Raw genomic sequence first — 91,746 nt, forward strand, 5'->3', positions numbered from 1 at the left:
CCCGCCGGGCTCGGCTGATTTCGTCAACCCGAACTTCGACGTCGCCTATCTGGAGGCCTGGATCGCCGTCGAAGACCGGGCGCCGGTGATACTGGAGGTGCCAGAGGTGAAGGGGCGGTACTACACCGCGCAAATCCTCGACGAATGGGGCGAGGTCATCGTCAACATCAACGAGCGCACCTTCCCATCCAAACCCTTCGGCAAGTTCGCGCTGGTGAAGCCGGGCTCGACCGCGAAAATCCCTGCGGGCGCCGCTCGCATCGAGCTGCATTCCAGTAAGGCCAAGATGCTCGGCCGGGTCGAGTTCAAGGGCGACCGCGACGGAGCCATCAAGCTCCAGCACGCGTTCAAGCTGACGCCGCCGCCCAAGGTCGCCATCAGGAAGCCACCGCCGATCACCATCTTCAACAACAAGGAGCTGATCGGCGCCGAGATCTTTGATGACGTCGATGCGAAGCTCGCCAGTGCCCTGGACGTGTCCCCGGTAGCTGCAGAGATGCAGCAGAAGGTCCGCGCCGTCGCGGCCTATGTGGCATCATCGCCCGAGGCGCGCGCTGCGGTTGACGCCCAGTTGCGCAAGGTCGTCCCCGCATTCCAGGAATACGCGCTGACCAAGAGCGCGCCCTACCGCAACCACTGGGTCGGCGCGGGCCAGGCCGGCAACTTCGGCAAGGACTTTTGGCTCCGAACGTCGGTCAACTTCGCCGGTATCTGGGCGAACGTCCCCGACGAGGTGATCTATCTGGTTGCCACGCGCGATGCCGACGAGAAGCCCCTGAACGGCAGCAACGGCTACGTGATGCACTTCCCGGCCGACAAGCTGCCGCAGTCGGTGGTCAATGGCTATTGGTCGGTCATCCTGGTGGGGCTGCCCGACTACCGGGTCGTCCCGAACCCGCTCAACCGGTTCAACTTCAACAGCAACACGGCGCTTACCTTCGAGGCCGACGGGTCCCTGAAGATCGGCATCGGCTCGAAACTGCCGGCGGGCGTGCCCGAACCGAACTGGCTGCCGGCGCCCGAGGGCAAGCCGTTCTCGCTGACCTTCCGGACCTATGTCCCGAAGGATGTCGTCAAGCACGGCGAGTGGCAGCCCGCCGCGGTCACCAAGGTCAACTAAGCACCCATTCTGAGCCGACGCCCAAAACCGCAGGAGATGCACGATGTCGAAGCTAGCACTCCAGATCGTGGTGGTGGCATGGGCCGCTTCTGGCGTCGCCATGGCCCAGATGCCGCCCTCCGCTGCCAAGATCCCGGTCAACCCGGACAACTTCGTCAGAGCCGAGACGGACCTGTACGCCGGCAACATCGTGAAGGACGGCGGCCTGGGCAAGTTCGTCCATCGTCGGGAGCCGGCCGCCATCGACAACCAGACGGTCGTCAGGCTCAACCGCGACACCCTCTATTCGGCTGCCGTCTTCGACTTGGACGCCGGCCCCGTGACCATCGCGATCCCGCCAGTCGGGAATCGGTTCGTCTCGATGCAGGTCATCAACGAGGATCAATATACCCCTCAGGTCACATACGGGGCCGGTACCCGCACGCTGACCCGGAAGAACGTCGGGACCCGCTACGTCGTGGCCGCGGTCCGGACGCTGGTGAACCCCGCCGACCCCAAGGACGTGATGGCTGCCCACGCGGTCCAGGACGGGATTACGGTCAAGCAGAAGTCGGTCGGCAAGTTCGAGACCCCCGCCTGGGACCTGGTGAGCCAGAAGAAGGTCCGGGATGCGTTGCTGGCGCTGGCCGCCACCTTGCCGGATGCCAACCGGATGTTCGGGACCAAGGCCGAGGTCGATCCCGTGCGCCGGCTCATCGGCAGCGCCTCTGCCTGGGGCGGCAACCCCGACAAGGAGGCCATCTACCTAAACGTGACGCCGCCCAAGAACGATGGGGCGACCAATTATGTGCTCAAGGTCAAGGACGTGCCGGTCAACGGCTTCTGGTCGGTGAGCCTCTACAACGGCGAGGGCTATTACCAGAAGAACGATCTCAACGCCTATTCGCTGAACAACATCACCGCCGCGAAGGACCCCGATGGCTCGGTCACCGTGCGGTTCGGCGGCTGCGATGGGAAGGTCCCGAACTGCCTGCCGATCATGAAGGACTGGAACTACATGGTCCGGCTGTATCGACCCAAGGCCGAAATCCTGAGTGGCCGCTGGAAGTTCCCCACCGCGCAGCCGACGAACTGAAAAAAAACCGCGCCCTCGTTCCCCGAGAGCGCGGCTCTAAATCGTCAGGCTGACTTCAGCGCGAGCGCGACAGCTTGTCCAGGCGCTCGCGCATCTCGTTGAGCTCGCGCTTGAGATCGCCGATGTCGCCGCTGGCGGCTTCCGCCGCGGGCTTCGCGCCGGCGGCCGCATCCTGCTTGGCCTGCGCCGCCGCGGTGAACGGGTTGAACAGCCGGAAGGCCTCCTGGAAGATCTGCATGTTGGCCCGCGTCTGCGCCTGGATGGCGTCGAGCGCGTTGCCGCCGAAGGCCGAGCCGCTGAAGGCCTTGGTCATCTGCTCGCGGAACTTGCTCTGCTCCTGCGTGAGGTTCTCCATCGAGAACTCCAGGTAGCGCGGCACCAGCGCCTGCATGCTGTCGCCGTAGAAGCGGATGAGCTGGCGCAAGAACGCGATCGGCAGCAGGTTCTGCCCGTCCTTGGCCTCCTCGTCGAAGATGATCTGTGCCAGCACCGAGCGCGTGATGTCCTCGCCGGACTTGGCGTCGTAGACCACGAAATCCTCGCCCCCGCGCACGAGCCCGGCGAGATCCTCCAAGGTTACATAGGAACTGGTGCCCGTATGATAGAGACGCCGATTGGCGTATTTCTTGATGACGGTCGGTTCTTTGTCGCTGGCCATCATATCCCGCTTGACGTTGATCCGCGGCCACCGGTGGTTCCGGCATGCTCGGCGAAACGGTCTCCCATATGGCGCGACGATAGCCTGTCGGTGCTGCACCGCAAGCTCTTTGAGCGAATGCGGCAAAAATCGCCGAAGTCCTGCAACCACAAGCATGTACCCTCCGTTACGTCACGCCGACGGCGACGCCCCGGACGATTTCGGCGCCCGCCCGTCTTGACGCCGTCGCGGCAGGCTTCGAAGGTGGCGGGGAACGGTTGCGCCGGCGGGAGCGGTGCGGCCGCAACAACAAAGCGAGGAACCCTCTCATGGCAGATTCGGATATCGTGATCGTCGGCGCGGCCCGCACGGCGGTCGGTGCCTTCAACGGCGCTTTTGCCAACACTCCCGCCCATGATCTCGCCGCCGTCGCGATCAAGGAAGCGCTGAAGCGGGCCAAGGTCGAGGCCGCCGAGGTCGACGAGCTGGTGATGGGCCAGGTGCTCGCCGCCGGCCAGGGCCAGAACCCGGCCCGCCAGGCCGCCATGGCCGCCGGCATCCCGCAGGAGAAGACCGCCTGGGGCCTGAACCAGCTCTGCGGCTCGGGCCTGCGCACGGTCGCGATCGGCCTGCAGCAGATCGCCAACGGCGACGCGAACGTCATCGTCGCCGGCGGCATGGAATCGATGTCGCTCGCCCCGCACGCGGCCTACATGCGCGCCGGCACCAAGATGGGCGACGTCAAGTTCGTCGACACCATGATCAAGGACGGCCTCTGGGACGCCTTCCACGGCTACCACATGGGCACGACGGCCGAGAACGTCGCGACCAAGTATCAGATCAGCCGCGAGGAGCAGGACCGCTTCGCCGTCGGCTCGCAGAACAAGGCCGAGGCCGCCCAGAAAGCCGGCCGGTTCAAGGACGAGATCGCGCCGGTCACCATCTCCTCGCGCAAGGGCGACATCGTCGTCGATAGCGACGAGTATCCGCGCCATGGCGCGACGCTGGAGGCCATGGCCAAGCTCCGCCCCGCCTTCTCGAAGGACGGCACGGTGACCGCCGGCAATGCGTCGGGCCTCAATGACGGCGCCGCCGCGCTCGTCATCATGACCGCCAAGGAAGCGGCCCGCCGCGGCCTCACCCCGCTCGCCCGCATCGCCTCCTGGGCGACGGCCGGCGTCGATCCCGCGATCATGGGCACCGGCCCGATCCCCTCGACCCGCAAGGCGCTTGAGAAGGCCGGCTGGAAGGTCGGCGATCTCGATCTGGTCGAGGCGAACGAGGCCTTCGCGGCGCAGGCTCTGGCGGTCAACAAGGACCTCGGCTGGAACCCGGACATCGTCAACGTCAATGGCGGCGCGATCGCGATCGGCCATCCGATCGGCGCGTCCGGCGCCCGCGTGCTGGTGACGCTGCTGCACGAGATGGCCAAGCGCGACGCCAAGAAGGGCCTGGCCACGCTCTGCATCGGCGGCGGCATGGGCGTCGCCATGGCCGTGGAGCGCTGAGACAAGCGCCCCGCTCATGGCGAAGCGCACGACACTCTACCGCTATCTCACCGGCCCCGATGACGCCTCCTTCTGTCATCGGGTTTCGGAAGCGCTGAGCCTCGGCTGGTCGCTCTACGGCCAGCCGACCCTGACCTTCGACGCGGTCAAGGGCCGGGTCATCTGTGGCCAGGCCATCATCAAGGACGTGGACGCGGATTACGCGCCCACTCTCAAATTATCTGAACAATAACGGCGGCAAGCCGGAAGACGATCACTGAAAGGGAGAATGGCCTATGGCGAAGGTGGCATTGGTTACGGGGGGCTCGCGCGGCATCGGCGAGGCGATCTCGAAGGGTCTGAAAGCGGCCGGCTACAACGTCGCCGCGAGCTATGCCGGCAATGACGAGGCTGCGGCCAGGTTCACCGCCGAGACCGGCATCAAGACCTATAAATGGGACGTCTCGGATTATGAGTCCTGCGTCGCCGGCATCGCCAAGGTCGAGGCCGATCTCGGACCCGTCGACATCCTCGTCAACAATGCCGGCATCACCCGCGACGGCATGTTCCACAAGATGACGAAGGAACAGTGGGACGCGGTGATCAACACCAACCTGAACTCGCTGTTCAACATGACCCGGCCGGTCTGGGAGGGCATGCGCGCCCGCAAGTTCGGCCGCGTCATCTGCATCTCGTCGATCAACGGCCAGAAGGGCCAGATGGGCCAGGTGAACTACTCCGCCGCCAAGGCCGGCGATATCGGCTTCGTCAAGGCGCTGGCCCAGGAAGGCGCGCGCGCCGGCATCACCGTCAACGCGATCTGCCCCGGCTATATCGCGACCGAAATGGTCAAGGCGATCGACCCGGCCGTGATCGAGAAGTCGATCCTGCCGCATATCCCGGTCGGGCGCCTCGGCGAGCCAGAGGAGATCGCCCGCGCCGTGGTGTTCCTCGCCAGCGACGACGCCGGCTTCATCACCGGCTCGACGATATCCGCCAATGGCGGCCAGTACATGGCCTGATCGGCCGCACCGCCTGATGCTCGCAGGCGGCTGAAACAGAAAGACCCCGGAACCGCCTCACGGCCGGTTCCGGGGCCTTTTCGTTTGAGTGATGAGACAGCATTGGCCTTGAAGGCTTCGCCTTGTCCGACAACACGAGTCATCCCGGACGGAGCGAAGCGGAGATCCGGTATCCATGCCTGAACCTGTGCCGGATACGCTCCGGCATGGATCCCGGGTCAAGCCCGGGATGACCCGCGTGGTTCCGGCGGGACCTTGCAACCCTCACCCCTGCCGGCCGCCCTTCGGCAGCAGGAAGGTCAGCAGGCCGAAAGCCGGCAGCCAGGCGCAGATCTTGAACACCTCGATGATGCCGATCTTGTCGGCGAGCAGGCCGATGCCCGCCGCCGCCACGCCGCCGAGCCCGAAGGACAGGCCGTAGAACAGCCCGCCGACGAGGCCGACCCGGTGCGGCACGAGGTCGATCGCGTAGATCAGGATCGCCGAGAAGGCGCTCGACATGATGAAGGAGACCACGATGCTGAGCACGCCCGTCCAGAACAGGTCGGCATGGGGCAGCATCAGCGCGAAGGGCAGCGAGCCCAGGATCGAGAGCCAGATCACCCGGTCGCGGCCGATCTTGTCGCCGATCATGCCGCCGACGATCACGCCGATAGCTCCGACGACGAGATAGAGGAACAGCATGATCTGCGAGAGCTGGATCTCGATGCCGAAGCGCTCGATCAGGTAGAAGGTGTAATAGGAGGTGAAAGCCGCCGTGTAGCCGTTCTTCGAGATCAGCAGCATCACCAGCACGGCCATCGCCAGCAGCACGCGCCCATGCGGCAGGCCGTGGCTGGCGCTTTCCTCGACATGGGCTGCGGAGGATTTCTGCTCGCGCCGCATCGCCGAATAGCGGGACCCGAGCCAGCCCATCACCAGCATCGCCACCAGCACCACGCCGGAGAACCAGGACAGGCTCGCCTGCCCGCGCGGCATCACCACCGCCGCCGCCAGCAGCGGGCCGACCGAATAGCCGATATGGCCGCCGACCTGGAACACGCCCTGCGCCAGGCCCTGCCGGCCAGCCGCGGAATGGCGCGCCATCCGCGTCGCTTCCGGATGGAACACCGCCGAACCCAGTCCGATCAGCCCCGCCGCAAGCAGGACCATGACGTAGCTATGGGCGAAGGAGAGCATCAGCAGGCCCGCCAGCGTCGCGCACATGCCGGCGACCATCGCATAGGGCCAGGGCTTGCGATCGGTGACGAAGCCGAGGATCGGCTGCAGCAGCGACGAGGTCACCTGGAAGGCGAGCGTAATCAGGCCGATCTGCACGAAATCGAGCTGATAGTTCTCCTTGAACAGCGGATAGAGCGCCGGGATCATCGACTGGACGAGATCGTTCAGCAGATGCGCGAGGCTGAGCGCCGCCAGAACCGGCATCAGCGGGCGGCGAGCGACGGATTGCAGCGGGATCGTGGTCATAAAACAGGCAATGAGCCCGCTTTTGCTTGCGGTCAACGGGGCCGGGAGCATGGCGCCCATGGCTGCAAGGCTGGGTTGCGGTGCAGCACCGCTGCCGACCCATCGGCAAGCCCGGCGAAACCTGCTATCGCCGCGCGGTCTTCACGCCCGGCCCGCTCATGACCTCCCGCACCGCGACTCTCATCGGCTTCTGCGCCATCCTGCTCTGGTCGACGCTCGCGCTGTTCACGGCGATGTCGGGGCGCGTTCCGCCGTTCCAGCTCGTCGCGATGACCTTCGTCATCGGCGGCCTGCTGATCCTCGCGATCACGGCCTTGCGCGGGCAGCTCTCGCGCATCCGCCCGACGCCGGCCTCCTTTGCGCTCGGGCTCTACGGCCCGTTCGGCGACACCGCTCTCTACTATGCCGCGGTGAAGACCGCGCCAGCGGCCGAAGCCAACCTGATCCACTACCTCTGGCCGCTCCTGATCGTGCTCTTCGCGGCGCTGCTGCCGGGCGGCGGCCTCAAGCCCCGCCACCTGATCGGCGCGCTGATCGGACTGGTGGCGACAGGCCTGCTCGTGTCCGGCGGCCTCGGATCCGGCGGCGGATTGGCGCTCGGTCATGTCCTGGCCGCGCTCGGCGCCTTCGTCTGGGCGAGCTATTCGGTGGCCTCGCGCCGCTTCGCCAATGTGCCCTCGGAGAGCCTCTGCGTGACCATGTTGGGCTGCGCCATCCCAGCGCTCGCCTGTCACTTCGCCTTCGAGACCACGCTCTGGTCGCTGACACCCGTCGAATGGGGCGGCGTGCTGGGACTTGGGCTCGGCTCGATCGGGCTCGCCTTCGTCGTCTGGGATATCGGCATGAAGCAGGGCGACGTCGCCCTGCTCGGCGTCGCCTCCTATGCAGCACCGGTGCTCTCGACGCTGGTCCTCGTGCTGTTCGGCTATGCCGCCGCGAGCTGGCTGCTGGCCTCGTCCTGCGCGCTGATCGTGGTGGGAGCGCTGGTCGCGAGCGGCGGCGGGCGGAAGGCCTAGGAGACAAGGCGCGTCATTCTGGGGCTTGACCCGAGAATCTCATGACGAGAAGGCACACGTTTCCGAGATGCTCGGGTCAGGCCCGAGCATGACGAGCGTTTAACAGCCCTGCTCAGTTCCGCCGCAGCAGCCGCTCCAGGTAATCCAGTTCTTCCGTCGGCCGCAGGGGATCGCCGAGCCGCTTGCGCAGCTCTTCCAGGATGCGTCGCGCCCGTTGCGTCGCGCTTTCGTCGGCGCCGGGCACCTTGACCCTGCCGTCGGCCCAGTCGCGCTGGCGCTGCGGCCGGCCCAGTGGGTCCTCGCTACCGCGCTGCTGCGCCGAGGGCCGGCCCTGCTGGCGTCCGTCGGGCTCGCCATAGGCCTGCCCCTCGCCTTCGCCCTCGCCGGGCTGGCCCTGCTGCATCTGCTGGGCGAGGTTCTGCCCGCCCTTGCGCAACGCCTCCAGCGCACGTCCCTGCGCGTCGAGCGCACCCTCGCCCTGTCCCTGGCCGAGCTGGCCTTCGGCCTCGCGCATCGCGTCCTCGGCCTCGTCGAGCTCGCCGTTCTGCGGCGCGCCCATGCCGCGCATCCGCCGCTGAAGGTCCTGCAAGCGCTCGCGCAGGGCCTGCTGGCGCTGCGACAGGCCCTGGCCCTGACCCTGGCCGTTCTGGCCCTGCATGCCCTCGCCGCCTTCGCCGTCCTCACCCTGCTCGCCGGGCTGCTGCCCCGGCTGCTGGCCGCGCTGGCCCTGCTGGCCGCGCTGCCCTTGCTGCCCCTGTTGTCCCTGCTGGCGCTGGCCGGGCCGCGCCTGCTGCTGGCCGGGACGCTGGCCGCGCTGGGTCTGGCCCTGCCCCTGCTGGCGGCGCTGCTCGTTCTGATAGGTCTCGTCGCGCAGGTTCTGCTGGTCGCGCGTCATTCGGTCGAGGTCGCCGAGCGCCTGGTTCATCTCGCGCTGGCGCGGGTCCTGCTGACCGGGACGCGCCATCTGGAGATTGTTGAGCATCCGGTTGAGCTCTTCCATCAGGCGCTGTGCCTCGGCCATGTCGCCGCGCTTCGACAGCTCCTCGATGCGGTCGAGCATGTTCTGCAGGTCGCGCGGCGTCACCGTGCGGAAATTCTCCGGCAGGCGCGCCTGGTCGCGGTCGCCGTTCTGCTGTTGCTGGCGCATCATCTGCTCGGCGAGCTGGCGCATGAAATTGTCCATGGCCCGGCGCATCTCGTCGGTGAGCTTCTTGATCTCCTCCTCGGAGGCGCCGCGCTCCAATGCCTGCTGCAGGTTCTCCTGCGCCTGCCGCAGCGCGCGCTCGGCATCGGACATGTCGCCGTCCTCGAGCTGGAGCGCCATCGCCCACATCAGCTCGGAAACCTCGCGCAATTCGTCATCGCTGCCAGAGCGGCGCAGGCGCTCGGTCAGCAGCCGCATGCCGAGATAGACGCCGGTCTCCTGCATGAACAGGCTGGGCTCGATCATCAGCGCGTCCATGGCGAGTTGCACCTTGGAGCGGTCCTCGACATCCATGACGAGCTTGCGGCGCTGCTCGACCAGCGCCTTGGCGAGCGGCTTGGTGAAGGTGCGCTGCGGCAGCACGACCTCCAGCGGTTCGCTGCGGCCCTCCTGCCCGGCCTCGTCCTTGGCGATCAGCACCATCCTGACCTTGGCACCGGCCCAGGGATGGGCCGAGAAATCGACGGTGCTCTTGTTCTCCTCCTCGCCCGAGGCGGAGGACGGCACGGCGAGATTCTGCTTGGGCGGCTCGACCAGCGAGCGCCCGCCCTTGGCCACGTCCGGACGCGAGACGTTCACCTCGATCGAGGCGATGCCGTAATCGTCCTTGGCCTTGTAGGTGATGGCGAGCCCGCCCGACTGCGCGCCGGTGACGGGCTTCGGCGGATCGACGAAAGCGATGGTCGGCGGCTGGTCGGCGACGGAGGTGATCGAGAGCGTCGTTCCGGGCGCGCCGCTGCCGGTGAGCTTCAGCGTGCCGTTTCCGGCGAGCGTGAAGCGCTTCTCAAGCACCGCCTGCTGCGGCCCGACCGGCTGGGCGGGCTTGGCCTGGCCGTCCTTGGCCTCGCCCTCCTTGGCTTCCGGCTTGATCAGTTCGAGCCGGCCGGTCGTGGCGACATCCATGTTCGTCTTGCCGGCGATGCGCACGACGATGACGGATTTCTCGGGCGCGCTCAGATGCGGGCTCGCCAGTTTGGCGAAATCGATCAGGATCGGCGGCAGCCGCGTATAGGCGGGCGGATCGATCCAGGCGTCGATCCGTGTCGAGGCCGCGATGGCGGACGGCCCCTTCCAGTCGAAGGCGGCGGAGAGGCGCTGCGTGATCTCGGGACCGGCGACGAAGAAGCCGGTAATGGCAGCGAGCAGCGGGATCGCGCGCAGCGCCCGCCTGTCATGGCCCGCCATGCGCGGCTGCGGCGGCTGGACGCGCAGGGCCGCGACCTGCCGGCTCTGGCGCTCGACATGCAGCTTCCACAGGGCCTGCGAGACGGGATCGGTCGAGCCGATCGCGAGGCTGTCCTCCAGCGACGAGGCCGGGCGATGCCCTTCGGCAAAGGAACGGTCGAGCCGCGTCAGGGCATCGCGATGCGTCGGCAGGATGAGGCGGGCGACATGCCAGAGGCTGGCGGCGAAGGCACCCGCGAAGGCGAGCACGCCGATGATCCGCCCATACCAGGGCAGATGCGTCCACAGGCCGAACCAGGACACGGCGAGGAAGGTCAGGACGATGCCGAGCGGCAGCCAGAGCCGCGGCCACAGCCGCTCCCAGCCTAGCGAGACCCGCGAAGCCAGCGCGAGACGGCGCAGCCGCAGCCGGATGCCGTCGATCGTGTCGGGCGCCTTGCGGCGCTCTGCCTCGCTCATGCCATCGCTCCGGGCAGCCCCCATTCCTGTCTGAACTCGTCTGACTGAAGCAGGCTAGCACGGGAATGTGGCATTGCCAGTCCTCGCGCGGGCCTTTGCACCGCGCTCGACGTTTCGTGAACGGGCGCACGCACCGTCATGCCAAAGGGCGCGTTCGCGGAAACGCTTTGCCGTCATGGTCGGGCTTGTCCCGACCATCCACGTCTTCATCGATGCAATGCGGTGTTGAAGACGTGGATGCTCGCCGCAAGGGCGAGCCTGACGGCGGGTATCAGGCGAACCAGCCCGGCAGCTTGTCCGTCCCGATGAGCTCCTCATAGCTCTGGCGCGGGCGCGTCACGGCGTATTGGTCGCCCTTGACCATGACCTCGGCCACCAGCAGGCGCTGGTTATAGGTCGAGGACATCGAGGCGCCATAAGCGCCGGCCGTCATGAAGGCGATGAGATCGTTCTGGCGCAATTGCGGCAGCTTGCGCCCGGTGGTGAAGGTGTCGCCCGATTCGCAGATCGGCCCGACCACGTCGTAAGCCGCTTCCGGCCCGCCGATCTCGGGCTCCGTCACCGGCCAGATCTCGTGATAGGCCTCGTACATCGCCGGCCGGACGAGATCGTTCATCGCCGCGTCGACGACGAGGAACTGCTTGGTGGGGCGCGGATTGAGATGCAGCACCCGCGTCAGCAGGATGCCGGCATTGCCGACGATGAGGCGGCCGGGCTCGAAGCCGAGCTCGACATCGAGCCCTTTCGTCACCTTGGCCACCATCGCGGCATAGGCATCGATCAGCCCCGGCCCGTAATCGAAGGTCCGGGGGATGTCGTAGGGAATGCCGAGCCCGCCGCCGAGATCGAGCCGGTCGACGCGATGGCCCTCGCCCTTCAGGTCGCCGACCAGCGCGACCATCTTGGTATAGGCGGCCTCGAAGGCGTCGATCTCGCGGATCTGGCTGCCGATATGGACGGCGAGGCCCATGATCCGCACGCCCTGCATGTTCGCCGCCCGGGCATAGAGCCGGCCGACCTCCTCGAAGGAGACGCCGAACTTGTTCTCCGAGGAGCCGGTCGTGATTTTGGCATGGCCGCCGGCGCCGATATCGGGATTGACTCGGAACACCGCCTCCTGCCGCTTGCCGAGCTGGCTTGCGACCTTGGAGAGCAGGTCGAGCTCGCTCTCGCTCTCGATATTGACCTGGTAGAGCCCGGCCTCGACCGCGAAGCGCAATTCCTGCTCGCTCTTGCCGACGCCCGAGAACACGATCTTCTCGGGCGGAATGCCGGCAGCGAGCGCCTTGCGCACCTCGCCTTCCGAGACGGTGTCGATGCCGGCGCCGAGCGCGCCCAACGTCTTCAGCACGCCGAGATTGCCGTTCGCCTTCATGGCGTAGAAGACATGAGCCTTTCCGGCCGGCGCGGTCGTCTTCATCGCCGCCTCGAACAGCTTGTAGTGCCGTTCGATCGTCGCGCTCGAATAGACATAGACCGGCGTGCCGACCTCGGCCGCGATGCGCTGGAGATCGACGCCTTCGGCATGGAGCGAACCGTCGCGATAGGCGAAATGATGCATGGGACTAACCCTGGAAAGGCTTGCTGAAATTCACGCCGTCATCCCGGCCGGAGGAAGCGCGGAGCCGGATCCATACCGGAACCTTCGGCAGCGCTCAGGCCCGGATACCGGATCTTCCTTCGGTCGCCCGCGATGACCGCGGGGGAGCCGAGATCACATCAACGGGTCGAGGACGAAGGGCTTGTCCGGGATGGTGATCGCCCTGTTCGTCTTGGCCGGCTTCGCCAGCACGGAGGCCGAGCCGAGAGAGCTCGGATCGTTCTCCTTCGCCCCGGTCTGATCGTCCGGCAGGTCGATGGCGCCGGTCACATTCGGCGGCGGCTCCAACGGCCCTTTGCGCCCGCAGGCGCCGAGCGCAACGGCGAGCAGGCCGACGACCAGCAAGGTGCGGCCGAGTTTCAGGCGGGAATCAAGCACGAAAACGAACCCTCGGGCGAAACGTGGCGGGACCTTAGCGGAGGATGCGGCGGAGCGCGAGCGCTTGTGACGGAAAGCCGTCATCCCGGACGCAGCGAAGCGAAGATCCGGGATCCATCATAGAGCGCAACGCCCTTCGATGGATCCCGGGTCAAGCCCGGGATGACGCCGGGGCTGCGGCGCGCTTCAGCGCTTCGCGAGCAGCTTCAGCCAGCGCCTGGCCTGCTTGCGGACATTGGCCGGGGCCGTACCGCCATAGCTGACGCGGCTCTTCACCGACTGGTCGACGCCGAGCACGGCGAAGACGGCCTCGGTGATCTGAGGCTCGACGGCCTGCATCTCGGCGAGCGAGAGTTTCTCCAGCCCGACCTTTTTCTCCGAGGCGATGCCGACGAGCCGGCCGGTGACGTGATGCGCATCGCGGAACGGCATCTTCAGCACGCGCACTAGCCAGTCGGCGAGATCGGTCGCCGTGGCATAGCCGGCACCTGCCGCCTTCTTCATCACCTTGAGATCGGGCTGCATGTCGCGCACCATGCCGGTCATGGCCGCGAGGCAGAGCGACAGCGTCTGGAGGGCATCGAACGTGCCTTCCTTGTCCTCCTGCATGTCCTTGGAATAGCTGAGCGGCAGGCCCTTCATCAGGGTCAGCATGGCCTGCAGCGCGCCGAAGACGCGGCCCGCCTTGCCGCGCACCAGCTCGGCCGCGTCCGGATTGCGCTTCTGCGGCATGATCGAGGACCCCGTCGAGAAGGCGTCGGAGAGCCTGACGAAGCCGAATTGCGGCGTCGCCCAGAGCACGATCTCCTCGGCCAGGCGCGACAGATGCATGGCGCAGATCGAGGCGGTGGAGAGCGTTTCCAGCACGAAGTCGCGGTCCGAGACCGAATCGAGCGAGTTCGCCGTCGGCCGGTCGAAGCCGAGCGCCTTCGCCGTCATGTGCCGGTCGATCGGGAAGGAGGTGCCGGCGAGCGCGGCGGCGCCGAGCGGGCATTCGTTGAGGCGGGCGCGCGCATCGCGCACCCGGCTGCGGTCGCGGCCGAGCATCTCGACATAGGCGAGCAGATGGTGGCCGAAGGTGACCGGCTGTGCCGATTGCAGATGGGTGAAGCCCGGCATCACCGCGCCGGCATAGGTATCGGCCTTCTCGGCCAGCGCCTGCTGGAGATCGGCCATCTGGCCGTCGATCTCGTCGAGCGTATCGCGCACCCAGAGCCGCATGTCGGTCGCGACCTGGTCGTTGCGCGAGCGGGCGGTGTGCAGGCGGCCGGCGGCAAGGCCGATCTTGTCCTTGAGGTTGGACTCGACGTTCATGTGGACGTCTTCGAGCGCCCGCGAGAACGTGAAGGCGCCGCTCTCGATCTCGCCCTCGACCTTCTTCAGGCCGGCGGTGATCGTCGCGACGTCGTCCTTGGTCAGGATGCCGGTCTCGGCCAGCATGGCCGCATGCGCCAGCGAGCCGCGGATATCCTGGCGCCAGAGCTTCCTGTCGAAATCGATGGAGGCATTGATCTCCTCCATGATGGCGTCGGGACCTGTGGCGAAACGCCCACCCCACATGCGATTGCTCACGACGGTCTTTCCTGCTTTTGAGGACGCGCGATGACGTCTGGAAAAAAGATCGGACTGGCCCTCGGGGTCGTGGCGGCGCTCGGCCTCGCTGGCGTAGCGGCCTTCTACTCCGTCCGGGGCGATGCCGGCAACGGATCATGCAGCGCCGCGCGCGCGACGGCCGAGCGCATGAAACCGCTGGTCAAGGGCGAGGTTGCGGCCGTCGAACTGCGCACCCGCCCGCAGCCCGCGCCCGCGCTCACCTTCACCGGGCCTGACGGTCAGCCGATGACGCTGGCCGCGCTCAAGGGCAAGACGCTGCTGGTCAATCTCTGGGCGACCTGGTGCGCGCCCTGCCTGAAGGAGATGCCGGCGCTCGACACCCTCCAGAAGGAGATGGGCGGGCCGGATTTCGCGGTGGTCGCGATCAATATCGACACCCGCAATCTCGACAAGCCGAAGGCCTGGCTCACTGAGAACAAGGTCACCACCCTGCCCTTCTACGGCGATCCGCAGGCCGCGACCTTCCAGGCCCTGCGCGCCGCCCACAAGGTCGAAGGCATGCCGGTCAGCCTCATCGTCGACAAGGCCGGCTGCGAGCTCGGCATCATCCAGGGACCGGCCGACTGGGCCAGCGCCGATTCGAAGGCGCTGATGAAGGCCGCGATCGGGCGCTGATTGACGCCTTTGCACCATCCGGGCTTATTGCGCGACGGTGGGAGGGAGCATTCGACGCAAGCGAGGTCTTCGATCGTGAACGCATCCATTGTCCGCACGGCGCTGCTGCGCTGCCTTCTCGCCGTGTCCCTGATTGGTGCCGGCCTCGGCCTTGCTCAGGCCCAGGAGCGCAAGGCGATCACCGGCACCACCGTCTCGCTCGTGCCGCTCGCCGGCTTCACGCCCGCGACGACCTTCGCCGGGCTCGAAAGCACGAGCACCAAGGCCTCGCTCCTCGTCGTCGAATTGCCGCCGGTGGCCCATGACCAGCTCGCCCCGCTCTTCGGCGACATCGACAAGGCCAAGACGAATTTCGCCCGCCAGAACATCACCGTCGACGATATCGAGACGATCGCGACCGGCGCCGGCCCGGCCCCGCTCATCACCGGCAGCCAGCAGGCGAACGGCACCAGCTACGACAAGTGGATCGTGCTGCTGAAGGGCGAGAAGACCGTGATGATCACCGTCCAGTCTCCCGATGGAGCCGATCTCGACTCCGACGATGTCGTCGCGATGCTGAAGACGGTCTCGCTCGGCGCGCCGCCCAGCATGGCCGAGAAGCTGAAGGCCCTGCCCTTCACCGTCGCCGCGGCCGAGCCCTTCCGGATCATCGATACGCTCGGCGGCTCCGGCGTGCTGATGACCTCAGGCCCGCTCGATGCCGATCCGTCCGGCACGCAGCCGATCATCGTCGTCGCCTCCCAGCTTTCGGCGCCCGTCCCGGCCGACCAGCTCGAAACCGGCGCCGAAGCCCTGCTCAAGCAGACCAAGAACCTCGAGACTGCCACGATCACGGCGCGCGAGCGCGTGACCTTCGCCGGGGCTCCCGGTCTCCTCCTCTCCGGCATGGCCACCGATCGCGGCACCGAAAAGCGTTTCGCGCAATACATGGCGATCGGCGCCGACGGGCGCTTCGTCCGCCTCATCGCGATCGCCCCGGCAAGCGCCTATGACGGGGTCAAGGCCGGCATCGAGAAGGTCGCGGCCAGCATCGCCTTCGCCGCGAAGTAGGCCCGCCCGCGCCGCGCTCCCCGCTCAATCCGATTGGCTGGGAGCGCGGACAAGGGTAAGGCAGGCGCCATGACCTATACGATCGGCCTTGCCACCACCTTCCACGATCCCGCCATCGCGATCATCGGGCCCGATGGCGAGGTGCTCTTCGCCGAGGCGACCGAGCGCTACCTGCAATACAAGCGCGCGCCGAACTGCGAACCGGATTCGGCGCCGCGCATGGAAGGCCTGCTGAAGCGCTATATCCCTGAGGGTGCCGAGGTCCGCATCGCCACAAGCTGGGGCGAGGATTTCACCGGCTTCCTCGACCAGATGGCCCGCGCCGGCTCCTTCACGCTCGACGCCCTGCTCAAGCTCTCGCCCGAGCTCAACCGTTCGCTGGTGCCGGAGCGGACCGAGCGCGCCCTGATCGCCTCGCTGCATCTTAGCCAGCAGCGCGCCGGCATGGGCGTGCTGCTCGGGCTCGACCGCGCCTATGGCAAGGCCAATGTCACCGACCTGAAGCGCTACGGCCACCATCTCAGCCACGCGGCCTATGCCTGCTGGTCCTCGCCCTTCGACAATGCCGCCTGCCTCGTCGTCGACGGCATGGGCGAGACCGGCGCCTCGGCGATCTTCGCGCTGGAGAACGGCAAGCTCCGCGAAGTGAAGCGCCATCGCGGGCGAGAATCGATCGGCTTCTATTTCGGCCTCGTCACCGATCTCGCCGGCTTCGACCAGGCCAAGGGCGAGGAATGGAAGATCATGGGGCTCGCCCCCTATGGCAAGACCGATCCCGAGCTGATGGCGCTGCTGCGCAAGCTCTACAGCATCGAAGGCCACAAGCTCTCCTTCGCCAAGGCCGATGTGGTGCAGGCGGTGGCCGCCGAGATCCTGGCAAAACGCCCGGCCGACGCCCTCGACCAGGGTTGGGCCAATCTCGCCCGCTGCGGACAGGACGTCTTCGCCGAGATGATGGAAGCGCTGCTCGGAGAGGCTGCCGCGCTGGTCCCGAGCGAAAACCTCGTCATGGCCGGCGGCTGCGCGCTGAATTCCTCCTTCAATGGCAAGATCGCCGGCCGCCACGGCTTCAAGACGGTGTTCGTGCCCTCCGCCCCGGCCGATGACGGCAACGCGATCGGTGCCGCCTGGCTTGCCCACGCCGAGGCCAACCCGGACTGGCGCGCACCGAAGGGACCGCTCTCGCCCTATCTCGGCTCGACCGTCTCGACGGAGCCCTTCGAGCGCATGCAGCTCTGGGAGAAGCGCCTGCGCAAGCTCTCCCCGGACGAGATCGCGCCGGTCACCGCCAAACTGCTGACCGAGGGCAAGCTGATCGGCTGGGTGCAAGGCCGCGCCGAGTTCGGCCCCCGCGCGCTCGGCAATCGCTCGATCATCGCCGATCCGCGCCCGGCCGACGCCAAGGACACCCTCAACGCCAAGGTGAAGTACCGCGAGGCCTTCCGCCCCTTCGCCCCCTCGATCCTGGCCGAGCAGGCCGCCGACTGGTTCGAAAACTACCAGGACGCGCCCTATATGGAGCGCACGCTGGTCTGGAAGGAAGCGGTGCGTCACCGCGTCCCCGCCGTGGTCCATGAGGATGCGACCGGGCGCCTGCAGAGCGTCACGGCCGAGCGCAACCCGCGCTATCATGCGCTGATCTCGGCCTTCCACGCGCTGACGGGCGTGCCGGTGATCCTCAACACCTCCTTCAACATCATGGGCAAGCCGATCCTGCACACGGCGGAGGACGCGATCCTGATGTTCTATACGAGCGGGCTCGACGCGCTGGTGATCGAGGACTGGCTGCTGGTGAAGTGAAGGACAGCGCCGCTCGCCGCTGCCTTCCACTCGAACGCCGTCATTCCGGGCGCAGCGAAGCGGAGACCCGGAATCCATCGTAGAGCGCCGCGTCCTCCGATGGATTCCGGATCGGCGCCGCTTCGCGGCTTGTCCGGAATGACGCCGGGCTTCGAGAGATCGTTCCCGCAACGGACAGCCAACTGACCGATCCACCCCGTTGATCGGTCGGATCACGCGAAATCGCTGGTTTCAGCCCGGTTTGCGGTCATTCTTCCGGCCATCGGAAGGAGACGACGCCATGCTGCAATTGCGCCCGAACTGCGAATGCTGCGACCGCGACCTGCCGCCGCAATCGCGCGATGCCCTGATCTGCACCTTCGAATGCACCTTCTGCGCCGGTTGCGCCGAGACGCGCTTCGCAGGCACCTGCCCGAACTGCGGCGGCGACCTCGTGCGCCGGCCGATCAGGCCGGAGCGAATGTTGGAGAAATACCCGGCATCGACCGAGCGCATCCGCAAGCCGCACCCGCAATGCGCGGCGGCTTGAGATCGAGGCGCAGATTGGCGCGAAGAGGTGGTGCGTGCTAGCCAAAGCGGCATGACGACCCCACAGCCGCAGTTCTGGATCGTTGCCGGCCCCAATGGCGTCGGCAAGACCACCTATGCCTTCCGCCATATCAAGGCCGTCTCAGGCAGCACGCGTTTCGTCAATCTCGACGAGATCGCGCGCGGGCTCTCCCCACTCGACCCAACGGCTGAGCAGCAACGCGCCGGCCGCGTCGCGCTGGAGCTGACACGCTCGCTGATCTCTGAAAAGCGTTCGTTCTCGATCGAGACGACACTCTCGGGCAAGACGCACCTGCGCACGATCGCAACCGCCCGGGAGGCCGGCTACATCGTCAACCTCTTGTATTTCCTGATAGCCAGCCCGGAGGTATCACTGGCTCGCATCGCCCGCCGCGTCAGCGAAGGCGGCCACAACGTTGCGGAAGCCGATGTCCGCCGCCGTTTCTCCCGCTCGATCGAAAACCTGCCGGCCTATATCGATACGGTCGATCAATGGCGCGTCTTCGACAACGCCACCCTGCGCCCGAAAGCCGTCGCAGAAGGGCGACGCGGCTGCATCTCGCTGATCCAGCGCGAGGGCGATCTGCCACAGGCGCTTTGGGCGGCGCTTGAGACGCTGCCGCCCTGTGCGGAAGGCTGAACCCGGCGAGCCTTCAGCTCGCCTGCTTCACCGCGATGCCCTTCTCTTCGAAGAGCGCCTGCAATTCGCCGGCCTGGAACATCTCGCGGGTGATGTCGCAGCCGCCGACGAACTCGCCCTTGACGTAGAGCTGCGGGATCGTCGGCCAGTTCGAGAAGGCCTTGATGCCCTCGCGGATTTCCTGGTCCTCGAGCACGTTCACGCCCTTATAGGGCACGCCGATATAGCCGAGGATCTGCGCGACCTGGCCGGAGAAGCCGCACATCGGGAATTGCGGCGTGCCCTTCATGAAGAGCACCACGTCGTTGTTCTTCACTTCCGCTTCGATGCGGGCATTGACGTCGGACATCGTCTCGTCTCCTGAAGCGGGTTCAAGGCCCGCCGGATGGTCTCGTTCTAATCTTGGGGAACACTGGTCGTCAGCGCAAGGGCGTGCAGCACGCCGCCCATATTCCCCTGGAGCGCGGCATAGACCATCTGGTGCTGCTGCACCCGGGTCTTGCCCTTGAAGGCGGCCGAGACGACGGTCGCGGCATAGTGGTCGCCGTCGCCGGCCAGATCCTTGATCTCGATCGCCGCGTCGGGCAGCGCGGCCTTGATCATGCGCTCGATCTCGTGGGCATCCATCGCCATAGGTCGAACTCCTCAGGCCGCCTTGCCGGCCATATAGGACGGCAGCCAGTCTTCATGGATCTTGCGGAGATCGGCGATCGCCACAGCGGGCTCGCCCGGCAGAGCAAGCGAAGCGCCGCCCGTCTTGCCGATGGCGAGCGCCGGCACGTCGGCAGCCTTCGCCGCTGCGATTATCGCCTCGGCCTCGGCAGCGGGAACTGTCAGGACATAGCGCGCCTGATCCTCGCCGAAGAGCGCGGCATGGGCGGGGCCCACCGGCAGCGTCTCGATCTTGGCGCCGACGCCCTTGGCCATCGCCATTTCGGCGAGCGCCACGGCCAGGCCGCCATCCGAGAGATCATGGCAGGTCGAGACCTTGCCACCAGCGATCAGCCCGCGCACGAAATCGCCGTTGCGGCGCTCGATCGCGAGATCGACCGGCGGCGGAGCGCCCTCCTCGCGGCCGCAGACGGTCGCGAGATAGGCGCTCTGTCCGAGCCAGCCGGCGGTCTCGCCGATCAGGATGATCGCCTCGCCCTCGGCCTTGAAGGCGACGGTGGCGTGCTTGGTCACGTCCGCCATGACGCCGACGCCGCCGATGGTCGGGGTCGGCAGGATCGAGACGCCATTGGTCTCGTTGTAGAGCGAGACGTTGCCGGAGACGACCGGGAAGTCGAGCCCCTTGCAGGCCTCGCCGATGCCGCGGATGCAGCCGACGAGTTGGCCCATGACTTCGGGCTTCTCGGGATTGCCGAAATTCAGGTTGTCGGTGATGGCGAGCGGCGTGGCACCCGTCGCGGTCAGGTTGCGCCAGGCTTCCGCCACCGCCTGCTTGCCGCCCTCGAACGGATCGGCCTCGCAATAGCGCGGCGTCACGTCGGCTGTCATGGCGAGGCCCCGCGGCCCGTCCTCGATGCGGATCACGCCGGCATCGCCGCCGGGCGTCACCGCCGAATTGCCGAGGATCAGCGTGTCGTACTGCTCCCAGATCCAGCGCTTGGAGGAGAGGTCCGGCGAGCCGATCAGCTTCTTCAGCGCCTCGGCATTGCCGCAAGGCGGCGTCACGGTCTCGGCCGCGATGCGCTGCTGCGGCGCGGTCTCGATCCACGGGCGATCATATTCCGGAGCCTCGTCGCCGAGCTCCTTGATCGGCAGGTCGGCCATGACCTCGCCCTGGTGCTTGACGACGAAGCGCAGCGTGTCGGTGGTATGGCCGATGACGGCGAAGTCCAGGCCCCATTTGGTGAAGATCGCCTCGGCGGCGTCCTCATGGCCCGGCTTGATCACCATGAGCATGCGCTCCTGGCTCTCCGACAGCATCATCTCATAGGCGCTCATGCCCTCCTCGCGGCAGGGCACCTTGTCGAGGTCGAGCTCGACGCCGAGATCGCCCTTGGCGCCCATCTCGACGGCCGAGCAGGTCAGGCCGGCAGCGCCCATGTCCTGGATCGCATCGACATGGCCGGCAGCCATGATCTCGAGGCAGGCTTCGAGCAGGAGCTTCTCGGCGAAGGGGTCTCCGACCTGCACGGTCGGGCGCTTCTCCTCAGACTTGTCGTCGAATTCGGCCGAGGCCATGGTCGCGCCGTGGATGCCGTCGCGGCCGGTCTTGGAACCGAGATAGACGATCGCCTTACCGACGCCCGACGCCTTGGCGTAGAAGATCTCGTCGGCCTTGGCGATGCCGACTGCCATCGCGTTGACCAGGATGTTGCCGTCATAGCGCGTGTGGAAGCCCGTGGCGCCGCCGACATTCGGCACGCCGAAGGAATTGCCATAGCCGCCGATGCCGGCGACGACGCCGGAGACGAGATGGCGGGTCTTCGGATGCGCCGGATCACCGAAGCGCAGCGCGTCGAGCACAGCGATCGGGCGCGCGCCCATCGTGAAGACATCGCGCAGGATGCCGCCGACGCCCGTCGTCGCGCCCTGATAGGGCTCGATGAAGGACGGGTGGTTGTGGCTCTCCATCTTGAAGACGATGGCCGTGCCCTCGCCGATATCGATGACGCCGGCATTCTCGCCCGGGCCCTGGATCACCCAGGGCGCCTTGGTCGGCAGCGTCTTGAGATGGATCTTCGACGACTTGTAGGAGCAGTGCTCGTTCCACATCGCCGAGACGATGCCGAGCTCGGTGATCGTCGGCTCGCGGCCGATCAGATGCAGGAAGCGCTGGTACTCGTCCGGCTTCAGGCCGTGCTCGGCGACGAGCTGCGGGGTGATCTTGATGTCGTTCGGAATCACGGGCTCAGGCTTCCTGGCGGTCCGGCGATAGGGGTTGGCAGGGGCATAGCCTGCCTTAACGTGCGAGACAACGGCTTCCCGGTTCGGGCTTGAGCCTAGCGGGCTATATGTGTATGATTTACATACTTTCTACACATAGAGTGCTTCGATGCGCACCAATATCGAGCTTGACGACGAATTGCTCGCTGAAGCCATGGAGGCAACCGGCTTGCCGACCAAGCGCGCGACCGTCGAGGAAGCGTTGCGGCTGGTCGTTCAGCAGCATCGCCAACGCCGCGCCTTGCAGGAGCTGGCTGGATTGGGCTGGGAAGGCGACCTCGAGGCCATGAGGCGCGATGCAGCTTCGCCGGATCGGCAGTGATCCTCGTCGACTCCTCAGTCTGGATCGCCTTGCTGCGTCGGGAAGCGTCACCCCAAGTCGCGCAACTGACCGCTATCGAGCACACCTCCGATATCCTGATCGGAGACCTCATTCTGACGGAAGTGCTGCAGGGAGCGCGCGACGACAGGCACGCCGCGACGATCGAAGCCTCGATGTCGGCGTTTCCGATCGCCCCGCTGCTCGGGCCCGCGCTCGCTCCCCGCGCTGCCGCGAACTACCGCCTGCTTCGTCAGCGTGGCATCACCATCCGCAAGACGGCCGACATCATCATCGCCACGTACTGCATCGAGAACGGCCATCTGCTGCTTCATCAGGATCGCGATTTCGACCCGATGGTCGAGCATTGCGGCCTGCGCATCCTCTAGTCAGACAGCGAGCCGCTCCAGAGCAGCCCTGAGCGGAGCCGGGATCGGCACGGGCTTCTGGCTCGCGCGCGCGACATAGACATGGGTGAAGCGCCCTTGTGCCGCCGCCTGCTCGCCGCCTTGCCGGAAGATGCCGATGCGATAGGTGACCGAGCTGTTGCCGAGCCGCTCGACCGCGATCCCGGCCTCCACCGTCTCGGGAAAGGCGACGCTCTCGAAATAGGTGCAGCCGGTCTCCGCCACCAGCCCGACGATCTCGCTGCCGGAAAGGTCGAGGAAGCCGTTCTCGATGAGCCACACATTCACCGCCGTGTCGAACCAGCCGTAATAGACGACATTGTTGACGTGCCCGTAGGCGTCATTGTCGTGCCAGCGCGTCGGAATGGCGCGGAAGACACGGAAATCGGCGCGCATAAGGCGCGGCTGGCGCTCGCTCATCTCCTGCAAACCTCTCCACCGTCATGCTCGCCCTTGTGGCGAGCATCCACGTCTTGAGCATGACGCGCACCGAAGGAAGACGTGGATGGTCGGGACAAGCCCGACCATGACGGCAAGGGCGCAACCACTCTCAACCTTCCCCGGGCTTCTCGCCCGCCCTGATCTCCGGCACGCCCAGCGCATCGGCCAGACGAGCCTTGGCCGAACCAGGCTTCAATGGCTTTTGCTGGCTTTCATGTGGCGCCCAGCCGGAGACCCAGACGAATTCGAAGGTTGCGGGCAGGCGCCCGTCCGGATCGGCGAAGCGTTCCGCATAGATAGTCGCCGCGCGCAGCAGGGTCTCGCGCCGCGAAGGCGTCTTGCGCCGGGCGACGAGCGCATTGGCCCAGCCCATCGCCCTGAGATCGCGAAACAGCCCGAAGGCGTCGCGATAGCGCACCGTCACGATCTCGCTGTCGATGACGGGCAGTGCGAATCCCGCCCGCTGCAACAGGCTGCCGAGATCGCGCAGATCGGCGAAGGGCGCGACGCGCGGGCTGACCCCGCCCATCGTCTCGCTCTCGGCTTCGAGCAGTGCCTGTCTGAGCTCCTGCAACGTCCGCCCGCCGAGCAGGCAGCCCATGAACAGGCCATCGGGCTTGAGCGCCCGCTTGATCTGGATGAGTGCGCCCGGCAGGTCGTTGACCCCGTGCAGCGCCAGCAGCGAGACGGCGAGATCGAGCGAGCCGGCGGCGAAGGGCAGGCTTTCGAGATCACCGACGAGATCGGCCTGCGTCCCTTCCGCCTCGGCCATGCGCAGCAACCGGCCGGCCCGGCCGGAGAGCACGGGCGCGGCGACGGGCAAGGCCGTGCCGAGATCGGCCGCGACCGCGAACTCGCGCAGCACGGCACCGAGCCGCTCTCCCAGATCATCGGCCGCGCGCTGCAGCAGGAAATCCGGGTAGTCGCCGGCGAGCGCGCGCTTCAGCCGCGAACGGCCGAGCGGGCGGTCGAACACGAGGCTCTGGTCACTCAACGGGGCATCTCCTGCATTGCCCCTCATCCGGCATTTCCCACGGAATGGCCACCCGGCAAATCGGCTGCGGAAGGCGGTTTCCCATGCCTATGAAACGCGGGTCATCCCTGACGGAGCGAAGCGGAGATCCGGGATCCATGCCTGAACCGTTCCGGCATGGATCCCAGGTCGACCTGCGGTCGCCCGGGATGACCCATGTCCTTCCCTTCCGCCTCAGCGCTCCAGCAGCTTCTCGATCTCGGCGCGCAGTTGCGGGCCGAGATCGCCGCGGTCGAGCGCATAGGCGACATTCGCCGCCAGAAAGCCGATCTTCGAGCCGGCATCGTAGATATCGCCATCGAAGCGCACCGCGAAGAACGGCTCCAGATGCGACAGCGCGATCATCGAATCGGTGAGCTGGATCTCGCCGCCGGCGCCCTTCTCCTGGTTGGCGAGCAGGTTGAAGATCGTCGGCTGCAGGATATAGCGGCCGGAGATGTGCAGGTTCGAGGGCGCTGTGCCTTTCGGCGGCTTCTCGACCATGCCGGTGATCTTCGAGACCTTGGCCTTGGCATCCTGGACGCCGACGATGCCGTATTGATGCGTCTGGTCGTCAGGCACCGGCGCAACCGCGATATGGTTGCCGCCATGCTGCTCATAGGCCTCGATCATCTCGGCAAGGCAGCCCTTGCCCTGGCTGTAATGCAGCATATCCGGCAGCAGCAGCGCGAAAGGCTCGTCGCCGACGATCTCGCGCGCGCACCAGACCGCATGACCCAGACCCAGCGGCGCCTGCTGGCGGGTGAAGCTGGTCGCGCCCGCGGCCGGCAGGTCGTGCCTCAGCGCCTCGAGTTCCCTGGTCTTGTTGCGCTTGGCCAGCGTATCGTCGAGCTCGTAGGCCATGTCGAAATGGTCCTCGATCACCGCCTTGTTGCGGCCCGTGACGAAGATGAAATGCTCGATACCGGCGGCGCGCGCCTCGTCCACGACATGCTGCACGACCGGGCGGTCGACGATGGTGAGCATCTCCTTCGGCACCGCTTTCGTGGCGGGCAGAAAGCGGGTGCCGAGACCGGCGACAGGAAGAACGGCCTTGCGGATGCGTTTCGTCATGAAAAATCCATTGGGCGCAATAGCCTTGCCGAAGCCAGGCGGTGGTGGGAGCGGCCGTACAACTGTCATGGTTGCCGGCCATCAGGCGGTATTAGCTGACAGGCCTTGAGAACCCGTCAACGGTTTTCGACTAAGTCCGGTTCCTGACGAAGATGAGGCGAGAGAGACGATGGCGGTATTGGTTTCCGGCGGCGCCGGCTACATCGGCAGCCACATGGTCCTGGAATTGCTCGACCGGGGCGAGAAGGTCGTGGTGCTCGACAATCTCTCCACCGGCTTCTGGTGGGCGGTGCCGCCCGAGGCGATCTTCGTGCAGGGCGATATCGGCAACCAGGAACTCGTCGAGGGCCTGATCGGCGAGTATGAGATCAGCGAGATCGCGCATTTCGCCGCCAAGATCGTGGTTCCGGAATCGGTATCCGACCCTCTGGGCTATTATTTCAACAATACCGTGAAGACGCGCGCGTTGATCGAGAGCGCCGCCCGCAAGGGCGTCAAGCACGTCATCTTCTCCTCCACCGCCGCCGTCTATGGCGAGCCGCCGGTCTCGCCGGTGCCCGAGGAGATCGCGCTCAACCCGATCAACCCCTATGGCCGCTCCAAGCTGATGAGCGAGTGGATGCTGCAGGATGCGGCCGCGGCGCATGGCTTTACCTACATCGCGCTGCGCTATTTCAACGTGTCCGGTGCCGATCCGAAGGGCCGCTCCGGCCAGTCCTCGCCGAACGCCACCCATCTGATCAAGGTCGCGAGCCAGGCCGCGCTCGGCCAGCGCGACGGCCTCACCGTCTTCGGCACCGACTATGCGACGCCGGACGGCACCTGCGTGCGCGACTATATCCATGTCACCGACCTCGCCCGTGCCCATCTCGCCGCGCTCGACCATCTGCGTGGCGGCGGGGCAAGCCTGACGCTGAATTGCGGCTATGGCCGCGGCTATTCGGTGAAGGAGGTCGTCGAGGTCGTGAAGAAGGTCTCCGGCGTCGATTTCCCGGTGACGCTGGCCGGCCGTCGCGCGGGCGATCCGGCCTCGCTGATCGCCCGGGCCGATCGCATCCGCGCCGAACTCGGCTGGCGCCCGGAACATGACGACCTCGAGGAGATCGTCAGCCAGGCGCTGGCCTGGGAGGAAAAGCTCAGGATCAAGAACGCCTCGACCTGAGCCGGCCGGGCTTGAAGGAACCACCGCCGTCATTCCGGGGCTTCGCGCCAGCGAAGAGCCCGGAACCCAGAACCGATGCGGGTTCTGGAAAGCCTCGCGTCGGCTGGTACGGCAAATCTCGACCGATACGGTTATGGGTTCCGGGCTCGCCGCTTCGCGGCGCCCCGGAATGACGGCGCTTTTCGGAACAGGCGATCCGCCCGACCTCAGGACGCAGCCTCCTCCTCGGCCGGCTCGTGCACCGCGAGCACGGTCAGGCGCTTCACGTCGCCGGAGCGCGTCGTCCAGTCGATCGAGCGCTCGGCCGCCATGCCGATCAGCGCGACGCCGATCGGCGTCATCACGGAGATGCGGTTCTTCTCGATATCGGCATGCTCGGGCCAGACCAGCGTGACGGTGGTCTCCCGCTTGGTGGTCTCGTCGCGATAGACGATCCGGCTGCCGATCCGGGCGTGCTCTGCGGAGACCTTGCTCCCGGCGAGGATGCGGGCACGGTCGAGCTCATGGGTCAGCTCGGCGGCAAGTTCGGGCATGGTGTGGGCCGCGCCGGCCGCGATGCGGCTCAGCATGGCATGGTCCGCGGCCGTGACGGTGATGGCGGGACGCTTGGCGGTCATCGGTGGAGGTCTTTCATCGAAAAGGCGAGCGCCCGCCGGCGAACGCAATCGCGCGGCATGAAAAAGGTCGAACTCGCAGGAAATTGCAGGAGAGGACGCACCCCCGAACCGGAGGCGGCAAGCGCGACAGGTCCGGGGGCTAGAAGCCCGCGATAAGATTGCCCGAGCGGTGCAGACCGCGGCGGAAGGGGGACGCGCTATTCATCATCGGAGAATCTGACAATCGCCGGAGCTTGTCAAATCACGAACCTGCCTTGGAGAGCTTGGACAGGCCGGCCTGCCACCGCCGTCATTCCGGGCAAGCGAAGCGCAGACCCGGAATCCATCAGGGGCGCCACGCTTCACGATGGATCCCGGATCGGCGCCGCTTCGCGGCTTGTCCGGGATGACACGGCAAAAGCGCATCCGCCGCACGCGAACGGACCTTCCTTCGCTCCCGTCTTAACCCTTGATTAATCTTGTTCGGGCGCTGTGAAGGTGGTTCCATCCAGCATCCGCCGGGAGTCTCCATGCGCCTGTCCGTCATCGCAGCCTCGGTCTTGATCAGCCTGGCGCCGGCGTTGGCCCAGACCACCGGCTCGATCAACGTCTCCGGTGCCCATGCGCGCAATGCTCAGGCGACCCCGGCGAGCGCATCCTTCGACATCTTCCTGCAGCGGCTTTGGCCGCAGGCGCAGGCGCGCGGCATCTCGCGCGCGAGCTTCGACCTCGCCTTTCGCGGGGTGACGCCGGATGCCTCGATCGTCGCCCTGACCAAGAAGCAGGCCGAGTTCAGCGCCCCGATCTGGAACTATCTGGAGAATGCCGTCGGCGGCGCGCGCGTCCAGCGCGGACGCGAGGCTGCGGCCGAGAACGCCTCCGTCCTCGCCCAGGTCGAGGCGCGCTACGGCGTGCCCAAGGAGGTCGTCCTCGGCGTCTGGGGCATGGAGACCAATTACGGCTCGTTCAAGGGCAGCAAGGACGTCATCCGCTCGCTGGCGACGCTGGCCTCCATCCGCTATCGCGGCGACTTCTTCCGCGACGAGTTGCTGACCGCGCTCGAGCTGATCGAGAAGGGCTATGTCGAGCGCAGCGAACTCAAGGGCTCCTGGGCCGGCGCCATGGGCCATACTCAGTTCATGCCGTCGAGCTACATGAAATATGCCGTCGACTGGACCGGCAACGGCCATGCCGACATCTGGACCTCGTCGAGCGACGCCATCGCCTCCACAGCGAATTACCTCAAGGGCTACGGCTGGGTGCCGGGGCTGCCCTGGGGCATGGAAGTGACGCTGCCGGACGGCTTCGACTATCGCCTGGACAAGGCGAGCTTCTCCGCCTTCGCCTCCGCCGGCATCCGCCGCGCCGATGGCGGCCGCCTGCCTTCCTCCGGCGAAGGCCGCCTGTTCTATCCGGCCGGCCATACCGGCCCGGTGATGCTGCTCACCGCCAATTTCGACGTCATCAAGAAATACAATTCCTCGGATGCCTATGCGATGGCCGTCGGTCATCTCGGTGACCGCATTGCCGGCCGCTCGGCGATCCAGGCGAGCTGGCCGACCCAGGCGCCGCGCCTCGACATGGCCGCGACCCGCGATCTCCAGAACCGCCTGAAGGCCATCGGCCTCTACAACCACGATGCCGACGGCCGCATCGGCACCGGCACGCGCGAGGCGGTCCGCCGCTACCAGATCAGCGCCGGCGAGATCGCCGACGGCTATCCGACCCCCGCCCTGCTGGCGAAACTGCGCGGCAAGCGCTGACTCCGGGCCGGCACCGGCCTATAATGGGGGGACGAAGGGGAACCGCCGGATCGGCCTATGCGCCTGCGCTCGCTCGCCATGGTTCTGGGTGCCGCCTGCCTGCTCCTGCTGACGGGCGGGCCGGTTTCCCTCGCCCAGCAACAGCCGCGGCAGCAACAACCGCAACAGCGCAGCCTGTTCCAGATGTTCTGGCAATTGCCGGCTCAACCGCAAGCCGTGCCGGCGCAGCCACGCCAGCGCGTCGCGCCGGTCGTGCGCCGCCGCGAGGCACCGGTCGTCGTCCGCGACGATCCGGTCATCCCCAAGGTCGATGTCAGCAGTCATATCGTGGTGATGGGCGATTCCCTCGCCAATCTCCTGGCGAACGGGCTCGACGACGCCCTCAACAACCGCCCCGATGTCGAGGTGGTCCACAAGGCCAAGCCCGATTCCGGCCTCGTCCGCAGCGATTTCTACGACTGGCCGAAGGCCGTGTCCGATCTCCTCGCCAGCGACCAGAAGATCAGCATCGGCGTCGTCCTGCTCGGCCTCAACGACCGCCAGCCGATCCGCGAGGGCGAGACGGTGCACGATCCCCTCAGCCCGCGCTGGCTCGAACTCTACCGCGACCGCATCGACGCCATCGCCAACGCCTTCGCCGGCAAGCGCGTACCGCTGATCTGGGTCGGCGCGCCGCCGATGCAGAACGGGCGGCTCTCGGCCGATCTCGTCACCCTCAACGATCTCTACCGTCAGCGCGTCGAGAAGGCGGGCGGGCAATATGTCGATCTCTGGGGCGGCTTCGTCGATGCCGAGAACCGCTACACGGCGACCGGCCCCGACGTCTCCGGCCAGCCGGTGCGGCTGCGCCTCGGTGACGGCATCCATTTCACCACCGCAGGCGCCCGCAAGGCCGCCCATTTCGTCGATCTCGTCATCCGCCGCATGATCGAGGCCGCCCCGCAGAACAGCGTCATTGCGCTCCCCGTTTCGCCCGAGACCGGCGCCCCCAGCGCACCGGAGCTCCAGCCCGGCGGCGTCGAGCGCCTGATCGACCAGATGGTCGCGGGCGTGCCGACGATCGGCCTGCCCGCCGCCTTGCAGGCCCGCCCGCTCGCCGGGCCGATCCAGCCCCTCACCGGCCAGGCCGCGCCTTCCGAACAGCCGCTCCTCGCCTCGATCACCGAGGCACGCGGCCGCGGCGACGCCGCCCTCCAGCTCGAACGCGTCTTCGGCCAGGGTATCGCGCCCGACCCGGTCTCGGGCCGGCTCGACGATTACCGCTGGCCGCGCTGATCACCCCGCCATCAGCCGGTCGAAGACCGGATCGGGATCGTCGACCTCGACCAGCTTCTTGCCGGTGATGACCCAGATCCGCGTCGCCACCGCCCGCACGAAGGCGCGATCATGGCTGACCAGCAGGCAGGCCGTCTCCTGCTTGATCAACTCGCTCTCCAGCATGTCCTGCCCCTCGATATCGAGATGGTTGGTCGGCTCGTCCAGCAGGTAGAAATTCGGCTCGATCAGGCGCAGCAGCAGCATGGCGAGCCGTGCGCGCTGCCCGCCCGAGAGGCGTGCAATCGGCGCGGTCTGCGCTTCGCTGGCGATCCCCGCGCCGGCCAGCACGGTACGCGCCGTCTGGTCGCCGAGATCGCTGGAATGCTTCACAGCGTCCCAGGGCGTGCGCCAGGCGTCGAGCTGCGACAGGCCCTGGTCGGAATAGCCGGCCTTCAGGGTTGCCGCGCCACGGATATCCGAATCGGAACCGTCCAGCGCCGCTCGCAGCCGGGTTACGAAGCGCGTCTTGCCGCTGCCATTGGCGCCGAGCAGCGCGATCCGGTCACCCTTCTCGATCCAGAGCGGCCCGGTGCGGAACAGCAGGCGCCCGTCCGGCGTGCTGATAGCCGTTTCCTTGATCGAGACCAGCGCCTTGGCATGGGTGCCGCTGCTGGCGAGCCGGATCGTGCCGGCCGAGCGCTCCTTGTGCCCGGGCTTCGCCTGTTCCTCCAGCTTGTCGGCCCGTTCGGACAATTGCTTGGTCTTGACCACCAGCAGGTCCGAGCCGGAATTGATGCCGATATTCTTCAGCTTCGCCGCTTGCTGCCTGAGCGCCTTCACCTTGCGCATCTCGTTCTCGAACTGCCGGCCCCGCGCCTCGTCGCGCTCCTCAAGCGCCAGCAAGGCGCGCGAATAGGGCAAGGCGAAATCGGCGCTTTCTGACGGGCGCAGGAACAGGGTGCGCGTGCTGATATCGTCGAGGAAGGCTCGGTCATGGCTCGCCGCGACCACGGCGCAGTCGCGCGGCAGATTGGCGAGGAAAAGCTCCAACAAGCCGATCCGTTCGAGATCGAGATGGTTCGTCGGCTCGTCCAGCAACAGCAGGTCGGGTTCGGTCACGACCGCCCGCGCCAGCAGCATCGTGCGCTGCCAGCCGCCGGAGAGGCTGCCGACAGCGCGATTGCGCAGGCTCTCCTCGACCATGAGATCGTCGAGCAGCACGTCCACGCGCCAGCTCTCGGTCTCCGCCGCCTCGGGATCGAGCGCGTCGCGCACGGCATCGTAAAGGCTCATCGGCAGCAGCCGATCGGGCGGGTCCTGCGGCGCGAAGGCAGTCACGAGCCCGCGCGAGCGGGTCAGCGTGCCGCCACTCGCCTCCTCGGTGCCGGACAGGATGCGCAGGAGCGATGACTTGCCGCGCCCGTTGGCGGCGACAAGGCCGAGGCGGTCGCCCTTGGCGATGGCGAGGTCGAGGCCGGCGAAGAGTGGCGCGCTGCGAGCGAGCGAGAGGTCTTTCAGGGTGATCAGGGACATCGGAATCTCATGAGGTCAGTCATGCGCGCAGGAGCGCGCCGAGAAAGGCTGACGATGAGACGACGATGCGTTCCCGGTCAGCCCCGCGAGGTTAAGCGCGGGGCGCAGACAGGTCCGCGGGTGCGGCAATGGAAGCGGCGGCGCGGCGCCTGCTTCCCCTTCAGGTTCGATTCCATGGGGGCGATCATAGCGATGGCGGAGGCGATGAACAGGGCCTTAGGGCCGGACCTTTCTTCGTCCCCTTGGAACCACCCGTCATTCCGGACAAGCCGCGAAGCGGCGCCGATCCGGAATCCATCATAGGGTTCCGCGCTCTACGATGGATCCCGGGCCAAGCCCGGGATGACGAGGTGTTTCCGCGGACAATCGGCGCCCCGTGCCGTTGGCGTCACATCGGCAGGATCGTGGCGCCCATCAGTTCCTTGTCGATGGCATGCGCCGCCTGGCGGCCTTCGCGGATGGCCCAGACCACCAGCGACTGGCCGCGGCGCATGTCGCCGGCGACGAAGACCTTGCCGACGCTGGTCTTGTAGTCGCGGTCATTGGCGACGACGTTGGCGCGCTTGTCTACGCCTACGCCCGACTGCGCGATCATGCCCTCGATCACCGAGCCGGCGAAGCCGATGGCGAGGAAGCAGAGATCGGCCTGGAGCACGAATTCCGTGCCGGGAATGGGCTTGCGCTTCTCGTCGACGCGGGCGCATTTCACGCCGGTGAGGCGTCCGTTGCGGCCTTCGAGACCGAGCGTCGCCGCTTGGAATTCGCGCTCTGCGCCTTCCGCCTGCGAGGAGGAGGTGCGGAACTTCGTCGGCCAGTACGGCCAGACCGTGAGCTTGTCCTCCAGCTCCGGCGCCATCGGCCGGATGTCGAGCTGCGTCACCGAGAGCGCGCCCTGGCGGAAGGCGGTGCCGACGCAGTCCGAAGCCGTATCGCCGCCGCCGACAACGACGACATGCTTGCCGGCCGCGCTGATCGGCTCGAGGCCCGAAACATCCTCGCCGCCGACGCGCTTGTTCTGCTGCGTCAGGTACGGCATCGCGTAATGGACGCCGGCGAGATTGGTGTCGGGCAGGCCGGGATCGCGCGGCGCTTCCGCCCCGCCGGTCATCAGCACCGCGTCATGCTCGGCCATCAGCGTGGCGAAGGGCAGATTGACGCCGATATTGGCGTTGTAGTGGAAGGTCACGCCTTCCGCCTCCATCTGCTTCACCCGGCGGTCGATATGCTTCTTCTCCATCTTGAAGTCGGGGATGCCGTAGCGCAGCAGACCGCCGGCCTTGGCCTCGCGCTCATAGAGATGGACATCGTGCCCGACGCGGGCGAGCTGCTGCGCCGCCGCCATGCCGGCGGGGCCCGAGCCGACGATGGCGATGCGCTTGCCCGTGCGCTTGGCCGGGATTTCCGGCGCGATCCAGCCCTCTTCCCAGCCCTTGTCGGCGATCGCCTGCTCGATCGTCTTGATCGTCACCGGCATGTTCTCGAGGTTGAGCGTGCAGGCTTCCTCGCAAGGCGCCGGGCAGATGCGGCCGGTGAATTCCGGGAAGTTGTTGGTGGAGTGGAGGTTGCGAAGCGCATCCTCCCAGCCGCCGGAATAGACCAGCTCGTTCCAGTCCGGGATCTGATTATGCACCGGGCAGCCGGTCGGCCCATGGCAGAACGGGATGCCGCAATCCATGCAGCGCGCCGCCTGCTTCTTGATGTCGCGCTCCTCCAGCGGAAGCGTGAACTCGCGGAAATGGCGAATGCGGTCGCCGGCGAGCTGATACTTCTGCTCCTGCCGGTCGTATTCGAGAAAGCCTGTGACCTTGCCCATGCCGTTTCTCTCGCCGTGTGCGCGGGGTGTCCCCGTGCGCGTGCCTTAACCTGATCGAGATGCCGGGACCGTTGGCGGCCCCGGCGGGGTGGCGTTCGTTTATTCCGCGGCCTGCAAGGTGCGGGCCTGTTCCATCTCGCGCAGCGCGCGGCGGTACTCGACCGGCATCACCTTGACGAACTTGGTGCGGTAATCCGCCCAGTTGTCGAGGATGGTGCGGGCGCGCTCCGAGCCGGTGTAGTCGACATGGTTCGTCAGCATCTGCATCAGGCGCTCTTCATCGTGGCCCGACATGTTGGTCATGTCGATCCGGCCCTTGTGCTCGAGATCGCCGCCGTGATGGTGCAGGCGCTCCATCAGGTCCTCTTCCTCCTCGACCGGTTCGAGATCGACCATCGAGAGATTGCAGCGCGACTTGAAGGTGCCGTCCTCGTCAAGAACATAGGCGATGCCGCCCGACATGCCGGCCGCGAAATTGCGCCCGGTCTGGCCGATGACCGCGACGACGCCGCCGGTCATGTACTCGCAGCCATGGTCGCCGGTGCCTTCCACTACCGCGATGGCGCCGGAATTGCGCACCGCGAAGCGCTCGCCCGCGACGCCGCGGAAGTAAGCCTCGCCCGCGATCGCGCCGTAGAGCACGGTGTTGCCGACGATGATCGAGCGCTCGGCCACGGCCTTGGTCGCCGGATCGGGCTTCACGATGACCTTGCCGCCGGACAGGCCCTTGGCGACATAGTCGTTGGCCTGGCCGGTGAGCTCGACGGTGACGCCGGCCGCCAGGAAGGCCGCGAAGCTCTGGCCCGACGTGCCCGTGAGCTTCACCGTGATCGTGTCTTCCGGCAGGCCGGCATGGCCATACTTCTTGGCGACGGCGCCGGACAGCATCGCGCCCGTGCTGCGGTCGACATTGCCGACCGGCTTCTCGATCACGACCGGCATGCCGGTCTCAATCGCGTTCGCCGCCTCGGCGAGGAGCTGGCGGTCGAGCACGGTGTCGATCGGGTGCTTCTGCAACTCGACATGGCGGATCGCCACGCCCGGCAGGTCGACCTTGTGGAAGAGCTTGGTGAAGTCGAGCCCGTTCGCCTTCCAGTGTTCGATCGCGTCGCGCTTGTCGAGCAGGTCCGAGCGGCCGACGATCTCCTCGATCTTGGTGAAGCCCATCTCCGCCATGATCCGGCGGACATCCTCGGCCACGAAGAAGAAGTAGTTCACGACATGCTCGGGCAGGCCCTTGAAGCGCTTGCGCAGCACCGGGTCCTGCGTCGCGACGCCGACCGGGCAGGTGTTGAGATGGCACTTGCGCATCATGATGCAGCCGGCCGCGATCAGCGGCGCGGTCGAGAAGCCGAACTCGTCGGCCCCGAGCAGCGCGCCGATGATCACGTCCCGCCCCGTGCGCAGGCCGCCGTCGACCTGCAGCGCGACGCGGCCACGTAGGTGGTTCAGCACCAGCGTCTGCTGCGTCTCAGCGAGACCGATCTCCCAAGGCGAACCCGCATGCTTCAGCGAGGTCAGCGGGCTCGCGCCCGTGCCGCCCTCAAAGCCGGAGATGGTGATGTGGTCGGCGCGCGACTTGGCGACCCCGGCCGCAACCGTGCCGACGCCGATCTCGGAGACGAGCTTCACCGAGACGTCGGCCGCCGGATTGACGTTCTTCAGGTCGAAGATGAGCTGGGCCAGATCCTCGATCGAATAGATGTCATGGTGCGGCGGCGGCGAGATCAGGCCGACGCCCGGCGTCGAATGCCGGGTCCGGGCGATCTTGGCGTCGACCTTGTGGCCGGGGAGCTGGCCGCCCTCGCCGGGCTTGGCACCTTGCGCCACCTTGATCTGCATCACGTCGGCATTGACGAGATATTCGGTGGTGACGCCGAAGCGGCCGGACGCAATCTGCTTGATCGCCGAGCGCTTCGAGCGCCCGTCCGGCATCGGCTTGAAGCGGATCGGCTCCTCGCCGCCCTCGCCGGTGTTCGACTTGCCGCCGATCTGGTTCATTGCCAGCGCGATCGTCTCATGCGCCTCGCGCGAGATCGAGCCGAAGGACATTGCCCCGGTGGCGAAGCGCTTCACGATATTCGCGGCAGGCTCGACGCTCTCCAGCGGCACCGGCGCGCGGCCGTTATCGGTGGCCATCTTGACCTTGAACAGGCCGCGGATGGTGCTGAGCCGCTGCGCATCGTCGTTCACCTGGTTGGCGAACTCCTCGTAGCGATCCTGCGCGTTGAGGCGCACCGCATGCTGGAGCGAGGCGACCACATCCGGCTTCCAGACATGGTCCTCGCCGCGGACGCGATACATGTACTCGCCGCCGATATCGAGGCTGTCGCGGTAGAGCGGCGAGTCGCCGAAGGCGTCGCGATGCCGGCGCAGGCTCTCCTCGGCAATCTCGTCGAGGCCGACGCCCTCGATCGCGGTGCCCGTGCCGAAGAAGAACTTGTCGACGAAGGCGCTTTTCAGGCCGACGGCGTCGAAGATCTGCGCGCCGCAATAGGACTGGTAGGTCGAGATGCCCATCTTGGACATCACCTTGAGCACGCCCTTGCCGACCGACTTGATGTAGCGCTTCACCACCTCGTCGGCATCGACCTCCTCGGGGAAGGCGCCCTGCGCATGCTGGTCGAGCAGGGTGTCGAAGGCGAGATAGGGGTTGATCGCCTCGGCGCCGTAGCCGGCGAGGCAGCAGAAATGGTGGATCTCGCGCGGCTCGCCGGATTCGACGACGAGGCCGACCGAGGTGCGCAGGCCCTTGCGGATCAGGTGATGATGCACCGCCGCCGTCGCCAGCAGCGCCGGGATCGGGATGCGGTCTGAGCCCACCTGCCGGTCGGACAGGATGATGATGTTGTAGCCGCCATGGACCGCGGCCTCCGCGCGCTCGCAGAGCCGCGCCACCGCGCCGTCCATGCCCGCCGCGCCCTCGCGCGCCGGATAGGTGAAGTCGATCGTCTTGGTGTCGAAGCGATCCTCGTAATGGCCGATGCAGCGGATCTTCTCGAGATCGTCATTGGTCAGGATCGGGGTGCGGACCTCCAGGCGCTTGCGGCGCGAAGTGCCCTCCAGATCGAGGATGTTCGGACGCGGCCCGATGAAAGAGAGCAGGCTCATCACCAGCTCCTCGCGGATCGGGTCGATCGGCGGGTTCGTCACCTGCGCGAAGTTCTGCTTGAAATAGGTGTAGAGCAGCTTCGACTTGAGCGAGAGCGCCGAGATCGGCGTGTCCGTGCCCATCGAGCCCACGGCTTCCTGCCCGGTCACCGCCATCGGCGCCATCAGCAGGCGGACATCCTCGGTGGTGTAGCCGAAGGCCTGCTGGCGATCGAGCAGCGGCACGTCGGTGCGGGAAGCCCGCGCCTCGACCGGCGGCAGGTCCTCCAGGACGATCTGCGTGCGCTTCAGCCAGTCCTTGTAGGGATTGGCGAGGCAGAGCGAGGTCTTGATCTCGTCATCGCCGATGATGCGGCCCTGTTCGAGATCGATCAGCAGCATCTTGCCGGGCTGAAGCCGCCACTTCTCGACGATCTTCTCCTCCGGGATCGGCAGCACGCCGAACTCGGAAGCCAGCACCACGAGCCCGTCATCGGTGACGAGATAGCGCGCCGGACGCAGGCCGTTGCGGTCCAGCGTCGCGCCGATCTGGCGGCCGTCGGTGAAGGCGATCGCGGCCGGCCCGTCCCAGGGCTCCATCAGCGCGGCGTGATATTCGTAGAAAGCGCGCCGCTCGTCATCCATCAGCGGGTTGCCGGCCCAGGCCTCGGGCACCAGCATCATCATCGCATGGGCCAGCGAGTAGCCGCCCTGCACCAGGAATTCGAGCGCGTTGTCGAAGCAGGCCGTGTCGGATTGGCCCTCGTAGGAGATCGGCCAAAGCTTCGAGATATCCGAGCCGAACAGGTCGGAATCGACGCTCGCCTGCCGCGCCGCCATCCAGTTGACGTTGCCGCGCAGCGTGTTGATCTCGCCGTTATGGGCGACCATCCGGTAGGGATGGGCGAGGCGCCAGGACGGGAAGGTGTTGGTGGCGAAGCGCTGATGGACCAGCGCCAGCGCGCTGACGAAGCGCTCGTCCTGCAAATCCTTGAAGTAGGAGCCGAGCTGGTTCACCAGCACCATGCCCTTGTAGACGATGGTGCGGCAGGACATCGAGACGGGGTAATACTCCGCCGTCTTGCGCTCCTGGTGCTTGTAGACCTTGTTCGAGACCGACTTGCGGAGGACATAGACCTGCCGCTCGAACTCGTCCTCGTCGGTGATGTCGTCGGGGCGGCCGACGAAGAGCTGGCGATGCACCGGCTCGGTCGCGAGCACGGCCTGGCCGAGATCGCTGTTGTCGACCGGAACGTCGCGCCAGCCGAGGAAGACGAGCCCCTCCTCCTCGACAGTCTGGGAGATGACCTCCTCGCACAGCGCCCGCGCCGCGGGATCGCGCGGCATGAAGAACTGGCCGATCGCGTAATGACCGGGCTCAGGCAGGGTCATGCCAAGCCGCGCGGTCTCCTCGCGGAAGAACTGGTCGGGGATCTGGACGAGGATGCCGCAGCCGTCGCCGAGCTTCGGGTCGGCCCCGACCGCGCCGCGATGGTCGATATTGTGCAGGATCTGCAGGCCCTGCTCCACGATCGCATGGCTCTTGCGGTTCTTCATGTCGGCGATGAAGCCGACGCCGCACGAGTCTTTCTCGTTATTGGGATCGTACAGGCCCTGGCGCACCGGCATGGCCGGATCGCGCACGGCCGGAAAACGCTCGAAAGCCCCTGCGCCGCTCGACTTGCTGGTCACGCTCATCGTCAAACCCCGCTTCCCAGAACCCCGCGGGCTTGCGCCGGCAGGGAAACCCGTCAGTCCATGATCCCGACCGCTGCGGCCCTCAGTGCCGACTGGACGTCGGCAGCAAGGATGGGCCAGCGCGGTCCGGCCGTCGTCTTTTTGGAGGCTTTGCTTGCGCTTTGTTTCCACCGCGCCCGCGTCCTCCGCAGGCGCCTCGGGCGTGCCTCGCCCGTTCGCGCCTGTCTTCAGGCCGTCGTTTTACGGACGGCGCGCGTGCGATTGGCTTTGGCGTTGGTAGCCCGGCCCTTCGTCATGCTCCGCTCCGTTGCGACGGCGCGACCTCAAGCTAGAGCAGCTTTCGGTCGGCGCGGTGAAAAATGGGACAGCAACACTGTCCTATTGCGATGAACTTGCCAGAATTCCAATCTAGGCACAAGCGCCGATTTCGCGCTGCAGCGAAATTTTATTGCAAAATCAAATCCGCGCCAGACATTTCCGGAACGAAAGCCCGACTCAGGCAGTCCGGTTCTTGTTTTCGGGCATGACCCAAGGTCTCACCCCGGCGCCGTGCGCAAGCCCCCTCTCCACCCACACCGCTTGGCAGGAAAGCGCCCTCCGCATAACCCTCAGGCCATGGATTTCTTCAGCGACAACACCGCCGCCGCCAGCCCCCGCGTCATGGCCGCGCTTGCCGCCGCCAACGCCGGCGCCGCCTCCCCCTATGGCAAGGACGACTGGACGCGCCGCGTCGAGGAGCGCTTCGCGGCGATCTTCGAGCGCGAGGTCGCGGTCTTCCTCGTCCTCACCGGCACGGCGGCGAATGCCTTGGCGCTGGCCAGCATCGTCAAGCCCTGGGGCGCGATCCTCACCCATGAGGAGGCGCATGTCGTCGAGGACGAATGCGGCGCGCCCGAATTCTTCACCAACGGCGCCAAGCTGGTCGACTTGCCCGGCACCGGCGCCAAGCTGAAGCCGGAAACCGTGACGAAAGCGCTCTCCCATCTGCGCGCCGGGGATTTCCATCAGGTCCAGGCGCAGGTGCTGACGATCACGCAGGCGACCGAATGCGGCACGATCTACACGCCAGCCGAAGTGCGGGCGCTGAAGGACGCCGTCACGCCGCGCGGACTCAAACTCCACATGGACGGCGCCCGCTTCGCCAATGCGCTGGTCACGCTCGGCTGCACGCCGGCAGAGATCACCTGGAAGGCCGGGGTCGACGTGCTCTCCTTCGGCGGCACCAAGAACGGCGCGCTGGCGGCGGAAGCCGTGATCTTCTTCGACCCGGCCGAAGCCGAGGAGATGAAATGGCGGCGCAAGCGCGCCGGCCAGACACTCTCCAAGGGCCGCGTCCTCGGCGCCCAGTTCGAGGGCCTGCTCGCCGACGATCATTGGCTGGACCTCGCCCGCCATGCCAATGCCCGCGCCAAACGCCTGGCGGATTCGGTCAGCCAGGGCAGCGAGGCGCGTCTCGCCTGGCCCTGCCAGGCGAACGAGGTCTTCCTCATCCTGCCGGCCGCCGTGCAGGAGCGCCTGAAAGCCGCCGGCATCGGCTATTACGACTGGTCGGCCCGTTCGCTGCCGCCGGAGGCGCCGCTCAAGGCGGGCGAGATCGTCGGCCGCTTCGTCATGTCCTTCGCGACGGAAGCCGAAGACGTCGAGAGCCTCATCACCGCGATCGCGGGTTGAATGAGCGCATTTGCGCCCCGTTTCCAGCCGCATACCTGCCGCAATCCCTAACAAGACTGAATGCCAAGCAGTCAGTCGTTAAGGGAATGTGGCATGGCAGATCGTTCGACCGCACCGGGGCGCATCGCTCTGATGGGCCTGGTCGTGGCCGGCGCAATGGCCGGCATGGCGGGCACCGCCAGCGCCCAGTACTACTATTACGATGACGGATATGATCCGTATCCGGCCTATGGCTATGGCTATCGTTACGACTATGGCTATGTCCCGCGCCCGCCGGCCGTCGTGCCGCGCGCGCCGGCTGCGGTCTCGCCCTATTCGGTCAACGGGATCGCCGCCCGCCGTTACGGCCTCGCCCGGATCGAGCGTTCGATCCGCCGCGACGACACCTATATCGTCGACGGCGTCACGCCCGGCGGCCAGCGCCAGCGCCTGATCCTCGATGCCTATGCCGGCGATTTGATCCGACGCATCCCGCTGCGCGGACAGGCGCCTGCCCCCAGCGTCGCCCGCGCCGACCCGCGCGAGGAGCACGCCCCGCCGCGCCAGCGCCTCGTGCCCCAGCCGCCTGAGCGCCCCGCCGAGTTCAAGGGCCCGGCCGAGGCCAGCGCCCCGGCGACGACCGTCCTGCCCTCGCCGGCCGCACCGCCTGCGCCTGAGCCCGTCCAGCCGGCGGAAAAACCCCCGGCCGAGGCCAGCGCGCCCGCGACGACAGCGCCGCCCTCACCGGCCGCGCCGCCGGCGCCCGAACCGGTGAAGCCCGTGGAAACCGCACCGGCCGAAGCCAGCGCACCGGCAACGGCGGCCCCGCCGCAACCCGCCAAGCCGGCGGAGCCCTCGCCCGGCGCGACCAATCCGGAGACCGGCGCCGACAAGCCGAAGCTCGTCAATCCCAGCGATGTCCGGAATACCGAGGGCACCGAGCGCAAGCCACCCCTCTCGACCGCCGCGCCGGCGCCCGAGACCTCGGCTATCCCGCCGGTCCAGAACATCGACTCCACGCCATCGACGCCGAAGCCCGAGACGCCGATCGCGCCGGTCGCTCCGATGAACTGAGGACACGCTTTCCGATAAACGAGCCGTCATTCCGGGCAAGCCGCCTCTGCGGCGCAGACCCGGAATGACGCTCTGTTGCTGCTGCCAAAGAAAAAGGCCCCCGTTTCCGGGGGCCTTTCGCTTTCATCGAAAGCTTGGCGCTGGCAGCGTCGGTTACGCGGCCTGGGCGACCTTGGCCTCGAGGACCTTGGCTGAACCGCCATTGCCGATCGGAATCTGGCGCGGCTTCTTGGCCTCGGGGATCTCGCGCACGAGGTCGATATGAAGCAGGCCGTTCTCGAGGCTGGCACCGGTCACCTGCACGTAATCGGCAAGCTGGAAGCGGCGCTCGAAGGCGCGCGCGGCGATGCCCTGATGCAGGACCTCGCGCTTCTCAGCACCCTCGGCAGGCTGCTTCTCGCCCTTGACGGTCAGCGCGTTTTCCTTGGACTCGATGGAGAGGTCGCCCTCACCGAAACCCGCGACCGCGATGGTGATACGGTAGGCGTTCTCGGCGGTCCGCTCGATATTGTAGGGCGGGTAGCTCGGGGCGGCTTCGTTGCTCGAGGCCTGGTCCAGGAGATTGAACAGGCGGTCGAAACCGACGGTCGAGCGATAGAGCGGGGAGAGGTCGAAATGACGCATGATATGTCCTCCGAAGAAGCGACAATGATGTCGGTCCGCCTCGCCTGAGCGCGGACCTCGGTTGCTTTCGCGCAGCCGGTTCCGGCCTGCGCAGACCTGATCTGGGGAGGGCTCTGAGCTTTTCAAGGGCCCTTTTTTCCGACGCGAAATCGGCCCTCGCATTTCTTTGTTGGCACACCGACATGTTTTCGCAGGATATCCAGTGCAGGATATCGAGCTTGTTGCAGCCGCGGTCCGAGGGCGCGGTGGCGATGCGGAGCACCTGATGGCCGAGGCCGCCTTTTTTGCCGATTCGGATTATCCCGTCCCCGGGCACGGCAAGACCTGGCTCGCGACGACGCGCGACGGCGCCGCCTTGCGCTTCGCCAGCTGGCGCCCGACGGTGAAGCGGGTGCGCGGCACGGTCGTCGTCGTACAGGGCCGGGCCGAGTTCATCGAGCGCTACAGCGAGACCGTCGCGGAGCTGCGCCGCCGCGGCTTCCATGTGCTGGCCTTCGACTGGCGTGGCCAGGGCGGCTCGCAGCGTTTCGTCAGGCGCACGCGCAAGGGCCATGTCGGGCGCCTACGCCACTACGAGGCCGATCTTGCGCTGGCGATGGCCGAGATGCAGGCGAAGCTGCCCCCGCCCTATTTCGTCCTCTCCCATTCGATGGGCGCCGCGCTCTGCCTCGATGCCGCCCGCTCGAACGCCTTGCCGGTCGCGCGCATGGTCGCGCTCGCGCCGATGCTCGGCATCGCGATGATCGCGCATCCCGGCCGGGCCAAGATTCTGGCGAGCCTGTTGTATTGGCTCGGCCTCGGCCGCGCCTTCGTGCCGGGCGGCGGCGATACCGCGATCGCGACGAAACCCTTCGAGGGCAACCGCCTGACCAGCGATCCCGTGCGCTATGCCCGCAACGCCGCGCTCTCGGCCGCGGCGCGCGATCTCAGCATCGGCGACCCGACCATCGCCTGGGTCAGGACCGCTTTTCGCCTGATCGCGCGTCTCGCCACGCCGTCAGCCCCGCTGGAGGTGAAGGTACCAACCCTGATCATCGCCGCCGGCCGCGATCCGGTCGTCTCGACGCCTGCGATCGAGCGCTTCGCGGCGCGGCTCAAGACCGGATCGGCGCTGGTCCTGCCGACATCGCGCCACGAGATACTCATGGAGAACGACGACATCCGCGCCCAGTTCTGGGCCGCCTTCGACGCCTTCATCCCCGGCGAGGACCAGGCGCTGCCCGGCTCAGCCGGCGAGCCTGGCCATGGCGGCCTCATGCAGCGCCTTGCTGCCGGCCGCGAGGATGCGCCCGCCCCCGGCAGCGCTGCCGCCGTCCCATGAGGTGACGATGCCGCCCGCGCCCTCGATGATCGGGATCAGCGCGACGATGTCGTAGGGCTTGAGCCCGCTCTCGATCACGAGATCGACATGGCCGGCCGCGAGCATGCAATAGGCATAGCAGTCGCAGCCATAGCGGGAGAGCCGGACTTCGCTTTCGACGCGGGCGAAGGCCTCGGCCTCCTCGCCCTTGAACAGGGCCGGCGTCGTCGTCATCAGCGTCGCGGTGGCGAGATCGGTGGTCTGGCGGGTCCGCAGCTTCTTCGGGCCGCCCGGCCCCTCGTAGCGCGCCTCGCGCCCGTCACCGGAAAAGCGCTCGCCCGAAAAGGGCTGGTGCATCATCCCGTAGACCGGCACGCCGTTGCGCGTCAGGCCGATCAGCGTGCCCCAGACCGGAATGCCCGAGATGAAGGCGCGCGTGCCGTCGATCGGATCGAGCACCCAGACATATTCGGCATCGGTGTTCTCGCTGCCGAATTCCTCGCCAAGCACGCCATGGGCCGGGAACTGCCGCTTGATCATGTGGCGCATCACCGATTCGCCGGCGCGGTCGCCCTCGGTCACGGGATCGAACACCCCGCCGCGCGACTTGTCCTCCGTCGCATGCAGCGCCCGGAAGAAGGGCAGGATCGCCCGGCCGGACTGCGTCGCCAGCTCCGCGACGAAGGCGCCGAAATCGACTGCGCTCATGAACAGGCACTCCAGTTTGCTGCTTTGCAGCATCGACTCCGCGGATCGGTCACTCAAACCGAGGCTCGGATGCGGAATACCCGAAAAACCCCGGCATTTCGTTGCGGCATTATGCGCCAATCGCATAGCACCTTTGATTTCGCTGATTTCAGTTGCGTTTTGCAGCGCACTCTCATATTGTGCACTGCGAAGGGGAGATGACCTCAAACCTTCATTGCCCTCCTTGGGCGTTTCCTCCCTAGACTTGGGCCGCCACGCAAGTGTGCGGCCCTTTTTTCTTGGAAATGGTCCCCCGCTTCGCCGGCAATCGCTACTCGGCCGCCTCGCGCCATTCGTCGAGCCAGCCGCTCCAGCGCGCGAAGCAATCCGCCATCACGCTGGCGATCGCCTGCTCGACCGCGCCGAAGCCGGCATGCGGCTCCAGCGTCGCCTCATTCATGTAGAGCGCGCGGTTCACCTCGATCTGCAAGGCATGCACGCCGGCGGCCGGCGCGCCGTAATGCTCGGTGATGAAGCCGCCGGCATAGGGCCGGTTGCGGGTGACGCTGAAACCCAGCCGCGTGAAGGCCTGTTCGGCGATGTCGATGATGTAGCCGGCCGCGCTGGTGCCGAAGCGGTCGCCCAGGATGATGTCCGACTTCGCCAGCCCGTCGCGGTCGAGCCCGGCCGAGGGCATCGAATGCGCATCGACGAGGATGCAGGTGCCGAACACCCCTTGCGTGCGCTGGACGAGGCTGCGCAAGCCTGCGTGATAGGGCCGGTAGAGCTCCTCGATCCGGGCGAGCCCCTCCTGGATCGGGATCCGCCCGAAATAGATCTCCTGCGCGTCGCCGACGATGCGCGGGATCGTGCCGAGCCCGCCGGCCACCCGCATCGAGCGGGTATTGGCGAAGGGCGGCACCCGCCCTTCGAACATGCGCGGATCGAGCTCGTAGGGCTCGCGGTTCACATCGAGATAGGCGCGCGGGAACTCGGCCACGAGCAGCGGCGCGCCGAGCGAGACGCTCTGCGCGAACAGCCGGTCGACATAGGCATCCTCGGAGCGCCGGAGGCTGCGCAGCGGCAGGCGCGCCGCCTCGACGAAGCCGCGTGGATAGCAGCGCCCGGCATGCGGCACGTCGACCACAACCGGCACGACCTGGAGGGCCGGCTGGTACAGGCTGAACGGCCGCTCGATCTCGGCGACGACGTCGTCCGGCGCGGGCGGGAAGGGGGCGGAGGACAGGCTCATTTCGGCCGACTGAAGCACACAAAACGGGACGGTTGAAGCGAAGTCGCAAAACCCCGGAAATTCAGCGCCTGGATTCACGCCTTGTTTACCATGATGTTGCCTTATGGAGAGACATGGTTCCAACTGTGCGGCCGGGTGAGTACCCAACCGTTCCAGACCCGGCTCCGAGTCGGGGCGCCAGACGTTTAGAAACACAGGCCTCAGGGACGACAGATCAGGCCCATGACGAAGATACTGCTCGCTGAAGACGACAACGATATGCGTCGCTTCCTGGTCAAGGCCCTGCAGAACGCAGGCTACGACGTCGCTTCCTTCGATAACGGCCTGTCGGCCTATAACCGCCTGCGCGAGGAGCCGTTCGAGCTCCTGCTGACGGATATCGTCATGCCGGAGATGGACGGCATCGAGCTGGCGCGCCGCGCCACCGAGCTCGATCCCGACATCAAGGTGATGTTCATCACGGGCTTCGCCGCGGTGGCGCTGAACCCCGATTCGCAGACGCCGAAGGATGCCAAGGTGCTGTCCAAGCCCTTCCACCTGCGCGAGCTTGTCAACGAGGTCGAGAAGCTGCTGGCGGCCTGAGGGGCCGTTCGGCACCGCGCCGATGCGGGTGCCAACAGCCCGTTGAGAATTTATGCGGCAAACGCCTTGCCACCCGCGAAGCGAGTCGCTATAGCCCCCTCACCTCGCAGCGTGACCGCGGCCAACACGGCTCGGACACGCTTCCGGAAGCCACCGCAAGGCGGCAAACGGGCGCGTAGCTCAGCGGGAGAGCACTACGTTGACATCGTAGGGGTCACAGGTTCGATCCCTGTCGCGCCCACCATACAAGCCCTTGAAATACAGGGACGAAAGGCCGCCTCACCGGGCGGCCTTTTTGCTTTCGGCCTCACCCCGCCTCGCTCGGTGCGAGCTGGCGCACGAAGCGGCGCAGCAGCGTCTCGAAGGCCGCCAGCGCCGGCGAGGCCGTGCGGCCGCCCAGCCTGATCATCACGATGTCCCGCGCGATCGAAGGGTCGGTCAGCGGGCGCACGATGACCGAGGCCGGCGCCACCGCCCGCGCATAGGTCGGCAGCACGGCGATGCCGAGCCCGGCCTCGACCAGCGCCAGGGCGGTCGTGATCTGCGTCACCTCATAGGCCGGCTTCAGCGTGATCTCGGCGGTCTCGTAGCCGACCTCGGCGAGCAGGCGGATGCCGCTGTCGCGGGTCAGCGTCACCAGCGGCTCGTCGGCAAGGTCGCGCCACGCCACCGAATCGCGCTCGGCGAAACGGCTGCCGCGCCCGCAGAACAGCATCAGGCTGTCGCGAGCCAGCGTCGTGCGCTCGATCGTGTCGTCGAGCGCCGGAAAGGTCCCGACGCCGCAATCGGCCTTGCCGAAGCGCACGGCCTCGACGACGAGATCGTTGCGCGCATCGATGATCGCGACCTGCAAGCCCGGATATTTCTGCTGCAGCGCCACGATCGTCGGCGGCATGATCACCGCCGCGAGCAGTGGCGGCACCGCGACCACGATGCGCCCCCGCCGGCGCTCGGCCAGGCCATTGGCGTTCAGCACGGCGGTGTCGAGGTCCTGCACGATCTTCAGCGCCGCGCCGTGAAACTCGCGCCCGCCCTCGGTCAGCTCGACCCGCCGGGTCGTGCGGTCGAGCACGCGGATGCCGAGTTCGCGCTCCAGATCGCGCACGAGCTGGGACAGCGCCGGCTGCGCCATGTTCAGGCGCTCGGCCGCCTTGGTGAAGGTGCCCTGCTCGGTCACGGCCAGGAAGGCCTGGATCTGGCGCAATGTGATCGCCATGGGACGTCTCGATTTATAAGGATAGCTTCCGAATTCATACGAATGTTACGAGTTGCCGTATACCCCGGCTCTCATGCCATCATCCCTCATCGCCCGGCATTTATGCGGGGCTGCCTGGGAGAGGCTGTCGGGCAAGGCATTTCGGATGATGGCGCGGAAGGATCGCGCGACCCGAGGCCATCCGCCCGAGCCGCTCCGGAATGCGGGAGCCGGCCTGATGAAATACGCCAAGAAGGACGCCAAGGCCTATGCCCGCGCTCATATGAAGGGCATCTGGGCGGCCGCGCTCACGCCCTTCACCCCGGCCCTCGCCATCGACGAGGAGGGCTTCAGCCGGAACATCCGCCACTGGCTCGAAGATCTCGGGATCGACGGGCTGTTCATCGCCGGTAAGCAGGGCGAGTTCTTCTCGATGTCGCTGGAGGAGCGCAAGCGCAATTTCGAGCTCGCGGTCGAGGCCTCGGCCGGCCGTGGCCAGACCATCATGTCCTGCTCGGACCAGAACATGGACGTCGTCATCGACCTGGCCAAGCACGCCCAGAAGGTCGGCGCCGACTACATCGTCGTGCACGCGCCGATCCTGCATTTCTTCAAGGCGCAGGACGAGACGCTCTACGAGTACTACCGGACCATCGCCGAGAAGGTCGATATCGGCATCGCGCTCTGGAGCCACCCGGATTCCGGCTATCTGATGAGCCCGCAGCTCTGCAACCGGCTCGCCGATATCGAGAACGTGGTCGCGATCAAGTACAGCGTGCCGCGCCCGATGTATGCGGAACTGACGCGGCTGGCCGGCGACCGCATCCTGGTCAGCACGGCGTCCGAGGAGGAGTGGCTCGACAATATCCTCGAGCTCGGCTGGCAGCTCTATCTCTGCTCCTCGCCGCCCTACCTGATCCAGACGGCGAACGACCGGCGCATGCGCGACTATACCGACCTCGCCTTCCGCGGCGAGGCCGAGAAGGCCCGCGCCATCCGCGACAGCCTCAACCCGGTGCGCGAGGCGCTGCGCGGCACGCGGCCGGCCGAGAAGCCGCATGCGCACCAGAAATACTGGCAGGAATTGCTCGGCCAGATCGGCGGACGCGTGCGTGCGCCCATGCTGGAGCTGACCGAGGCCGAAAAGACCGCGACGCGCGCCGCCTTCGAAGCCTGCGGCCTGGGCAAGGCGCCGCTCGCGAAGGCCGGCTGAACGACATCACGAACGAGGACGGGAGTGGGAACCATGGCGACCGAAGGACGGCTCAAGGCCTTCAACTTCAAGAAATGGATCGCGGAGCACGAGCACCTGCTCAAGCCGCCGGTCGGCAACAAGAAGGTGTTCGACGACGGCCAGATGACCGTGATGGTCGTCGGCGGGCCGAACCAGCGCGCCGACTATCATGACGATCCGGTGGAGGAGTTCTTCTACCAGCTCAAGGGCGACATGATGCTGAAGCTGGTCGACAACGGGAAGCACTATGACGTGACGATCCGCGAGGGCGACGTCTTCCTGCTGCCGCCGCATGTGCGCCATTCCCCGCAGCGCCCGCAGGAAGGCTCGATCGGCCTTGTCGTCGAACCGGCCCGCCATGGCGATCAGGTCGACGGCTTCGAATGGTACTGCTTCGAGTGCCAGGGCCTCGTGCATCGCATCGAGCTCAAGGTGAAGGACCTCGTGAAGGACCTGCCGCCGCTCTATGAGGCCTTCTTCTCGGACGAGAAGGCGCGCACCTGCAAGCATTGCGGCGCGCTCCACCCCGGCCGCAAGCCCCCAGCCGGCTGGGTCGCGCTCTAAGGGTGCCGCATCGAAAGGCGGGCTCCCCGTTCAGGGCGAGTCCGTGCTTGGATAACGGGCAGCGGCGCCTTGCGCCCCGGCCGGGGCGCGGTGATGTTGCGCGGGAACAGGCCTAAGCGCGGCGGCGCAGAAACGCCGCGTCGAACCATCTCAGAGGCAAAACGGAACGACTGGAGTCCATGATGAAATTGCGCGGATTGCTCTTCGGCATCGCGACGACGCTGGCGGCCTCCACGGCGCTGGCCCAGCAGCCGGTCAAGATCGGCATGATCACCACCTTGTCGGGTCCCGGCGGCTATCTCGGCCAGGACATCCGCGACGCCTTCAAGCTCGCCATCGACCTGGAGGGCGGCAAGCTCGGCGGCGTGCCGGTCGAGCTCGTCGTCGAGGACGATGCGCTGAAGCCCGGCCAGGGCAAGCAGATCGCCGAGAAGATGCTGAAGACCGACGGCATCAGGATCATGACCGGTATCGTCTTCTCGAACGTCGCCGGCGCGACCGTGCCCGATATCGTCGATTCGGGCGCGCTCTATGTCAGCCCGAACGCCGCGCCTTCGAATTTCGCCGGCAAGGAGTGCAACGCCAACTACTTCGTCGTGTCCTGGCAAAACGACAGCCTGCACGAGAGCGCCGGGCAATACGCCACCAATCTCGGCTACAAGAAGGCCTTCATCCTCGCCCCGAACTACCAGGCCGGCAAGGATGCGCTGACCGGCTTCAAGCGCATGTTCAAGGGCGAGATCGCTGGCGAGGTCTATACCCGCCTCGACCAGACCGATTTCGCCCCGGAAATGGCGCAGATCCGCGCGGCCAATCCCGATGTCGTCTTCCAGTTCCATCCCGGCGGCCTCGGCATCGCCTTCCTGCGCCAGTATCAGCAGGCCGGCCTGCTCGGAACGATCCCGATGGTGCTGGCCGAGCCCTCGCTTGACTCGACCACGCTGAAGGCGGTCGGCGAATCCGCGCTCGGCCTCAACGTCACCGCGCACTGGAATTCGGATTTCGACAACGCGGCCAACAAGAAATTCATGGAGGCCTGGACCAAGGCCTATAATCGCGCCCCGACCTATTATGCCAGCCAGGGCTACGACGCCGCGCTCGCCATCGCCTCGGCTCTGAAGGCGACCGGCGGCAAGACCGACGTGCCCGCGCTGCGCACGGCACTGGCCAAGGCCGATTTCCAGTCGGTCCGCGGCGCCTTCAAGTTCGGCCCGAACCAGCACCCGGTGCAGGATTGGTATTCCCTGAAGGTCGAAAAGGGCGCCGACGGCACGCCGGTGCTCAAGACCACCGGCAAGGTGCTGAGCAACCACGGCGACGTCTACGCCAAGGACTGCAAGCTCTGAGGAACCAAGCCGTCATTCCGGGGCAGGCCAAAGGCCTGAGCCCGGAACCCAGAACCGATGCCGCCGACGCGGTGGCGCTGTACCGTTCCGCTTGACGATGAGACGCATCGGTTCTGGATTCCGGGCTCTTCGCTGACGCGAAGCCCCGGAATGACAGCGTCGTTTCGATCCAAATCCAGCGCGTTCCAACCCCGGCAACAATGACGCTCGTTCTCGAACAATTGCTCAACGGCCTGCAGTTCGGCGTGATGCTGTTCCTGCTCGCGGCCGGGCTGACGCTGATCTTCGGCATCATGGGTGTGATCAACCTCGCCCACGGCTCGCTCTACATGGTCGGCGCCTATGCCGCCGCCTTCGCCGCGGCGCAGACCGGCTCATTCCTGCTTGCCCTTCTCGCCGGCCTCGCCGCAGCCGCCTTCATCGGCATGGTGATGGAGCTCGTCGTGCTGCGCCGGCTCTATGCGCGCGACCATCTCGACCAGGTGCTGGCGACCTTCGCTCTGATCCTGATCTTCAACCAGAGCGTGACCATCCTGTTCGGACGGCAACCGCTCTTCGTCGCGATTCCCCCCGCGCTGAACGGCTCGGTCCAGCTCCTGCCGGGATTGGTCTACCCGGTCTATCGCCTCGCCATCATCGCGGTCGGCCTCCTCGTCGCGCTCGGCCTCTACCTGCTGATCAACCGCACCCGCGTCGGCATGCTGGTTCGGGCCGGCGCCACCCATCGCGAGATGGTGCGCGCGCTCGGCGTCGATATCCGCCTGCTCTACACCGCCGTCTTCGGGCTCGGCGCCTTGCTTGCCGGCCTCGCCGGGCTGATGGCCGGGCCGATCTTGGCCGTGCAGGTCGGCATGGGCGAGCAGATCCTGATCATGACCTTCGTCGTGGTGGTGATCGGCGGCGTCGGCTCGATCCGCGGCGCCTTCTTCGGCGCGCTGATCGTCGGCCTCGTCGACACGTCGTTGCGCGCCTTCGCGCCCGGCCTGCTGCGCCATGTCATGACGGGGTCGGAGGCCGATGCGCTCGGGGCCGGCCTCGCCTCGATGGGCATCTACCTGCTGATGGCGATCGTGCTGCTGGTGCGGCCCAAGGGACTGTTCCCCGCCCATGTCTGAGAACGCCCTCACCCGCACCGACACCGCCGCGTCCGGATCGGGCCGCATCATCGCGCTGATCGCCCTTGCCGCAGCGCTGATCGCCCTGCCCTTCGTCGTCCAGGCGCTCGGCCAGCCGGCGCTGGTGCCGCTGGCGACGCGCGTCCTGATCTACGCGATCGCCGCCGCCAGCCTGAACCTCGCGCTCGGCTTCGGCGGGATGGTGAGCTTCGGCCACGCCGCCTTCTTCGGCATCGGCGGCTACGCGGTCGGCATCCTATACCGCACGATGATGGACGACGCGCTCTTCCTCGGCTTCATCCCCGGCACGGACCAGCTCCTGATCACGCTGCCGGCCGCGATCCTCGTCGCCGGCCTCTTCGCCTGCATCATCGGCGCGCTCTCGCTGCGCACCGCCGGCGTGCAGTTCATCATGATCACGCTCGCCTTCGCGCAGATGCTGTTCTTCCTCTTCGTCTCGCTCAAGGCCTATGGCGGCGATGACGGCATGACGATCCGCCGCCGCAACGCGCTGTTCGACCTCAACACCCGCGACGATGTCACCTTCTATTTCATCTGCCTGGCGATCGCGGCGCTGGTCTTCCTCGTGCTCTGGCGCATCGTCGGCTCGCGCTTCGGCATGGTGCTCGCGGGCATCCGCCAGAACGAGCGGCGCATGGCGGCGATCGGCATCGCGCCCTATCGCTACAAGCTCGCCGCCTTCGTCATCTCCGGCATGGGCGCAGGGCTCGCCGGCGCGCTGATGGCGAACTACCTGCGCTTCGTCAGCCCCGACATGCTGCACTGGACCAAGTCCGGCGAGCTGATGATCATGGTCATCCTCGGCGGCGTCGGCACCTTGCTCGGCCCGCTGCTCGGCGCTGCCGCGCTGGTCATCCTCGAAACCGTGCTGACGAGCTGGACCGAGCATTGGCAGCTCGTGCTCGGGCCGATCCTGCTGCTCGTCGTGCTCTTCACCCAGGGCGGATTGAACGGGCTCCTCAATCGCCTCGGCCTCGGCAGGAGCGCGCCATGACCGCGACGCTGCTGTCCGTGCGCGGCCTGCGCAAGCGCTTCGGCGGCCTCGTCGCGACCGACGGCGTCGATCTCGATGTCCGCGACGGCGAGATCCATGCGCTGATCGGCCCCAACGGCGCCGGCAAGACCACCCTGCTGACCCAGCTCTTCGGCGAGCTGACCCATGACGAGGGCGCGATCACGCTGTCGGGCGAGGAGATCGGCGCCCTGTCGACGCCGCAGCGCGTGAAGCGCGGTGTCGCTCGCACCTTCCAGATCAACCAGCTCCTGCCGGACTTCACGATGCTCGACAATGTCGCGCTCGCCGTGCAGGCCCATGATGGCCACAGCTTCCGCTTCTTCGGCAACGCCCGCCGCGACGAAGCGTTGCGCGGCCGCGCCCGCCAGCATCTTGCGACCGCAGGTCTGAGCCACCGCGCCGAGGTCAAGGTCGCCGATCTCTCCCATGGCGAGCAGAAGCAGCTCGAATTCGCGATCGCGCTCGCCTGCGAGCCGCGCCTGCTCCTGCTCGACGAGCCGATGGCGGGGCTCGGCCATGCCGAGAGCGAGCAGATGGTCGCGATGCTCTCAGGCCTGAAGGGCCGCGTCACCATGCTCCTGGTCGAGCATGACATGGACGCCGTCTTCGCCTTGGCCGACCGCATCTCCGTGCTGGTCTATGGCCGGGTCATCGCCACCGGCACGGCCGATGAGATCCGCGACAATCCGGAGGTCCGCACCGCCTATCTCGGCGAGGGAGACGCCTGATGCTCAGCGTGCGCAACCTGCAATCCGCCTATGGCCGAAGCCAGGTGCTGTTCGATGTCGCGCTCGACATCGCCGAGGGCGAGGTCGTGACCCTGCTCGGCCGTAACGGCATGGGCAAGACCACGACCGTGCGCTCGATCATGGGGCTGCTCGCGCCCAAGGGCGGCGACATCCGCTTCGAGAGCCGGGACGTCCGCGGCATCGCGCCCGAGAAGATCGCCCGCTGCGGCATCGGCCTCGTGCCCGAGGGCCGGCAGGTCTTCCCGACACTAAGCGTCCGCGAAAACCTCGTCGCCACTGCCTCGAACCGGCTCAAGCGCGCCTCGCCCTGGACGCTGGAACGGGTCTACGCCCTGTTCCCCCGCCTGCAGGAGCGCGCCGGCCAATCGGCCCGCACCCTCTCGGGCGGCGAGCAGCAGATGCTCGCGGTCGGCCGCGCGCTGATGACCAATCCGAAGCTCCTGATCCTCGATGAAGCGACGGAAGGCCTGGCGCCGGTGATCCGCGCCGAGATCTGGGGCTGCATCGAAGCATTGAAGGCGCAGGGCCAGTCGATCCTGCTGATCGACAAGAACATCAATGTGCTCAAGCGCATCGCCGACCGGCACTACATCATCGAAAAGGGCCGCACGGTCTGGTCCGGCTCCAGCACCGACCTCGCTGCCAATGCGGAACTGGTGCATCGCTATGTCGGCGTCTGAAACGGACCTCCTCGAAATCACCGCACAGAGCGTCGAGAACGACCCGGTCGAGGCCCTGCGCGACGCGCTGAGCGATGTCCTCGCCGGGCTTGTCGCGGCCGGCTGCGGCCCGCATCACCTGCGCGAGATGATCTGGGAAACCGACCGACCAGAAGCCTTCCATCTCTCTCGCCACGAAGTTGAGCTTGCCTATCGCGAAGTCTTCGCCGGCTTCCGCCCGCCGATCCGTCTCACGCCGAAGAGCGAAGCCGGCCTCATCATCCGCGCCCGTCATGCCGCGGCGCAACCGCTGCCCGAGACGCTCGTAGACGGCTACAGCTTGCGCGAGCTCGGCCGGCAATACAGCCCGCGCCTGCAGGCCGATATGAAGGCGCTGTTCCGGCAATGGAGCCGCGACGGCGAGGCCTTCCGCACCCGCCATGGCGCCGCCGATCTCGCCTATGGCCCCGGCCGCTTCGAGACGCTCGACCTCTACCGCCCGGCCGGCGCCAAACGCGCGCCGGTCTTCGTCTTCATCCATGGCGGCTACTGGCAGGCCTCGGACAAGGTCCAGCACGCCCAGTTTTCGCAAGGGCTGCTCGATGCCGGCTATGCGGTGGCCATGCCGAACTACGGGCTGGCGCCTGATATGCCGCTGGAAGGCAGCATCGCCCAGAGCGTCGCCGCCCTGAATTTCCTCGTCCGCGAAGCCGATGCGCTCGGCCTCGACCCGACGCGCCTGCACATCTCCGGTCATTCCGCCGGTGGGCATCTCGCCGCCATGGCGCTCTGCGCCCTGGATGCGCCGCCGGTCGCCTCGGCGCTGTTGCTGTCCGGCCTTTATGACCTCAATCCACTCGGCCATCTCCCGCTCGGCCGGCTGCTCGGCCTCGACGACGCCGCACGCGCCACAAGGCTCAGCCCGATCGCCCAGCCGCGTCCGGAGGCGACGCGAACCGCCTTCGCGGTCGGCGAAGGCGAGAGCGACGCCTTCAAGGCGCAATCGGCGGCACTCGCCGCAAAATGGCAAGCGCCGGCGCCCCTGATCTGCCCCGGCCATCATTTCAGCATGCTGGAAGGCCTCAACGGCGGCGCCCTACTCGACCTCGCCTTGCGAACGGCGGAAGGCTCATGACGCGCTCACACAAACCGCTCCGCCTAGCCCTGATCGGTTGGGGCGCGATCAATCGCCGCGTCGCGGAGCTGCTGGCGGAGAGAGGCAAAGGCGATATCGCCATCGTCGCCATCGCCGTCCGCAACCCCGCCGCAGCCACCGATCTTCACGCCGGTGCCAAGCTCATCACGACGACCGATGAACTGACCGACCTGAATCTCGACCTCATCGTCGAGGCCGCCGGGCGCGAGGCAGTCGGCATCTGGGGCGAGGCAGCGCTTGGAGCGGCGCCGGCCTTCGCCGTCGCCTCGACCAGCGCCTTCTGCGACGACGCCTTGCTCGCTCGCTTGATCGCTGCGGCCGAGAGCAGCGGCAGGCAAATCCTGATCCCGCCCGGCGCGCTCGCCGGCATCGACGGCATCGCCGCCGCCTCCCTCCTGCCGCTGGACGAGGTCGTCCATCGCATCGTCAAGCCGCCGGCCGCCTGGCGCGGGACTCCGGCCGAGAGCCTGATCGCGCTCGACGAGATCACCGAGGCGACGGCCTTCTTCTCGGGAACCGCCCGCGAAGCCGCCTCGCGCTTCCCGCAGAACGCCAATGTCGCGGTCATCACCGCGCTCGCCGGCATCGGGCTCGACCGCACCCGCGTCGAGCTCGTCGCCGACCCTGCAGCCGGCGGCAACGGCCATCACCTCAGCGCGCGCGGCGCCTTCGGCAAGCTCGACATCGCCATCGAGAACCGCCCGCTCGCCACGAACCCAAAATCCTCGGAGATGACGGCGCTCGGGCTGGTCCGGCTGATCGAGAACCGCGTGCGCACGCTGGTGCGCTGACCTTTCTTGTCATTCCGGGCGCAGCGAAGCGAAGACCCGGAATCCACGACTGGGCACCGCGCCCTTGGGCGGATTCCGGATCTGCGCCGCTGTGCGGCTTGTCCGGAATGACAATGGGGCAGCGCGCGTCATTCATAATCAGATCAATCTGAATTTATCTGATTTAGCCGACTGGATCACAGAATGACCCGCCACCTATGGTCCTTCTGAAGACGGCGGATACGCCGCGCAAAGACCGCTGAACGCATCGCCAGCCGAGGCTTCCATGACGACCTATCCCGATCTCAAGCTCTATATCGGCGGCGCCTGGCGGAAGACGGCCGAGGAGCAGCCGGTCATCAATCCGGCCGACGAGAGCGTCATCGGCGCGGTGCCGCTCGCCTCGCAGACCGATCTCGACGATGCGCTGACGGCTGCTGCCGAAGGCTTCAGAATCTGGAGCCGCATGGCTCCGCGCATCCGCGCCGAGATCATGCTGAAGGCCGCGGCGCTGATGCGCGAGCGCGTCGAGGAGATCGCGTATTCGATCACATTGGAGCACGGCAAGCCGCTGGCCCAGGCCCGGCTCGAAGTCGTCAGGGGCTGCGAGTTCTTCGAATGGGATGCGGCCGAGGGCCAGCGCGCCTATGGCCGCGTCATCCCGAGCGAGCCCGGCATCCGCTATGTCGTGATCCACCAGCCGGTCGGCACGGTCGCGGCCTTCTCGCCGTGGAATTTCCCGATGAGCCAGCCTTGCCGCAAGATCGCGGGCGCGCTCGCGGCCGGCTGCTCGATCATCATCAAGGCGGCGGAGGAAACCCCGGCCGGCGCCCTCCATATCGCGCGCGCCCTGCATGATGCCGGCGTCCCGCCCGGCGTGTTCAACCTTGTCTTCGGCGTACCCGCCAAGATTTCGGGTTATCTGATCCCGCAGGCGCAGACCCGTCTCGTCGCCTTCACCGGCTCGACCGCTGTCGGCAAGCATCTTTCGGAACTGGCCGCCCGCCATATGACGCCGGTGCTGATGGAGCTCGGCGGCCATGCCCCGGTCATCGTCTGCGACGATGTCGATCCCATCGCCGCGGCCCATCTCTCCGCCACGCGCAAGGTCCGCAATGCCGGACAGGTCTGCACCTCGCCGACCCGCTTCTTCGTGCAGCAGGACATCTACGAGCGCTTCACCAGGGCTTTCGTCGAGAAGGCGCAGGCCGTGACGGTCGGCAACGGCCTCGATGCCGGGACGCAGATGGGCCCAGTCGCCAACAATCGCCGCATCGAGGCGCTGGAAGCGCTGACCGCCGATGCGCGGGCTCGCGGCGGGCGCGTGCTGGCGGGCGGCGAGCGCCTCGGCAATCGCGGCTATTTCTTCCCGCCCACCGTTCTCACCGAACTGCCGGACGATGCCCGCGCACTGCGGGAGGAGCCCTTCGGCCCGATGGCGATCATCAACCCGGTGCGCACGGTCGAGGAAGCCATCGAGAAGGCCAATTCCCTGCCCTTCGGGCTCGCGGCCTATGGCTTCACGCATTCGGCGGCCCGCGCCGATCAGCTCGCCGACGGTATCGAGGCCGGCAATGTCTCGATCAACACGCTGGAGGCTTCGGTGGCGGAAGTGCCCTTCGGCGGCGTCAAGGACAGCGGCTATGGCCGCGAGGGCGGCGCCGAGGGCCTCGCCCACTACATGACGATCAAGACCCTGTCCCACCGGATGGCGATCTGAAGACTATCCCCGTCGAGCCCGGAGCGGCGCCTCCGGCATGAGACGCCCCGCGCTCGCCAGGATGCTGTCGGCGAGCGCCCGCGCCGCCGCCTGATGCGACTGGCCGCCGATGACGACGAACTCGATCGTCCCCAGCGGCGGCAGCGCCTCGCGCGGTTCGACCTCGGCAAGGCCCTGCGGAATCAGCCGGGCCGAATGGGCGGTGATGCCGAGCCCGGCCACGGTTGCGGCGCGCAGGCCGGCAAGGCTGCCGCTGGTGCAGGCGACGCGCCAGGCGCGCCCGGCCCGCTCAAGCGTCTCGATCGCATGGACGCGCGTGATGCTCGGCGGCGGATAGAGCACGAGCGGCACGACCGACTGCTCGGCCAGTCGCGCATCAGGCCGGCCGGCCCAGACGAGGCGCTCCTGCCAGGCGACCTCGCCACGCTCGTCGCCCTTGCGGCGTTTGGCGAAGATCAGGTCGAGATCGCCTGCGTCATACTGCTCGTAGAGCAGCCCGCTCAGGCCCACCGTCAGCTCCAGATCGACCGCATGGTGCTGCATGGCGAAGGCCGCGAGAATCTCCGGCAGCGCCGTATAGGCGAAATCCTCGGAGACCCCGAGCCGCAGACGCCCGCGCAGGGTCGAGCCGGCGAGATAGTGCTCGATCCGCTGGCCTGCTTCGAGCGCCTGCCGCGCGAAGGGCAGGATCGCGTCCCCGTCGGGGGTCGGGCGAACCTGATGCGTGTCGCGCTCCAACAGCCGCCGCCCGAGCCGCTTCTCCAGCCGCGCGACATGCTGGCTGACCGAGGATTGCCGCAGGCCGAGCTGCCGCGCGGCTTCCGTGAAGCTCAGCGTTTCGCAGACCTTGAGGAAGCTTTGCAGCAGAACGGGATCGAGAGGCTTCGGGTCCGAATTCAACATCATGATTCATGATAGCCGATATCGCCGGCAATCGGGATCAAAATGAGCGCGGAAGGGATTACAACGCGGGACCTCATCGGAAGGACCGCAGATGATCCGCCGCACCCTCGCCCGCTTCGGCATCGACCCCTATCTGATCGCGCTGATGGCGACGGTCGCGATCGCGGCCGTTTTTCCCGCCCATGGCGCCGGCGCGGTGATAGCCAACGATGCGGTCTCGGTCGCGGTCGCGCTGCTGTTCTTCCTCTACGGCGCCAGGCTCTCGCCGCAGGCCGTCTGGGAGGGCCTTTTGCACTGGCGGCTGCAATCGCTGGTCTTCGCCAGCACCTATGTGCTGTTCCCGCTGCTCGGCCTGCTGCTCACCCAAGTCTTCGCCGGCTACCTGCCCTCGGAACTCGTGGCCGGCCTGATCTTCGTCTGCATCCTGCCCTCGACCGTGCAGTCCTCGATCGCCTTCACCTCGATCGCACGCGGTAATGTCGCGGCCGCCCTGTGCAGCGCCTCGGTCTCCAACCTCTTCGGCATGGTGCTGACGCCGCTGCTCGTCGTCCTGATGCTCAATTCGAAGGGCGGCGGCTTCAGCACCCGCGCCGTCGAGAGCATCGCGTTGCAGCTCTTGCTACCCTTCGTCGTCGGTCAGTTGCTGCGCCGCTGGGTCGGCCCCTTCCTGCAGCGCCACAAGGCGCCGATCTCGCTGGTCGACCGCGGCTCGATCCTGCTCGTCGTCTATGCCGCCTTCAGCGAGGGCATGGTCGCCGGCATCTGGTCGCAGGTCACGCTGGCCGATCTCGGCCTGGTCATCGCGCTCGACGTCGTCCTGCTCGCCGCGGTCCTGGCGATCACCACCTTCGTCAGCCGGCGCTTCGGGTTCTCGAAGGAGGATGAGATCGCGATCGTCTTCTGCGGTTCCAAGAAGAGCATGGCGAGCGGCATCCCGATGGCGAACATTCTGTTCCCCGGCCAGGCGCTGGGCCTGATCGTGCTGCCGCTGATGCTGTTCCACCAGGCCCAGCTCTTCGCCTGCGCCGTCCTGGCCCAGCGCTACGCGCGCCGCCCGCTGCCGTCGAAAGTGGAGATGCCGGACAGCCCTGCGCCGGCGGCGGCGAAGGCCTGAGCCTGGCCGCGCGATCTTTCATTCGCGCGGGAACAGCACCGCTCTCATCAAGGTTGTTTCCGTGCACGGCAAAGCCGGCGCCCTCTCAAGCCAGGATTCCCCGCTTCGCATCGGGGAACGATCATGGAGGCGAGACATGCAGCAGGACGACAAGACCCGCCACGAAATCCGGAAGATTGCCTACGGGCTCTGGATCAAGGACGGCCAACCCGAGGGCCGCGACCGCGAGCATTGGGAAGCCGCCAAGGAAATCTGGGCCTTCCGCAGCCACAATCACGTCCTCGATGACGATGACGAATCCAGCGGAACGGCAAGGAAGCGCAGGCAGAAATCCGACGCGGCGTAGCTCAAGCCGGCCTTTCCGGGGCCGGCTGCAAAACCAGTCGCCCAGGAGCAGGCGGCTTGATCAGCCTCAGGGGCAGATATAGCCGTTCGGGTCGGGCTGGCAACGTGCCCCCGTGGGCAGCACCAGAGCGCCGCGCTCCCGCTTGACGTAATCGCCGTTCGGCAGCGTGAAGCCGCCGGTGTAGTCCGGGGAGACCCGCGTGCCGTCCGGCAGGACCAGTTGCGCGCCGTCGCGGACGATGCGCTTCGCCTGCGGAGCCGCAGGCTGGGGGGCAGGCTGAGGCCTGGATGAGACACAGCCGGCGGCCAGAACGGCAACCAGGCTGGCGGCAATCGATATCCTGATCATGCCCTATCTTTGCCGCGCCTGACGGCAGCGTGCAACCCCGGCGATGCTCGGAAGCGGCCCGGCAGCGCCTTCCCTACGGAATCGGAACGCAGGCCCCGAGCCTGACCATCATGCCGGGCGGGCACGCCTTCGCGCCGGTCGGCTGCGAAATCGGCCGCACGGATTCGCAGCATGCACCCCGCGCGACATAGCCGCTCGGGCAACCACCGGACATGTCCATCCGGTCCTTGCCGTCGCGTGTCGGGCGACATGAATTGGCGGCGCGCGCGCCCTCGGCAGCAACCAGACTGACAAGCGCGACCAATGCGGCGATGACGGCGAATCTTGCCATGGATCGACAGTCTCCGATGGTGACGGCTCATCCGTCGCCTCCATTCATGGCAGCGTCAAGGAGAGGGTGCGACCGGCGTCTCGCAAGCCGGCCTCGCCGCGCGCATTCGGCTGGAACGCTTCACAAAACCGCCGCCGCCGCGGTCGGGCGCGCGGGAACGCTCCAGCACCAGGATGGGCCGTGCCGGATTCAACTTGTACAGGCAGAACTGGTTCTATATTGGTCTATGCAACGACGGAAACGAGACGGCGAGCAGGGAGCGTCCCGAACGGTGCAAGGCGAGGAATCCGTTTCAGTGTCGATCGACCGCACCGCATCGACGACGCGCGAGGCCGGGCGAGCGTGGCGCGTGCTCTCGCAAGCCAGCGAGAAAGGCAGCGCGGCCTATAACGAGGATGTTGCAGGCGCGGCCGGCTCCTGCGCCTGGATCGTCGACGGTTCTGCTTTCTTCACCGGCCCCGCCCGGACCACCGCCGAATCGGAAGGGGCCTGGCTCGTCCGGCGGATCGACGAAATCCTGCGGGCAGACCCGCCGGAAGAGATGGCCTTCCCGGATTGGGCGGGCCAGCTCGAGCGGCAGCTGCGAGAGGATTACGCGGCGCTCGGGCAGGGCCACCCTGATCGCGAGCCGGGCGAAGGGCCCTCCGCCGTGCTCGGCATCGTCCGGTTGACCCGCGACGGACCGGCATTCCGGATCGAGGGCGCGGTGATCGGCGACGTCTCGATCCTGATCCATCACGGCGACCGGATCGAGCGATGGACCGACCCGTCGAGCTCTCCTTTCGAAGCCAGGACCATCGCGGCGGCAACCGCCGAGGGGCACCGTTCCGGCGAAGTGATCTCGCCGAAGGCGCTGGCGCAGATCCTGAGCAACCGGCGCTCGCTCAATCGGGCGGGCGGCTACTGGGCGGTCAATCCCGGCCTGAGCTGGACGGCCGGCCTGCGCCTGTTTTCCGGGACCATCTCTCCGACCGCGACCGTTCTGCTCGCATCCGACGGCTTCATGCGCCTTGTCGATGTCATCGCGCATCGTGACGATCGCGGGCTGGTCGAGGAGACGAAGCGCATCGGAGCCGCCGGCGTCATCGCCGAGCTGCGCCGGCTGGAAAGCGCCGACGCGCAGGCGGAGCGCTACAGGCGGGTCAAGATCCATGACGATGCCACGGCGCTGCTGGTGACGCCGGGCTGACGCGACAACCAGATCGAAAAGCCGCCATAAGGCGGCAGGAACAAGCGGGAGAGTGAAGATGTCTGCAGGAATCGAGACCAAATCCATCGTCCGGCGCACGCTTGGCAAGCTGGCGCTGACGCTGTTTGCCGCCGCGACGGCCTTCGCCGCGCCGGCAAAGGCGGAAGACCTCACGCTGTGGAGCTGGCGCCAGGAGGACAAGGCCGCCTATGCCAAGTTCATCGCCGCCTTCCGCAAGCAGCATCCCGACATCAACGTGAAGTTCGAGGCCTTCGAGGCCGCGAACTACAACACGGTTCTGTCGACCGCGCTTGCCGGCGGCACGGGGCCGGACATCGTCCAGGTGCGCGCCTATGGCACGCTCGGCGTCGGCAAGCCGGATTATCTGGTGCCGCTCGACAAGACGATGGTGCCGGAATTCGCGAACTTCCCGGATTCGGCGATCGCGGCCGAGACGATGCGGGCCGACGGCAAGCTCTATGCCGTGCCGCTCGCTTCGCAGACCATGCTGATCATCTACAACAAGGAGCTGTTCGAGAAGGCGGGCGTCACGCCGCCCAACACCTGGGACGAGCTCGTCGGCGTCTCCAAGACGCTGAAGGAGAAGGGCATCAATCCGTTTGGGAACGGCACGGCGACGGCCTGGCAGAACGAGACCATCGTCGGCTCGCTGCTCTCCTCGCTGATCGGCAAGCAGTTCGAGCAGGACGTGATGGCCGGCAAGGCCGATTTCACAGATGCCCGCTTCGTCGGTGCCCTGACCAAGCTCAACGAGATAAAGGATTATTTCGCGCCGAACTTCTCGGGCGTCGACTATGCGGCCTCGCAGCAGCTCTTCGCCGCCGGCCGCGCCGCGATGTTCGCGGGCGGCTCCTTCGAGATCGCCAACTTCCTGCGCCAGAACCCCAAGCTGAAGCTCGGCCTCTTCCCCTCGCCCGTCGCCAAGGCCGGCGACCAGCGGCTGGTCGCGCTCTATTATGACGGCGGCTTCGCCATCAACGCGGCCTCGAAGAACAAGGACGCGGCGCTGAAGTTCCTGCGCTTCCTCGGCACGCCCGAATTCGGCACGGCTTTCTCGAACGACCTGCAGAACATCTCGCCGATCAAGGGCGTGGCCTTCGAGAACCCGCTGCTGAAGGAAGTCGCGACGCTGAACCAGAGCGCGATGCCCTACATCATGCTGGTCAATTTCCGTTACCAGGAGCCGACCGGCTCGGTGCTGCTGCAGTCGGGCGTGCAGAAGATGCTCGCCGGCAAGGCGACCCCGGCCGAAATCGGCGCCGAGATCACCAAGGGCATCGCGACCTACTACGCGCCCTTCAAGAAGTAGATCCCGGCGCGTTGATGTAACGCGAACCCGCGCCGTCATTCCGGACAAGCGGCGAAGCTGCGCCGATCCGGGATCCATCGTCGGGCGCGCAGCCTTACGATGGATCCCGGGGCAGGCCCGGGATGACGTTGTGTTTCCGCAGCAGGTTGGCCGCCGCTTGTCTCCCCGGCGCATTCCGAAAGCCAGAGCCGATGCAGACGGACTACAAGAACCGCGAGAGACGCCGCCGCGCGGCCTGGATCGCCTTCCTGATCCTGCCGCCGCTGGCGATGATGCTGACTTTCGTGGTCTGGCCTCTGCTCTCGGCGCTCAGCTCCGCCTTCTATCGCTGGGACGGCATGGCGCGGGGCGATTTCATCGGCCTGAAGAACTTCGCCGACGTCCTGGTGGGCGATCATTTCGCCGCGCTGACCTGGCGGGCCTTCCGCCATAACCTCTTCGTCTTCTTCGCGCTTTTCGTGGTGCAGAACAGCGTCGGCTTCCTGCTCGCCTGGTTCATCTATCGCGAGCCCTTCGGCTTCCGCTTCCACCGCGTCGCGATCTTCATGCCGGTCATCCTGTCGACCGTTCTGGTCGGCTTCCTCTGGAAGCTGTTCCTCGATCCGAATTTCGGGCTGGTGAACCAATTGCTCGACATGACCGGGCTGGGCAGCTGGCGCCAGCCCTGGCTCGGCCAGGAGATGACGGCGCTGCCGGCGCTCGTGCTCGCCAATGCCTGGCACTGGGTCGGCTTTCCCGCGCTGGTCTATCTCGCCGGCATGCAGCGCATCCCCCGCGAGATCCTCGAAGCCGCCAAGCTCGACGGCTGCAATGGCTGGCAGATGCTGACCCGCGTGGTCTGGCCGCTGGTCACGCCCTCGACCACGATCACGCTGACGCTGCTCTTCATCGGCGCGTTCAACTGGTTCGAGCTGCCCTACATCATGGCGGGGCTGGACGGCTCGCCTTATGGCTCGACCGACGTGCTCGGCCTGTATTTCTACCGCACCGCCTTCGGCAACCAGAGCGCCGGCATCCAGGATTTCGGCCACGGCAATGCGCTGGCCGTGCTGATGTTCCTGTTCATCGCGGCGGTCGCGACCGTGATCACCCAATATCTGCGCAAGCGGGAGATCGCGCTGTGACCTCCCATGCCGCAACCAACGACCCGCTCTTCCCGCGCAGCAGCGCCGGCAGTTTGATCGCTGCCGCGCTGCTGATCGGCAACACCGTGCTGATGCTCTATCCGATCGTCATCATGGTCTTCTCGGCCTTCAAGACGACGGCCGAGATCTTCGACGCGCCCTTCGCCCTGCCTGACTTCACCTATGTCGAGAATTTCGCGCGGATCTGGGTCGAAACCAGCCTGCCCGGCTATTTCGTAAACTCCGTCGTCATAACCGGCACCTCGATTCTGCTGACGCTGATCCTCGGCACGATGGGCGCCTATGGCCTGGCGCGCTACTCATTCCCCGGCAACTCCGCGATCTTCATGTTCTTCCTGGCCGGACTGATGCTGCCGCTGAAGCTCGCGGTGATCCCGCTCTTCCTGCAGATGCGCGATTTCGGTTTGCTCGATACAAGGCTCGGCTTGATCCTGATCTACACGGCGATGGGCCTGCCCTCGACGATCTTCATCATGACCGGCTTCCTGCGCACCTTGCCGGTGGAGCTGGAAGAAGCCGCCCGCATCGACGGCGCCTCGGAACCCCGCATCATGTTCTCGATCATGCTGCCGCTCTCGATCCCGCCGATGGTGATCGCCGCGATTCAGAACGCCGTGCCGACCTGGAACGACTTCTTCTTCCCGCTGGTGTTCATCCAGACCGATGCTCGCAAGACCCTGCCGCAGGGCCTTTCGGTCTTCATGGGCGAATACACCACGGACTGGGGCATGCTCTTCGCCGGCCTCACCATCGCGGCGCTGCCGCTGACCATCGTCTACATCCTGATGTCCAGACAGTTCATCCGCGGCATGACCGCCGGAGCGGTGAAGTGACAGCGCCCGCCGAAGCCTTGATCCCACCGCGCAGCCTCGCCGTTTCCTGTCAGGCACGGGCCGACAATCCCCTGCACGGGCCGGCCTTCATGGCGGCGATGGCACAGGCGGCCGAGCAGGGCGGCGCGCTCGCCTTGCGCGCCAATGGCCCCGCCGACATTGCCGCGATCCGGGCGGTCAGTCGCCTGCCGATCATCGGCATCCTCAAGCGCTGGGACGACCGCTTCCCGGTCTATATCACACCGGACTTCGCCAGCGCCGAAGCGATCGCCGCGGCCGGCGCCGACATCATCGCGCTCGACGCTACCGACAGGCCCCGCGACGGTGAGCCGCTGGACCGGCTGATCGCGCGCATCCGCGACGAGCTGGGCAAGCCGGTCTTCGCCGATTGCGCGACGCTGGAGGACGGCGTGCGCGCCGCCGCGCTCGGCGCGAGCTATATCGCGACGACCCTCTCCGGCTATACGCCCGAGACGGAAGCGCGGAAGGCCCTCGGCCCCGACATCGCCCTGATCGAGGCTCTCGCCAAGACGGTGTCCGTGCCGATCATCGCCGAAGGGCGCGTCGAGCAGCCGGAGCAACTGGAGTTGGCCTTCGCCGCCGGCGCGCATGCCGTCGTCGTCGGCACGGCGATCACCAATCCCCGCGAGATCACCCGCCGCTTCGCCCGCCATGCCGGCGCCTGAGGACAGGCTCGGCCTCGGCATCGAGACGGGCGGCACCGGCTCGCGCTGGTGCCTGTCCGCCTCCTCGGGTGCGATCTTCGCGCGCGGCGAAATGGAGCCGATGACCGGCCATGTCTTCACGCAGGCTGAGCGTGAACGGGTTACCGGCGTCTTCGCACGATTGGCCGGAGAGCTTGGGAATATCGGGCGACCGGCTGCGATCGTCGCAGGCGTCACCGGACTGGGACCGGAAAGTGCCGCAAGAGGCGTCTTCTCCGAAATCCTGGCGACAGCTTTTGCCTGCCCCGAGGCAAAAATCCTCGTCGTCGACGACATGTGGCTGGGCTATCGCGCCCGCTTCGCGCCGGGCGAAGGCATCATCGTCTATTCCGGGACGGGCTCGATCGGCTACCACCTCGGCACCGACGGCGAGATCATCCGTGCCGGTGGGCGCGGCGTCCTCATCGACGATGGCGGCTCCGCCGCCTGGATCGCGGCCGAGGCCTTGCGCCGATTGCTGCGCCGCGAGGACGAGGCTCCCGGCTCCGGCTGGGAGAGTCCGCTCGGCCGCGCTCTCGCAGAGGCGCTCGGAGGAGCCTCCTGGGATGCCGTGCGCACCCATGTTTATGGCGGCGACCGCGGCAGCCTCGGCCTGCTCGCCCGCGCGGTCGCGACGGCGGGAGACGCTGACGACCCGACAGCCGCAGAAATCTTCATCCAAGCCGGCGAGGAACTGGCACGACTCGCGCTGGCGCTAAGGGCACGTGTCGGCGCCAAGCCCGTGGCCCTATGCGGACGCGCCGCGACCTTGTCGCCGCTGATCGCCCAGCGCTTCCAGGCGCTCGCGGCGCCGCCGGTGACATTGGACGAAGCGCAGGTCGATGTGCGCGCCTGCGCCGCGAGCTTGGCGTGCGATTTGGCCCGATCGGACGAAAACCGGCTTTGAGAGCATCCTGATTATTCTCCGAACCTCGGTGTCATCCAGGGCTTGCCCCGGGATCCATCGGAGGGCTCGGAGCTCTACGATGGATCCCGGATCGGCGCTGCTGCGCCGCTTGTCCGGGATGACGACGTCGTTGTGCAGGTGATCAGCAGTCAGGAACGACAAGCATGCCGACCGTCTATTTCGTCACCCACCCGGAAGTCGTCGTCGATCCGCAGGTCCCGGTGCCGGATTGGGGGCTCTCCGCCATCGGCTGGACGCGCATCGAGGCCTTCTGCCAGCGACCGGAGCTGGCTGGTGTGACCGATGTCTTCACCAGCAACGAGCGCAAGGCGATGGATTGCGCCGAAGCGTTCCAGCGCGCTCGCGGCCTGCCTTTCACGGCGCGCGAGGACCTGCGCGAGAACGACCGATCGGCCACCGGCTATGTCGCGCCGCCGCGCTTCTGGGAGATCGTCGACCAGTTCTTCGGACAGCCGGATACCAGCATCCTCGGCTGGGAGACGGCGCGAGCTGCGCAGGCGCGGATCAAGGCCGGCGTCGCGGCCTGCATCGCCGCGAGACGCGGCACGGGCGACCTCGTGATCTTCGCCCATGGCGGCGTCGGCACCTTGCTGCTCAGCGACCTCTTGGGCGAGCCAATCTCGCGCAAACACGGCCAGCCCATCGCGGGAGGCGGCTGCTATTTCGCCTTCGACATGGAAAGCTGGACCCTGTGCCATGGCTGGCACGACATCGTCCCTGAAGGGGCACGGACGACACCTTGACCTGACCGTTAGCCCCGCGTCCGCACCCGCGAGAGCGCTCCGGCGATCGCGTCGCTCTTCACATGGCTCAGCCGCCGCCGGACATCCGGCGCGAGCCAGGCTTCCATCGCCGAGGACAGGCCGCCGATCAGCGCCACCCGCGGCACATCGCGCTCGAACAGCGTGCGCACCATCGCGTCGATCATCGCGGCGGCGTTCTGCATGATCATACGGGCATGGGAATCGCCGAGATCGGCATGGCGCAGCACGAGCGGCGCCAGCGTCGCGTAGTCGGTGGCATGAGCCTTGTCCATCCAGGCGACGACCTCGAACGGATCGGCCTCGAACCGCGCCAGCACGTCTCGCGTGAAGCGCGTCGCGGGCTCGCGCCCGTCATGGGCACGCAGCGAGACGCGGATGGCGGCGAGGCCGAGATCGGCGCCGCTGCCCTCGTCGCCGATCGGAAAGCCATAACCGCCGATCCGGAGCTCCTCGCCATTCAGCCGGGCAAGCCCGATCGAGCCGGTGCCGATGATGACGATGCCGCCATCCTCGCCGTCATGCGCGCCGAGGCAGGCGGCAAGTCCGTCGCTCTCGAACACGGTTTGCGCGAAGGGCGAATCCCAGGCGGCAAGGTCCTCGCGGATGCCCTTGCGCCCGATGCCCGCGAGGCAGATGCCGGCATGGACACGCGCGAAATCGGCCTCGCTCAACCCGGCTTCGGCGATCGCACCGCGCGCCGCCTGCATCACGGACGCGAGCGAGGTTTCGAGCCCGAGCCGGAGCGAAGCCGGGCCGGCAATGCCGGAGCCCAGCACTTCGCCGGCCGCTGTTTCGAGGCGGCAGCGGCAGCCGGTGCCGCCACCATCGACGCCGAGATAGAGATCGGCGGGCGTGCTCATGCCGGGACCCGCTCGATATCGGCGCCGCAGCGCTTGAGCTTGCGGTCGAGCGCCTCATAGCCGCGATCGAGATGGTAGATGCGGCTGACCACGGTCTCGCCCTCGGCGACGAGGCCGGCGAGCACGAGGCTGACCGAGGCGCGCAGGTCCGTCGCCATCACCGGCGCCGCCTTCAGGCTGGCGACGCCGCGCACGGTCGCGCTGGTGCCCTTCAGCGTGATGTCGGCGCCGAGCCGGACCAGCTCCGGCACATGCATGAAGCGGTTCTCGAACACCGTCTCGCGGATCAGGGAGGTGCCGTCCGCCACGCTCATCAGCGCCATGAACTGCGCCTGGAGGTCGGTCGAGAAGCCGGGATAGGCCTGGGTCATGATGTCGATGCCGGTGAGCCGGCCGGGGCGCGTCACCATCAGCCCGCGATCGCTCGGCCAAAGCCTGACGCCGGCCGCCTCCAACGCCTCGCCGACCGCCGCGAGATGCTCCAGCCTTGCGCCGACCAGCTCGAGCTCGCCGCCGGTGATCGCGGCGGCGACCGCATAGGTGCCGGCCTCGATCCGGTCCGCGACGATCTCGTGGGTCGCGGGCGAGAGGCTCTGCGCGCCCTGGACCAGCAGGCGGTGGCTGCCGATGCCCTCGATCCTGACGCCCATCGCCGTGAGGCAACGCGCGAGATCGAGCACCTCCGGCTCCTTGGCGGCGTTGACGATCTCGGTCTCGCCCTTGGCGAGGCTCGCCGCCAGGAGCGCGGTCTCGGTCGCGCCCACCGAGGAGAACGGGAAGACGATCCGTGCGCCGGTCAGGCCTCGCGGCGCCTTGGCCTCGATATAGCCGCCGGCCACGGTGATTTCCGCACCGAGCGCTTCGAGGGCTTTGATATGAAGGTCGACTGGCCGCGCCCCGATCGCGCAGCCACCCGGCAGCGAGACGCGCGCCTGGCCGAAGCGCGCCACCAGCGGCCCGAGCACGAGGATGGTCGCGCGCATCTTGCGGACGATGTCGTAGCTCGCCTCGCGCGGCCCGGCCTGCGCGGCATCGAGCGTCAACGCATCGGCGGCCCGGCCCGAGAACGTCACGCCATAGCCTTCGAGCAGGGCTTGCATCGTCTGGATGTCGACGACATCCGGCAGGTTGCGCAGGGTCAACGGCTTGTCGGAAAGCAGCGCCGCGGCGAAGGCCGGCAGCGCCGCGTTCTTGGCGCCGCGGATATCGACCGTGCCGGACAACCTCTGGCCGCCGCGGATCAGGAGTTTGTCCATCAGCCCTGTCTCCGTGCCGGAATCATCGGCTTCTCATAGCGCAGGAAGTGATGCTGCGCCCCAGCGAACTCCCGCTCGCAGTCATCAGCGACCTGCCAGCCGGCCCGCCCATAGAAGCGGCGCGCGCCCTCGTTGGCGGCGAAGACTTCGAGCGACCGGGCGCCATTCGCTTCCGCATAAGCGAGCAGCGCGGCGCCATGGCCTTGGCCGGTCTCGGCGGCGAAGAGCATGGCGATATGCCCGTCCTTGACCAGCAGCACGCCGCGCACGCCGTCCGCGTCGAGGACCGTGAGCTGCGACAGCTCGCGGACAAAGCGCGCTTCGAAATGCGCCTGGTCGAAGTCGAGCGCGGCGTCGCCGATGATCGGCCGGAAATGTGTGGCATAGGCCCGTGCCATCAGCGCGGCGGCCGGCGCGATATCGTTCGCGGCCGCCTTGCGGATGATCACGACTGGCCCCTGAGCCGCGGGTCGAGCTCGTCGCGCAGGGCGTCGCCGAGCAGGTTGAAGCCGAGCGAGAGCAAGAGAATGCCGAGCCCGGCGAAGATCGCGTTCCAGGGCGAGAGCAGCACGAAATTGCGCCCTTCCGCCAGCATCAAGCCGAGCGAGGGCGTCGGCGGCTGGGTGCCGAGGCCGAGGAAGGAAAGCGAGGCCTCGACCAGGATCGCCGCCGAGAGCAGGAGCGAGCTCTGCACCAGGATGACCGAGGCGAGATTAGGCAGGATATGGCGCAGCATGATCCTGAGATCGGTCGCGCCGATCGAGCGGATGCCGGCGACGAAATCACTCTCGACCAGAACCATGGCCGGCCCGCGGATCAGGCGCGCGAAGATCGGCACATAGACCACGGCGATGGCGATCGCGGCGCTCTCCGTGCGCGGCCCGAGCATGGCGATGATGCCGATCGCCAGCAGCATCACCGGGAAGGCGAAGAGGATGTCCATCGCCCGCATGATGATGCGGTCCCACCAGCCGCGGTAGAAGGCGGCGAGCAGGCCGAGGCTGCCGCCGATCAGGAGCGCGAGCCCGACCGCGATGCCGCAGGCGATCAGTGCCGTGCGGTAGCCGTAGAGGATGCGCGAGAGGATATCGCGGCCGAGATGGTCGGTGCCGAGCCAATGCGCGAGGCTCGGCCCCTTCATCCGGGCGACGATGTCCTGTGCCAGTGGGTCATAGGGCGCGATCAGCGGCGCGCCAAGCGCGAGCGCCAACTGCAGGACGACGAAGATGCCGGCGACGATGGCGATGCGGCGGCTCTGGCTCATCAGGCCGTCCTCAGCCGGGGGTCGATCAGCGCATAGGCGAAATCGACGAGGGCGTTGACCAGCACGAAGCCGACGGTGATGACGAGGATCGTGGCCTGGACCAGCGGATAGTTGCGCTCGGCGATGGCGCCGAGGATCAGGCGGCCGAGGCCGGGGATCGAGAAGACCTGCTCGACCACGATCGCGCCGCCGAGCAGATAGCCGGTCATGATGCCGACGCTGGTGACGAAGGGGATCAGCGCGTTGCGCAGGGCATGCCGATAAAGCACCGCCCGTTCGCCCAGCCCCTTGGCGCGGGCGGTGCGGATATAGTCCTGGCCGAGCGCATCGAGCATGGCGGTGCGCACCAGCCGCGAGAGGTTGGCGAGGATCGGCAGCGCCAGCGCGATCGCCGGCAGCAGGAGTCGCTGGAGGTTGCCGAGCGGGTCCTCGCTGAAGGGCACATAGCCGAGCGAGGCGAAGCTCGGCGCCAGCGTCGCGACCGTGATCAGCATGACGATGCCGAGCCAGAAGGAGGGGATGGTGAGCCCGGCGATGGCGCCGACGCGCAGCACGAGGTCGGCCCGTCCGCCGCGCCAATGCGCCATCAGGCAGCCGACCGGGATCGCAAGCCCCGCGCCGAGCACGAGCGCGAACAGCGTGAGCTGGAGCGTCGGCCAGATCTGGGCTCCGATCTCCTGCATCACCGGCCGGCCGGTCCAGATCGAGGTACCGAAATCGCCGCGCAGGGCATGGCTGAGCCAGACCCAGTATTGCTCCAGCAAGGGCCGGTCGAGCCCGAGCGCGCCGCGCATCGCGGCGATGCGCTCCGGCGTCACCTCGGTATTGGCGCCGAGCATGATCGCCACCGCGTCGCCCGGGATCAGCCGGATCATCAGGAAGACGATCACGGAAATCCCGAACAGCACGATCACGAGGTCGAGGCTGCGCTGCAGCAGGTGACGGAGCATGCCTCGACGTCGCCCCCGTTAGCGCAGGCTGGCGCGGCCGAGCGAGACCAGCGAGCGGTTGGCGTAGATGTCGTAGCCCTGCAGGTTGCTGCGCACCGCGCTGAACAGCGTGGGATAGGCGATATGCGCCGCAGGCCCGGTGCAGCCCAGAATCTTCTGCGCGTCGCGATAGGCGGCCTGGCGCGCCGGCTTGTCCAGCGTCGCGCGACCCTTGTCGAGCAGCGCGTCGAGCTCGGGGTTGCTGTACTTGAAGACGTTGGTCGAGCCGCCGGTGCGGAAGGCGCGGTAGAAGTAATCGTCCGGCTCGATGCTGCCGGCATTGGTCGAGGCGAAGAGGTCGAAATTCGAGTTGCGCCAGTCCTGCACGAACTGACCGAGCTCGGGGTTCTTCAGCTCGACCTTGAAGCCGGCCTTGCCGAGCTGCTGCTGCACCACCTGCGCGATGTCGCGGATGTCCTGCCGCGGCAGCACGGTCATGCTGACCGCGACCGGCGTCGCGACGCCGGCCTCCTTGAGCAGGGCCTGCGCCTTGGCAGGATCATAGGCGTAGCAGGGCAGGTCCTTCACATCGACGGCCCAGTCCTTCAGCACGGCCGGGAGCGGAGCTGCCGGCGCGCCGCTGCCGAACAGAGCGGCGTCGATGATCTCCTTGCGGTTCAGCGCGTAGTTCAGGGCTTCGCGCACCTTCGCATTGTCGAAGGGCGGCTTCGACGTGTTCATGCCGATCAGCGTGTAGGCGAGCTCGGTCGTCTCCTGCATCGCGACATTCGGCTTGCCCTTGAGCTGGAGCGCCGTCGCCGCATCGATATGCGGCAGCAGCGCGAACTGGCCGTTGCCGATGCCAACCTGACGAGTCGCCGCTTCCGGCACGAAGTTGAACTTCACGCCCGCAAGCTTGACCTCGGCCGCGTTCCAGTAGCCGGCATGCTTGGCGAGACGGATGAAGCCGTTCGGCTGCCATTCCTCGAACTTGAACGGGCCGGTGCCGACGGGCGCGCGCTGCAGCGCGTCCTTGTTGGTCTCTAGCCCACGCGGCACGATGGCGATGCCGGTCAGCGAGGCGAGCAGCGGCGCGGAGGGCTCCTTGAGCTTCAATTCCAGCGTCGTCGCATCGACGGCGGTCGCGCTTTCCATCGCGGAAAGGCGGCTGGCGAGCGGCGAGCCGACATCCTTCGACAGCACGCGGCGCAGCGACGAGGCAACGTCTTCCGCCTCCATCGGCTTGCCGTCATGGAAGGTGACGCCGGGGCGCAGCTTGAAGGTCACCGTCTTGCCGTCGGCCGAGGCGGTCCAGGACTGGGCGAGCCCCGGGATGATGTTGAGGTCCTTGTCGAGGGCGGTCAGGCCCTCGTAGATCGGGCCGAGCACGATCTGGGAGGAGGCGAAGGCCGTGACGATATGCGGATCGAGCCCGGCGGGCGAAGCCTCGACGGCGACCTCCAGCATTTGAGCGGAAGCCGTGCCCGCGAGCAGCGCGAAGGCTGCCGCGGCGACGCTGTAACGCAGGGCGCGGCGCAGCCCGGAACCCTGTTTCACGACATGAAGCATGACACCCCTCCTGATGTGATGGACGGCGCCTGTTCCGACGCTCGTATGAACCGATCGCATATGGACCACTTACGGACCAATCTGGACAAGGCTTAGCCGATCGCCTAGAGCCGGTGCAAGCCTCGAAGCAACGACTTCGGGGGGTTGCAGGGGCGAAATGACGATGCGTGACCTCGACAAGCCCGTATTGACCGCGATCGGCGTGATCAGCGGTACCTCGATGGACGCGATTGACGTCTCGATCGTCGAGAGCGACGGGCGCGATCAGCTCCGCTTCGGCGCCGGGGCCGGGGCCGGCTACCCCTACCCGCCCGAGACGCGCCGCCAGCTGCAGGCGCTGGTCGCCGAGGCCGAGCGCGCGGTGACCGAGCCGCTGGTCGAGTTGGAGGCCGCCGTGACCGCGGCCCATCTCGACGCGGTCAGGCGCTTCATGGCCGAGCAGGGCATCAAGCCCGAAAGCGTCGATCTCGTCGGCCTGCATGGCCAGACCGTCTATCACCGTCCCGAGATCCGCTTCACCCGCCAGTTGATCGACGGGCCGGCCGTGGCGCAGGCCTTGGGCATCCCGACCGTCGATCGCTTCCGCCATGCCGATGTCGAGGCCGGCGGCGAAGGCGCGCCCTTTGCGCCGCTCTATCACCGCGCGCTGGCCCAGGGGCTGGAGCAGCCGGTGATGGTGCTGAACCTCGGCGGCGTCGGCAATGTCACCTATATCGACGGCGACGACGTAATCGCCTTCGATACCGGTCCGGCCAGCGCGATCCTCGACGATTTCGTCCTGCGCCGCCTCGGCAAGACCTATGATGCCGACGGCACGCTGGCGGCGAGCGGCACGGTCCGCGAGGACCTCGTCGCCGATTTCATGGTCAATCCCTATTTCGACCGGCCGGCGCCCAAGTCGCTGGACCGCAACGATTTCCACCGCCGCGCCCAGGTGGTCGAGGCGCTCTCGGATGCCGATGGCGCGGCGACGCTCGCGGCCTTCACAGTGGAGAGCGTGATCGATGCGCTCCGGCATGTGCCGAAGGCGCCGCGGCGCTGGCTGGTCACTGGCGGCGGCCGCCTGAACGGCCATTTCATGCGCCGCCTGCACGAGCGCCTCGGCGTGCCCGTCGAGCCGGTCGAGGCAGCCGGCTGGGCCGGCGACGTCATCGAGGCGCAGACCTTCGGCTATCTCGCGATCCGCTCGGTAAAGGGCCTGGCCCTCAGCCTGCCCGGCACGACCGGTGTGCCCTACCCCTTGACCGGCGGGCGGCTGAACCTGCCGGGCTAGGCTTCAGGTCGTTTCCAAGGAACCGCGACGTCATCCCGGACAAGCGGCGAAGCCGCGCAGATCCGGGATCCATCGCAGAGCTCCGGAGCCCTCCGATGCGTCCCGGGTCAAGCCCGGGATGACGAGGTGGTTCCGCGTCCAATCGGCAGGCTCTAGCGCCGGAGCAGCCAGCAGGCGCCGATGATCAGGACGGCGCCGAGCATGGCCTGCGGCGTCGGCATCTCCGAGAAGAAGACGAGGCCGATCATGATCGCCCAGATCAGCCCGGTATATTCGACCGCGACCAGGCGGCTGGCCTCGCCGCGCGCGAAGGCCAGCGCCAAAGCGACATGGCCGGCAAGGCCCAGCGCGCCGATCAGGATGAAGGCCGGCCAATCGGCCGATGAGACCGGCGCCCAGAACAAGGCCGCGGGCAAGGCGAGGATCGCGGCGGGGATCGCCGACTGGAATAGCGCGATCGTCAGGGGCGGGTCGCCGCGCTTCGCCCGCTGGCGCAGCAATACGACGGAGAGCGCGTAGGCCACGGCGCAGCCGAGCACGGCGGCGATCCCGAGCGCCCGGCCCGGCGCGATTGCCTTGATACTGAAGCCGCCGGCCGTGACCATGACGCCGGCGAAACCGAGCGCCAGCGCCAGATAGACCATCGGCTTCGGCCGTTCGCCGAGCAAGGGGATGGCGATCAGCGCGACCAGCAACGGCGCGATGAAGGAGATGATGAAGACCTCCGCCAGCGGCAGAACGGAAAGTCCGTAGAAGAAGCCGAGCGTCGACAGAGCGACCATGACGCCGCGCAGCAAATTGCCGGTGACGACGCCGCGGTCCGGCAACGGCGCGCGCAGAACAAGGAACAGCAAGGCTCCCATCGCCGCGGTCGCCGCGAAACGCAGGAAGGTGAGGTGCAAGGCGCTGTAGCGCGGCGAAAGCTCCTTCACGACGCCGTCCATCACTGTGAGCAGGGCGATGCCGACGAGCCCGAGCAGGAAGGGCGGGACGGCGGCGGTCAGGCGGGCGGGACGGGAAATCTGCGGTTCTGGCTGCGTCATGGCTTCCCTGTCCGCTTCCGGCTTGCTACTGGGCTAAAGTGGACTTAATTTGGTCTGGTCACAAGAGGCAGTTCATGGCGACGGAAGATGTCAGCGCACGCTTTCAGGAGCTCGATGCCTGGGGCGATCTCGATATCCTGAAGGCGCTCTACGAGGGCCAACTCGCGGCGGTCGCTGCGATTGCGACCTCCTTGCCGGCGATCGCCGAGGCCGTCGCCGCCGCGGTGCCCAGGCTCGAGGCCGGCGGGCGCCTGATCTATGCCGGCGCCGGCACCTCCGGGCGCATCGGCGTGCAGGACGGCGCGGAACTGACCCCCACCTTCGACTGGCCGGAAGAGCGCCTCGGCTTCGCCATCGCCGGCGGCGACGAGGCGATTCTGCACGCGGTCGAGAATGCCGAGGATTCCGTCGATGACGGCACCGAAGCGATGCGCCGGATTAATATAGGTCCCAACGACGTCGTCATCGGCCTCGCCGCCAGCGGCCGCACGCCCTATACGCTCGCCGCGATCGGCGAGGCCAAGGCGCGGGGCGCCCTGACGCTCGGCATCGCCAACAACCGCGGCTCGGCCCTGCTGCGCACCGCCGATCTCGGCATCCTCATCGAGACCGGAGAGGAGGTCGTCGCCGGCTCGACCCGGATGAAGGCGGGCACCGCGCAGAAGATCGTGCTCAACCTGTTCTCGACCCTGCTGATGATCCGGATGGGCCGTGTCTATCGCGGGCTGATGGTCCATATGCGGGCGACCAACGCCAAGCTCAGGCACCGTGCGGCCGAGATGGTCGACATGATCACCGGCTGCGGCATCGAAGCCGCCGCCCGGCATCTCGACCGCGCCCGTGGCGACGTCAAGCGCGCTGCGCTGCTCGCCAGCGGGGCCGATATCGCCCTCGCCGAGACCTTGCTCGCCCACCACCGCGGCAATCTGCGCCTCGCTTTCGTCGATCTCGGCTCCAGGGCGACGGACAAGGCCCCGGCCGCATCCAGGGCGGCGCCGTGAGCGAGACCTCTCCCGGACGCGGCTCGCGGCGTCCGCGTGAGGCCGCCTCCGGGACCGCGCTCGAAGCGATGCCGGCCAAGCAGCAGGCGATCCTGCAAGCCCTGGCCGGCGACGATCCGACACCGCGCTATCTCAGGCTTGCCGGCGCCTTGTCGCGCCTGATCGAGAGCGACGTCTTCCAGCCGGGCGATGCCGTGCCCTCGGAGCGGGACCTGGCGCAGCTCACCGGCTATGCCCGCGTCACCGTGCGCAACGCCATCGACGAGCTCATCCGCAGCGGCACGCTTTCGCGCCGGCATGGCTCGGGCACCTTCGTCGCCTCGCGCATCGAGCAACCGCTCTCGGTGCTGGCGAGCTTCTCGACCGATATCGAGAATCGCGGCGGCCGGCCTGGCTCGGTCTGGCTGTCGAAGGAGATTGCCCGGCCGAAACCGCAGGAATCGATGGCGCTCGGTCTCGGCCCCGGCGACAGCGTCGTCCGCCTCACCCGCGTCCGCACCGCCGATGGCGAGCCCCTGGCGATCGAGTGCGCGGTGGTGCCGGCAAGCATCCTGCCCTCGCCGGATCTGATCGAGATGTCGCTCTATGCGGCGCTCGCCCAGCGCGGCGCCGTGCCGGCCCATGGCGTGCAGCGCATCCATGCCGGCCTCGCCACCGCCGACGAGGCCAAACACCTCGGCGTGCCGCCCGGCAGCGCCCTGCTCCGGATCGAGCGCCGCGCCTTCCTCGCCAACGGCAAGCCGGTCGAGTTCACGGTCTCCGCCTATCGCGGCGACCGCTACGATTTCGTCGCGACCCTCAAGGGGGAAGCCATGGGGCCGCAATCATGAGCCTTACCGACCGGCCGGTCTCGCGCATGTCGCGCGAGGTCGCGGAAATCCCGCAAGCCGCCGCCCGCCTGCTGGATGAGGGGTGGGAGACGATCGCGCGGGTCGCAGCGGCACTCGACATGAACAGCATCAGCCATGCGGTGGTCAGCGGTCGCGGCAGCTCCGGCCATGCCGGCACGCATTTGCGCTACCTCATCGAAACGCGCCTCGGCCTCAGCGCCGCGCCCGCCGCCCCCTCGGTGGTGACGCGCTATGGCGCGAACCCGCGCCTTGGGGAAGCGCTCTATATCCTGATCTCGCAATCCGGCCGCAGCCCCGACCTGGTCACGGCCGCCGAGCAGGCGACGGCCGCCGGCGCGCAGACCATCGCCATCGTCAACGACGCGGACTCGCCCGCAGCGCGGGCCTGCCGCTATGTGATCCCGGTCGCCGCCGGCCCCGAGCTCGCCGTCGCCGCGACCAAGACGGTGATCAACACCATGCTCGCCGGCCTGCTGCTGGTCGCCGCCCTTGCCGAGGACAAGGCACTCGCCGCCGCGACGCAGGCCGCGCCCGAGCGGTTGTCGCAGGCCCTCGCGTTCGACTGGTCGCCCTGGGCGCGGCGCCTCTCTCCCGCCCCCGCCGGTTTCGTGATCGGGCGCGGGCTCAGCCTCGGCCCCGCCCGCGAGGCGGCCCTCAAGGCAGCCGAGGTTCTCGGCGTACCGGTTCTCGCCTATAGCGCCGCCGAGGTCCTGCACGGGCCGAAGGCGGCGATCCGCGGCGAGCATCCGATCCTCGGGCTCAATGCCGGCGGCGAGGTGTCCGACAGCATCGAGGACGCGCTGGCGACGCTGGCCTGGCAGGGCAGCCCGGTCTTCTCGGGCTCCGGGCCGCAACCGACCCTCCCCGGCCTCGGCCCGGGCGAACCGGCGCTCGACGCCGTCGCGCTGCTGGTCCCGGTCTATCGTGCGCTCGAAGCGGAAGCCGCCCGGCTCGGCCGCAACGTCGACAGCCCGCCCGGCCTGCTCAAGGTCACGGAGACGCTCTGATGGCGGCAACCCGGCAGGCCTGGCGCGCCAGGCGCCTGTTCGACGGAACGCAGATCCTGGACGACCGGGTCGTCGTCGCCGAGGACGGCATCGTCAGCGCGATCCTCGCAGCCGATGGGAAGCCCGACTGCCAGGTCGAGACCCTGCCCGAGGAGGTCGTGCTGGCGCCGGGTTTCATCGACATCCAGGTCAATGGCGGCGGCGGCGTGATGCTGAACGACAGCCTCTCCGTCGAGGGCATCGCCACGATCGCGGCCGCCCATGCCCGCTTCGGCACGCGCTTCCTGCTGCCGACGCTGATCAGCGCCAGCCGCGCCGATATCGCCCGCGCGATAGCCGCGACCCGGGACGCCATCGCGCAGGGCGTGCCGGGCATTCTCGGCGTGCATCTCGAAGGCCCCTTCATCAATCCCGCACGCAACGGCGCCCACCCGCTCGCCAATCTGCTGCGGCCGGAACCGTCCGATATCGATCTGCTGGCATCGCTGGGCTCTGCCGGCGCGACGCTGGTGACGCTGGCGCCCGAATGCGTGCCGGAAGGCTTCATCCGCGCCCTGGTCGATCGCGGCGTCAGGGTCTGTGCCGGCCATAGCAATGCCACCGCGGCGGAGATGGCCCGCGGCCACGCCGAGGGCCTTTCCGGCGCGACCCACCTCTTCAATGCCATGTCCCAGCTCGGCTCGCGCGAACCCGGCGTGGTCGGCGCTGCGATGTCGGATCTCGGTCTCGCCGCCGGCATCATCGCCGACGGCCACCATGTCGCCTGGCCCTCCTTCCAAGCGGCCTTCCGCGCCATCGGTCCACGGCGGATGATGCTGGTCACCGACGCGATGGCGACGATCGGCTCGCCGCGCGACGCTTTCGAGCTGTTCGGCGAGACGATCCGGGTCAGCGAAGGCCGACTGGTCAATGCCGAAGGCCGGCTCGCCGGCGCTCATCTCGACATGAACACCGCGATCCTCAACGCACACCGCCATGGCGGCGCCACCTTGGCCGAGGCCTTGGCCATGGCGAGTTCCGCACCGGCGGCCTATCTCGGCCTCTCCCACAGCCACGGCCGGATCGCGCCGGGCCGGAAGGCGATCTTCTCCATCCTGCCGGTAGCGGCCTGATCGACCCGATGCGATCGCGCCAAACAGCGGGTCCGTCATTGGAATGAGGACAGGCCGGGGCGGCACGCGCTAGCCTGGCCATCCACTCGCGGATCGAAGGGGATGGATCATGCGCAGATCGCTGCTCGGAGCTTCCCTCCTGCTGGCAGGCGCTCTCTGCCAAGCGCAGGCTGCCGACGCGCCCTTGTGCAAGCTGTTCACGCAGAAGGAAGCGGCCGGCTATGTCGGCTCGTCGGTGGGCGTGGGCGAAGAGAGCCTCTTACCCGGAACCCAAGGCTGCACCTGGTCCGACGAAGCCACCGGCAACAAGATGAGCATCGCCGTGGCACCGGCCGGAAATGCCCTGCAGCTGAAGAGCTGGGGCTTCGAAAGCTGGGAAGGCTTCCGCTCCGTGCCCGGCATCGGCGCGAGAGCCTATACCGTGCGGACGCCGACCATGGAGATCATGGGAAAGAAGCTGGGCGGCGAGTGGCAGGCCGGAGCCATCGTCGGCAGCGATTACGTCGTGACCAGCCTGAAAGGCCCGAAGGGGAATGCCGACGCCGCCCTGGCCCTGCTCACGGACACGATCGGCCGGCGCAGCCGCTAGCGCAGCCATCGCCGTACGGTCCTAGTGGCAGACGACGGTCTGCCCTCTCATGGTGCATGTCGAGGTGATGCGCTCTTCCGCGCGAGGCAGCTCCGTGCCGCCCCCGAGGCCGGGAACATAGGTTTGGCCATCGCCGGCCATCGGATCGATCCGGGACGGCTCCCCGAACCCGCCCGACGCGCAGCCTGAAAGCCATGCGCAGCAGGCGATTGCGAAAACCAGCTTCATGGAGAGACGTCCCCGGCTTCGAGACACATGATGACGAGCGTCGCCTAGAATGACTCCCGGCCGGGTCGAGAGGAAGGCTTTTATCGCGCACCCCTCTTGCGCTCATCCCCGGCGGGCTCCGCCCGGCCTTCATCGACCGGACAGGCGCGGCAACCCGCGGGCCAATGGCCATAAACTCGACCTTAACCTTGATCGGTCATTTCCTCGGACAAGTAGTGGCTTCGCGTAGGCTTGTACCTGCTGCGTTGCGAGGAATGGCAAACCATGCGGCTGATCGTCGGCACAATCATCGTCTTCGTCTGCGTCTTCGGCAGCTACGCGGCGATGGGCGGCCATCTCGAGGTCCTGTGGCAGCCCTTCGAGTTCGTCATCATCCTCGGTGCGGCGATCGGCGCCTTCGTCATCGGCAATCCCGCGCCGGTGCTCAAGGCCGTGCCCTCCATGCTCGGCACGATCGTGAAGGGCCCCAAGTACAAGCGCGAGTGCTATGTCGAACTGCTCGGGATGCAGTACTCGCTATACAAATTCGTGAAGCAGAAGGGCATGCTCGCGGTCGAAGAGCACATCGAAAACCCCAGCGAGTCGACGCTGTTCAACGCCTTCCCGACTTTCGCGGAGAACCACCATGCGGTCGAGTTCGTCTGCGACTACATGCGCATGTTGACGATGGGCGCCAACAACGTCCACGAGATCGACGCTCTCATGGACGAGGAGCTGGAGACGCACCATCAGGAGCAGGAGCGCGTCGTGACAGCTATGCAGTCGCTCGCCGACGGAACGCCGGCGCTCGGCATCGTTGCCGCCGTGCTCGGCGTGATCAAGACGATGGGGGCGATCAAGGAGCCGCCGGAGGTGCTGGGCCATCTGATCGGCGGCGCGCTCGTCGGTACCTTCTTCGGCGTCTTCGTCGCCTACGGTTTCTTCGCGCCCATGGCGGCGTCGCTTAAGAGCACCTTCGAGGCGGAAGCCAAATACTACCTGTCGCTCAAGGCGGGTCTCCTCGCCCATATCGCCGGCCAGCCGCCGGTGATGGCGGTCGAATTCGCCCGCAAGGCCCTGATGAGCGAAGTCCGCCCGAGCTTCAGCGAAGTCGAAGCGGCAACCGCGAATTCCCCCGTCTAGCGCCGAGCCGGCCTGAAGCAGAGACCCGATGACCAAGCCCATCCAGCCGATCATCATCAAGAAGGTCAAGAAGGCCGCTCACGGGCACCATGGCGGGGCCTGGAAAATCGCCTATGCGGATTTCGTGACCGCCATGATGGCGTTCTTCCTGCTGATGTGGCTGATCAGCATGACGACGCAGGAGCAGAAGGACGGCCTGGCAGAATACTTCGCGCCGACCTCCGCGCTGAGCGCCGGCTCCAGTGGCTCCGGCGGCATCCTGATGGGCACCGCCCTGGACAAGGCAGGCAACAAGACGTCGGAACCCCGCGACGCGACGCGGGACGCGACCGGGCAGGAAAACAAGGCGCGGCCGACGAGCCCGAGCGGCGCCAGCGACCGTGAAATCAAGCCCCGCAACGCCAGCATGCAGGCCAATTACAGCGCCATGGCCAGCCTCCGGCAGGCGCTCCAGAACATGCCCGAGATCGCCGATCTGTCGCGCAATATCGTCATCGAGCAGACGAAGGATGGGTTGAACGTATCCCTCGTGGACGATAACGGCCGCTCCATGTTCCCCGAGGGCTCGGTCCAGCCCTACGATCGCACCCGTCTCGTGCTGGAGGCGCTCGCGCCCACCCTGCGCCGGCTGCCCAACCAGCTGTCTGTCGCCGGCCACACCGCCGTCGCCCGCCCGGGCTCGGTTCCAACCGTCGATTCCTGGAGCCTGACCGCCGGGCGCGCGCTCTCGGTGCGCGAGATCCTGTCGGGTGCCGGTCTCCCCAGCAACCGCTTCACCTCCGTGGCGGGGCGCGCCGATACCGAGCCACTCTTCCTCGACAATCCCTACATCCCGCCGAACCGGCGGGTGACGATCACGCTGCTCAATGCGGAGCCGCCGCTGCCCCCGGGCGTTCCCTGACGGGCAACGCGCCCCGGCCGCCTCGGATCCCGCTTGAGAGCGAGCTCGACCGCTCACCCGCCCTCAGAGGCGGGCCATCGCGACGTGGATCATGCCCGAAAAGCCGCTACCTTATTTGGAGCCGCGCTTCTTTCGATCGTCCTTGGCAGGCTCTGCCGCGGTCTTTGCCGATCGGGCAAGGCTGGCGATCGCCAGCGGCGGCTTCCCCGATTTTTCGGAGATGATCCGATCCTGTTCGGCGATGGCGTCGCGAGCAGGTTCGTCGCCGTCGAGTCCCCCGAGCAGATCGGTCGGAACGCGGCGATTCGATGTTCTGGAGCCGTCCTCATAGAGGACATCGAACATCGTGAACTCTGCGTCGAGAGCTTTGGATTTTGCGCGCTTGGCCATCGAGGCTCCTGTACAAGTTCCTGCTACCGCCGACCGGGGGAGGATCGATCAACCGCATCGCCCGTTCGCGCGGGCAGGCCGTCGATGAAGCTCAAGGAAAACCTGCCGGTGGGGTGAATGGTGGGGTGCCAACCACCGCTTCGAGATTCTTCGGTGCGCATTCAACCTGCTAGGCTGAGAGAGTGGCGGACAGGGAGGGATTTGAACCCCCGATACCCTTGCAGGTATGCCGCATTTCGAGTGCGGTGCATTCAACCACTCTGCCACCTGTCCGCGGTCGCCTTCGGTCGAAGCGAGGCGCTTGTTACACAAGCCGCGCCCGTGGGGCAAGCCTCCCGGACAGGAGAATTCCACTCTTCACAGCCGCTTTCGCTTGACCTCGCCCGGCCATGCGACTATCGAGCACCGTCCGGCGTGGGGAAACCCGCGCCCGATCTCTTTTGGCATGTGCGCTGCGTCGCATGCCGGCAAGAGCAAGCCAGACCACGCAATCGACTGCCAAAAAGCCGTCCCACGGGCTCCCGACCGGGAGCCGCGACAGGACGGGGCCGAACATGGAGGACAAAATGTTCGCAGTCATCAAGACCGGCGGGAAGCAGTTCCGCGTCACCGCCAACGACAAGATCACCGCTGCCAAGATCGAGGGCAACGCCGGCGACACCGTCGCGTTCGACTCGGTGCTGATGCTCACCGAGGGCGAGAAGACCACGCTCGACGCCAAGGCCCTTTCCGAGATCACCGTCGTCGGTGAGATCGTCGAGCAGGCCCGTGGCGAGAAGGTCATCGCCTTCAAGAAGCGCCGCCGCCAGAACTCCAAGCGCAAGCGTGGCTTCCGCGCCGAGTTGACCGTCATCCGCATCACCGACATCCTCACCGGCGGCAAGAAGCCGGAGATGAAGAAGGCCGATGTCGCCGATGCCCCGGTCGCCGTGAAGGCGAAGGCTGCTCCGAAGGCCGCCAAGGCCGAGGCTGGCGAAGAGGCTGAGAAGCCGAAGAAGGCCGCGGCCAAGAAGGCCCCTGCCAAGAAGGCCAAGGACGAGGCGTCCGAAGCCTGAGACCGGGTTTCCCGGCGCAGATCATCCGCGCCGGATCACCATCGCCGAGACTGATCGTCCCGGGCTGTCGCTCCTGACAGAATGGTGCTCCGGCATTTCGTATCCGAGACGGGTGGCTTTCGCCGCCGATTCGGGTTAGAGAGACACGACAAGTTTTGAGGTAGGGCGTTATGGCTCACAAAAAGGCAGGCGGCTCGTCGCGTAACGGCCGTGATTCTGAAAGCAAGCGCCTCGGCGTGAAGAAGTTCGGCGACCAGGCGGTCGTTTCCGGCAACATCATTATTCGTCAGCGCGGCACCAAGTGGCATGCCGGCGCCAATGTCGGCATGGGCAAAGACCATACCCTCTTTGCGACGACGAATGGCCGAGTCCGATTCACGACGAAACTCGGCCGAGCTTTCGTGAACGTAGTCCCGGCCCAAGAGGCCGCAGAGTAAAAGGCGGATAGGGAATTCTCTCGATCCGCCGGTTCCATCGAACCGAACGGATCAAGGGTTAAAAGGCCCGAAGTGGGTCTCCCGAAGGTCAGCAAAGGGGAGATGGGATCAAAGTCCCAGCTCCCTTTTTTCGTTTGCGCCGACGGAGAGACGATATGTTCCCCGAACTGACCCGCGACGATGTCTTCCGGCTCGAGACCCGGCGTCTCTGGCTGCGTTGGCCCCGCATGGGCGATGCCAACGCCATCCTGCGCCTTGCCGGTGAAAAGGCGGTGGCGGAGATGACGGCATCGATTCCCCATCCCTACCCGACCCAGGCGGTCGAGCCCTTCATCTTCGGGGCCCGCAAGGGAAACACTCTGGGGGAGCATCTCGTGCTGGCCATCACCCCGCGGTCGAAGCCCAACGAGCTGATCGGCATGGTCAGCGCGCACAAGCAGGCGACAGGCGTGCCCTTCATCGGCTACTGGCTCGGCACCCCGCACTGGGGCAAGGGCTACGCGACCGAGGCGGTGCAGGGGCTGATCGACAGCCTGTTCTCGCTGATCGACCTGCCTGCGATCGAGGCCGACACCCGCGTCATCAACCCGGCCTCGCGGCGGGTGCTGGAGAAGTCCGGCTTCCGCTCCGAGGGCTCGTTCCTGAAGTCGCTGCCGGCGCGCGGCGGGCTGTTCCCCTGCGAGCAGTTCCGGCTCGACCGTTCGACCTGGGCGGCCCTGAAGAGCTGGAGCGCCAGCGGCTGGGCTCATGCGCCCGATCCGGAAGCGGATGAGGAGCCGGCGCGCGCGCCGACGCTCGCCATGCCGCCGCGCCGCCAGCAGGAACAGGGCGAGCCCTGCCCGGCCTGAGCGTTTGCGCCGGAAGCGAAGCGATCCCGAGGGGTGGCGGTCGATGATCGCCACCCCTTTCACTGTGGGAAGCCCGAACTTCGTTAAAATGCGAGCGGAACCGGTCATCCTTGCTGAAAACCCCGGCTGCTAGCCGTGGCGCACTCTGGGGGAAACGGAGTGTGCCTTGTGAAAGCCAATACGACGCGGATTCGAGAATTCATCGGTTCTTCATTGCTGGCTCAGGCCTTTGCCGGCTGTTTCGTTGCGACCCACGTTCCGATCCTTTCCATCGCGGCCTATGTCGCGTCCGGTGCGGCGATCAGCGCCCAGGCCATCCTGGCCATCATCCTGCTGGCGACGATCGTAGGAACCGCCTTTGCCTTCGTCGTGATGCGGCATCTGCTGCTGCCCGTCAGCGAGCTCGCGCGCGGGCTCAAGAGTTACCGGGTCGAGGGCCGCATCCCCCGCCTCGTCAAGCAGCGCAACGATGATGTCGGCCGCCTCACCGACGAGGTTCGCGCCCTGATCAATACGCTCGAGGAGAAGCTCAATCGCCTGAAGCGCCAGGCCTTCTCGGACACGCTGACCGGGCTCGGCAACCGGCGCTGGCTCGCCGAGGTTGTCGGCGCGGAGATCGCGCGCTCGCGCCGCGAGCAGCGGCCGCTCTCTGTGATCGTGCTCGATATCGACCACTTCAAGCGCATCAACGACGCGTTCGGCCATGATGCCGGCGACGAGGTTCTCGTCGCCATCGCCGAGACGGCGAAGCGCGTGCTTCGCCCCTATGATCTGATAGCGCGGCTGGGCGGCGAGGAATTCTGCGCCTTCCTGCCGGGCACCAATCTCAAGGAAGCCCTGCAGATCGCCGAGCGTTTGCGGGAAGCCATCGCGGCCCTGCAGATCGAAACGATCCGGGGGCGGCGCGTCACCGCGAGCTTCGGCGTGCACGAGGGAAATATCGCGCGCGAGCATTTCAAGGACATGCTGCGCATCGCCGACGACTATCTCTACCAGGCCAAGGGAGGCGGCCGGAACCAGGTCCAGACTAGCGAGGCGCAACCGGCCGTCATGCAGACGTCAGCGCCCGGCTCGGGTTTCAACGAATCCTGACGATACGAAAAGGGCGGCCGCAGGAGCCGCCCTTTTTGCGACCTCACTTCACGAATGTGCCGTGAAGCTCGTCATCGATATGCACGCGGATGATCTCCTCGAAGCTCGACTCCGCCTTGAAGCCGAGCGCCAGCGACCGCTGCGGGTTGAAGTTGCGCGGCCAGCCCGCGACGATCCCGTCGATCACCGGGTCGGGCACGCGCTTGATCCGCTTCACCACGTTCTCGCCGGCGACCTTGCGCAAGGCCTCGATCTGCTCGGCGACGGTGCAGGAATAGCCCGGCATGGTCAGCGCCCGGCGCGGGCCGATGGCAGCGGTATCCATCGTCGCGGCGTGGATGAGGAAGCCGACCGCCGAGCGCGGGCTGGCATGCCAGTGGCGCACCTGGTCCGAGACCGGCAGCACCGCCTCCTCGCCGTTCAGCGGCTCGCGGATGATGTTGGAGAAGAACCCCGAGGCGGCCTTGTTCGGCTTGCCCGGCCGCACGCAGATCGTCGGCAGGCGGATGCCGACGCCGTCGAAGAAGCCGCGCCGCGAATAATCGCAGAGCAGCAATTCGCCGATCGCCTTCTGCGTACCGTAGCTGGTCAGTGGCGTGGTGAAGAACTCGTCCTCGATCTTGTCGTGGAAGGGCGCGCCGAACACCGCGACCGAGGAGGTGAAGACCACGCGCGGCTTGTAGCCTTCCGCATGGCGGATCGCCTCGAAGAGATAGCGCGTGCCGTCGAGATTGATCCGGTAGCCCTTGTCGAAATCCGCCTCGGCCTCGCCCGAGACCACCGCCGCGAGATGGATGATGAGCTCGGGCCGCGTCGCGATCAGCTTCTCGGATTCACCGTGGATCGAGAGATCGGAGACCACCGCCTCGAAATCGAAGGGCGCGGCCGGCGGCGGCGAGGCCACCACGACGTCCTGCGCCGTTACGCGCGTCACCGGCTTGCCGCCGAGATGGCCGTCGCGTGCCAGCCGCTCGATGAACTTGCGCCCGACCATGCCGGCGCCGCCGAGAACGAGAATATGCATCGGATCTGTCCTGAGGGTTCGGGTTGCGCGCTTTGAAGCGCATTCATCTCAAAGGAGAGCCGCATCGATCATCCCGGGCCGGACCCGGGATGATCGACGGCCAAGGCAAACGACGCTCGCCTCAGAGCGCGAAGCCGCCATCCGCCAAATGGATCTGGCCGGTGGTGTAGCTGGACTCGTCAGCCGCGAGGTAGACGGCAAGTGCCGCGATCTCCTCGGCCGTGCCGAGCCGGCCCATGGGCTGGCGATCGATGAAGGCCTGCCTTGCGGCGGCTTCCGTCGTCTTCGTCGCCTGGGCGAGGTCCTTGATGCGCTGGTCGAGCGAGGGCGACTGGATCGTGCCCGGGCAGATCGCGTTCGCGCGCACGCCCTTCTTGATGTAGTCGGCCGCGACAGCCTTGGTCAGGCCGATCACCGCCGCCTTGGTCGCGCCATAGGCGTAGCGGTTCGGGATGCCGCGCACCGAGCCGGCACCGGACGCAATGTTGACGATCGAGCCCGAGCCCTTCGCCAGCATGGCGGGCAGGAAGGCCTGGATCGTGCGGTGCATCGATTTGACGTTGAGGTCGAAGGAAAAATCCCAGGCCTTGTCGTCCGTGTCGAGCACCGTGCCGTGATGGACGAAGCCGGCGGCGTTCACGAGGATATCGACGGGCCCGACCTTCTCGGCGAAGGCATTGACCGCCTTGGACGAGAGAACGTCGAGCTTGCGCTTCTTCGCCTTCGGAATGCCTTCCAGCAGGGCAACGTCCTTGTCGGTCGCCCAGACGGTGGCGCCCTCGGCGACGAAGGCCTCGGCGATGGCCCGGCCGATCCCCTGCCCCGCGGCGGTGACGACCGCGACCTTGCCCTTCAAACGTCCTGCCATGCTCGTTTCCTTTTATTGCCCGGCTTTTGCGAAGGTCTTGCGCATATGGGTCAGCCGCCGGTCGGCCATGTCCTCATGATGCGTGATGGCGAAGCCCAGCCGCTCGTACCAGCCGATGCGCTGGGTCAGCTTGGCGTGGGTGTAGAGATGCACGGAACCGTAGCCGAGCGCCTGCGCCCGCTCGTCCGCGAAACCCATCAGCGCGGCGCCAAGCTTGCGCCCACCGGCCTCGGGCGCGACGGCGACGCTCCAGATCGTGAAATCCTCGGGCTCGATATCGAGCACCAGCGCGGCTTCGAGCTCGCCGCCCTCGCCTTCCGCAAGCCAGACCTCGTGCTCGGCGACGACCTGCGTGTAATCCGCGATGCGCGGCAGGGAGGGCACGCCAATGATGCTCTCGTTCGGCGTATAGGCGGCGTTCTTGAGGGCGAGGATCGCCGGGATATCGGCAAGCCCGGCCCGGCGTAGCGCGACGGCGCCGGCATGGCCGCCCGTCTGGTTGAAGGCGGCGAGCGAAAGCCTCTGCTGGCCTTGCGCGTCGAAATTCGACGGCGCCAGCCAGCGCCGGAAGGCCTGGGCTCGCACCGGCCATTCGCCGTCGAGGATCGAGAACCAGGCGGTGTCGCGATTGGCGCCCTTCACCACCATGTGCTGGCGGAACAGGCCCTCGTACAGGAAGCCGAAGCGCAGCGCGGCACGCTTGGAGGGCTCGTTCCGGTTGTTGCACTTCCACTCGTAGCGCCGATAGCCGAGCGAGAAGCCGTAATCGCCGACGAGATAGATCGCCTCGGTCGCCGCCCGCGTCCGCTGCAGGGCCGGCGAATAGGTGATCCAGCCGACCTCGAAGACGCCGTGCTCGGGCCGGATCTCCATGATCCAGAGATGGCCCTTGGCCTTGCCGTCGGCCTTGTCGATCACGGCCAGCGGCACGATGCCGGCCTTGGCCACCATCGAATCGAGCAGCGCGCGGTATTCGTCCTTGCTTTGCGGCGGCGCGGCCGGCAGCCAGTCCCAGACATCGTCGCGCCCGACATCGGACGCCCAGATGTCGTCGATATGCTTGGCGACATCGAGCGGCTCCAGCCGGCAATACTGGCCTTCCAGAACCTTGGCCGGCGGGAACGGCGGCGCCTTCCAGTCCGCTGGGAGCGTGGACTGAGCGGGCGGTGCGATCATCGGCATCATGGCTTCGTCATCTCCTGCCAGCCACTGAGATCGGCGGTGACCGTCCACCCGGCGCCCAATTCCCCGCGGATCGCCTCGACGATGGCCGCGCCCTCGGCTTCCCAGGCCAGTTGTTCGACAGCGTCGGGAAAGCGCGAGCGCGCCTCGTCATCCTCTTCATAGATCGCGTCGAACGCGTCCATCCAGGCTTCCAGCCGGTCCGCGAGATCGTCGGACAAGCCGGCATCCTCCGCATCGATGGCCTTGCGCCGGCCTTTCGCGTCGATCGTCCAGAGGCCGCTATTCCCGAGCCAGGCCGGGGCGATGAGCAGGGTCTGGCTCACGAGCGCGCCTTCAGATCCGCCGTGAAGAACGGGTTCAGCGGCGCAGAGGCGCCGTTGCCGGCGAAGCCCTTGAAGCTGCCCTCGTCCGCGATCAGCCGCGTCGCCTCGATGAAGGCCGACCAGGCCGCGCGTGCGAGCGCGCCGCCGATCGAGATGCGGCGCGTACCGGTCGCCGCGATATCCGCAACCGAAAGCCCGAAATCGCCATAGATCAGCGTATTCACCGGCCTGCCGCCGGCCGCGGCGACGATGGCCCCGATATCGGCCGGGGTCTTCGGGCCGGGGGCATAGAGCACGTCGGCACCGGCGGCGGCATAGGCCTCGATCCGCCGCACCGATTCCTTCAGCGGCTCGGCATGACCTGTCAGGAAGCACTCGGCGCGCGCCGTCAGCACGACGCCTGAGCCGGTCTCGTCGATGGCCTTGCGCGCCGCCTTGATCCGCTCGACCGCGAGCTCGAACGGATAGAGCGGCTCGTCCTGGCGCCCGGTCGCATCCTCGATCGACAAGCCCGCGACGCCGGTCGCGATGCAGAGCTTGACGTTGGCGGCGACGCCATCGGGCGTATCGGCATAGCCGTTCTCGAAATCGGCGTTCACCGGCAGATCAGGCACCGCCTTCACGATCTCGGCGATATGAGCCAGCATCATGTCGCGCGGCACGTCCTGGTCGGCGCGCCCCTGCGTGAAGGCATAGCCCGCGCTGGTCGTCGCCAGCGCCTTGAAACCCTGCCCGCGCAGCCAGCGCGCCGAGCCGAAATCCCAAGGGTTAGGCATCACGAAGCAGCCCGCCTCGTGGAGCTTGCGGAAGGCTTCGACCTGCGGGCTCTGTGCCATTTTTAAATCGTTTCAAATGGTAGCGGAACGAATGGCTGCCATAGTGTCGAGGGTCGTACCGTTTGTCAGCCCCGAAGGCCGCGCGTCGCGCAGCGAACGCCGATGCGCGGGCGGAATGGCGTGGGGAGCGGAGCGGGTGGTGAGCGCGCCGATGAAATGTGTCATCCCGCACGCGCTGCGGCGCAAAGTGCCGCTGCGCAGATGCGGGACCGCGCGACGAGAAGGCGCCCATCGCCGCGACGAGAAGGCGCCTTTTCCGGGTGACGGTCCCGTGTCTGCGCCGCGGCATTGGCATGCCGCAGCGCGCACGGGATGACACCCTTCGAACGCGGCAAACCGCTCAGTGGTTATCGCGCGGAATGCCGAACTTCTTGTGGATCTTCTGGTACTTGACCGCCGGCTTGAGGACCATGCCCTCGGAGAGCTCGTCGACGATCTTGCGCTGGATCTCCTGCCAGGGCGTCTGGCTCTTCGGATACTTGTAGCCGCCCGACGCCTTGAACGCCGCCTTGCGCTCCGCCAGTTCCTCATCCGAGATCAGGATGTTGGCGGTGCGCTTCTTCAGGTCGATGCGGACCTTGTCGCCCATCTTGAGCATGGCGAGTCCGCCGCCGGTCGCCGCTTCCGGCGAGGCGTTGAGGATCGAGGGCGAGCCCGAGGTGCCGGACTGACGGCCGTCGCCGACGCAGGCCAGCGCCGTGATGCCCTTCTTGATCAGGTAATCCGGCGGCCGCATGTTCACGACCTCGGCTGCACCGGGATAACCGATCGGCCCGACGCCGCGGATGAACAGGATGCAGTGCTCGTCGATGGCGAGCGCGGGATCGTCGATGCGGTGGTGATAATCTTCCGGCCCGTCGAAGACGATGGCGCGGCCCTCGAAGGCCATCGGGTCCTTCGGATTCTCCAGATAGCGCTGGCGGAATTCCGGCGTGATCACGCTGGTCTTCATGATCGCGGAATCGAACAGGTTGCCGGAGAGGTTGAGGAAGCCCGACTGCGCCTTCATCGGCTGGTCGTAGCTCTTGATCACCTCGCGGGCGATCGAGAAGGCGCCCTTGCAGTTCTCTTCGAGCGTCTTGCCGTTGGCGGTGATCGCGGGCTTGAGCTTGCCCTTCTCGATCAGCTCCGCGATCACGGCGGGCAGGCCGCCGGCGCGGTAATAATCCTCGCCGAGATATTCGCCGGCCGGCTGCAGGTTGACCAGCAGCGGGATGTCGTAGCCGATCTTGGTCCAGTCCTCGTTGTCGAGCTTGACGCCGATATGCTTGGCGATGGCGTTGACATGGACGGGCGCATTGGTCGAGCCGCCGATCGCCGAGTTGATGACGATGGTGTTCTCGAAGGCCTCGCGGGTCAGGATCTTCGAGGGGATCAGGTTCTCCCAGACCATCTCGACGATGCGCTTGCCGGTGAGATAGGCCATCTCGTAGCGGTCGCGATAAGGCGCAGGGATCGCGGCGGCGCCGGGCAGCGTCATGCCCATGGCCTCGGCCAGGGAATTCATCGTCGAGGCCGTGCCCATCGTGTTGCAATGGCCGGCGGACGGCGCGGACGAAGCGACGAGGTCGACGAAGCCTTTATAGTCGATCTCGCCGGCCGCCATCATCTGGCGCGCCTTCCAGACGATCGTGCCGGAGCCGGTGCGCTCGCCGCGAAAGGAGCCGTTCAGCATCGGCCCGCCCGGCAGCGCGATCGCGGGGATATCGACCGTCGCGGCCGCCATGATCTGGGCCGGCGTGGTCTTGTCGCAGCCCGTCGTCAGCACGACGCCGTCGAGCGGATAGCCGTAGAGGATCTCGACCAGCGAGAGATATTGCAGGTTGCGGTCGAGCGCCGCGGTCGGCCGCTTGCAGGTTTCCTGGATCGGATGGATCGGGAACTCGAAGGGCACGCCGCCCATCTCGCGGATGCCGTCGCGGACGCGCGAGGCCAGCTCGATATGGTGGCGGTTGCAAGGCGCGATGTCGGAGCCGGTCTGCGCGATGCCGATGATCGGACGGCCCGACTGCAGCTCCTCGCGCGACAGGCCGAAATTCATCGTGCGCTCGATATAG

Annotated in this window: 88 protein-coding genes, 2 tRNA genes and 1 pseudogene; 52 read left to right on the forward strand and 39 right to left on the reverse strand. The window is 67.1% G+C overall.

Annotated elements, in window-relative coordinates; all coding sequences use genetic code 11:
• Window positions 1–1,120, forward strand: a 1,120-nt coding sequence (locus JHD80_RS04130) for a DUF1214 domain-containing protein (protein ID WP_199085113.1), incomplete at its 5' end; no start/stop codon positions are given.
• Between the two features lie 100 nt (window positions 1,121–1,220).
• On the forward strand, window positions 1,221–2,195 hold the full coding sequence (locus tag JHD80_RS04135; RefSeq protein WP_248311390.1) for a DUF1254 domain-containing protein: 975 nt from the start codon (window positions 1,221–1,223) through the stop codon (window positions 2,193–2,195).
• Between the two features lie 55 nt (window positions 2,196–2,250).
• Here the strand turns inward: JHD80_RS04135 and phaR are convergent, their stop codons facing one another.
• The gene (gene phaR / locus JHD80_RS04140; RefSeq protein ID WP_199085115.1) at window positions 2,251–2,853 is read right to left on the reverse strand and encodes a polyhydroxyalkanoate synthesis repressor PhaR; all 603 of its coding nucleotides are present in this window, start codon (window positions 2,851–2,853) and stop codon (window positions 2,251–2,253) included.
• A 308-nt stretch (window positions 2,854–3,161) separates the two neighbouring features.
• On the opposite strand from phaR, the gene JHD80_RS04145 reads away from it, so the two are divergent.
• Genes JHD80_RS04145 through phbB form a run of 3 tightly spaced genes read left to right on the forward strand, consistent with a single transcriptional unit; the run spans window position 3,162 to window position 5,341 of the window.
• Window positions 3,162–4,340 (forward strand): acetyl-CoA C-acetyltransferase, encoded by a 1,179-nt coding sequence (locus tag JHD80_RS04145; protein ID WP_199085116.1) that lies wholly within the window; start codon window positions 3,162–3,164, stop codon window positions 4,338–4,340.
• Between the two features lie 16 nt (window positions 4,341–4,356).
• Window positions 4,357–4,572 carry a DUF1737 domain-containing protein gene (locus JHD80_RS04150; RefSeq protein WP_199085117.1) on the forward strand — a complete coding sequence of 72 codons (216 nt, stop codon included), beginning with the start codon at window positions 4,357–4,359 and terminating at the stop codon, window positions 4,570–4,572.
• A 43-nt stretch (window positions 4,573–4,615) separates the two neighbouring features.
• Window positions 4,616–5,341, forward strand: coding sequence for an acetoacetyl-CoA reductase (phbB, locus tag JHD80_RS04155; RefSeq protein ID WP_199085118.1), 726 nt, complete (start codon window positions 4,616–4,618; stop codon window positions 5,339–5,341).
• A gap of 264 nt (window positions 5,342–5,605) precedes the next feature.
• Here the strand turns inward: phbB and JHD80_RS04160 are convergent, their stop codons facing one another.
• Window positions 5,606–6,808, reverse strand: a complete 1,203-nt coding sequence (locus JHD80_RS04160; protein WP_199085119.1) for an MFS transporter — start codon at window positions 6,806–6,808, stop codon at window positions 5,606–5,608.
• A gap of 80 nt (window positions 6,809–6,888) precedes the next feature.
• Between JHD80_RS04160 and yddG the strand changes: the two genes are divergently transcribed.
• Window positions 6,889–7,824: an aromatic amino acid exporter YddG gene (yddG, locus tag JHD80_RS04165; protein ID WP_349237205.1), complete on the forward strand. Its 936-nt coding sequence runs from the start codon at window positions 6,889–6,891 to the stop codon at window positions 7,822–7,824.
• A 112-nt stretch (window positions 7,825–7,936) separates the two neighbouring features.
• On the opposite strand, the gene JHD80_RS04170 is transcribed toward yddG, so the two are convergent.
• The 4 genes from JHD80_RS04170 to argH form a co-directional block, all read right to left on the reverse strand.
• Window positions 7,937–10,672 carry a TIGR02302 family protein gene (locus tag JHD80_RS04170; protein ID WP_199085120.1) on the reverse strand — a complete coding sequence of 912 codons (2,736 nt, stop codon included), beginning with the start codon at window positions 10,670–10,672 and terminating at the stop codon, window positions 7,937–7,939.
• A gap of 271 nt (window positions 10,673–10,943) precedes the next feature.
• The gene (gene lysA, locus JHD80_RS04175) at window positions 10,944–12,233 is read right to left on the reverse strand and encodes a diaminopimelate decarboxylase (RefSeq protein ID WP_199085121.1); all 1,290 of its coding nucleotides are present in this window, start codon (window positions 12,231–12,233) and stop codon (window positions 10,944–10,946) included.
• Between the two features lie 153 nt (window positions 12,234–12,386).
• The gene (gene lptM, locus JHD80_RS04180) at window positions 12,387–12,650 is read right to left on the reverse strand and encodes an LPS translocon maturation chaperone LptM (RefSeq protein ID WP_199085122.1); all 264 of its coding nucleotides are present in this window, start codon (window positions 12,648–12,650) and stop codon (window positions 12,387–12,389) included.
• A gap of 186 nt (window positions 12,651–12,836) precedes the next feature.
• A complete protein-coding gene (gene argH / locus JHD80_RS04185) occupies window positions 12,837–14,222 on the reverse strand; it encodes an argininosuccinate lyase (protein WP_199085123.1) in 1,386 nt (461 codons plus the stop codon).
• 30 nt (window positions 14,223–14,252) lie between these two features.
• On the opposite strand from argH, the gene tlpA reads away from it, so the two are divergent.
• The 5 genes from tlpA to JHD80_RS04210 all read left to right on the forward strand — a co-directional run bounded on the left by tlpA (window position 14,253) and on the right by JHD80_RS04210 (window position 18,918).
• On the forward strand, window positions 14,253–14,879 hold the full coding sequence (gene tlpA / locus JHD80_RS04190) for a thiol:disulfide interchange protein TlpA (RefSeq protein ID WP_199085124.1): 627 nt from the start codon (window positions 14,253–14,255) through the stop codon (window positions 14,877–14,879).
• 75 nt (window positions 14,880–14,954) lie between these two features.
• Window positions 14,955–15,929 (forward strand): hypothetical protein, encoded by a 975-nt coding sequence (locus JHD80_RS04195; protein WP_199085125.1) that lies wholly within the window; start codon window positions 14,955–14,957, stop codon window positions 15,927–15,929.
• Between the two features lie 69 nt (window positions 15,930–15,998).
• Window positions 15,999–17,729, forward strand: a complete 1,731-nt coding sequence (locus JHD80_RS04200) for a carbamoyltransferase family protein (RefSeq protein WP_199085126.1) — start codon at window positions 15,999–16,001, stop codon at window positions 17,727–17,729.
• A 280-nt stretch (window positions 17,730–18,009) separates the two neighbouring features.
• Window positions 18,010–18,258, forward strand: coding sequence for a DUF1272 domain-containing protein (locus tag JHD80_RS04205; protein WP_199085127.1), 249 nt, complete (start codon window positions 18,010–18,012; stop codon window positions 18,256–18,258).
• A gap of 51 nt (window positions 18,259–18,309) precedes the next feature.
• A complete protein-coding gene (locus JHD80_RS04210; protein ID WP_199085128.1) occupies window positions 18,310–18,918 on the forward strand; it encodes an AAA family ATPase in 609 nt (202 codons plus the stop codon).
• A gap of 13 nt (window positions 18,919–18,931) precedes the next feature.
• Here the strand turns inward: JHD80_RS04210 and grxD are convergent, their stop codons facing one another.
• The 3 genes from grxD to purL are packed head-to-tail and all read right to left on the reverse strand — an operon-like array spanning window position 18,932 to window position 21,774.
• Entirely contained in the window at window positions 18,932–19,267 is a 336-nt protein-coding gene (grxD, locus tag JHD80_RS04215) for a Grx4 family monothiol glutaredoxin (protein WP_091856942.1), read from the reverse strand.
• Window positions 19,268–19,314: 47 nt separating this feature from the next.
• Window positions 19,315–19,551, reverse strand: a complete 237-nt coding sequence (locus JHD80_RS04220; protein WP_061970071.1) for a BolA family protein — start codon at window positions 19,549–19,551, stop codon at window positions 19,315–19,317.
• 12 nt (window positions 19,552–19,563) lie between these two features.
• Window positions 19,564–21,774 carry a phosphoribosylformylglycinamidine synthase subunit PurL gene (gene purL, locus JHD80_RS04225; RefSeq protein WP_199085129.1) on the reverse strand — a complete coding sequence of 737 codons (2,211 nt, stop codon included), beginning with the start codon at window positions 21,772–21,774 and terminating at the stop codon, window positions 19,564–19,566.
• A 148-nt stretch (window positions 21,775–21,922) separates the two neighbouring features.
• Here purL and JHD80_RS04230 point away from each other — a divergent pair, with 148 nt between their 5' ends.
• Window positions 21,923–22,135 (forward strand): type II toxin-antitoxin system VapB family antitoxin, encoded by a 213-nt coding sequence (locus JHD80_RS04230; RefSeq protein ID WP_199085130.1) that lies wholly within the window; start codon window positions 21,923–21,925, stop codon window positions 22,133–22,135.
• On the forward strand, window positions 22,132–22,521 hold the full coding sequence (gene vapC / locus JHD80_RS04235; RefSeq protein ID WP_199085131.1) for a type II toxin-antitoxin system VapC family toxin: 390 nt from the start codon (window positions 22,132–22,134) through the stop codon (window positions 22,519–22,521). Before JHD80_RS04230 ends, vapC begins: the two co-directional genes overlap by 4 nt.
• On the opposite strand, the gene JHD80_RS04240 is transcribed toward vapC, so the two are convergent.
• The 3 genes from JHD80_RS04240 to JHD80_RS04250 form a co-directional block, all read right to left on the reverse strand.
• Window positions 22,522–22,959 carry an acyl-CoA thioesterase gene (locus tag JHD80_RS04240; RefSeq protein WP_199085132.1) on the reverse strand — a complete coding sequence of 146 codons (438 nt, stop codon included), beginning with the start codon at window positions 22,957–22,959 and terminating at the stop codon, window positions 22,522–22,524.
• Window positions 22,960–23,089: 130 nt separating this feature from the next.
• Window positions 23,090–23,974, reverse strand: a complete 885-nt coding sequence (locus JHD80_RS04245; protein ID WP_248311391.1) for a methyltransferase domain-containing protein — start codon at window positions 23,972–23,974, stop codon at window positions 23,090–23,092.
• Window positions 23,975–24,187: 213 nt separating this feature from the next.
• The gene (locus tag JHD80_RS04250) at window positions 24,188–25,066 is read right to left on the reverse strand and encodes a UTP--glucose-1-phosphate uridylyltransferase (RefSeq protein WP_199085134.1); all 879 of its coding nucleotides are present in this window, start codon (window positions 25,064–25,066) and stop codon (window positions 24,188–24,190) included.
• Window positions 25,067–25,235: 169 nt separating this feature from the next.
• On the opposite strand from JHD80_RS04250, the gene galE reads away from it, so the two are divergent.
• On the forward strand, window positions 25,236–26,228 hold the full coding sequence (gene galE, locus JHD80_RS04255; protein ID WP_199085135.1) for a UDP-glucose 4-epimerase GalE: 993 nt from the start codon (window positions 25,236–25,238) through the stop codon (window positions 26,226–26,228).
• A gap of 206 nt (window positions 26,229–26,434) precedes the next feature.
• Here the strand turns inward: galE and rnk are convergent, their stop codons facing one another.
• Window positions 26,435–26,845 carry a nucleoside diphosphate kinase regulator gene (gene rnk, locus JHD80_RS04260; protein ID WP_199085136.1) on the reverse strand — a complete coding sequence of 137 codons (411 nt, stop codon included), beginning with the start codon at window positions 26,843–26,845 and terminating at the stop codon, window positions 26,435–26,437.
• Window positions 26,846–27,354: 509 nt separating this feature from the next.
• Here rnk and JHD80_RS04265 point away from each other — a divergent pair.
• Together JHD80_RS04265 and JHD80_RS04270 are read left to right on the forward strand one after the other, a co-directional pair.
• On the forward strand, window positions 27,355–28,587 hold the full coding sequence (locus tag JHD80_RS04265; RefSeq protein WP_199085137.1) for a lytic murein transglycosylase: 1,233 nt from the start codon (window positions 27,355–27,357) through the stop codon (window positions 28,585–28,587).
• A 57-nt stretch (window positions 28,588–28,644) separates the two neighbouring features.
• Entirely contained in the window at window positions 28,645–29,862 is a 1,218-nt protein-coding gene (locus JHD80_RS04270; RefSeq protein WP_199085138.1) for an SGNH/GDSL hydrolase family protein, read from the forward strand.
• Here the strand turns inward: JHD80_RS04270 and JHD80_RS04275 are convergent, their stop codons facing one another.
• From JHD80_RS04275 to gltB, 3 genes are all read right to left on the reverse strand, one after another.
• On the reverse strand, window positions 29,863–31,377 hold the full coding sequence (locus tag JHD80_RS04275) for an ABC-F family ATP-binding cassette domain-containing protein (protein ID WP_199085139.1): 1,515 nt from the start codon (window positions 31,375–31,377) through the stop codon (window positions 29,863–29,865). It lies immediately after the preceding gene.
• Between the two features lie 388 nt (window positions 31,378–31,765).
• A complete protein-coding gene (locus JHD80_RS04280) occupies window positions 31,766–33,190 on the reverse strand; it encodes a glutamate synthase subunit beta (RefSeq protein WP_199085140.1) in 1,425 nt (474 codons plus the stop codon).
• Window positions 33,191–33,289: 99 nt separating this feature from the next.
• Window positions 33,290–37,978 (reverse strand): glutamate synthase large subunit, encoded by a 4,689-nt coding sequence (gltB, locus tag JHD80_RS04285; RefSeq protein WP_199085141.1) that lies wholly within the window; start codon window positions 37,976–37,978, stop codon window positions 33,290–33,292.
• A gap of 615 nt (window positions 37,979–38,593) precedes the next feature.
• Between gltB and JHD80_RS04290 the strand changes: the two genes are divergently transcribed.
• Window positions 38,594–39,649 (forward strand): threonine aldolase family protein, encoded by a 1,056-nt coding sequence (locus tag JHD80_RS04290; RefSeq protein ID WP_199085142.1) that lies wholly within the window; start codon window positions 38,594–38,596, stop codon window positions 39,647–39,649.
• A gap of 93 nt (window positions 39,650–39,742) precedes the next feature.
• Window positions 39,743–40,702: a hypothetical protein gene (locus JHD80_RS04295; protein WP_199085143.1), complete on the forward strand. Its 960-nt coding sequence runs from the start codon at window positions 39,743–39,745 to the stop codon at window positions 40,700–40,702.
• 153 nt (window positions 40,703–40,855) lie between these two features.
• On the opposite strand, the gene JHD80_RS04300 is transcribed toward JHD80_RS04295, so the two are convergent.
• Window positions 40,856–41,326 carry an Hsp20 family protein gene (locus tag JHD80_RS04300; protein WP_199085144.1) on the reverse strand — a complete coding sequence of 157 codons (471 nt, stop codon included), beginning with the start codon at window positions 41,324–41,326 and terminating at the stop codon, window positions 40,856–40,858.
• Between the two features lie 265 nt (window positions 41,327–41,591).
• Between JHD80_RS04300 and JHD80_RS04305 the strand changes: the two genes are divergently transcribed.
• Complete coding sequence (locus JHD80_RS04305; RefSeq protein ID WP_199085145.1) at window positions 41,592–42,647, forward strand: alpha/beta hydrolase; 1,056 nt, start codon at window positions 41,592–41,594, stop codon at window positions 42,645–42,647.
• On the opposite strand, the gene hisN is transcribed toward JHD80_RS04305, so the two are convergent.
• Complete coding sequence (gene hisN / locus JHD80_RS04310; RefSeq protein WP_199085146.1) at window positions 42,552–43,334, reverse strand: histidinol-phosphatase; 783 nt, start codon at window positions 43,332–43,334, stop codon at window positions 42,552–42,554. The two genes, JHD80_RS04305 and hisN, sit on opposite strands and share 96 nt — an antisense overlap.
• A 310-nt stretch (window positions 43,335–43,644) precedes the next feature.
• On the reverse strand, window positions 43,645–44,565 hold the full coding sequence (locus JHD80_RS04315; protein WP_199085147.1) for an N-formylglutamate amidohydrolase: 921 nt from the start codon (window positions 44,563–44,565) through the stop codon (window positions 43,645–43,647).
• 222 nt (window positions 44,566–44,787) lie between these two features.
• Here JHD80_RS04315 and cpdR point away from each other — a divergent pair, with 222 nt between their 5' ends.
• Together cpdR and JHD80_RS04325 are read left to right on the forward strand one after the other, a co-directional pair.
• Window positions 44,788–45,147, forward strand: a complete 360-nt coding sequence (gene cpdR, locus JHD80_RS04320) for a cell cycle two-component system response regulator CpdR (RefSeq protein WP_038363805.1) — start codon at window positions 44,788–44,790, stop codon at window positions 45,145–45,147.
• Window positions 45,148–45,316: 169 nt separating this feature from the next.
• Window positions 45,317–45,391, forward strand: a tRNA-Val gene (locus tag JHD80_RS04325).
• Between the two features lie 63 nt (window positions 45,392–45,454).
• Here JHD80_RS04325 and JHD80_RS04330 read toward each other — a convergent pair.
• Entirely contained in the window at window positions 45,455–46,363 is a 909-nt protein-coding gene (locus JHD80_RS04330) for a LysR family transcriptional regulator (protein ID WP_199085148.1), read from the reverse strand.
• A gap of 217 nt (window positions 46,364–46,580) precedes the next feature.
• Between JHD80_RS04330 and JHD80_RS04335 the strand changes: the two genes are divergently transcribed.
• The 10 genes from JHD80_RS04335 (at window position 46,581) to JHD80_RS04380 (ending at window position 56,691) form a co-directional block, all read left to right on the forward strand.
• Window positions 46,581–47,555, forward strand: coding sequence for a dihydrodipicolinate synthase family protein (locus JHD80_RS04335; protein ID WP_199085149.1), 975 nt, complete (start codon window positions 46,581–46,583; stop codon window positions 47,553–47,555).
• Between the two features lie 33 nt (window positions 47,556–47,588).
• On the forward strand, window positions 47,589–48,140 hold the full coding sequence (locus tag JHD80_RS04340) for a 3-hydroxyanthranilate 3,4-dioxygenase (RefSeq protein ID WP_199085150.1): 552 nt from the start codon (window positions 47,589–47,591) through the stop codon (window positions 48,138–48,140).
• 182 nt (window positions 48,141–48,322) lie between these two features.
• Complete coding sequence (locus JHD80_RS04345) at window positions 48,323–49,486, forward strand: ABC transporter substrate-binding protein (protein WP_199085151.1); 1,164 nt, start codon at window positions 48,323–48,325, stop codon at window positions 49,484–49,486.
• Window positions 49,487–49,686: 200 nt separating this feature from the next.
• Window positions 49,687–50,601: a branched-chain amino acid ABC transporter permease gene (locus JHD80_RS04350; protein WP_199085152.1), complete on the forward strand. Its 915-nt coding sequence runs from the start codon at window positions 49,687–49,689 to the stop codon at window positions 50,599–50,601.
• Window positions 50,594–51,616, forward strand: a complete 1,023-nt coding sequence (locus JHD80_RS04355; protein WP_199085153.1) for a branched-chain amino acid ABC transporter permease — start codon at window positions 50,594–50,596, stop codon at window positions 51,614–51,616. Before JHD80_RS04350 ends, JHD80_RS04355 begins: the two co-directional genes overlap by 8 nt.
• Complete coding sequence (locus tag JHD80_RS04360) at window positions 51,613–52,365, forward strand: ABC transporter ATP-binding protein (RefSeq protein ID WP_199085154.1); 753 nt, start codon at window positions 51,613–51,615, stop codon at window positions 52,363–52,365. Before JHD80_RS04355 ends, JHD80_RS04360 begins: the two co-directional genes overlap by 4 nt.
• Window positions 52,365–53,066: an ABC transporter ATP-binding protein gene (locus tag JHD80_RS04365; protein ID WP_199085155.1), complete on the forward strand. Its 702-nt coding sequence runs from the start codon at window positions 52,365–52,367 to the stop codon at window positions 53,064–53,066. Before JHD80_RS04360 ends, JHD80_RS04365 begins: the two co-directional genes overlap by 1 nt.
• The gene (locus tag JHD80_RS04370; RefSeq protein ID WP_199085156.1) at window positions 53,053–54,180 is read left to right on the forward strand and encodes an alpha/beta hydrolase; all 1,128 of its coding nucleotides are present in this window, start codon (window positions 53,053–53,055) and stop codon (window positions 54,178–54,180) included. Before JHD80_RS04365 ends, JHD80_RS04370 begins: the two co-directional genes overlap by 14 nt.
• Complete coding sequence (locus tag JHD80_RS04375) at window positions 54,177–54,992, forward strand: aspartate dehydrogenase (protein ID WP_199085157.1); 816 nt, start codon at window positions 54,177–54,179, stop codon at window positions 54,990–54,992. The genes JHD80_RS04370 and JHD80_RS04375 overlap by 4 nt, the downstream gene beginning before the upstream one ends.
• Before the next feature lie 265 nt (window positions 54,993–55,257).
• Entirely contained in the window at window positions 55,258–56,691 is a 1,434-nt protein-coding gene (locus tag JHD80_RS04380; RefSeq protein ID WP_199085158.1) for an NAD-dependent succinate-semialdehyde dehydrogenase, read from the forward strand.
• 3 nt (window positions 56,692–56,694) lie between these two features.
• On the opposite strand, the gene JHD80_RS04385 is transcribed toward JHD80_RS04380, so the two are convergent.
• Window positions 56,695–57,597: a LysR family transcriptional regulator gene (locus tag JHD80_RS04385; protein WP_199085159.1), complete on the reverse strand. Its 903-nt coding sequence runs from the start codon at window positions 57,595–57,597 to the stop codon at window positions 56,695–56,697.
• An 88-nt stretch (window positions 57,598–57,685) separates the two neighbouring features.
• Between JHD80_RS04385 and JHD80_RS04390 the strand changes: the two genes are divergently transcribed.
• Both JHD80_RS04390 and JHD80_RS04395 read left to right on the forward strand, forming a co-directional pair.
• The gene (locus JHD80_RS04390; RefSeq protein WP_199085160.1) at window positions 57,686–58,708 is read left to right on the forward strand and encodes a bile acid:sodium symporter family protein; all 1,023 of its coding nucleotides are present in this window, start codon (window positions 57,686–57,688) and stop codon (window positions 58,706–58,708) included.
• A 136-nt stretch (window positions 58,709–58,844) separates the two neighbouring features.
• The gene (locus JHD80_RS04395; RefSeq protein WP_199085161.1) at window positions 58,845–59,054 is read left to right on the forward strand and encodes a DUF2934 domain-containing protein; all 210 of its coding nucleotides are present in this window, start codon (window positions 58,845–58,847) and stop codon (window positions 59,052–59,054) included.
• 66 nt (window positions 59,055–59,120) lie between these two features.
• Here JHD80_RS04395 and JHD80_RS04400 read toward each other — a convergent pair whose 3' ends face one another.
• Both JHD80_RS04400 and JHD80_RS04405 read right to left on the reverse strand, forming a co-directional pair.
• Window positions 59,121–59,402, reverse strand: coding sequence for a hypothetical protein (locus tag JHD80_RS04400; RefSeq protein WP_199085162.1), 282 nt, complete (start codon window positions 59,400–59,402; stop codon window positions 59,121–59,123).
• A gap of 73 nt (window positions 59,403–59,475) precedes the next feature.
• Window positions 59,476–59,733: a hypothetical protein gene (locus JHD80_RS04405; RefSeq protein ID WP_199085163.1), complete on the reverse strand. Its 258-nt coding sequence runs from the start codon at window positions 59,731–59,733 to the stop codon at window positions 59,476–59,478.
• Between the two features lie 295 nt (window positions 59,734–60,028).
• Between JHD80_RS04405 and JHD80_RS04410 the strand changes: the two genes are divergently transcribed.
• The 7 genes from JHD80_RS04410 to JHD80_RS04440 all read left to right on the forward strand — a co-directional run bounded on the left by JHD80_RS04410 (window position 60,029) and on the right by JHD80_RS04440 (window position 66,605).
• On the forward strand, window positions 60,029–60,922 hold the full coding sequence (locus JHD80_RS04410; protein ID WP_199085164.1) for a hypothetical protein: 894 nt from the start codon (window positions 60,029–60,031) through the stop codon (window positions 60,920–60,922).
• A gap of 58 nt (window positions 60,923–60,980) precedes the next feature.
• Window positions 60,981–62,252, forward strand: a complete 1,272-nt coding sequence (locus tag JHD80_RS04415; RefSeq protein WP_199085165.1) for an extracellular solute-binding protein — start codon at window positions 60,981–60,983, stop codon at window positions 62,250–62,252.
• Window positions 62,253–62,443: 191 nt separating this feature from the next.
• Window positions 62,444–63,376, forward strand: coding sequence for a carbohydrate ABC transporter permease (locus JHD80_RS04420; RefSeq protein ID WP_199085166.1), 933 nt, complete (start codon window positions 62,444–62,446; stop codon window positions 63,374–63,376).
• A complete protein-coding gene (locus tag JHD80_RS04425) occupies window positions 63,373–64,230 on the forward strand; it encodes a carbohydrate ABC transporter permease (RefSeq protein WP_349237206.1) in 858 nt (285 codons plus the stop codon). Before JHD80_RS04420 ends, JHD80_RS04425 begins: the two co-directional genes overlap by 4 nt.
• Window positions 64,227–64,916 carry an N-acetylmannosamine-6-phosphate 2-epimerase gene (locus JHD80_RS04430; RefSeq protein ID WP_349237207.1) on the forward strand — a complete coding sequence of 230 codons (690 nt, stop codon included), beginning with the start codon at window positions 64,227–64,229 and terminating at the stop codon, window positions 64,914–64,916. Before JHD80_RS04425 ends, JHD80_RS04430 begins: the two co-directional genes overlap by 4 nt.
• Window positions 64,903–65,841 (forward strand): N-acetylglucosamine kinase, encoded by a 939-nt coding sequence (locus JHD80_RS04435; RefSeq protein ID WP_199085167.1) that lies wholly within the window; start codon window positions 64,903–64,905, stop codon window positions 65,839–65,841. Before JHD80_RS04430 ends, JHD80_RS04435 begins: the two co-directional genes overlap by 14 nt.
• Before the next feature lie 164 nt (window positions 65,842–66,005).
• Window positions 66,006–66,605: a histidine phosphatase family protein gene (locus tag JHD80_RS04440; RefSeq protein WP_199085168.1), complete on the forward strand. Its 600-nt coding sequence runs from the start codon at window positions 66,006–66,008 to the stop codon at window positions 66,603–66,605.
• Window positions 66,606–66,613: 8 nt separating this feature from the next.
• On the opposite strand, the gene JHD80_RS04445 is transcribed toward JHD80_RS04440, so the two are convergent.
• The 6 genes from JHD80_RS04445 to JHD80_RS04470 are packed head-to-tail and all read right to left on the reverse strand — an operon-like array spanning window position 66,614 to window position 72,504.
• The gene (locus tag JHD80_RS04445; protein ID WP_199085169.1) at window positions 66,614–67,486 is read right to left on the reverse strand and encodes a glucosamine kinase nucleotide-binding domain-containing protein; all 873 of its coding nucleotides are present in this window, start codon (window positions 67,484–67,486) and stop codon (window positions 66,614–66,616) included.
• Window positions 67,483–68,742 carry a UDP-N-acetylglucosamine 1-carboxyvinyltransferase gene (murA, locus tag JHD80_RS04450; RefSeq protein ID WP_199085170.1) on the reverse strand — a complete coding sequence of 420 codons (1,260 nt, stop codon included), beginning with the start codon at window positions 68,740–68,742 and terminating at the stop codon, window positions 67,483–67,485. Before murA ends, JHD80_RS04445 begins: the two co-directional genes overlap by 4 nt.
• Window positions 68,742–69,191 carry a GNAT family N-acetyltransferase gene (locus tag JHD80_RS29060; protein WP_199085171.1) on the reverse strand — a complete coding sequence of 150 codons (450 nt, stop codon included), beginning with the start codon at window positions 69,189–69,191 and terminating at the stop codon, window positions 68,742–68,744. The genes murA and JHD80_RS29060 overlap by 1 nt, the downstream gene beginning before the upstream one ends.
• Window positions 69,188–70,006 (reverse strand): ABC transporter permease, encoded by an 819-nt coding sequence (locus tag JHD80_RS04460; RefSeq protein ID WP_199085172.1) that lies wholly within the window; start codon window positions 70,004–70,006, stop codon window positions 69,188–69,190. The genes JHD80_RS29060 and JHD80_RS04460 overlap by 4 nt, the downstream gene beginning before the upstream one ends.
• Window positions 70,006–70,956, reverse strand: coding sequence for an ABC transporter permease (locus JHD80_RS04465; RefSeq protein WP_199085173.1), 951 nt, complete (start codon window positions 70,954–70,956; stop codon window positions 70,006–70,008). Before JHD80_RS04465 ends, JHD80_RS04460 begins: the two co-directional genes overlap by 1 nt.
• An 18-nt stretch (window positions 70,957–70,974) precedes the next feature.
• Window positions 70,975–72,504, reverse strand: a complete 1,530-nt coding sequence (locus tag JHD80_RS04470) for an ABC transporter substrate-binding protein (protein ID WP_199085174.1) — start codon at window positions 72,502–72,504, stop codon at window positions 70,975–70,977.
• 157 nt (window positions 72,505–72,661) lie between these two features.
• On the opposite strand from JHD80_RS04470, the gene JHD80_RS04475 reads away from it, so the two are divergent.
• A complete protein-coding gene (locus JHD80_RS04475; RefSeq protein WP_248311392.1) occupies window positions 72,662–73,777 on the forward strand; it encodes an anhydro-N-acetylmuramic acid kinase in 1,116 nt (371 codons plus the stop codon).
• A gap of 152 nt (window positions 73,778–73,929) precedes the next feature.
• Here JHD80_RS04475 and JHD80_RS04480 read toward each other — a convergent pair whose 3' ends face one another.
• Entirely contained in the window at window positions 73,930–74,820 is an 891-nt protein-coding gene (locus tag JHD80_RS04480; protein ID WP_199085176.1) for a DMT family transporter, read from the reverse strand.
• 74 nt (window positions 74,821–74,894) lie between these two features.
• Here JHD80_RS04480 and JHD80_RS04485 point away from each other — a divergent pair, with 74 nt between their 5' ends.
• The 7 genes from JHD80_RS04485 to JHD80_RS04515 all read left to right on the forward strand — a co-directional run bounded on the left by JHD80_RS04485 (window position 74,895) and on the right by JHD80_RS04515 (window position 81,631).
• Window positions 74,895–75,821: an N-acetylmuramic acid 6-phosphate etherase gene (locus tag JHD80_RS04485; RefSeq protein ID WP_199085177.1), complete on the forward strand. Its 927-nt coding sequence runs from the start codon at window positions 74,895–74,897 to the stop codon at window positions 75,819–75,821.
• Window positions 75,818–76,651 (forward strand): GntR family transcriptional regulator, encoded by an 834-nt coding sequence (locus tag JHD80_RS04490; RefSeq protein WP_349237208.1) that lies wholly within the window; start codon window positions 75,818–75,820, stop codon window positions 76,649–76,651. The genes JHD80_RS04485 and JHD80_RS04490 overlap by 4 nt, the downstream gene beginning before the upstream one ends.
• Window positions 76,648–77,679 carry an SIS domain-containing protein gene (locus JHD80_RS04495; protein ID WP_199085178.1) on the forward strand — a complete coding sequence of 344 codons (1,032 nt, stop codon included), beginning with the start codon at window positions 76,648–76,650 and terminating at the stop codon, window positions 77,677–77,679. Before JHD80_RS04490 ends, JHD80_RS04495 begins: the two co-directional genes overlap by 4 nt.
• Window positions 77,679–78,791, forward strand: a complete 1,113-nt coding sequence (nagA, locus tag JHD80_RS04500; RefSeq protein ID WP_199085179.1) for an N-acetylglucosamine-6-phosphate deacetylase — start codon at window positions 77,679–77,681, stop codon at window positions 78,789–78,791. Before JHD80_RS04495 ends, nagA begins: the two co-directional genes overlap by 1 nt.
• Before the next feature lie 184 nt (window positions 78,792–78,975).
• Complete coding sequence (locus JHD80_RS04505) at window positions 78,976–79,380, forward strand: hypothetical protein (protein WP_199085180.1); 405 nt, start codon at window positions 78,976–78,978, stop codon at window positions 79,378–79,380.
• Between the two features lie 492 nt (window positions 79,381–79,872).
• The gene (motA, locus tag JHD80_RS04510) at window positions 79,873–80,730 is read left to right on the forward strand and encodes a flagellar motor stator protein MotA (protein ID WP_199085181.1); all 858 of its coding nucleotides are present in this window, start codon (window positions 79,873–79,875) and stop codon (window positions 80,728–80,730) included.
• 28 nt (window positions 80,731–80,758) lie between these two features.
• Entirely contained in the window at window positions 80,759–81,631 is an 873-nt protein-coding gene (locus tag JHD80_RS04515; RefSeq protein WP_210339798.1) for a flagellar motor protein MotB, read from the forward strand.
• A 111-nt stretch (window positions 81,632–81,742) separates the two neighbouring features.
• Here the strand turns inward: JHD80_RS04515 and JHD80_RS04520 are convergent, their stop codons facing one another.
• Both JHD80_RS04520 and JHD80_RS04525 read right to left on the reverse strand, forming a co-directional pair.
• Window positions 81,743–82,021: a hypothetical protein gene (locus JHD80_RS04520; RefSeq protein ID WP_199085182.1), complete on the reverse strand. Its 279-nt coding sequence runs from the start codon at window positions 82,019–82,021 to the stop codon at window positions 81,743–81,745.
• 183 nt (window positions 82,022–82,204) lie between these two features.
• A tRNA-Ser gene (locus JHD80_RS04525) sits at window positions 82,205–82,294 on the reverse strand.
• 293 nt (window positions 82,295–82,587) lie between these two features.
• Here JHD80_RS04525 and rplU point away from each other — a divergent pair.
• The 4 genes from rplU to JHD80_RS04545 all read left to right on the forward strand — a co-directional run bounded on the left by rplU (window position 82,588) and on the right by JHD80_RS04545 (window position 85,453).
• A complete protein-coding gene (rplU, locus tag JHD80_RS04530; protein ID WP_199085183.1) occupies window positions 82,588–83,076 on the forward strand; it encodes a 50S ribosomal protein L21 in 489 nt (162 codons plus the stop codon).
• A gap of 170 nt (window positions 83,077–83,246) precedes the next feature.
• Window positions 83,247–83,513 carry a 50S ribosomal protein L27 gene (rpmA, locus tag JHD80_RS04535; protein WP_199085184.1) on the forward strand — a complete coding sequence of 89 codons (267 nt, stop codon included), beginning with the start codon at window positions 83,247–83,249 and terminating at the stop codon, window positions 83,511–83,513.
• A gap of 155 nt (window positions 83,514–83,668) precedes the next feature.
• Entirely contained in the window at window positions 83,669–84,361 is a 693-nt protein-coding gene (locus JHD80_RS04540; RefSeq protein ID WP_199085185.1) for a GNAT family N-acetyltransferase, read from the forward strand.
• A 168-nt stretch (window positions 84,362–84,529) separates the two neighbouring features.
• Window positions 84,530–85,453 (forward strand): diguanylate cyclase, encoded by a 924-nt coding sequence (locus tag JHD80_RS04545; protein ID WP_199085186.1) that lies wholly within the window; start codon window positions 84,530–84,532, stop codon window positions 85,451–85,453.
• A gap of 43 nt (window positions 85,454–85,496) precedes the next feature.
• On the opposite strand, the gene denD is transcribed toward JHD80_RS04545, so the two are convergent.
• The 7 genes and pseudogenes from denD to JHD80_RS04575 form a co-directional block, all read right to left on the reverse strand.
• The gene (gene denD / locus JHD80_RS04550; protein ID WP_199085187.1) at window positions 85,497–86,477 is read right to left on the reverse strand and encodes a D-erythronate dehydrogenase; all 981 of its coding nucleotides are present in this window, start codon (window positions 86,475–86,477) and stop codon (window positions 85,497–85,499) included.
• Window positions 86,478–86,598: 121 nt separating this feature from the next.
• A complete protein-coding gene (locus tag JHD80_RS04555) occupies window positions 86,599–87,345 on the reverse strand; it encodes an SDR family oxidoreductase (protein ID WP_199085188.1) in 747 nt (248 codons plus the stop codon).
• A 12-nt stretch (window positions 87,346–87,357) separates the two neighbouring features.
• A complete protein-coding gene (locus tag JHD80_RS29245; RefSeq protein ID WP_349237209.1) occupies window positions 87,358–87,729 on the reverse strand; it encodes a GNAT family N-acetyltransferase in 372 nt (123 codons plus the stop codon).
• 105 nt (window positions 87,730–87,834) lie between these two features.
• Window positions 87,835–88,521: pseudogene (locus JHD80_RS29250) on the reverse strand (GNAT family N-acetyltransferase); the annotation flags it as partial.
• 5 nt (window positions 88,522–88,526) lie between these two features.
• Window positions 88,527–88,853 carry a hypothetical protein gene (locus JHD80_RS04565; RefSeq protein WP_199085190.1) on the reverse strand — a complete coding sequence of 109 codons (327 nt, stop codon included), beginning with the start codon at window positions 88,851–88,853 and terminating at the stop codon, window positions 88,527–88,529.
• Window positions 88,850–89,689: an isocitrate lyase/PEP mutase family protein gene (locus JHD80_RS04570; protein ID WP_199085191.1), complete on the reverse strand. Its 840-nt coding sequence runs from the start codon at window positions 89,687–89,689 to the stop codon at window positions 88,850–88,852. Before JHD80_RS04570 ends, JHD80_RS04565 begins: the two co-directional genes overlap by 4 nt.
• A 340-nt stretch (window positions 89,690–90,029) precedes the next feature.
• On the reverse strand, window positions 90,030–91,746 hold a 1,717-nt coding region (locus JHD80_RS04575), incomplete at its 5' end, for an IlvD/Edd family dehydratase (RefSeq protein ID WP_199085192.1).

Origin of the sequence: Allobosea sp. ASV33, assembly GCF_016428755.1 — a bacterium.
In the GTDB taxonomy this organism is placed as follows: Bacteria; Pseudomonadota; Alphaproteobacteria; order Rhizobiales; family Beijerinckiaceae; genus Allobosea.

Bases quoted from the DNA above. Each gene is read 5' to 3' on its own strand.
- JHD80_RS04135 (WP_248311390.1), top strand. From the start codon at position 1,221: ATGGCCCAGATGCCGCCCTCCGCTGCCAAGATCCCGGTCAACCCGGAC.
- phaR (WP_199085115.1), bottom strand. From the start codon at position 2,853: ATGGCCAGCGACAAAGAACCGACCGTCATCAAGAAATACGCCAATCGG.
- JHD80_RS04145 (WP_199085116.1), top strand. From the start codon at position 3,162: ATGGCAGATTCGGATATCGTGATCGTCGGCGCGGCCCGCACGGCGGTC.
- JHD80_RS04150 (WP_199085117.1), top strand. From the start codon at position 4,357: ATGGCGAAGCGCACGACACTCTACCGCTATCTCACCGGCCCCGATGAC.
- phbB (WP_199085118.1), top strand. From the start codon at position 4,616: ATGGCGAAGGTGGCATTGGTTACGGGGGGCTCGCGCGGCATCGGCGAG.
- JHD80_RS04160 (WP_199085119.1), bottom strand. From the start codon at position 6,808: ATGACCACGATCCCGCTGCAATCCGTCGCTCGCCGCCCGCTGATGCCG.
- JHD80_RS04170 (WP_199085120.1), bottom strand. From the start codon at position 10,672: ATGAGCGAGGCAGAGCGCCGCAAGGCGCCCGACACGATCGACGGCATC.
- lysA (WP_199085121.1), bottom strand. From the start codon at position 12,233: ATGCATCATTTCGCCTATCGCGACGGTTCGCTCCATGCCGAAGGCGTC.
- tlpA (WP_199085124.1), top strand. From the start codon at position 14,253: ATGACGTCTGGAAAAAAGATCGGACTGGCCCTCGGGGTCGTGGCGGCG.
- JHD80_RS04200 (WP_199085126.1), top strand. From the start codon at position 15,999: ATGACCTATACGATCGGCCTTGCCACCACCTTCCACGATCCCGCCATC.
- JHD80_RS04205 (WP_199085127.1), top strand. From the start codon at position 18,010: ATGCTGCAATTGCGCCCGAACTGCGAATGCTGCGACCGCGACCTGCCG.
- JHD80_RS04210 (WP_199085128.1), top strand. From the start codon at position 18,310: ATGACGACCCCACAGCCGCAGTTCTGGATCGTTGCCGGCCCCAATGGC.
- grxD (WP_091856942.1), bottom strand. From the start codon at position 19,267: ATGTCCGACGTCAATGCCCGCATCGAAGCGGAAGTGAAGAACAACGAC.
- JHD80_RS04220 (WP_061970071.1), bottom strand. From the start codon at position 19,551: ATGGCGATGGATGCCCACGAGATCGAGCGCATGATCAAGGCCGCGCTG.
- JHD80_RS04230 (WP_199085130.1), top strand. From the start codon at position 21,923: ATGCGCACCAATATCGAGCTTGACGACGAATTGCTCGCTGAAGCCATG.
- JHD80_RS04240 (WP_199085132.1), bottom strand. From the start codon at position 22,959: ATGAGCGAGCGCCAGCCGCGCCTTATGCGCGCCGATTTCCGTGTCTTC.
- JHD80_RS04250 (WP_199085134.1), bottom strand. From the start codon at position 25,066: ATGACGAAACGCATCCGCAAGGCCGTTCTTCCTGTCGCCGGTCTCGGC.
- galE (WP_199085135.1), top strand. From the start codon at position 25,236: ATGGCGGTATTGGTTTCCGGCGGCGCCGGCTACATCGGCAGCCACATG.
- rnk (WP_199085136.1), bottom strand. From the start codon at position 26,845: ATGACCGCCAAGCGTCCCGCCATCACCGTCACGGCCGCGGACCATGCC.
- JHD80_RS04265 (WP_199085137.1), top strand. From the start codon at position 27,355: ATGCGCCTGTCCGTCATCGCAGCCTCGGTCTTGATCAGCCTGGCGCCG.
- JHD80_RS04270 (WP_199085138.1), top strand. From the start codon at position 28,645: ATGCGCCTGCGCTCGCTCGCCATGGTTCTGGGTGCCGCCTGCCTGCTC.
- JHD80_RS04275 (WP_199085139.1), bottom strand. From the start codon at position 31,377: ATGTCCCTGATCACCCTGAAAGACCTCTCGCTCGCTCGCAGCGCGCCA.
- JHD80_RS04280 (WP_199085140.1), bottom strand. From the start codon at position 33,190: ATGGGCAAGGTCACAGGCTTTCTCGAATACGACCGGCAGGAGCAGAAG.
- gltB (WP_199085141.1), bottom strand. From the start codon at position 37,978: ATGAGCGTGACCAGCAAGTCGAGCGGCGCAGGGGCTTTCGAGCGTTTT.
- JHD80_RS04290 (WP_199085142.1), top strand. From the start codon at position 38,594: ATGGATTTCTTCAGCGACAACACCGCCGCCGCCAGCCCCCGCGTCATG.
- JHD80_RS04295 (WP_199085143.1), top strand. From the start codon at position 39,743: ATGGCAGATCGTTCGACCGCACCGGGGCGCATCGCTCTGATGGGCCTG.
- JHD80_RS04300 (WP_199085144.1), bottom strand. From the start codon at position 41,326: ATGCGTCATTTCGACCTCTCCCCGCTCTATCGCTCGACCGTCGGTTTC.
- JHD80_RS04305 (WP_199085145.1), top strand. From the start codon at position 41,592: ATGGCCGAGGCCGCCTTTTTTGCCGATTCGGATTATCCCGTCCCCGGG.
- hisN (WP_199085146.1), bottom strand. From the start codon at position 43,334: ATGAGCGCAGTCGATTTCGGCGCCTTCGTCGCGGAGCTGGCGACGCAG.
- JHD80_RS04315 (WP_199085147.1), bottom strand. From the start codon at position 44,565: ATGAGCCTGTCCTCCGCCCCCTTCCCGCCCGCGCCGGACGACGTCGTC.
- cpdR (WP_038363805.1), top strand. From the start codon at position 44,788: ATGACGAAGATACTGCTCGCTGAAGACGACAACGATATGCGTCGCTTC.
- JHD80_RS04330 (WP_199085148.1), bottom strand. From the start codon at position 46,363: ATGGCGATCACATTGCGCCAGATCCAGGCCTTCCTGGCCGTGACCGAG.
- JHD80_RS04335 (WP_199085149.1), top strand. From the start codon at position 46,581: ATGAAATACGCCAAGAAGGACGCCAAGGCCTATGCCCGCGCTCATATG.
- JHD80_RS04340 (WP_199085150.1), top strand. From the start codon at position 47,589: ATGGCGACCGAAGGACGGCTCAAGGCCTTCAACTTCAAGAAATGGATC.
- JHD80_RS04345 (WP_199085151.1), top strand. From the start codon at position 48,323: ATGAAATTGCGCGGATTGCTCTTCGGCATCGCGACGACGCTGGCGGCC.
- JHD80_RS04350 (WP_199085152.1), top strand. From the start codon at position 49,687: ATGACGCTCGTTCTCGAACAATTGCTCAACGGCCTGCAGTTCGGCGTG.
- JHD80_RS04355 (WP_199085153.1), top strand. From the start codon at position 50,594: ATGTCTGAGAACGCCCTCACCCGCACCGACACCGCCGCGTCCGGATCG.
- JHD80_RS04360 (WP_199085154.1), top strand. From the start codon at position 51,613: ATGACCGCGACGCTGCTGTCCGTGCGCGGCCTGCGCAAGCGCTTCGGC.
- JHD80_RS04365 (WP_199085155.1), top strand. From the start codon at position 52,365: ATGCTCAGCGTGCGCAACCTGCAATCCGCCTATGGCCGAAGCCAGGTG.
- JHD80_RS04370 (WP_199085156.1), top strand. From the start codon at position 53,053: ATGTCGGCGTCTGAAACGGACCTCCTCGAAATCACCGCACAGAGCGTC.
- JHD80_RS04375 (WP_199085157.1), top strand. From the start codon at position 54,177: ATGACGCGCTCACACAAACCGCTCCGCCTAGCCCTGATCGGTTGGGGC.
- JHD80_RS04380 (WP_199085158.1), top strand. From the start codon at position 55,258: ATGACGACCTATCCCGATCTCAAGCTCTATATCGGCGGCGCCTGGCGG.
- JHD80_RS04385 (WP_199085159.1), bottom strand. From the start codon at position 57,597: ATGATGTTGAATTCGGACCCGAAGCCTCTCGATCCCGTTCTGCTGCAA.
- JHD80_RS04390 (WP_199085160.1), top strand. From the start codon at position 57,686: ATGATCCGCCGCACCCTCGCCCGCTTCGGCATCGACCCCTATCTGATC.
- JHD80_RS04395 (WP_199085161.1), top strand. From the start codon at position 58,845: ATGCAGCAGGACGACAAGACCCGCCACGAAATCCGGAAGATTGCCTAC.
- JHD80_RS04400 (WP_199085162.1), bottom strand. From the start codon at position 59,402: ATGATCAGGATATCGATTGCCGCCAGCCTGGTTGCCGTTCTGGCCGCC.
- JHD80_RS04405 (WP_199085163.1), bottom strand. From the start codon at position 59,733: ATGGCAAGATTCGCCGTCATCGCCGCATTGGTCGCGCTTGTCAGTCTG.
- JHD80_RS04415 (WP_199085165.1), top strand. From the start codon at position 60,981: ATGTCTGCAGGAATCGAGACCAAATCCATCGTCCGGCGCACGCTTGGC.
- JHD80_RS04420 (WP_199085166.1), top strand. From the start codon at position 62,444: ATGCAGACGGACTACAAGAACCGCGAGAGACGCCGCCGCGCGGCCTGG.
- JHD80_RS04435 (WP_199085167.1), top strand. From the start codon at position 64,903: ATGCCGGCGCCTGAGGACAGGCTCGGCCTCGGCATCGAGACGGGCGGC.
- JHD80_RS04440 (WP_199085168.1), top strand. From the start codon at position 66,006: ATGCCGACCGTCTATTTCGTCACCCACCCGGAAGTCGTCGTCGATCCG.
- JHD80_RS04445 (WP_199085169.1), bottom strand. From the start codon at position 67,486: ATGAGCACGCCCGCCGATCTCTATCTCGGCGTCGATGGTGGCGGCACC.
- murA (WP_199085170.1), bottom strand. From the start codon at position 68,742: ATGGACAAACTCCTGATCCGCGGCGGCCAGAGGTTGTCCGGCACGGTC.
- JHD80_RS04460 (WP_199085172.1), bottom strand. From the start codon at position 70,006: ATGAGCCAGAGCCGCCGCATCGCCATCGTCGCCGGCATCTTCGTCGTC.
- JHD80_RS04465 (WP_199085173.1), bottom strand. From the start codon at position 70,956: ATGCTCCGTCACCTGCTGCAGCGCAGCCTCGACCTCGTGATCGTGCTG.
- JHD80_RS04470 (WP_199085174.1), bottom strand. From the start codon at position 72,504: ATGCTTCATGTCGTGAAACAGGGTTCCGGGCTGCGCCGCGCCCTGCGT.
- JHD80_RS04475 (WP_248311392.1), top strand. From the start codon at position 72,662: ATGACGATGCGTGACCTCGACAAGCCCGTATTGACCGCGATCGGCGTG.
- JHD80_RS04480 (WP_199085176.1), bottom strand. From the start codon at position 74,820: ATGACGCAGCCAGAACCGCAGATTTCCCGTCCCGCCCGCCTGACCGCC.
- JHD80_RS04485 (WP_199085177.1), top strand. From the start codon at position 74,895: ATGGCGACGGAAGATGTCAGCGCACGCTTTCAGGAGCTCGATGCCTGG.
- JHD80_RS04495 (WP_199085178.1), top strand. From the start codon at position 76,648: ATGAGCCTTACCGACCGGCCGGTCTCGCGCATGTCGCGCGAGGTCGCG.
- nagA (WP_199085179.1), top strand. From the start codon at position 77,679: ATGGCGGCAACCCGGCAGGCCTGGCGCGCCAGGCGCCTGTTCGACGGA.
- motA (WP_199085181.1), top strand. From the start codon at position 79,873: ATGCGGCTGATCGTCGGCACAATCATCGTCTTCGTCTGCGTCTTCGGC.
- JHD80_RS04515 (WP_210339798.1), top strand. From the start codon at position 80,759: ATGACCAAGCCCATCCAGCCGATCATCATCAAGAAGGTCAAGAAGGCC.
- JHD80_RS04520 (WP_199085182.1), bottom strand. From the start codon at position 82,021: ATGGCCAAGCGCGCAAAATCCAAAGCTCTCGACGCAGAGTTCACGATG.
- rplU (WP_199085183.1), top strand. From the start codon at position 82,588: ATGTTCGCAGTCATCAAGACCGGCGGGAAGCAGTTCCGCGTCACCGCC.
- rpmA (WP_199085184.1), top strand. From the start codon at position 83,247: ATGGCTCACAAAAAGGCAGGCGGCTCGTCGCGTAACGGCCGTGATTCT.
- JHD80_RS04540 (WP_199085185.1), top strand. From the start codon at position 83,669: ATGTTCCCCGAACTGACCCGCGACGATGTCTTCCGGCTCGAGACCCGG.
- denD (WP_199085187.1), bottom strand. From the start codon at position 86,477: ATGCATATTCTCGTTCTCGGCGGCGCCGGCATGGTCGGGCGCAAGTTC.
- JHD80_RS04555 (WP_199085188.1), bottom strand. From the start codon at position 87,345: ATGGCAGGACGTTTGAAGGGCAAGGTCGCGGTCGTCACCGCCGCGGGG.
- JHD80_RS04570 (WP_199085191.1), bottom strand. From the start codon at position 89,689: ATGGCACAGAGCCCGCAGGTCGAAGCCTTCCGCAAGCTCCACGAGGCG.